The sequence below is a fragment of the Sphingobacterium spiritivorum ATCC 33861 genome (assembly GCF_000143765.1).
Lineage (GTDB): Bacteria > Bacteroidota > Bacteroidia > Sphingobacteriales > Sphingobacteriaceae > Sphingobacterium > Sphingobacterium spiritivorum.
In genome coordinates this window covers 746,408-861,750 of sequence record NZ_GL379770.1, presented here as the reverse complement: position 1 = coordinate 861,750, position 115,343 = coordinate 746,408, and the positions used below count along the sequence as shown (strand labels likewise).

87 protein-coding genes (1 of these 87 cut by a window edge) are annotated in these 115,343 nt (G+C 40.8%); 47 read left to right on the top strand and 40 right to left on the bottom strand.

Annotated elements, in window-relative coordinates:
- The 4 genes from HMPREF0766_RS03895 to HMPREF0766_RS03880 form a co-directional block, all read left to right on the top strand.
- Window positions 1-715, top strand: the final stretch of a protein-coding gene (locus HMPREF0766_RS03895; protein WP_002993909.1) for a TonB-dependent receptor. It extends 1,574 nt beyond the left edge of the window; only the last 715 of its 2,289 coding nucleotides appear in the window; the start codon falls outside the window, past its left edge; its stop codon occupies window positions 713-715.
- Between the two features lie 2 nt (window positions 716-717).
- Window positions 718-1,899, top strand: a complete 1,182-nt coding sequence (locus tag HMPREF0766_RS03890; RefSeq protein ID WP_002993907.1) for a PepSY-associated TM helix domain-containing protein — start codon at window positions 718-720, stop codon at window positions 1,897-1,899.
- A gap of 772 nt (window positions 1,900-2,671) precedes the next feature.
- Window positions 2,672-3,205: a Crp/Fnr family transcriptional regulator gene (locus HMPREF0766_RS03885; RefSeq protein ID WP_002993905.1), complete on the top strand. Its 534-nt coding sequence runs from the start codon at window positions 2,672-2,674 to the stop codon at window positions 3,203-3,205.
- Window positions 3,206-3,253: 48 nt separating this feature from the next.
- Window positions 3,254-3,799: a DinB family protein gene (locus HMPREF0766_RS03880; RefSeq protein WP_037459907.1), complete on the top strand. Its 546-nt coding sequence runs from the start codon at window positions 3,254-3,256 to the stop codon at window positions 3,797-3,799.
- 95 nt (window positions 3,800-3,894) lie between these two features.
- Here the strand turns inward: HMPREF0766_RS03880 and HMPREF0766_RS03875 are convergent, their stop codons facing one another.
- From HMPREF0766_RS03875 to HMPREF0766_RS03845, 6 genes are all read right to left on the bottom strand, one after another.
- Window positions 3,895-4,704, bottom strand: a complete 810-nt coding sequence (locus tag HMPREF0766_RS03875) for an endonuclease/exonuclease/phosphatase family protein (RefSeq protein WP_002993901.1) — start codon at window positions 4,702-4,704, stop codon at window positions 3,895-3,897.
- A 2-nt stretch (window positions 4,705-4,706) separates the two neighbouring features.
- Window positions 4,707-5,576, bottom strand: coding sequence for an endonuclease/exonuclease/phosphatase family protein (locus HMPREF0766_RS03870; protein WP_002993899.1), 870 nt, complete (start codon window positions 5,574-5,576; stop codon window positions 4,707-4,709).
- 1 nt (window position 5,577) lies between these two features.
- The gene (locus HMPREF0766_RS03865) at window positions 5,578-7,170 is read right to left on the bottom strand and encodes a RagB/SusD family nutrient uptake outer membrane protein (protein ID WP_002993897.1); all 1,593 of its coding nucleotides are present in this window, start codon (window positions 7,168-7,170) and stop codon (window positions 5,578-5,580) included.
- A gap of 14 nt (window positions 7,171-7,184) precedes the next feature.
- Window positions 7,185-10,454, bottom strand: coding sequence for a TonB-dependent receptor (locus HMPREF0766_RS03860; protein ID WP_002993895.1), 3,270 nt, complete (start codon window positions 10,452-10,454; stop codon window positions 7,185-7,187).
- 74 nt (window positions 10,455-10,528) lie between these two features.
- Window positions 10,529-11,578, bottom strand: a complete 1,050-nt coding sequence (locus tag HMPREF0766_RS03855) for a FecR family protein (RefSeq protein WP_002993893.1) — start codon at window positions 11,576-11,578, stop codon at window positions 10,529-10,531.
- Between the two features lie 663 nt (window positions 11,579-12,241).
- Window positions 12,242-12,799 (bottom strand): RNA polymerase sigma factor, encoded by a 558-nt coding sequence (locus tag HMPREF0766_RS03845; RefSeq protein ID WP_002993890.1) that lies wholly within the window; start codon window positions 12,797-12,799, stop codon window positions 12,242-12,244.
- A 367-nt stretch (window positions 12,800-13,166) separates the two neighbouring features.
- On the opposite strand from HMPREF0766_RS03845, the gene HMPREF0766_RS03840 reads away from it, so the two are divergent.
- The 8 genes from HMPREF0766_RS03840 (at window position 13,167) to HMPREF0766_RS03805 (ending at window position 24,671) form a co-directional block, all read left to right on the top strand.
- Window positions 13,167-14,213 (top strand): NAD(P)-dependent alcohol dehydrogenase, encoded by a 1,047-nt coding sequence (locus HMPREF0766_RS03840; RefSeq protein ID WP_037459905.1) that lies wholly within the window; start codon window positions 13,167-13,169, stop codon window positions 14,211-14,213.
- Window positions 14,214-14,563: 350 nt separating this feature from the next.
- A complete protein-coding gene (locus HMPREF0766_RS03835; RefSeq protein ID WP_002993886.1) occupies window positions 14,564-15,157 on the top strand; it encodes an RNA polymerase sigma factor in 594 nt (197 codons plus the stop codon).
- 89 nt (window positions 15,158-15,246) lie between these two features.
- Window positions 15,247-16,452 carry a FecR family protein gene (locus tag HMPREF0766_RS03830; protein WP_002993885.1) on the top strand — a complete coding sequence of 402 codons (1,206 nt, stop codon included), beginning with the start codon at window positions 15,247-15,249 and terminating at the stop codon, window positions 16,450-16,452.
- Window positions 16,453-16,727: 275 nt separating this feature from the next.
- On the top strand, window positions 16,728-20,282 hold the full coding sequence (locus HMPREF0766_RS03825) for a SusC/RagA family TonB-linked outer membrane protein (protein WP_236590552.1): 3,555 nt from the start codon (window positions 16,728-16,730) through the stop codon (window positions 20,280-20,282).
- A gap of 11 nt (window positions 20,283-20,293) precedes the next feature.
- Window positions 20,294-21,742: a RagB/SusD family nutrient uptake outer membrane protein gene (locus HMPREF0766_RS03820; RefSeq protein WP_002993883.1), complete on the top strand. Its 1,449-nt coding sequence runs from the start codon at window positions 20,294-20,296 to the stop codon at window positions 21,740-21,742.
- Between the two features lie 2 nt (window positions 21,743-21,744).
- The gene (locus tag HMPREF0766_RS03815; protein WP_002993882.1) at window positions 21,745-22,614 is read left to right on the top strand and encodes a putative zinc-binding metallopeptidase; all 870 of its coding nucleotides are present in this window, start codon (window positions 21,745-21,747) and stop codon (window positions 22,612-22,614) included.
- Between the two features lie 10 nt (window positions 22,615-22,624).
- Complete coding sequence (locus HMPREF0766_RS03810; RefSeq protein WP_002993881.1) at window positions 22,625-23,638, top strand: DUF4302 domain-containing protein; 1,014 nt, start codon at window positions 22,625-22,627, stop codon at window positions 23,636-23,638.
- Window positions 23,639-23,858: 220 nt separating this feature from the next.
- Window positions 23,859-24,671, top strand: a complete 813-nt coding sequence (locus HMPREF0766_RS03805) for a hypothetical protein (RefSeq protein ID WP_002993879.1) — start codon at window positions 23,859-23,861, stop codon at window positions 24,669-24,671.
- A gap of 69 nt (window positions 24,672-24,740) precedes the next feature.
- On the opposite strand, the gene HMPREF0766_RS03800 is transcribed toward HMPREF0766_RS03805, so the two are convergent.
- The 9 genes from HMPREF0766_RS03800 to HMPREF0766_RS03760 form a co-directional block, all read right to left on the bottom strand.
- On the bottom strand, window positions 24,741-26,213 hold the full coding sequence (locus HMPREF0766_RS03800; protein WP_002993878.1) for a BT_3987 domain-containing protein: 1,473 nt from the start codon (window positions 26,211-26,213) through the stop codon (window positions 24,741-24,743).
- Window positions 26,214-26,257: 44 nt separating this feature from the next.
- Window positions 26,258-27,658, bottom strand: a complete 1,401-nt coding sequence (locus tag HMPREF0766_RS21795) for a BT_3987 domain-containing protein (protein WP_002993876.1) — start codon at window positions 27,656-27,658, stop codon at window positions 26,258-26,260.
- A gap of 25 nt (window positions 27,659-27,683) precedes the next feature.
- Entirely contained in the window at window positions 27,684-28,811 is a 1,128-nt protein-coding gene (locus tag HMPREF0766_RS03790) for a DUF1735 and LamG domain-containing protein (RefSeq protein ID WP_002993875.1), read from the bottom strand.
- Between the two features lie 44 nt (window positions 28,812-28,855).
- Window positions 28,856-29,878 carry a glycoside hydrolase family 18 gene (locus HMPREF0766_RS03785; protein ID WP_002993874.1) on the bottom strand — a complete coding sequence of 341 codons (1,023 nt, stop codon included), beginning with the start codon at window positions 29,876-29,878 and terminating at the stop codon, window positions 28,856-28,858.
- A gap of 31 nt (window positions 29,879-29,909) precedes the next feature.
- Window positions 29,910-31,472 carry a RagB/SusD family nutrient uptake outer membrane protein gene (locus HMPREF0766_RS03780; protein WP_052646373.1) on the bottom strand — a complete coding sequence of 521 codons (1,563 nt, stop codon included), beginning with the start codon at window positions 31,470-31,472 and terminating at the stop codon, window positions 29,910-29,912.
- A 53-nt stretch (window positions 31,473-31,525) separates the two neighbouring features.
- Complete coding sequence (locus HMPREF0766_RS03775) at window positions 31,526-34,825, bottom strand: SusC/RagA family TonB-linked outer membrane protein (RefSeq protein ID WP_002993872.1); 3,300 nt, start codon at window positions 34,823-34,825, stop codon at window positions 31,526-31,528.
- 83 nt (window positions 34,826-34,908) lie between these two features.
- Complete coding sequence (locus HMPREF0766_RS03770) at window positions 34,909-35,226, bottom strand: DUF4974 domain-containing protein (RefSeq protein WP_002993871.1); 318 nt, start codon at window positions 35,224-35,226, stop codon at window positions 34,909-34,911.
- Between the two features lie 47 nt (window positions 35,227-35,273).
- The gene (locus HMPREF0766_RS03765; protein WP_138944196.1) at window positions 35,274-37,448 is read right to left on the bottom strand and encodes an Ig-like domain-containing protein; all 2,175 of its coding nucleotides are present in this window, start codon (window positions 37,446-37,448) and stop codon (window positions 35,274-35,276) included.
- A 653-nt stretch (window positions 37,449-38,101) separates the two neighbouring features.
- Window positions 38,102-38,494 carry a group III truncated hemoglobin gene (locus HMPREF0766_RS03760; RefSeq protein WP_002993868.1) on the bottom strand — a complete coding sequence of 131 codons (393 nt, stop codon included), beginning with the start codon at window positions 38,492-38,494 and terminating at the stop codon, window positions 38,102-38,104.
- 128 nt (window positions 38,495-38,622) lie between these two features.
- Here HMPREF0766_RS03760 and HMPREF0766_RS03755 point away from each other — a divergent pair, with 128 nt between their 5' ends.
- The 3 genes from HMPREF0766_RS03755 (at window position 38,623) to HMPREF0766_RS03745 (ending at window position 40,955) form a co-directional block, all read left to right on the top strand.
- The gene (locus tag HMPREF0766_RS03755; RefSeq protein ID WP_002993867.1) at window positions 38,623-39,006 is read left to right on the top strand and encodes a cupin domain-containing protein; all 384 of its coding nucleotides are present in this window, start codon (window positions 38,623-38,625) and stop codon (window positions 39,004-39,006) included.
- Window positions 39,007-39,030: 24 nt separating this feature from the next.
- Entirely contained in the window at window positions 39,031-39,468 is a 438-nt protein-coding gene (locus HMPREF0766_RS03750) for an RrF2 family transcriptional regulator (RefSeq protein WP_002993866.1), read from the top strand.
- A 137-nt stretch (window positions 39,469-39,605) separates the two neighbouring features.
- Window positions 39,606-40,955: a S41 family peptidase gene (locus HMPREF0766_RS03745; RefSeq protein ID WP_002993864.1), complete on the top strand. Its 1,350-nt coding sequence runs from the start codon at window positions 39,606-39,608 to the stop codon at window positions 40,953-40,955.
- A gap of 93 nt (window positions 40,956-41,048) precedes the next feature.
- Here the strand turns inward: HMPREF0766_RS03745 and HMPREF0766_RS03740 are convergent, their stop codons facing one another.
- The 6 genes from HMPREF0766_RS03740 to HMPREF0766_RS03715 all read right to left on the bottom strand — a co-directional run bounded on the left by HMPREF0766_RS03740 (window position 41,049) and on the right by HMPREF0766_RS03715 (window position 49,002).
- Window positions 41,049-41,363: a hypothetical protein gene (locus HMPREF0766_RS03740; RefSeq protein WP_002993863.1), complete on the bottom strand. Its 315-nt coding sequence runs from the start codon at window positions 41,361-41,363 to the stop codon at window positions 41,049-41,051.
- 12 nt (window positions 41,364-41,375) lie between these two features.
- Window positions 41,376-42,182, bottom strand: a complete 807-nt coding sequence (locus HMPREF0766_RS03735) for a hypothetical protein (protein ID WP_002993862.1) — start codon at window positions 42,180-42,182, stop codon at window positions 41,376-41,378.
- 55 nt (window positions 42,183-42,237) lie between these two features.
- Window positions 42,238-43,602, bottom strand: a complete 1,365-nt coding sequence (locus HMPREF0766_RS03730) for a hypothetical protein (RefSeq protein WP_002993861.1) — start codon at window positions 43,600-43,602, stop codon at window positions 42,238-42,240.
- 264 nt (window positions 43,603-43,866) lie between these two features.
- The gene (locus HMPREF0766_RS03725; RefSeq protein WP_236590553.1) at window positions 43,867-47,154 is read right to left on the bottom strand and encodes a TonB-dependent receptor; all 3,288 of its coding nucleotides are present in this window, start codon (window positions 47,152-47,154) and stop codon (window positions 43,867-43,869) included.
- Window positions 47,155-47,298: 144 nt separating this feature from the next.
- Window positions 47,299-48,267 carry a FecR family protein gene (locus HMPREF0766_RS03720; protein ID WP_002993859.1) on the bottom strand — a complete coding sequence of 323 codons (969 nt, stop codon included), beginning with the start codon at window positions 48,265-48,267 and terminating at the stop codon, window positions 47,299-47,301.
- A gap of 93 nt (window positions 48,268-48,360) precedes the next feature.
- Window positions 48,361-49,002 (bottom strand): RNA polymerase sigma factor, encoded by a 642-nt coding sequence (locus HMPREF0766_RS03715; RefSeq protein WP_002993857.1) that lies wholly within the window; start codon window positions 49,000-49,002, stop codon window positions 48,361-48,363.
- Between the two features lie 391 nt (window positions 49,003-49,393).
- On the opposite strand from HMPREF0766_RS03715, the gene HMPREF0766_RS03710 reads away from it, so the two are divergent.
- Complete coding sequence (locus HMPREF0766_RS03710; RefSeq protein WP_002993855.1) at window positions 49,394-49,993, top strand: hypothetical protein; 600 nt, start codon at window positions 49,394-49,396, stop codon at window positions 49,991-49,993.
- Window positions 49,994-50,329: 336 nt separating this feature from the next.
- On the opposite strand, the gene HMPREF0766_RS03705 is transcribed toward HMPREF0766_RS03710, so the two are convergent.
- Window positions 50,330-51,580, bottom strand: coding sequence for an MFS transporter (locus tag HMPREF0766_RS03705; RefSeq protein WP_002993853.1), 1,251 nt, complete (start codon window positions 51,578-51,580; stop codon window positions 50,330-50,332).
- Window positions 51,581-51,774: 194 nt separating this feature from the next.
- Between HMPREF0766_RS03705 and HMPREF0766_RS03700 the strand changes: the two genes are divergently transcribed.
- A complete protein-coding gene (locus HMPREF0766_RS03700) occupies window positions 51,775-53,661 on the top strand; it encodes an OmpA family protein (RefSeq protein ID WP_002993851.1) in 1,887 nt (628 codons plus the stop codon).
- 149 nt (window positions 53,662-53,810) lie between these two features.
- On the opposite strand, the gene HMPREF0766_RS03695 is transcribed toward HMPREF0766_RS03700, so the two are convergent.
- From HMPREF0766_RS03695 to HMPREF0766_RS03685, 3 genes are all read right to left on the bottom strand, one after another.
- Window positions 53,811-55,100, bottom strand: a complete 1,290-nt coding sequence (locus HMPREF0766_RS03695) for a WG repeat-containing protein (RefSeq protein WP_002993850.1) — start codon at window positions 55,098-55,100, stop codon at window positions 53,811-53,813.
- Window positions 55,101-55,326: 226 nt separating this feature from the next.
- Window positions 55,327-56,400 (bottom strand): Gfo/Idh/MocA family protein, encoded by a 1,074-nt coding sequence (locus tag HMPREF0766_RS03690; protein WP_002993848.1) that lies wholly within the window; start codon window positions 56,398-56,400, stop codon window positions 55,327-55,329.
- Between the two features lie 17 nt (window positions 56,401-56,417).
- Complete coding sequence (locus HMPREF0766_RS03685) at window positions 56,418-57,698, bottom strand: Gfo/Idh/MocA family protein (RefSeq protein ID WP_002993846.1); 1,281 nt, start codon at window positions 57,696-57,698, stop codon at window positions 56,418-56,420.
- A 184-nt stretch (window positions 57,699-57,882) separates the two neighbouring features.
- Here HMPREF0766_RS03685 and HMPREF0766_RS03680 point away from each other — a divergent pair, with 184 nt between their 5' ends.
- The gene (locus HMPREF0766_RS03680; RefSeq protein WP_002993844.1) at window positions 57,883-59,154 is read left to right on the top strand and encodes a DUF819 family protein; all 1,272 of its coding nucleotides are present in this window, start codon (window positions 57,883-57,885) and stop codon (window positions 59,152-59,154) included.
- Between the two features lie 66 nt (window positions 59,155-59,220).
- Here the strand turns inward: HMPREF0766_RS03680 and HMPREF0766_RS03675 are convergent, their stop codons facing one another.
- Entirely contained in the window at window positions 59,221-60,528 is a 1,308-nt protein-coding gene (locus HMPREF0766_RS03675; protein WP_002993842.1) for a putative oxidoreductase C-terminal domain-containing protein, read from the bottom strand.
- A gap of 160 nt (window positions 60,529-60,688) precedes the next feature.
- Here HMPREF0766_RS03675 and HMPREF0766_RS03670 point away from each other — a divergent pair, with 160 nt between their 5' ends.
- Window positions 60,689-61,945 carry a DEAD/DEAH box helicase gene (locus tag HMPREF0766_RS03670; RefSeq protein ID WP_236590554.1) on the top strand — a complete coding sequence of 419 codons (1,257 nt, stop codon included), beginning with the start codon at window positions 60,689-60,691 and terminating at the stop codon, window positions 61,943-61,945.
- 128 nt (window positions 61,946-62,073) lie between these two features.
- Here the strand turns inward: HMPREF0766_RS03670 and HMPREF0766_RS03665 are convergent, their stop codons facing one another.
- Window positions 62,074-62,445, bottom strand: coding sequence for a winged helix-turn-helix transcriptional regulator (locus HMPREF0766_RS03665; RefSeq protein ID WP_002993836.1), 372 nt, complete (start codon window positions 62,443-62,445; stop codon window positions 62,074-62,076).
- A gap of 83 nt (window positions 62,446-62,528) precedes the next feature.
- Between HMPREF0766_RS03665 and HMPREF0766_RS03660 the strand changes: the two genes are divergently transcribed.
- The 6 genes from HMPREF0766_RS03660 (at window position 62,529) to HMPREF0766_RS03630 (ending at window position 79,313) form a co-directional block, all read left to right on the top strand.
- A complete protein-coding gene (locus HMPREF0766_RS03660) occupies window positions 62,529-63,377 on the top strand; it encodes an NmrA family NAD(P)-binding protein (RefSeq protein WP_037459897.1) in 849 nt (282 codons plus the stop codon).
- Between the two features lie 1,092 nt (window positions 63,378-64,469).
- Complete coding sequence (locus HMPREF0766_RS21790) at window positions 64,470-76,136, top strand: MBG domain-containing protein (RefSeq protein WP_052646369.1); 11,667 nt, start codon at window positions 64,470-64,472, stop codon at window positions 76,134-76,136.
- 100 nt (window positions 76,137-76,236) lie between these two features.
- On the top strand, window positions 76,237-77,139 hold the full coding sequence (locus tag HMPREF0766_RS03645; protein WP_002993828.1) for a PorP/SprF family type IX secretion system membrane protein: 903 nt from the start codon (window positions 76,237-76,239) through the stop codon (window positions 77,137-77,139).
- A gap of 232 nt (window positions 77,140-77,371) precedes the next feature.
- Complete coding sequence (hemG, locus tag HMPREF0766_RS03640; RefSeq protein WP_002993826.1) at window positions 77,372-77,899, top strand: menaquinone-dependent protoporphyrinogen IX dehydrogenase; 528 nt, start codon at window positions 77,372-77,374, stop codon at window positions 77,897-77,899.
- Window positions 77,900-77,937: 38 nt separating this feature from the next.
- Window positions 77,938-78,696 (top strand): DUF2625 domain-containing protein, encoded by a 759-nt coding sequence (locus HMPREF0766_RS03635; protein ID WP_002993825.1) that lies wholly within the window; start codon window positions 77,938-77,940, stop codon window positions 78,694-78,696.
- A gap of 188 nt (window positions 78,697-78,884) precedes the next feature.
- Complete coding sequence (locus HMPREF0766_RS03630) at window positions 78,885-79,313, top strand: SRPBCC family protein (RefSeq protein WP_002993823.1); 429 nt, start codon at window positions 78,885-78,887, stop codon at window positions 79,311-79,313.
- A 103-nt stretch (window positions 79,314-79,416) separates the two neighbouring features.
- Here HMPREF0766_RS03630 and HMPREF0766_RS03625 read toward each other — a convergent pair whose 3' ends face one another.
- Both HMPREF0766_RS03625 and HMPREF0766_RS03620 read right to left on the bottom strand, forming a co-directional pair.
- Window positions 79,417-80,055 (bottom strand): hypothetical protein, encoded by a 639-nt coding sequence (locus HMPREF0766_RS03625; RefSeq protein WP_002993821.1) that lies wholly within the window; start codon window positions 80,053-80,055, stop codon window positions 79,417-79,419.
- Entirely contained in the window at window positions 80,045-80,548 is a 504-nt protein-coding gene (locus HMPREF0766_RS03620; RefSeq protein WP_002993820.1) for an RNA polymerase sigma factor, read from the bottom strand. Before HMPREF0766_RS03620 ends, HMPREF0766_RS03625 begins: the two co-directional genes overlap by 11 nt.
- Before the next feature lie 159 nt (window positions 80,549-80,707).
- Between HMPREF0766_RS03620 and HMPREF0766_RS03615 the strand changes: the two genes are divergently transcribed.
- The 3 genes from HMPREF0766_RS03615 to HMPREF0766_RS03605 all read left to right on the top strand — a co-directional run bounded on the left by HMPREF0766_RS03615 (window position 80,708) and on the right by HMPREF0766_RS03605 (window position 81,909).
- Entirely contained in the window at window positions 80,708-81,151 is a 444-nt protein-coding gene (locus tag HMPREF0766_RS03615; protein ID WP_002993818.1) for an acyl-CoA thioesterase, read from the top strand.
- 108 nt (window positions 81,152-81,259) lie between these two features.
- Complete coding sequence (locus HMPREF0766_RS03610) at window positions 81,260-81,619, top strand: DUF2085 domain-containing protein (RefSeq protein ID WP_002993817.1); 360 nt, start codon at window positions 81,260-81,262, stop codon at window positions 81,617-81,619.
- A 2-nt stretch (window positions 81,620-81,621) separates the two neighbouring features.
- Window positions 81,622-81,909: a hypothetical protein gene (locus HMPREF0766_RS03605; RefSeq protein ID WP_002993816.1), complete on the top strand. Its 288-nt coding sequence runs from the start codon at window positions 81,622-81,624 to the stop codon at window positions 81,907-81,909.
- 122 nt (window positions 81,910-82,031) lie between these two features.
- Here HMPREF0766_RS03605 and HMPREF0766_RS03600 read toward each other — a convergent pair whose 3' ends face one another.
- Together HMPREF0766_RS03600 and HMPREF0766_RS03595 are read right to left on the bottom strand one after the other, a co-directional pair.
- Window positions 82,032-82,475 (bottom strand): Hsp20/alpha crystallin family protein, encoded by a 444-nt coding sequence (locus HMPREF0766_RS03600; RefSeq protein ID WP_002993815.1) that lies wholly within the window; start codon window positions 82,473-82,475, stop codon window positions 82,032-82,034.
- 485 nt (window positions 82,476-82,960) lie between these two features.
- Window positions 82,961-83,326: a dihydroneopterin aldolase gene (locus HMPREF0766_RS03595; RefSeq protein WP_002993814.1), complete on the bottom strand. Its 366-nt coding sequence runs from the start codon at window positions 83,324-83,326 to the stop codon at window positions 82,961-82,963.
- A gap of 84 nt (window positions 83,327-83,410) precedes the next feature.
- On the opposite strand from HMPREF0766_RS03595, the gene HMPREF0766_RS03590 reads away from it, so the two are divergent.
- The gene (locus tag HMPREF0766_RS03590) at window positions 83,411-84,151 is read left to right on the top strand and encodes a 3-keto-disaccharide hydrolase (RefSeq protein ID WP_002993813.1); all 741 of its coding nucleotides are present in this window, start codon (window positions 83,411-83,413) and stop codon (window positions 84,149-84,151) included.
- Window positions 84,152-84,228: 77 nt separating this feature from the next.
- On the top strand, window positions 84,229-86,406 hold the full coding sequence (locus HMPREF0766_RS03585; RefSeq protein ID WP_002993812.1) for a S9 family peptidase: 2,178 nt from the start codon (window positions 84,229-84,231) through the stop codon (window positions 86,404-86,406).
- A 74-nt stretch (window positions 86,407-86,480) separates the two neighbouring features.
- Here HMPREF0766_RS03585 and HMPREF0766_RS03580 read toward each other — a convergent pair whose 3' ends face one another.
- From HMPREF0766_RS03580 to asnB, 3 genes are all read right to left on the bottom strand, one after another.
- Window positions 86,481-87,452, bottom strand: a complete 972-nt coding sequence (locus HMPREF0766_RS03580) for a polysaccharide deacetylase family protein (RefSeq protein ID WP_002993811.1) — start codon at window positions 87,450-87,452, stop codon at window positions 86,481-86,483.
- A 37-nt stretch (window positions 87,453-87,489) separates the two neighbouring features.
- A complete protein-coding gene (locus HMPREF0766_RS03575) occupies window positions 87,490-89,055 on the bottom strand; it encodes a M20/M25/M40 family metallo-hydrolase (RefSeq protein ID WP_002993810.1) in 1,566 nt (521 codons plus the stop codon).
- Window positions 89,056-89,223: 168 nt separating this feature from the next.
- Window positions 89,224-90,915, bottom strand: a complete 1,692-nt coding sequence (gene asnB, locus HMPREF0766_RS03570) for an asparagine synthase B (RefSeq protein ID WP_002993807.1) — start codon at window positions 90,913-90,915, stop codon at window positions 89,224-89,226.
- 431 nt (window positions 90,916-91,346) lie between these two features.
- Between asnB and HMPREF0766_RS03565 the strand changes: the two genes are divergently transcribed.
- From HMPREF0766_RS03565 to HMPREF0766_RS03535, 7 genes are all read left to right on the top strand, one after another.
- Window positions 91,347-91,919 (top strand): Crp/Fnr family transcriptional regulator, encoded by a 573-nt coding sequence (locus HMPREF0766_RS03565; RefSeq protein WP_002993803.1) that lies wholly within the window; start codon window positions 91,347-91,349, stop codon window positions 91,917-91,919.
- 140 nt (window positions 91,920-92,059) lie between these two features.
- Window positions 92,060-92,407: a nuclear transport factor 2 family protein gene (locus HMPREF0766_RS03560; RefSeq protein WP_037459891.1), complete on the top strand. Its 348-nt coding sequence runs from the start codon at window positions 92,060-92,062 to the stop codon at window positions 92,405-92,407.
- A 73-nt stretch (window positions 92,408-92,480) separates the two neighbouring features.
- Window positions 92,481-92,924: a VOC family protein gene (locus HMPREF0766_RS03555; protein WP_002993799.1), complete on the top strand. Its 444-nt coding sequence runs from the start codon at window positions 92,481-92,483 to the stop codon at window positions 92,922-92,924.
- Window positions 92,924-93,307 (top strand): VOC family protein, encoded by a 384-nt coding sequence (locus HMPREF0766_RS03550; RefSeq protein WP_002993798.1) that lies wholly within the window; start codon window positions 92,924-92,926, stop codon window positions 93,305-93,307. Before HMPREF0766_RS03555 ends, HMPREF0766_RS03550 begins: the two co-directional genes overlap by 1 nt.
- An 80-nt stretch (window positions 93,308-93,387) precedes the next feature.
- The gene (locus HMPREF0766_RS03545) at window positions 93,388-93,753 is read left to right on the top strand and encodes a VOC family protein (RefSeq protein WP_037459888.1); all 366 of its coding nucleotides are present in this window, start codon (window positions 93,388-93,390) and stop codon (window positions 93,751-93,753) included.
- Between the two features lie 3 nt (window positions 93,754-93,756).
- Complete coding sequence (locus tag HMPREF0766_RS03540; protein WP_002993796.1) at window positions 93,757-94,245, top strand: VOC family protein; 489 nt, start codon at window positions 93,757-93,759, stop codon at window positions 94,243-94,245.
- A 76-nt stretch (window positions 94,246-94,321) separates the two neighbouring features.
- Window positions 94,322-94,972: a YiiX/YebB-like N1pC/P60 family cysteine hydrolase gene (locus HMPREF0766_RS03535; RefSeq protein ID WP_002993795.1), complete on the top strand. Its 651-nt coding sequence runs from the start codon at window positions 94,322-94,324 to the stop codon at window positions 94,970-94,972.
- 9 nt (window positions 94,973-94,981) lie between these two features.
- Here the strand turns inward: HMPREF0766_RS03535 and HMPREF0766_RS03530 are convergent, their stop codons facing one another.
- Window positions 94,982-96,034, bottom strand: a complete 1,053-nt coding sequence (locus HMPREF0766_RS03530; protein WP_002993794.1) for an alpha/beta hydrolase — start codon at window positions 96,032-96,034, stop codon at window positions 94,982-94,984.
- 141 nt (window positions 96,035-96,175) lie between these two features.
- Here HMPREF0766_RS03530 and HMPREF0766_RS03525 point away from each other — a divergent pair, with 141 nt between their 5' ends.
- The 5 genes from HMPREF0766_RS03525 (at window position 96,176) to bglX (ending at window position 107,733) form a co-directional block, all read left to right on the top strand.
- Window positions 96,176-99,061, top strand: coding sequence for a ligand-binding sensor domain-containing protein (locus HMPREF0766_RS03525; RefSeq protein WP_002993793.1), 2,886 nt, complete (start codon window positions 96,176-96,178; stop codon window positions 99,059-99,061).
- 381 nt (window positions 99,062-99,442) lie between these two features.
- Complete coding sequence (locus HMPREF0766_RS03520; RefSeq protein WP_002993791.1) at window positions 99,443-102,460, top strand: SusC/RagA family TonB-linked outer membrane protein; 3,018 nt, start codon at window positions 99,443-99,445, stop codon at window positions 102,458-102,460.
- A gap of 13 nt (window positions 102,461-102,473) precedes the next feature.
- Window positions 102,474-103,967 (top strand): RagB/SusD family nutrient uptake outer membrane protein, encoded by a 1,494-nt coding sequence (locus tag HMPREF0766_RS03515; protein ID WP_037459884.1) that lies wholly within the window; start codon window positions 102,474-102,476, stop codon window positions 103,965-103,967.
- Between the two features lie 79 nt (window positions 103,968-104,046).
- A complete protein-coding gene (locus tag HMPREF0766_RS03510; RefSeq protein ID WP_002993789.1) occupies window positions 104,047-105,405 on the top strand; it encodes a glucoamylase family protein in 1,359 nt (452 codons plus the stop codon).
- Between the two features lie 33 nt (window positions 105,406-105,438).
- Window positions 105,439-107,733, top strand: coding sequence for a beta-glucosidase BglX (gene bglX, locus HMPREF0766_RS03505; protein ID WP_052646368.1), 2,295 nt, complete (start codon window positions 105,439-105,441; stop codon window positions 107,731-107,733).
- 170 nt (window positions 107,734-107,903) lie between these two features.
- On the opposite strand, the gene HMPREF0766_RS03500 is transcribed toward bglX, so the two are convergent.
- Complete coding sequence (locus HMPREF0766_RS03500) at window positions 107,904-108,650, bottom strand: class I SAM-dependent methyltransferase (protein ID WP_002993787.1); 747 nt, start codon at window positions 108,648-108,650, stop codon at window positions 107,904-107,906.
- A gap of 37 nt (window positions 108,651-108,687) precedes the next feature.
- The gene (gene radC, locus HMPREF0766_RS03495) at window positions 108,688-109,377 is read right to left on the bottom strand and encodes a RadC family protein (RefSeq protein WP_002993786.1); all 690 of its coding nucleotides are present in this window, start codon (window positions 109,375-109,377) and stop codon (window positions 108,688-108,690) included.
- Between the two features lie 157 nt (window positions 109,378-109,534).
- On the opposite strand from radC, the gene HMPREF0766_RS03490 reads away from it, so the two are divergent.
- The 4 genes from HMPREF0766_RS03490 (at window position 109,535) to HMPREF0766_RS03475 (ending at window position 111,840) form a co-directional block, all read left to right on the top strand.
- The gene (locus HMPREF0766_RS03490) at window positions 109,535-109,993 is read left to right on the top strand and encodes a peptidylprolyl isomerase (protein WP_002993785.1); all 459 of its coding nucleotides are present in this window, start codon (window positions 109,535-109,537) and stop codon (window positions 109,991-109,993) included.
- A 23-nt stretch (window positions 109,994-110,016) separates the two neighbouring features.
- The gene (locus tag HMPREF0766_RS03485) at window positions 110,017-110,421 is read left to right on the top strand and encodes a DUF5606 family protein (RefSeq protein ID WP_002993784.1); all 405 of its coding nucleotides are present in this window, start codon (window positions 110,017-110,019) and stop codon (window positions 110,419-110,421) included.
- A gap of 190 nt (window positions 110,422-110,611) precedes the next feature.
- Window positions 110,612-111,154, top strand: coding sequence for a hypothetical protein (locus HMPREF0766_RS03480; protein ID WP_002993782.1), 543 nt, complete (start codon window positions 110,612-110,614; stop codon window positions 111,152-111,154).
- A gap of 248 nt (window positions 111,155-111,402) precedes the next feature.
- The gene (locus HMPREF0766_RS03475; RefSeq protein ID WP_002993781.1) at window positions 111,403-111,840 is read left to right on the top strand and encodes a nuclear transport factor 2 family protein; all 438 of its coding nucleotides are present in this window, start codon (window positions 111,403-111,405) and stop codon (window positions 111,838-111,840) included.
- Window positions 111,841-111,962: 122 nt separating this feature from the next.
- Here the strand turns inward: HMPREF0766_RS03475 and HMPREF0766_RS03470 are convergent, their stop codons facing one another.
- Both HMPREF0766_RS03470 and HMPREF0766_RS03465 read right to left on the bottom strand, forming a co-directional pair.
- Complete coding sequence (locus HMPREF0766_RS03470) at window positions 111,963-113,054, bottom strand: PA0069 family radical SAM protein (protein ID WP_002993780.1); 1,092 nt, start codon at window positions 113,052-113,054, stop codon at window positions 111,963-111,965.
- Between the two features lie 17 nt (window positions 113,055-113,071).
- Window positions 113,072-113,767 (bottom strand): carboxylesterase family protein, encoded by a 696-nt coding sequence (locus HMPREF0766_RS03465; protein ID WP_248676699.1) that lies wholly within the window; start codon window positions 113,765-113,767, stop codon window positions 113,072-113,074.
- A 149-nt stretch (window positions 113,768-113,916) separates the two neighbouring features.
- On the opposite strand from HMPREF0766_RS03465, the gene HMPREF0766_RS03460 reads away from it, so the two are divergent.
- The gene (locus HMPREF0766_RS03460; RefSeq protein WP_002993778.1) at window positions 113,917-114,327 is read left to right on the top strand and encodes a c-type cytochrome; all 411 of its coding nucleotides are present in this window, start codon (window positions 113,917-113,919) and stop codon (window positions 114,325-114,327) included.
- A gap of 93 nt (window positions 114,328-114,420) precedes the next feature.
- Here HMPREF0766_RS03460 and HMPREF0766_RS03455 read toward each other — a convergent pair whose 3' ends face one another.
- The gene (locus tag HMPREF0766_RS03455; RefSeq protein WP_002993777.1) at window positions 114,421-115,236 is read right to left on the bottom strand and encodes an alpha/beta hydrolase; all 816 of its coding nucleotides are present in this window, start codon (window positions 115,234-115,236) and stop codon (window positions 114,421-114,423) included.
- Window positions 115,237-115,343: the final 107 nt, after the last annotated feature.

Below are 115,343 nucleotides of genomic sequence, written 5' to 3'. Positions count from 1 at the left end.
TTTTAATCCTTTTGTGAGTTTCTCTCAGGGTTTTGCTATCAATGAACTCGGACGTATACTTCGTCGTGCAAAAGCAAATACGTTAGATCAGCTGGAGACAGATCCTATTATCACCAATAACTATGAGGTAGGATTTTCAAGTCAGTATAATTGGCTTCATTTATCAGCGGCCTACTACATCAGTACATCCAAGCTTGGAGTCAATCTGGTCGATGTGGGAGGCTTTCTGGTCGCACAGCGTGAACCTGAAAATGTAAAGGGATATGAACTGGCTGCAGAAGCAAGACTTTCACCAAAATGGACGCTGGGCGCAAACTATGCTTTTGTAGAAGGAAAAGCTAAATTTGATGACGGGCGTAAGGTATACCTCAACGGATCGCGTATAGCTCCGCCTAAAGCCACAGCTTACGTGTATTACAGACCGGCTTCCCAATGGAATCTTCAACTCTTCTGGGTACATACCGGCTCAAGAGACCGCTTTCCTCTCAATGACAAAGGAAAATATAACAACAGTGAAGGCCCAATCAAACCTGTGGACTTATTCAATCTGTCCGCAGCCTATACAATCAATACCCAATGGAGCCTGGGTCTGGGTGTAGAAAATCTTTTCAACACGACGTACTATCCTACAGTCAGCCAGTATCGCGCCATAGATGCCGAATATGCCAGAGGAAATGGCATGCAGGCAAATATTAATATCCATTATAAGTTTTAAATATGTTGCGTTCAGCAGTTCTATGGATACATAAGTGGATGGGAATCCTCAGTGGTATAGTGGTACTTTCTCTGGGTATTACCGGATGCCTCTATGTTTTTCAGGAAGAATTGAAACTGCTCTTCTATCCGCAAAAATATTTCTTAGAAAAGAAACACAATGATGCACCTATGCCTCTGAGTACGCTTATTGCCCATGCTCAGGCGGCATTACCGCCATCCCACCGTATCACGCGTGCAGACCTCTATCCCGATCCGTCCCGCACATGGATATTCAGAGCATCCAAAACAAATGAAAATGCATTCGGGCACTGGAATTATTACAGCTACTATGATCGTGTATTTGTGAATCCCTATACCGGAGCAGTCACAGCAGTAGAAGATTCGAAGAATGAATTCTTTCAGCTTGTTCTGCAAATGCACCTCAATCTCTTGCTGGGAAAAAAGTATGGACACCCGATAGTCGGCTATGCTACCGCGGTATTTGTGCTTTTGCTGATCAGCGGACTCATCCTCTGGTGGCCGAAAAGATGGAAAGGAAAAACATTAAAACGCAGCCTCTGGATAGACCGGAAGGCCAAATGGAAAAGACTCAACTATGATCTCCATAATGTATTTGGGTTTTACAGTCTTTTTATCGGACTCGTAATAGGTATAACAGGATTGGTATTTGCATTTCCAGCGTTTGAGAAATCCTATGTGAATTTTTTCAATCATCTGGGGACGGATGAAATTAAACAGAACAAGCCAACTTATCCCCTTGTGTCCGGACCGGAAGCCTCAGCAATGGATAAAGCCCTTTACTTTGCAATCAAAAACTATCCAACCGCGGACATGATGTCTTTGCGTCTTCGTAATGAAGCCGACAAACCTGTAGACATACAGATTCGCTTACAAAAAGATAAAACAAGTAGGTTCAAATGGTATTATTTTGATGCTGTGACAGCACAGATCATCAATATAAAGAGTGATGACAATCTCTCGGGAGGAGAAAAACTGCGCTCTATGAATTATGATCTTCATGTAGGAAGCATAGGTGGTTTGCCAACTAAAATTCTGGCTTTCTTTATTTCTCTTTTCTGCGCCTCCTTGCCTGTAACAGGGTATATTCTTTGGTGGCAAAAATCATCCAAATCCAATAAAAAATACAACCGCAGAAAAAAAAGGCACATACAACCTGCCTGACGGTTAGATCAGGCCCACCAGCGGTTGAGCCGGTTCAATTTTTCCCATGATACGCCCAGGTACTGAGCAATTAATATTTTGGAGACCCGTAGGAATAATTTAGGATATTCAGACAATAAGAGATCATACGTTTCAGCAGCAGATGTTTACTGTGGTTTAAGAGAACTGTAAACAGAATAACGGATTTAAAAAAGTCTCAAATCGTTATTCTTTCTATAAAATTCTGAATAGTTTTTCAAATCAACATTTGACCTACATCACAACTTTTAATTGCTTTTTCCCAAAATTATCGGCAAAAAAATCTTAAAAATTTAAAAAAAGGAAAGAAACGCAAAATAAAAGATCAAAAACTAAAAAAACACTCATAAAAATAGACTAAAATCACAATAATCAAACATAAAAAACCAAAACAACCCCAATTAAGTCTAAAAAAATCTTAAAAATTCATTGTCAACAATAAAAAAATACAAATATTATTATTTTTTTTGATGTAAAATTTGAATTTTAAAATATAATTACTACCTTTACAGCTCCTCATATTACAATTTATAATTGGTTATTAAAAGGTTTTCATTCTCCCCCGTTTGAAAACCTTTTTATTTTCACGTAAAATCAACAGATTTAGGAATAAAAACACAAAAACATTCACAAAAGAGACAGAAAACATCCAACACACACCCACATAACACATAAATTAAATCAAAATCTCATCTTTTAATCTAATTCAATACTTTTACACTATAAATACTTACTATTTCCATCACTTTGGCACATGAAAGTCGATAACATAGCAAATAAACTTAAGCATGCTAATCTGTTTGATAAGACTGTTACTCTCCGGCGTCATGAATTTCTCTGCACAAAGGACTCTATTGACCAGCACATATACTGGATAGACAGTGGCAGCCTGCGGATTTTTATGATGGATGGTGAAGAAGAGCGCAATATCAGATTTGGATATTCCGATAATTTAATTGTTTCTTTAGATTCATTTTTATCGGGCAAACCGACCGATTTCTATATTCAGGCAATCCGAAAAACCACAGTCAGAATAGCAAACAAATCCTCTTTACAACAGTTTATACAATCTGCCCCGGATAAGCTCATCCTGTGGAATCAGATACTGGAAGATTTGATATTACAACAGGTAGAACGGGAAAAGGATATTCTGATCAGTTCTCCGCGGGAGCGATACGAACGCATACAGAAAAGGAGTCCCCGTTTATTTCAGGAGATTCCGAATAAGTACATCGCCAACTACCTGCGAATGAGTCCGGAAACATTATCCAGACTTCAAAAATCTTGATTTCAGTCAAGATTTATTTAAATGGAAAAGAGGAGCTTTGAACAAGATATGAAAATAGAATCCTCTACATTGATTAATGAGCTGATTGAGCTGACAACTCAACATATAGCATTGGCGCAACAGTTGCAAAATAATTCTCCTGAGGAACTCAACAAACGACCCTATGAGGGATCCTGGAGTACGCTGGAATGCATAGAACACCTCAACAGGTATGCAGACTTTTACCTTCCGGAAATTGAACAACGTATAAAATCAAGCTCTGCCCCTTCCCGAAAAATTTTTAAAAGTGGCCTGCTTGGAAATTACTTTGCCAATATGATGCTGCCCAAAAGGAAACTGAATAAGATGAAGACTTTTAAACAAATGGATCCTATCGGTAGTCAGCTCACTGCAGATGTGATCCGTACCTTCATCCTGCAACAGCAGCGTCTCATCCACATTCTGAACACCGCAAGAGAAGCGGATCTTCAGAAAATAAAAACAAGCATCAGCATTTCCCGATGGATTAAGATCAGACTGGGAGACACTTTCAGAATACTGATCTACCACAATGAAAGACATATGCAACAGATCAAAAGAATAGGGATATTGTGAAGGGAACGCTATGATCAGGCAAAATAAAACAGAGTTTGTTCTTCAACAAACTCTGGCTTTTTTTTAATATAATAAGGAATAATTGTCTCCTTGTCTTAGTAATTGTATATCGCCACTACAGGAAGGTGATCTGAAGCATAACTCCCTGTAAGTGCAACTGCTGACAACAAACTATATTGCTGAACAGCAAGCTTATTAGACGCAACAAAATCTATTGCCTTTGTCGGATTACGCACAGGAAAAGAATTGGGACAACCATTGACACAGGACAAGGTATATTGTTTACGCAATTCGGTCAATTCTACCGAATTACTTTCAGCGTTATAATCTCCGCCAATCATAATCGGTTTATTGAGCTGCACACTCAGTTCATTGAGAAAAGTTGCCTGTGCGGTACGATTAGGAACATTCAGATCCAGATGAGTAGACGCAAACTCCAGTGTTTTTCCATTTCCCAGATCTATTGTTGCCATTGCCACGGTTCTTTTCTCTCCGGCAACAGGCATAGGAAGTTCCAGTCTTCTTGTGTTCGAGATCGGAAATTTACTCAATATAGCAACTCCATATTCTCCTCCGTTATAATCTAATGATTTAGAGAAGTAATAGTTCATATTCAATAGCTCGGCTAATTTCTTTGCCTGGTCTACTTTACCTGAACGAGGCACATTGACATCCACCTCCTGTAAAGCAACGAGATCCGGATTTTTCTGTTTGATCGTGTTTGCAATATTTTCCAGATTGACAACCTCCGAGTTTTCCGGTGCTCCATGATGGATATTATACGTGATAACCGTCAGTTTACTTTTTTCTGTTTTCGGCTCCGGGATTTCCTTCTTATCGCTGGAACAGGCCAGTGATGCTATACTTACAAAACAGGTAAGCATCAAAATTTTAAGTTTATTCATAATTATTGTTCGATTTTTAGTTTAAAAGAAGCTGTCATCGGCAGAAAAGTATTTGCAGATTTCGGAAAGGCCAGATAATTGGACAAAGCCAGTTTCCCACCCGCACCTTTGAAAGTGATATAATCATATATACCGGTAGGGCTGGCTTTCGGTGAATTCATCGGACAGCCTGCACCCAGACAGGCAAAAGTAAATGAGCCTTTTAAGTAGCTAAGCACTTGCCCGTTCGCACTCTCCTGCTCATTAAAATTACCCACCAGAATCACAGGTTCGGTAATCTTTTCTGTCATATTCAGGAGATCTATTACCTGCAGATTTCTGTTGTTCACGACAGAAGGATCCAGCTCTGTGCCTGCAAAATAAACATCATGACCTTTCTCTACTTCTACACGGATCATCACCGCACTACGCAGTTCCGCCGTATTTCCATCTTCACGTCTCAGGATTTGTGCAACCTTTTCTTTGATGGGAAATTTGGAAAGAACTGCATTCCCGAACCCTCCGGTCTGGTAATCAAAGTTCTTTTTGAAAAACACTTCCATACCCAATGAATCTGCCATAACCTGAGGCCTGTTGACCTTCTCTACCCGTGTCGTTGCACTATCTATCTGTCTCAGAAACAACAGATCCGGATTATACTCTTTAATATAGGTGATCATGGTCGCAAAGTCAGGAATCGTACTGAGACGCATATTGACAGACATCACTTTCAATGTTTTTGTCGGTGCATTACTTCCCGAATCTACAGGATTAGGGGTTTCTTTTTCCGGAAGAATATCCCAGTCTCCTGCACTGTAGGACTTACGACAGGAAGAAAGAGAGACTAATATAAAAAGGCTAAGTAAGCCATATAATATCGTGTTGCTTTTCATATTAATAATTTGGATTTTGAACTATATTAGGATTAGCAATAATTTCATTTTCCGGGATCGGCCACAGTCCTTCGCGGGATCGGTTATACTTGCGGGTCTGGACTTTTACCAGCTCTCCGGTAGTAGGGTTGGTCGCTCCGTACACCTCACCGTTCAGCACTTCAGTATCAATGCCCCATCTTCGGATATCAAAATAGCGCCCCCCTTCAAATGCAAGCTCTGCCTGTCTCTCCCTTCGGATAAGCTCTCTCATCCTGGCCTGCGAATTATAAAGTCCCGTATTGATCGCAGGCATAGCTGCTCTGGAGCGCACTTCATTGATGTATCTGGTAACATCAGCATGATTCCATTCACCAGATTCAATAAGCGCTTCGGAGTAATTCAATAAAATTTCAGCATAGCGAATGATCATAAAATCCAGACTGCCACTCTTAGACTGTCTGTCGCGGGCGTCCACATATTTCTTAATCCAGAACCCTGTAGCGGTAGACTTGGTCTCCCCTATCTTATCACTGGGATTATAAAACGGATCTAACGTATACTGTCCCTGAAAACTTTCATACGGTACAAATACCGAAGCACGCAACCTCGGATCTCTGTTATTATTAAAATTCGGATTCTTCTGATAGACCAGCATAGAATCGCGTCCCAGTTCCTGAATAGTCTTTCCTTGTCTGGTTTCGTAGTTATCTATCACTTTATTGGTAGGTGACAGATAGGTCTCACCACCTATACCGAAAGGCGCAAATGTAGTCCATGCATTGCTGCATCCGTTCTCCTTAAAGAATATACGTTCATCATTAAGTTCGCCCGCATAGCTAAATAATTCGCTATAGCTCGCCGATCGGTTTGTATTATTGACCCACAGTTTGTAAACCCCGGACTCTATTACTTTTTTGGATGCTGTCTTTGCGAGTTCAAAATCTTTTTTGATCAGTCCCAATCGGGATAACAGCGACCAGCAGACACCACTGGTCATACGCCAGCGATCCGCATTGACATAAGAGGAAGGCAAATTTTCTGCACAGTATTTCAGTTCACTGACAACAAATTCATAGACCTTTTGCTCCGCCGTGCGGGGTTGTGTATTTTCTTCGGGAGTGAGCGAACGCTCCAGTAACGGAATATCCCCGAATAGCAGCATCAGTTCCATATGATAATAAGCTCTCAGCGCTCTTGCTTCCAGTTTCATTCTATCTTTCAACGTAGCGTCCATATATACACGGTCTACATTTTCAAGAAATCGGTTTGCTCTTCTCACACAGATGTAATCATCCTGCCAGATGGAATTGGCAACTCCCCATCTGCTGGTTGCCAGTCCACGGGTAAAACTGTCGTAGTCTCCTTTAAAATCTCCACGGTGCACCGCTTCATCTGTCAGGCCGGCATAGTACATAATATTACGTCCGGACGAACCTCCCGGGATACCGACATATACAGAAGCTATCGCATTGTACGCATCCGTTTCCGTATTCCACCACTGCTCATCCGTCACACCTGTGGGGCTATCAATGGTCAGAAAACTTTCGCATGAAGTCTGCAGCAAAGACAGAGACAACATACTGTAAACTAAATATTTAATATTATTTTTCATTTCAGGTTTTCAGATTAAAAATTAACAGTTAGACCCAGAGAAAATGTTTTCATAATAGCATAGGTATAAGAACCACCCTGAGATTCGGGATCCGCCATTTTCACATCGGTAAAAATAAACGGGTTCTGCACGTTCATATAGATACGGCTGGATTTGATACCATACTTATTCATAAAAGCAGGATTGAGCCTGTAGCCTAATTGGATAAATTTGACACGCATATACCGTGCATTGAACAACCAGAAATCACTTCGCAATACATTCGTAGCCGGATTGGCCAGTAAGCGTGGAAAGATGGCGTCCTGATTATTTTCACGCCAGGTATTGGCAGCTCTGTACGTTGTAGGAACCCCTCCGGAAGCACTCATATTAAGAGGATGCCATAAGTATCCTGCAGATTTTCCTCCCAGATTACCCGAATAATCATGATCACCGGTACCCTGAAGCAGAAATTCCAGATCCAGATTTTTATACCGGAAATTAAAATTTGCAAAATAATTGATACGCGGTGTAGGATCACCTATGATCTGCTGATCATTCTCATCGATGATACCGTCACCGTTAAGATCGATATACTTGATATCTCCGGGCCCCTGCCCGGCTACAACCGGTACTTTGGCTGTCGTCTTGTCTGCTTCAAAATCCGAATACTGCAGAATTCCGTTGGAAGCATAACCGTAGTAACTTTTGATACTGGATCCTTTTTCATTGATCTCTATACCACTGATATAAGGTCCGCCAAGCAGATCAGTGATCTTATTTTTATTGTACGTAATACCAGGACGGACTGAAAAGTCAAAATCCTGACTTAGCTTACCATTATAATTCAATGAAAGTTCCACACCTTTGTTGGTCACCTCACCGGCATTCAACGGAGCAGAACCTATGGCGCCCGAAGGGGCTACGGAAGGATACAGAATAACATCTGAAGTCTTCTTATCGTAGTAATCAAAAGTCAGGCTTAGTTTATTCTGAAACAAAGCCATATCCAATCCTATATCCAGAATATTCACTTTCTCCCACGAAATATCCGGATTACCCCATACACTCTCTGTACCGTTGCTGGTATTGATCAGATTCTGATAGCGGTACAATCCTATATTCTCATTCCCAAGCTGACCATACGATGCTCTGATTTTAAAATTGCTGATCGCCTCTACATTAAAGAAAGATTCATTGTGCACATTCCAGCCAAATGCAACAGAGGGAAAATATCCGTATTTATTATTAGGGCCGAATTTGGATGAGCCGTCTGCACGGAAAGAGGCTTCCAGCAGATAGCGATCTGCATAAGCATAGTTGACCTTTGCATAAGAAGATACCAGAGCTGAAGAATTCCAGTATCCATTGTTGAATTTTTCCATTGAAAAACCACCCATCGCAAAAAGATTGTGTTTACCAAAATTCTTACTGTAATCTACAGCACCACTGAGGTAGTAATAGGTATCCCGTACTTCAGAATACGCATCACGCTGAACAGCCCAGGTCTGTACAAGTTGCTTGGTATAGTAATCAAAGAAATAATAATTATCCCTGTTTTGCTTATATACATCACTGTTGAGCCGGTAGCTGAATTGTCCCCTGATATTCAAATCATTAGTAATAGACCATTTGGGCTGAAGATTGATCGTAGCCTGATCATACTGGTATCCTATACTTCCCCCTACTTCAGAATACGCAATCGGATTGACAATATCTGCATAGCGTCCGTAAATTGTCGGCCAGCCTTCTTCCTGAGGATATTTAGGCAAGACTGTAGGCGGAAGCCGGTACAGATCATCCAGCAAACGGCTGCCCCCGTTCGAAATGGGTCGGTTAGGATACATCGTATTCCGGCGGATCCCCAATACATCCAGATTAATTAAAAATCTTTTGGACAAGGATACCGAGGTATTGGCACGTATATTAAAGCGGTCCATCTTGTTCTGCGGGATCATTCCCTGCTGATTCATATAATTACCCGTTACTGCAAATCGCGCCACATCATTCCCTCCGCTAACCGATAGCGAATGTGATGTCAAAGGCGAGTACTCATCGATCAGTTCCTTTGTCCAGTTGGTATTCGGATAATTGACCGGATCATCTCCGGCTTCTGTCTTCGCAATCTGATCGTCAGAATAAAATACCTGTCCGCCTGAAGCCACCTGTGCATAGTTATACATACGCATATAAGTCGGGGCATCTACGAATTCAGGCAGTATCGTTGGTGTCTGCATGCCCAGGTATCCGTCATATAAAATATTGATCTGACCGGCTTTACCCCGTTTGGTGGTCACCAGAATCACACCATTCGCTGCTCTCGCTCCATATATAGCCGCAGCTGCTGCATCTTTCAGAATAGTTACACTTTCAATCGTCACCGGATCGATATGGTTCATATCCATAGGTACCCCATCGACCAACACCAGCGGATCGGAATTATTTAACGTAGAGATCCCCCTGATCTTTATACTGGCGGCATCTCCTCCCGGAAGACCGGATCCCTGTTGTACCTGTAAACCGGTCACTCCACCCTGCAATGATTGGGAAAGATTGGTAATAGGCTTGCCTTCAATACTGGACTTGATATCCAGACTGGCTACAGAACTTGCAATGTGTTTACGCTGCATTTCGGTCATCCCCACGACAACGACCTCTTCCAGATCCGAAACATTCTCCAGCAGAGAAATGGTCAGGTTATTTTCAGTCTTGTTGACAGGAACCTGTTTGCTATGGTATCCCACCATACTGAAAACTAAGGTCGCACCTTTAGGCACTTCCAGTTCATAATATCCACCTTCATCGGTATGCACACCTTGACTTCCGCCCAGTACAGCGACAGAGACGGACGAAAGCGCCTGCGGAGGTTCTCCGCTGTTAAATACACGGCCTTTGATCCGGATCAATTCCTGCGGCCGGGTTTCTATTGCTACGGTGCGGCTTACAGCAGACGGAACCAGCGTAATCTGATTACCACTGATAGTATAATCCAGACCGTATTTCGGCAGCTCCCGTTTCAGAAGTTCACGCAATTCCACCTGATTCGCCTGTACAGATATCCGCTTATTTTCGATAAGGTGATCGTTGTAGAGTAATGCTACATTAGTCTGATCCTGAATAGATTGCAGAAAGACTTTAAAGGTAACATTACTTAGTTTTAAAGACACCCGCTGTGAATAGGCATTGGCGGCAAATGTCATAAAAAGTAAAGTAGTCAATAGGGAGGTAACTTTCATATAATAGTAGAATTTGACATCAAAATGCCTCCACCCGGCCATTTGTTGCCAGGATTGCTTTTTTTTCATAATTTTAGTACGATTTTAACTGTTTAAGATCAATAAATGTGATAAGGGGGAGTAGCAGCTCCTCCTTATTCTTCTTATTTAGTAGATTTAGGTTTTCTTATAGTCACCTCCTTTTCTTTTAATATTATCTGATAATCTCTGAGTTCGTATATATTCTTCAGTACAGCGACAACATCTTCCCGCAAATCCAGACGCCCCGAGTAGGAAAGATCTATATTATCCAGTGCAGGATCAGCATCTATAGATACATTATACAGACGTTCTATTTTCCGGAAGAGATCCTGAAGTCTGATCTTATTCAATGATATTTGCTTTTTGGTCCACAGAATATCCTGCGCCACGCCCGACTTATCAATCACCACCCTGCCTGGATTCTCATAAGCAGCAATACGCTGTCCGGGACTCATTGCTATTTTCTCAAAACCTTTGCTATTACTATGAAACAATACTTTTCCCGTGATCAGCTCCACAGTAGTCTGCTGATCACGTTCATAGCTATTGATATTAAATGAAGTACCTACGACCTCTACCGTATGCGCTTTCATCTGTACAAAAAATGGCTTCCCGGTATGTGTCACATCAAAATAGGCTTCTCCGTTAAGGTAAACCCTACGCTCTTTGCCCCTCATATTTTTGTCCATTGTGAGGTAAGACCCTGCATTCAGCCAGACCCTGGTACCATCTGTCAATGTCACTTCCTGCCGGTGTCCGTTCGGAACATATATCGTAGTATAAGAAGCGGCTGACTCGTCAGACAAATCCAGCATACTATCCGCTGCATAGGAAACATCTCCGGACAGCAGACCGGGATCATTGGTAATGGGTGAAATGAAAATTTTAGATTTGACAATCTGAGTCTGATCGGTAGACTCAAATCGCTTCTGATTAAATTCCGCAACCCTAGAAAGGTCGAATGAGGTATCGTCCGCCCGGGGGTAGAAAATAAAAAGTGATCCGATTAATAAGACACAGGCTGCAGTGAGCATCAGGTATATGGAACGATGTCTCTTTTGCCGTCCGCGACGGATTACAGAGGCCATCAGTTCTGCTCTTTCCGGATCTGTCAGCTGTTCATTTTCCGGCAGATCAAATATTTTTTTTAATTGGTTTCTATGCTTTTCCAAATGCTATATTTCCCCTTTATATACAAAGAGCAAAAAAGTACAGCGGCATAGACATTTTATTTTAAAATTTTTAAACAAATCTGATAACGATTTGGTAAGAGTAATTAATAATACGCTTGTTAATGAATTTCAGTTAGTACCATCAATTTTATTTTTCCTTAGCATAAAAAACACACAAGCTATAAATGTAATAAGATAAAGAATACCTAATGCCGTTTTTTTAAATGTAAAAGTCTGGAAATCAAATTCACGAAGTAATGCTAATCCAATCGGAAAAGCAATTAATGCGAAAACCAGGTTAAACCCTATCTTATTTTTCATTATTTTTATAATCAATCAATTTCATCTTTTCAGGTAATTTCTTTACAAAATGGTCACTACCTTGTTTATAACCCTCATAAAATTTTGCCAATAATACCAAATATGCTTGATATTGTGCAACTGATTTCAGGTTTAACTTTTATAAATAGCTAAAGTACAAAAAATAGCATATGCCTATAGTATGAGTTTCTCTTACAGTATTGAACTTATAATTGTGCAGCAAGGGCATTCTCCATACTTTTAAATTTATGCGATACCTTATTTAATTTACAATATTACCAACTTTACCATTGATTATTTTGATATAAATTTGTGTTGTAGTAATATTCAGTTTCCGAAAATCTATTTTAAAAAAATATAAATCAGGGCTGACATATATTCCAAAGGCCCCATATGAGATTTGAGCACCCGGAATGCCCTGTAAGATAATGTACGACAGGATTCCACACTGACATTCATAATGCTGGCAATCTCCTCATAGGAAAATTCCATATAGTACTTAAGATACAATACTTCTTTCTGACGCTTGGGTAGCTTATCTATTTCCTGTTTGACCTTCTGCACATTGATATCCTGATTTTCCTTCAGAATAAGATCCAGTTCATGTGAACCTATTGCCCATACATTTTCCGGAAGACTCTCCAGCGGTTCATATACATCTGCTTTCTTACGTTTGAGAATTCTTCTTCTCAACGCTGAGAACAGGTAATACTTAACTTCTACATCCTTCGCAATACGCGGATTGTCATAGAGATCCAGAAATAAGTCGTGTATACAGTCCAGCACAGTTTCCCGATCTGCATGAAACTTGAGGCCAAAGGCAAACAGATCATCTATATATTGCTGATAGATAGATTCAAATGCCTTTGCATCACCATGTATAAAATTAGACCAGGACATTACTTCGCTGTTGGGATTTCATGGGTTGAATTAAGTCGCTAATTTGAACAAATGATGTTAAGCCTGTATATCTTTTATTTTAAATATGTGTAAAATAAGGATAAAGCCCAAAGTATTTGATCAAAATCAGCCAGGTTTATAAAATGCTGTACTAAAGATAGTACTATCTCTTATAATATCCCAAATGAATCCGTAAATAAAGTAAGTGACTAATCAAACGTCAGTGTATACGCATACCCTCTGTGTTCCGGATACACATTCCGGATCTGACACACAATTTTATTACAAAAAATAAACACAAACATATCTTCCGGCATAAAACAAAAGCTGTACATTCATGTTAGCTTTAAAAAACAAACAATATACTATGATTACAACAAAAGGATACGCAGCGCAAACTCCGACTTCGGATTTGGCCGAATGGGAATTTGAGCGTCGTGAAGTAGGTCCCCATGATGTACAATTTGACATTCAGTACTGTGGAGTCTGTCATTCAGATCTTCATCAGATACGCAACGATTGGTTTCCGGGAATATTCCCGATGGTTCCGGGACACGAAATTGTAGGTAAAGTCATCAAAGTAGGTGAGCATGTGACCCGTTTCAAAGTAGGTGATCTGGCCGGAACAGGATGTATGGTTGATTCCTGCAGAACCTGCCCTAACTGCCAGGAAGGACTGGAGCAGTATTGCGACAACGGAAATATACAGACCTATAACGGTGTCAACAAGTATACAGACGGAGCCCCTACTTATGGTGGATATTCCAATACGATAGTTGTCAATGAAGATTTCGTATTACATGTGCCTGCATCTCTTTCTCTTGCTGCTACAGCACCTCTATTATGCGCCGGCATTACCACCTATTCTCCGTTAAGACATTGGAAAGTAGGCAAAGGACACAAGCTGGCTGTATTGGGACTGGGTGGACTGGGACATATGGCTGTTAAATTTGGAGTCGCATTCGGCGCTGAAGTAACGGTACTCAGTACTTCTCCGAATAAAGAAGCCGATGCCCGCAAATTGGGAGCACATCATTTCGTAGTCACTACGGATCCGGAACAAGTGGCAAAGGCAAAAAATTCATTTGATTTTATCCTGGATACTGTTAGTGCCGAACATGATATGGCCATGTATATGTCTCTTTTGAGAACAAATGGTGTGCATATCATCGTTGGTGTACCACCTGAGGCGCACAAAATACCGGCTTTTGCATTTATTGACGGCCGCAAAAGCGTTGCCGGATCCGGAATCGGAGGCATTGCTGAGACTCAGGAAATGTTAGATTTCTGCGCAGAGCATCAAATTGTATCGGATATTGAACTTATTGATATCAAAGATATTCAGACGGCTTATGACCGCATGATCAAAGGAGATGTAAGGTATCGTTTTGTTATTGACATGGCGACTTTATAATCTCTTGCAAAAATGTAAACAGCTATCCTGCCGGGTAGCTGTTTTACTTGTTACCTGAAAGATAAATTTCAACTTTTGAGTAACACAGGTTCTCCCCACTCTTCTCTTTAATTACAGCATTCCGGCCTTCTTTCTTATTTTTTTATGCTTCATTGAACCGGAGACTATACAGATATGCTCAAAAAGGTTTATATTTACAGTATAAGCAAAAATTCACAGGCCTGTTATGACCTTTACTTAATGTTTGTATATCTGATGTCTTATAACTGACTATATGATGGCAATTTTATAAAAGGCTTACATCCGATAATTAACCTGACACTAAAAAATACTATACTCGTTTTCGTCAAATGACTGCAACAGATTTAAATAAAGAAATCATTCTCCAGTTTTCAGGAGGAAGTGCACAAGCATTTGAACATATCTACAAACGATATTCGAAAATCATCTACAAACGACTTCTTTTCCTCCTCAAAGATCAGGAAACCGCAGATGAAATCCTTCAGAGTCTCTTTATCAAAATCTGGGATATGCGCGAAACCATAGATGCAGACAAACCTTTCTCGGCCTATATTCTCCGTATGGCAGATCATATGGCAATAGATGTATTCAGAAAATTAACACGGGACAAAAAGTTACAGAAAGAACTGTGGGACAATTTTATGGAGTACAGCACTTCTCCGGATGAAGACTATATCTACAAGGAAAATCTGAATATCCTGGAGCAGGCGATTGAACAAATGCCTCCACAGCGAAAACTGATCTTTCGATTATGTAAGATAGAAGGTAAATCATATAAAGAAGTCAGTGAAGAGTTGAATATTTCGTATTCAACGATCAGTAATCAGCTCGTGATTGCTATGAAATTTCTTAAAAAATATGCTATAGAACATGAGAACACCTTAAAATCAGCTCTGATTTTAATGATTTTCAAAGATTTTTAATTTTTTTTACTTTTTTTCACTTTTCGAATAGTGAGTTTTTTGTTTTTGAACGTATTCATATCAGAACCGCGTCCAAAAGCCGACAATTCATGAAAAATACAACTGAGCTTAGCCTATTACTGAAAAAATATCTTACAAAAAGGATAGATAAAGAGGAATACGAAATCTTATTTCTCCAACTTTCTGAGCTTAGTAATGATGAACTGAAAAAAATTGTACAGCAGGAACTCGGTTCTGTCGATGCGGATACAGACCTGGCAGATGAACTGATTGACCAGAGACTACTCCGGATTTACGGCAAGATCAATTCTACTATAGCAGATAAATCTGTAGCAAGCATATCCTCCGATGCCAGCAAACCCTCAACAGGTATATTTCGTACATGGAGCTGGATCGCTGCAGCAGCCAGCATTCTCCTTGTTTGCGGACTCTTCTTTTTAAACAGGCCTGAAACGGCAGATATCCATCCCGGCCTTGTACAAAAGTCCAATGACGTGCACCCCGCTGTATCTGCTGCTACATTGACTTTTGAGAATGGTAAAAAAATAAATCTCGATACCGCCGTAACGGGCGTGATCTATGAAGAGAAAGGATTCCGCATTGTAAAAAGCAAAGATGGTCAGATCTCTTATGAGTACGACAATCAACACGAGATAGAAACCAAAACCAATATAATCGAAACATCTAAAGCGGCCTATACGATGGTTGTTCTGCCTGACGGCTCCAAAGTACACCTTAACGCCATGTCTTCGATCCGGTATCCGGTCACATTCCGCGGTGATAAACGTGAAGTAACGTTAGTCGGCGAAGGATTTTTTGAAGTGGTTAAGAATTCCAGACAACCTTTTATTGTCCATACAGAAGGACAGGACGTGGAAGTACTGGGAACAACATTCAATATCAACACCTACGATACAAAAAAGGGAGTCAAAACCACATTGGTTGAGGGAAAAGTCAGCGTCACACTCCCCGACAAGACCAGTATGATCCTGCATCCGGGTGAGCAGGCACTGGCCAGAGATGTGATTACCGTCCGTCATGTCAATGTAGAAGAGATCAGCGCCTGGAAAGACGGCAAATTTGTTTTTAACAACACTTCTCTCCTCTCTGTAATCTCAGAAATAGAACGATGGTACAATGTAGAGTTTGTATTTGCTGACAAGAATTTCAAAGACGAGCCGTTGTCCGGTTCTATTTCCAGAGATGTGATGTTATCAGATCTGCTGGATGTCATACAGATGAATACAAGTTACAAATTTAAAATCGAGGAAAGGAGGATAATGGTTAAACACTAGACCTAAAGAGATAAAAAACTGGAGATGTTCGCACCATCCCCAGTCATATGCGGTCATATATACCTAATTGGCCTAAGAAAGTAACAAACTATTTTTTAAACCAACCTGTACAAATATACGTAAATCAGTGAGTTGACCAAACTGCTGTAGTACGCCGTATCTGTACGCAACCAAATCTTATGAAAGAAAAAGTCTATGCATTTATATCCAGGTTTTGCATAGTTGTGAAAAACCGGATACATGAATGCAGAATTTCCAAAAGCGTTATTCTAGCCATGAAACTAATTCCATTGCTATTGTTCGCCTTCATGTTTCATGTAAATGCCCATACCTTCGGGCAAAACATCAACCTAAAAGTAAGGAATGAGCAACTTATTAATGTACTGAAAGAGATCCAGCGGCAAAGCGGGTATAACTTCCTGTTTAACTCCCATTTCGTAAAAATCTCCAAACCAGTATCTGTGGCTGTCGCCAATGAAAATATCAACGATGCACTGGCCTTGATTTTCCAGAATCAACCTTTTGATTTTGTCATTACGGATAAAATCATAACGGTAAAAGCCAAAGAATCAGTAGCGATCGCCAGTCCCAATGCGATGGTGCAGCAAAAGGTGATCACGGGAAGAGTCGTGGATCAGAGAGGGCAACCTCTTTCCGGCGTGACGGTAACCGAATTGGAAACCAACAATTCTACAGCTACAAACAATGATGGGGCATACAGGTTAACCTTGAGAAATAACAATGCTACGCTTCAATTCAACCTGTTGGGATTCGGAACCATACGTCGTAAGGTCACAGACAATGTACTCAATGTTTCTCTTACTCCATCGGACATAGGTATGGATGAAGTCGTTGTTACAGGTTTCCAGAAACTGGATAAACGCAAGTTTACAGGTTCGGTGAGTCAGGTTGACAAAAATGTGATTGACCGCTCCGGTGCTATTGACGTTTCCAGAATGTTACAGGGAGCAGCAGCGGGTGTGAGTGTACAGAATACTTCCGGAACTTTCGGGTCTACACCTAAAATAAGGATTCGTGGTAATTCTTCCATCAGTGCCAATCAGGAACCGCTCTATGTCATCAACGGCGTACCGATCACCTCCCCTTCCAATGTAGCGGTAAGCCAGTTGTATTCAGGAGATCCGGCTTCAGTATTAGGATCCGCAATTGCAGGACTGAATGCGCAGGATATAGAAGATATCGTGATCCTGAAAGATGGGGCAGCAACAGCTTTGTACGGTACAAGAGCCGCAAACGGAGTTATCTCCATTACCACTAAATCAGGAGCATACAATCAGCGAAACATTAACTTTTCTACAGCACTATCGCTGGGTATCAAACCAAATATCAAAAATTTCAACCTGATGAATTCACAGGAAGAAATGGGGTTATACAAGCAGATGTATGATATGGGGTATCTGTCCAATGCCAACTGGCCTACCTATACAGGAGCTTATACGGAGACATACAAACAACTGGCGCTTAGAAATATCAACCTGGATCAGGCTTATGCCGAACTGAATAAATCAACTATGGCCAATACGGATTGGTTTGATGTGTTATTCCGGAATAATGTGGTACAGGAACACTCGCTTTCTTTCAACGGAGGATCTGATAAGAATACCTATTACCTGTCCGGTAGTTATGCACATGATGACGGACAAGCTATCGGCTATAATATGGATCGTTTTACAGTAGACGCACGTAATGTATTTAACATCACAAGCAAATTGAAACTGGACGTCAACCTCAACTGGTCATACCGTGATCAGTTCACGCCCGGAACATACAACAGTACAACTACATATTCAGATATCTCCAGACAATTTGAGATCAATCCGTTCCTGTACGCGATGAATACCAGCCGAACCATGTATCCGTACAACGAGGACGGATCATACAAGTATTACACTGAAAATCTGGCTCCTTTCAATATTATTGAAGAGTTAAAAGAAAACTTCACACAAGTCAAGTCTCAGGATATCAAACTGAATATCAGACCATCTTATCAGATCACCAAGGCATTACGCTATGACCTTACACTATCATTGCGAAAAACAAACAACAGCTATGACCATACGGTCACAGAAAGATCTAATGTGGCAAATGCTTACCGTGTCGATTATAATGATGTATTACGTGGACAGAACACCCTGCTGTATCAGGATCCTGCAGATCCTAACGGATACAAAGAGACTATCCTGCCACGCGGAGGCTTTCTGTATGCACGCTCTAACTGGGGTAAAAATCTGTACATCAGAAATCAGTTGAACTTCAATAAGAAATGGTCCAAACACGCAGTGGACGCATTGGCTGGTATGGAGATCAGCAGTGACCGTATAGACCGTCAGTATACCAAAGGAATAGGCTATCTGTACTATGGAGGAAAGATTATCTCACCAAGTAAGCTGGCGATGATCCATTCCGTAAACACGGACGACCGTGTCTACATCGAATCTTTCGAAAACGAAAACAGAACAGGCTATTACGCCAATGTACAATATTCATTTCTGGAAAGATATAATATAGAAGCCGGAGGACGTATGGATGCCAGCAATATGTTTGGCCGTATGACCCGATCCAAATTTTTACCAAACTACAGTGTCGGTGTTTCATGGAATATTGATCGTGAAGATTTCTTCAAAAAAGGAGCAATCAGCGAGACTGTAGATTATTTAAAATTACGTGGTAGTTATGCATTACGCGGTAATGCTTACCAATCCTCTCCATTGAGAAGTGCAGCATTCATCAACAAAACCAGACTGGATGCTCAAAATAGTGATATCGGTGTGAATGTATCTTCACCAGAATTATACAACCTTAACTGGGAGAAAGATTATATCAAAAACGTGGGTTTAGAATTTGGTTTATTTGACAAACTTACTTTTGTCGGGGAATATTATGACCGTAAAAACAAAGATCTGATTGCAACGATCAACGTGGCGCAGGAAGAAGGATTTGAGACCAAAACCGTCAACTTCGCCAGTATGACTAACCGCGGAGTAGATTTGACTATAGGAATCAAAAATATCCTGAACAAAGAAGATCTGAAATGGGATGCCAACTTTATATATGGTTATGTAAAGAATAATGTCATCGGCGGAGAACTGGAGTCTTCATTATTGACACAGATCACGCGCTCTAACGGCTATCCGCTTAACGGAAGACCTTATGAAGGTCTGTATGCTTTCCGCTTTGCAGGACTGAATGAAGATGGCCGTCCTACATTCTGGAAAGGCGATCAGCGTGTAACCGGTATTATTGCCAGTGAAAAAGATCGTTCGCTGATCGAATATATGGGGACAAGACAACCATTGGGTACAGGATCACTTTCCAACTCGTTGCAGTATAAGGGATTTGAATTCCGCATATTTATTACCTATGCTTACGGTCACAAAGTCTTTATGTCTCCTATAGCCGCGCGTTCTTATGATGACAGCGGTTCCAAATCGGCAGATCTTAATTATCGCTGGCAAACTATCGGAGATGAAAACTACACCAATGTACCCGGACTGTTGAGTACCATACAACGGACATATCTTGGTACAGTTTCCAATATTGATGAAGTAGCGTATAACAGAAGTAATTTCAGGGTTGCAGATGCCAGCGTAATCCGTCTTAATGAAGTAATGGTTTCATACGAATTAGGGCGTCTTATCAACAAGAAATATCCTTTTGTAAAAAATGCACGTATCATTCTTTCAGGAAATAATCTGTATTACAAAGCCAGTGACAAACTGAGAGGTGTGGATCCTGAATTATTATTGACAGGTGGTACATCTCTGCCTAATCCAAGATCATACTCACTAAGATTAACCGTAGGTTTTTAATTGAACAAACTATGAGAGCTTATATCATACTTTTACTAACAGTAATCTCCGCAGGATTTTCTACTTCATGTTCAAAATTCCTGGATGAGCCTTACGACAACAGGCTGGACCTGACACAAGGGCTTGATATCCTCGAAGATGTACTGGTGAATGCATATCCCGAACGTCAGGATATGTTCACAGAAATATTAACAGACAATTACCATCACTATGCCAATACAATGCAGGCAAATATGGGAGCACGCTATATCCCGCTGTATCTCTGGAAAGATGAATATGAGGAGACAAATATCGCATCGCCCGGAGCTGCATATGCACATTATTACAAAAAGATATACGATGCGAACTCGGTAATAGAAGAATTAGCTAAAGCATCCGGAGACGAGACACAAAAGAAAGCGATCAAGGGAGAAGCTTTGATGATCCGGTCCTATGCCTATTTTTCATTAGTTAATCTCTTTGGCATGCATTACAATACGGCGACCTCAGCCACAGATCTGGGTGTACCGCTGGTATTGGAAGTACCTAAAGCTAATCGGCCTCTGTTTGACCGCGCGACAGTAAAACAAGTGTACGATCAGATTGAAAAAGACATGAATGAAGGCCTTGCTTTATTAAAAGAAGGACGCGAATTTATGCCGAACACACCGTATCGTTTCTCGATGGCCAGCATATACGCATTCTTTTCCAGAGTCAGTCTATACAAAGGTAATTGGGATGATGTCATCAAATACAGCGACCTGGCTGTAGCTGAAAAAGGTGTAATTGTACGCAAGATGAGTGATGACGTAAACCGCAAAAGAACCACAAGTGAGCAGTACTGGGCACAGGAGATTATGAATCCCAGCATTCACCCCAACCTGTTGCTGACTGCACAGAGCAGCCAGTTTCTGTGTCGTCCTATCGGGTATCGTCTGTGTGGATTTTACCTCGCACATGAAATCTTCTACAGCACGCCTAATTCGGATCTTCGGTTCCAGTCTTTCAGTTCAGGAGGTACCGTTATAGACAGTGTGGCGTTGGTCGTAAAATATGCCAATCAACCCAATAATCCGAATGCAGCAGCCTCAAGATACGATTGCTTTACGATGGAAGAAGTTTTGTTAAACAGAGCTGAGGCTTATCTCAGGATAGCAAGTCCTAATATCACAAAAGCGATGCAGGATATCGAAGCCATCCGTAAGGAGAGAATCACACCTTATACGGCTTTGCCAACTCCATCGACTACCGATAATGCTCTGGCAACTGTATTGAAAGAAAGACGCATGGAGCTAATCGGACAGGGTTTCAGATGGTATGATATCAAACGTTTGGGTCTGCGTATAGAACATCGTCTGGTCAGGACATCAGCCACACCGGATGTCGTACTTGAACCTAATGACAAAAGAACGGCTATACAGATCCCGATCAATGCGCGTGTGGGTAATCCTTCATTAGAGAATCAATTAAATCCGAGATAATTATGAAAAATACGATAACAGTGCTGATACTGTTTGCCTTGCTAACCTTTGCAGGTTGTGCTAAAGACAGTACCAAAATAGATCAGATCGACGAAACGACTGATTATTTCACAAAAAAAGAGAAAAAACCGAAATCTGCATGGAATGAGCTGGATTATCTGGCAGATTCAATCCAGAAAGCATATGGTGTAGAGATTATTTACGAATTTTCGCCACGTACCATCACGGGAAGTACATTCTTCGTACCGGCACGATATGACCTCGCGCTGGAATACACAAAAGTGATGCTCGACAAAATATGGCTAAAAACACTTAAAGAGCGTTTTCCGAAATTCTTTAACGGAGAGACCCCTATAGAATTTATCATTGTCGGAGGATTTGTACACTTCAATGACATTACCTCTACCGGTACAGCTGCAGGAGCAGGACTAAACGGGCAGTTTTACAGATTAGGTATGGGTGGGGTTAACAATTTCAGCAAGACCAATAAAAGCTGGTTAAGATCACATATCTCCACTTTATTTCACGAACATGCACATCAGATCGATCACAAGGTAGGCCGCGGTTACATCTATGATCGTATCTCTCAGGGTGAATACTATGGCCTCACCTACGGAAGCCGCAGTACTGCACAAGCCAATCTGGATGGTTTCTTCACGCCATATGGCGGATATGCTCCGGAAGAAGATTTTGCAACTACGGTGGAGAATCTTACACTGAAGCCTAAAAGTGAGATTCAGACTATCGTAAGTAAAAACCCTAAGCTGGAAACCAAATATAAAATGGTTTATCAGAAGTACCTGGATATGGGAATAGATCTGCATGAACTTCAGCCTATATTAGACTCACTCGTATATCAAGTTAACTATTAATAAGCGCGTTATGATTAAGAAATTATATATAATGGGTCTGGCGGTTATTGGATTACTCTCCTCTTGTGAGAAAGATACAATTACAAACTCCTACTTTGATGATAATCCGGAAAGAACAGCCAAACTGACACAAGAATTTAAACAGACGATCCAGAACTCCAAAAACGGGTGGGTCATGATGGTCAAGTCGAGCCTGAGTAACAATGTCTATTCGCCGGTAGTCCTCAAGTTTGATACGGTAACCAATAAAGTGAATATCACGACTGTATATGGATATACCGATCCTGCAGATGCATACTTTAATATTTCTGCAGGTATCGGCAGTCCGCAGATTACATTTACAACCGGATCAGTAATGACTTCTTTCTTCCGTATCGGAGCAATGGCATCCGACATTACAGATCATGTGTACAATGTCGTGAAGGTATCTGCTGATACACTCGAGATCCGCGGATACCGCAGCGGACGTGTTTATACCAAAGAAGGTGGTGTGATTTACAAAATGTTTAAAAGACCTGACAACTGGACCTGGGCGGACGCTGATCGTTATTTTGATCTCACCACAGCAACCGGCCGTACCGGATTGGTCAACAGAGACGGTGATCTTGTCGTCAAATATGCAGATGGCTCGCCAAGCAAAACGTTTTTATTCCGTATAGGCGTGTGGTCTGATGCACAGGTTGTTGCTTATCAGGCAAGAGATCCTTTTGTAACCAATATTTCAGCGAAAGGATTTTTACCGATGTATACTCCTTTGGTGGATTATTATGAGAAGATACCCGGGTCAGCAAATACAACTTTACTGAGATTCACCTGTATGTTTGGACAGAATGCATTTTCGTTTTATCCGTTTACATACAATGCAAATACAAATCAGAATGTCATAGCCTTCAAAGATAAAATCAAAACTCATTATCTGATTGCAAAAGAAGTCAGAAAAAACGGAACAAATGTAGACATAGATTTTGTTGCATATGATCAGAAAGGGAATGAAGCTGTCACAGCTACTTATACCCTCCGGTAATAAAAACATTGTAACCTCAGATTATTAACCTCAGGGAGGGTGTCTTGAAGAAGTATGCCGCGGTCTTTGCAAATCTGAAAAAACAGAATTAAACCAGTCTTAAAGTCCTATAACTAAGATTGCAAATTCATTTTTTCAGGCAAATCAGATCTGCCTCATTCCTTTTCAAACACCCTCTTTACTTGTAAAGATCCTGTAGAAAAAAGCTGATTTCACCAACATGAAAAAATTAACATTCCCCGGCATACTCCTGTTGTTCTGTACATTTCTGAGCTGCAAACAGGATCGCCAGAAAGTGACTTTAGTATTTAATAACCCGTTAATAGATTCCTGCACAGTAGACATCTATCACTATATCAGCGGAGAAAAGCTGCGCAGTACTTCTTTTACCAACCTGACAGGTGAATGGGTGCTCGACTCATTACCTACTGATATGTATGTATTAAGCATTTCCTGGCAAAGAATGTATATCCCTCATCATATGTACCGGTCCAGCCGGCATAAACAAGATCTGAATGAGCAATTTATACTCACCAAAAACCTATATCTGAATCCGGATCAGGAGAGTACTTATAAAGTGACTCTTCAACCTTCGCTCGACAGAGAACAGATAGAATTGACAGAACAGCCAACGCTGTCCCTGCTGCCCAACGGTTGTAAAGATTGTGCGCTGTCCGAGAAGTATTGGAAGATCTATGAAAACGATAAACAGGCTAAAAAAAACACTGTAGATTCCTTGCAGCATAAAATGGCTGAGGCGGTAAATAATGCGGACTATACACAGGCCGGAGAGCTGAATAAGCAGATACAGGCGCAGAGCCAGGCTGGTAATAACAGTCCTGACATGGAACGTAATCTGAAACAAATGATACAACAAAACAACGAAAATCCTGTAACTACCTTTTTTGTCTTCCATGAGCTATACCTTTACAGAGATTTTGCGGCGTACAAATCGAGTTTTGATCAGTTGGCGGCAAATGCACAAAACAGCAAATATTATCACATGATACGTAAACAGTACGAAAAGCTGTAAAAGCAAAAAAACTCAACCCTTTCGGGTTGAGCCTAACTAACTAAACAATAAAACAATATTATCTCACTATTACTTTATAGCATTTATCTCGGAGAAACCACCATATGAATTAGGTAGCGTACTCATGACAAACTTGACATATCTGCAGGACACAGGAGTGTAAAAATTAATATTACGGTTGTCCGGTGATGTCGCAGAGGAAGATGACAGCACTCTGTCTCCTGTATATGTACCCTGACTGGTCCACGTTACATTATCATTACTAGTAAACACATCTATACCTGTAGCATTGTACGTAGCCCCAAATGCATAACTAGGCATAAGCACAAAACCTTTAACAGTATTACTTTGAGCCATATCTAATGTTATAAAACTATTTACACCTGCAGCAAACCAGGAAGTCGTGTTTCTGTTATCCAATACATTAGCTGCTGCATATGTGGAATTATAAGGTCTGCTGGCCTCAACAATACTCCATGCAGGGTTGCTACGATTTACTACAGTACCAGCAACCGGAGTCTTACTACTGAGGTCTATATTAGTCACCTTAGCACTGATCACTATCATCACTGTATTCGCTTTCTTATCGGAAAAGGCGATGTTACCCTGTTTTAGGGTTAAAGGCAACAAATATTGTTTTTTTACATCAAGCTGTTTATTATTCAGTAATTTGACAGATAAATCAATTGTACTCTGTCCGGCTTCGAATACAGCTGTTCCACCGGATGTTATACTATAAGTGGATGCAGGCAACAATGTATAGCTCTTGTTGTTGGCAGCATTATAGCTGTTTACAGCGGCCTCCCCTCCACTTACAACTTCCACAGCAGTAGAAGTGCCAGCTTTAGGATTAAGTTTGAGCTGAATAGTTCTGTCAGAAGGTGGAACAAAAATATCCCCTTCTGAGGTTGTAGTGTATACCATATTGATTACGTTATTCTCCATATTCAACCCGCTTAAAGATGCCAGGTAGACTTTTGGAATAACTTTTATAAACATTGCATTTGTATTTATTTTAGCTCCTGCGTCTTTGCTTTCCAGGCCATCCAGAATAATTGGCAACAAATATTCAGTGGCCTCCGAAGTTAACACCCCAGCATCTGCCAGATTCAGGCGAATAGAATCCGTATCGGCAATTAACTTCCCCGATTTTATAACAAAACTTTCTTGTTGGAGCTTGCATGCTCCTTCCGGTAATATGCTGTATTTGGTGTTATTCTTAACATTATATTCATCTACCAAAGATTTATCGGCAAATTTCAATTTTACATTAATATCTGTCGGACTGGATGTTGAAAGTTTAATAGGATTAGCAAAGCTCAGTACTGCAGGCTTATTGCCGCCATTGACCCGGCCATCAGCATACAAATCAAAACTCAATGTTGGTAGCGTCGCGTCTGTCTGAAACTGGTCCGGACCCAGATAGGTTTCCAGATATTTTGTATTGATCACATTGTCCTTACTACAGGAGGACAACAAAGGCAATAATAAAAGTAGAGAAATGCTACTCTTTAATATAGTGATATATGCTTTTCTTTTCATAACATAAGTTTTATTCAGTTAGAATCTGAAGATTAAAAAAGAGATTATAATCTATACGGATCCTCGACTGTGATTACATCTTCGTTGTACAAGGCTTTTCCCACCCGTTCCATCCATGTCATCTGTGCAGTTGCAGTGAGATCATAGAAGACCATCACCCCATAGCCGTCCTGTATCGTTCTTCTTGCAATATTTTCTGCTGTATTTACATCTGTAACATTACCTCCCTGCCCGCCGGCAGCCGGAATCCAGGCTGCACCGGGACCCAGTTTCTTTTTATCTGTCAGGCCGGGTACAGAAGGTGCGTAATAAGAGCCGTAATAGGCCTGCCAGGCATAATCCAGATAATCTCCTGGAGTGACTCCATTTGCAACCTGGGGCGTGGTGCCGATATTGTAAAATGACACGATTTTATCCGGCATCAATTCTTTACAACGTTTTATCAGCATCGTGTAAGAATAATTGTTTGCCACGGGCATTTCAATACCGTTATAGCTCTGGTATTCATCGTCAAAATTAATTCCATCCAGACCGTACCGGACAACAATCTGCTTGATCTGTAAACTAATTTTTTCAATCTCCTCCATGTTGTAATTCTGCATAGCGCCTAAAAAGCTGACCAATACTTTGATTCCTTTACGTTGCAGCGGACGAATGTATTTCTCTGTATCATTTAACTGATCATAGGCACTTCCCAATGTGACAACAGGTTTTTTATCTTTCCACCCAATGTTTGGGGCAAATAGAATAGCCATATCAAAAAATGGCTTGCCACTACTCTTCATAACATACCTGCCAGCATTCAAAATGCTGTTGGACCCCGTCTCTACATACAATACACTCTTGATCCCGTTAGGCTTATCTGTATTGGGAAATTCATTTGCATCTACTTTAACCATCAGATATGTAGTCTTGAAACTCTCATGAACTGAAAGCGAAGCATCTGATACAGAAGACAAACTGACAGGCAAAAGGTAAGTTTGACCCAAAACAAGACTGTTTAAATTTGTCATTTTAAGACTAACAGCGTTTGATAGTGTATTTCCTTTACTGATACTAACTGCCGTATTTTCAGATAAAACATATGTGTTAGCCGGGAGCAACTGATAACTGGTCTGGTGATCGGAGTTATAAGAAGTCAATAATGTCTCATTAACACTAACCTTTCCTGTAATATCCATCGCTACAGGAGCAGAAATTTTAAAATTAAGATTCAGTTGATCTTTATCAATGCTGATACCTGTATTCTTCTTGATAACATTAAATTGTACAGTATTCTGATTGTTTTCACTATTGACAAGAAATCCCGAAGTTTTCATATCAGCATACACATCGTACGGATCTGGTAAAGTGACCGTATTCTTATTGCAAGAAGTCAGTATGAGTGTAAACACAAGCCCGACAATAAGGCTATTACACATGGCTTTTATAATATAATTTTTCATATCCTTAATCTTTTAGCTAGCAAGGTTAATTAATAACAGATTGGGTCCATACAATCGGATCTGTGGCAGTAGCATCGTACCCGTTTCCTGTCTTATCCTTCGCCATATTTCCCGTATTATCATCCAAAGCCCAGTATGCTAACAAACCCGGAGTCCTGGCATCCACATAATCCTTAGACGCGATCAGTTCCTGAGGAGTTCGCGGAATACTCCACACGCGGGCTTCACACATCATGCCGTCGATATACCGGTCTTTACTATAAGAATAACCCAGATAAAAATTTCGGTTTATATTAAACGAGCCTGTAGCATTTCCAGTTTTGACCAACTGTCCGTCCAGATAAACGCTTATCGTCGCACCGTCATATACCGCAGCAACATGATGCCATTTACCGGTAGACAGCTCTCCACCTGATCCTGTATTCAGATTGGCATGACCGGACATAACCATCTGCATCTGATTAGAGGGGATACCGGCATCACCTATTCTAAGCAACAAATTGCCTTCTATTCCCATTACAGTACTGATCAACCTGTCAAACTTATTGGCAAACACCATAGCTTCAAAAGTAAATTGTGTTAACGCCGGAGCATTTGTAAAATTAACCGCCAGTGCATTATTTGTCATTGTAGCTACCGGTCTGGCACCTCCGCCGCCATCACTGATAAGGTAAAATGCTGTTCCTGACGAATTGACAACAGGAAAATCTGCCGAATTTGTAATCGTAACAGGTAATAAGTACTTCTTACCTCTTGGAAAAGGATCTGAAATCTTGAATCTGACATAAACAGAACCTCCGAAAATATTGTTAGCCGGAATAGTGACATTCGAAGTGGATAATGAATAATATTTCTGAGGCAGATAATCATAATCTGTACCATTAACCTGATTATATTTTACGACCAGACTGTTATCAACATTCACAGCGACTTCTACACTTTTGTTTTCGGCCTTTACAAGCCTAGGAGTAAGTAACAGCGAGTCCTGTATTGCACTCCCTCCTCTGACGGTAAAATTAATAGGCCGGTATGCCAGTGATTCATTTATATAGACAGCATTATCAGGTTCATCTACACCATCTGTAATTTTGTTGCATCCTCCTGCGACGATTAACACAAGGAAGAAAAAGAGAAAAAATTTTATACGTTTCATCTGTATGTTTTGTTATGATGAATCAATAATTTCATTATTATCAATTACTTAATAGCCGGATTAAGAATTTGTAAGGCATTTCGGCTATACTTGAAAGGTGGATTGTTTTTATAATCCTGTTCTATATAATATATCCCCAGTCCTCCTTTCTTTCCTCCTGTGACATTCCATCGGGCCAAGGCTTCCGAAGTACCGATAAAAGTACTGTTCCCTACAGGGAATTCATCTCCCCCCATTTTCCAGCGATCTCCTTCAAAAGATGCTAACAGGATAAACTTGGAAGGATTAAAATCTTTTATTTTAGTAAAAAATTCTAAAAATCCATCATACTCATAATATGAGGTAGATTTTACATTTAAGGAGTTAAGCACGAAATAATCTATGCGCGCTGCAGCTTCATCTTTCAGATAGACAGCATCCGTTCCCTTAAACTGAAAAAGTATTTTTTTTGAGAAATTAGCAGCTGCTATGCGACTAATTAAGCCGGAAACCAGATCAATATCTGATAGAATCTCCTTACAATTAAAACAATACAAATCCTCATACCGGATATAGATACCGTTGTATTTATTCTGCTGATAAATATTCAGCATTGAATCTACATATGCATTTATGGAAGTTGCTATTTCATCTTTGGACGGAGATGCCGGTAAGCGGTCTTTTAGTCTTTTGTTCATGCGAATCAAATCAAACGACATCAGCATTTTTGTACCTTTTGTAGCTTGTGTTGAACTCATATCCGCCTTCTGTTCGGACGTCATCAGGCTATCCTGATTAAGCAGACAAATCATATCAAGACTATCTGGCAAGCTATACAAAAACGTGCTCTGTTGTGTAGCATCCGTTTTCCAGTTACTAGTATTGAATAAGCCAATCGCCTGTGGATGTGCCGATTGCTTGTAAGCCCTTAACTTTTCCAGGTATTTTTTATAATTAGATCCCAGACTGTTGCTGTCCGCATCAAGAGACTGTACAATCAAAGTCTCCTGATCAGTCCATTTGGTACAACCTGTAAATAAATTCCCTAAGCTGTACAGGCAAAAAAGGAATATTAATATTTTCTTCATAATACTTTATTCTTAAGTTATCTATTATAGTTTAAGGCTTCTTATCCCACCATACTTTTGATGCTCCGTTATCGGGTTGTCCCAAAAGACTTTGCACAGCTGTCCTTACATTATTTCCATTCAACGTATACTCCGCCAAAGGGTAAACCATCCTTTTTACTCCGGTAGCCGAACTAATCACACCGGCACTTCTGTTCAACGTAATCGGAATAAGTTTCGGATAACCCGTACGACGGTATTCAGCCCAGGCCTCAGGCCCGTTTGGGAACAAGGCAATCCATTTTTGTGTAATAATTCGTTCCAGTTTCCGTTCAAATCCATCTGCATTATCCCATTTGATGGTAACTGTTGTCGGTGAAGGAGCATTTCTGCCTGCACTCAACGGATCTATATAACTGGCCGGATTACTGACAGCATCCTCTGCATAAGCGCTATTATTAACTGCATTTTCCTGAAATGACTTTTGAATACCTTCATTATAAAACCTGTCTGCAGTACCACCCATTGCCCAGCCTCTTAATGCCCCTTCAGCTCTTAGAAAACTAACTTCAGACGCCATAAGCCAATATAAGGGGGTTTCAGAAAGTACGTTTGGAGACGAAAACTGTTCATATTCAGGACTGGTTATGGCAACACCTGTGCGTACTCCATAATAATCCTGAACGCCATTAATCGTCGTTGCCTGTATGTATTTTGGCAAACGCGGATCTTTATATCCTTTGAGATAGACTGCTATAGAAGCTCCCGCTCTGGAATCTTTATAACCTTTCCAAAGCGTCTCCAGAGGGTTCATAAAACTTTCCCCGGCCCCTGCTCTCATTTTGGCTGCATCCGCTACATCTGTGATCAATCCTCCCGGATCGGCTACGGCCTGCTCGGCAAATTTTCTGGCCATTGCCGGATCGGCATAGGACAGCCGGATAGCCAGACGCAACATAAGTGAATTGGCAAATTGGATCCACTTTTTTACATTCCCTTCATAGACAACATCATACTGAGGGATAAGCGGGTCACCAGCGGCAAATGGTCTCAATACATTAACAGCTTCTGTAAGCTCCGCAAAAAAAGAATTGTATATCTCCTGTTGCGAATCATAGGCTACCGTGAAAGACCCGGATCCGACATTTTTATATGGCATGGGACCAAACATATCTGTAGACTGGTGATAAGCTGCAATTTTCATAATCTGAGCTATGGCAAACAAATGTGGTGCTGAAGTTCCTGTGGCCTGTTTAATAGAGAGCCAGGGATTGAAAATATCAGCAGTACGCCTGTTGTAGGTTCCATTTACCCAACCATCGTTAAAAAAATAAGTAGTCAGATTATTTCCTCCATTAAATTTTTCACTTCTGGCCGCTGTATATCCAGCCCAGTTATTGACACCCAGGTCTATTGCAATCTGATAATTGTTAACAGGGCCGGTATCTTCTGCAGGAGTACCAATAGTGATAACAGCCTTAGCAAGCTGTGGAAAAAATACACCAACCTTCAGGTTATTATAATTAAGCATGGTATCAGTAGGCTGATAAGGATTGGTATTTATTTTTTCAAATTCCTTTCTGCATGATAATGCAACAAATGATATTGTAAACATTAACATCACAGTGAAAGCCAAATATTTTCTTTTGCTACACATAATAATTTCTTTTATAATTGAATTTTAAGACCAAATCCGAAACTTCTGAGACTTGGCATCATGAAATAATCAATACCCTGGTAAAAGGTACCTGTAGACCCGGTTAATTGAGGATCAAAAGGAGCCTTGTTATAGAGCATCAGGAGATTATTGCCGGTCACAGAAAATGTAAGACCAATTCTGTTGTTTAACAGTTTCTTAGGCAATCTGTAGCTTAATGACACTTCCTGTAGCCTAACATTGGTGGCATCATACGTATTGAATGCTTCCAGCTGAGCGACAGTCTTATAGTAGTTTTCGACGTCTGAATACAGCCCGCCATTGATCATTATCCCTCCTTTGTCTCTGTCAACAGCACTCTTCTTAGACACGCCATATTGATCCAATAAAGCCTGAGTCTGTGATAAAACAATTCCACCTACTCTGGCAAATACCATAAAACCCAAATTGAAATTTTTATAAGCAATATCATTCCGCCATCCAAGTGTATAATCCGGATTTACGGTTCCCAATCTTACATTGTCCACATTCACTATTGAAAAATTTCCTGCAGGATCTATATAAATTTTACCATTTTGATCGGTAGCCAGAAAACTCCGGGTGTAGATATCTCCTACCTGTCCACCTTCTCTAATCAGACTTCCGTCCACTGTAAGTTCAGTCAGGTTAAAAGATGTCCCGTCGACAGGATTAGGATAGTCACGGACCATTTCGATCACCTTATTACGGTTTAAGGTATAGGTAAGTCCTGTACCGTAACTGAGATCATTGTGTTTCAAATTATAAGTAAGACTGGCCTCTATTCCTTTGTTACCAATATTTCCCACCTGCGCATAAAATCCGGAATATCCTGTACCGCCCGGTAATGTACCCAGAAACAACTGATCATAGGTATTTGACTTATAAAGTGTAACGTCTAACCCAAGTTTGTTTTCGAATAATTTAACATTGACACCTGCTTCATATGTTTTTGTTCGCTGTGCTTTGAAATTTGGAAACGGATAGATGGTAATCGGAGTGACTGACCCATTGTTAATAGGATAAGTGACTGTGCCGGGAGTAATTCCCAAAGCATCCAAAGGCAGACCTACAGATGAATAATTAGCCCTTACCTCCAAATAACTTAAAGTCGATTTAGGTATTTGAAACATATCGGATAATATAGCCGAAACACCTACAGATGGATAAAAGAAAGATTCTTCTGTAGAATTAACCTGACGGGACGACCAGTCCTGCCGGCCGGTAGCAGATAAGAAAATGTAGTCCTTATATCCGATCTCTGCGCTTCCGAATACTCCGATAGTGGCTTTATTATCAAATGGAGTAACGAGCGTATTGAACACATTTATATTACGAATAGAAAAAAGATTGGGAACTGTTGCCAGATGTCCGCTGACACCATCTGTTGTTGTTTTTTCCTTTACATAAGAACTACCCAGATTTAAGTTTACGCTTACATCATTATATTTTCTGTTGAATGTCCCGATAACATCGGTATAGGTCTGCAATACTTTTTGATTTGCCCAGGAGTAATAGCCATTTGCTTTTGCAAAATTAGGCGCTGTGGAAGCATAATATTTACGCGTAACATCTCCGTCCGTATTATCAATACGCCCACGTGCAGATACACTTATACCCTGAGCAATATTATACGTAACATTACCGGAGATCATGTATCTGTTGCGTGTATTTTGAAAAAGCATACGATTAGTTATCCAATATGGATTTTGCATCTGCAAACTTTGATCTCCATACGGCCAGTACTGGGTAAAGTAATTGTTGGAAACACTATACCTTTCGTAATACCTGATTGCATCAAAATCATCATTTCTCGGAAAAAGATACAGCGAAACCAGAGGATTAAAATATTGTCCCTGAGAAGCCATGTTTTGATCAGCCTGTTTGACATAGGAAGCAGAAAAATCTGTCGTAACCTTATCATTCAGAAAGGAAGCTGAGTTTTTTAAGCTAAAATTATAGCGGTTATATTTATTATTCGGAATAACACCTTTTCCATTTGTAGAAGAGAATGAAATAAAAGTCTGTTGTTTTTCATTTCCTATAGAGCTATTTAAAGAATTGATCTGCTGAACACCGGTATTAAAAAACTCAAAAGGATCATACGTACTGGGTTCAACCAGCCTGCTGCCCCAGCTTTCGTATTCTCCGACTCTGTTACCATATGTGGTCTGGAATTCCGGTTTTACAAAAGGGGACATTACAGAAGTATTATTAGAATAATTCAATTTGAATCCTTCTTTGGATCCCTTTCTTGTCGTAATCAGGATAACTCCGTTTGCGGCAGCATTTCCATATAATGCCGCGCCGGCAGGTCCGGTCAATACGCTCACACTCTCGAAATCATCAGGATTCATGTCAGCAATACTTTCTGTACCCGCTATATCACCAAACACGCCTGTAGAAGATCCTCCGGAAGACTTATTAAGCAAAGGAACTCCGTCAATTACATATAAAACATTATTATTGGCAAACTGACTAATAGATTTAACTCCCCGCATCACTACCCGGGTAGATCCGCCAATCCCTGAAGCACTGGCATTTATATTGACACCCGCCACCTTTCCATTCAGGCTATTGGTGAAATTTGCGCTTTGTACAGCTGTCAGATCATCTCTTTTTAAGGTCTGTACTTCATAGTTCAAAGCTTTAGCTTGTCTCTTAATACCTAAAGCGGTCACGACCACAGCATCCAGTAAATTATCGTCTGCCGTCAGCGATAGTTCTACAGGATGTGCAGTAGAAGTAATCGTATAACTCTTCGTCTGATAACCCACAAAACGTATCTCAAGCACATCGTTTACTTTGGCCTGAGCCAATGTAAAACGACCTTCTGCATCTGTAGATATCCCGATGCTGGTGCCTTTTATAGACACCGAAGCTCCCTGAAGAGGCTCTCCTTTATCATTCGAAATTTTCCCGGAAACTATTTGCTGAAACGAATTAGCATTTTTAAAAGAAGAAGTTTCCTCATTATGGTTGATTTGATTGATTAAGATCGTATTATCCCTGATCTTATATTGAAGACCGGATTGATCAAGCAGAATGCTCATCACTTTATGGATGTCTGCCTCATCAAATTCAACATTAAGTATTTTTTTATCATTAAATATCTGATTAGAGTATAATATATTGTATCCAGTCTGCTTATTAATAATTTTAATAAGTTCTGATGCTCGTATTTTTTGCTTTTTAAGGGTCACTACACCTTGTCCGGCAGCCGAAATAGAGCAATAGGTGACCATTAAAGCCACGCACATAGCCCGGGCTAGTTTAAAAACATTTAACCTCATGATTTTTAAGAAGTAATTTAAATTGGTTATTTAAAGAGTATAATTGTGTGAAATCTGGTAATTGGTCTATCAGTCCATAAGCATTAATTTTGATTTACAATAATTGTTCGGTTTATAATTCTGAATTTTAAGGTACTTGTACTCTGCAGTAGTTCAAGTACTTTTTCTACATCTGCGTATCTGGATATTTTACCGCTGAATGTGATGTACCTGCTACCCTCCTTAGCATACTGTACATCTAGTACGGGAGTAATAGCAGTGACACGCCCGGCATCTGTGACAGAGGTCGAAGGTCCTACATTTAAAGGCGGATTACTGATACTTTGCCCCCATACGGCTGTTCCTGAACATAAAAGCAAAGCGATCACGCCGGCTCTTATTTTTTGAATTTTTCTTTTCATATTGATTACTTAATTGATGTTAATATTTTGTTGATTTTCCATAGTTATTAATTGATAATATTTTGAATTGTTAAATGCGTTTTTCCCTGAGCAGGGTATATATTGATACTGAATGACTGCAATGACCCTTCACAACCATTTACAGAATTGTAAATGGAGACCTTACCCGTATAGACACCATATGAAGCATTTCCCGGAACACTGACGGTAATAGAATTACCAGTAAGATTCGTCCAGTTTGTTACGTTTTGAAAAGATACAGGTGTACCCGGATCCCAGGTGATTTTATATTGATTACCCCCATTAGCAACAACAAAAGGTAAAGATGCGTTCAGATCTCCTTCACAGATTCTCGGAGAAGGAGACAATGTGACAGAAGGTAAAGGATTGATGGTCAGTGTCACAGCTGTACGGGTCAAACTCGTGCAACCTGTTGTTTCATTAAAAGCTTCGACGTAATATGTCGTAGTAACAGTAGGATTGGAAATAATATAATTTGTTCCTGTATTCAATACCGTACCTCCACCAGCTGAAGTATACCAGCGATAAATAATTCCGGCCACCGGAGAACTCACAGATAGCAGAACTGATGTACCTGAACAAGTTGCCGTATTTGGAACTGTAGGCGCTACAGGCAATGGATTGACGGTCAGTGTCACTGCAGTACGTGAAGTGCTGACACAACCTGCATTTGATGCCTCTACATAATACGTGACCGTGACAGCAGGATTAGTAATCGTATAATCTGTTCCCGTGAAAAATGAAGTCCCGCCGGTAGAGGTTGTATACCAGCGATATGTTGCCCCGGCTACCGGAGACGAAACAGATAACGTAGTTGAAGTTCCAATACAAGTAGCTTTACCTGGAACTGTCGGAGCTGCAGGTAATGGATTCACCGTCAAAGTCACTGCAGTACGACTGGCGCTGATACAACCTGCACTTACAGCTTCCACATAGTAAGTCGTTGTTGTTGCAGGATTGGAAATTGTGTACGTAGGTCCAGTATTCACCGAAGTGCCTCCTGTGGATACCGTGTACCAGTTATACGTTGTTCCCCCAACAGGAGAGCTAATTGTAAGCGTAGCTGATGTACCTGCACAAGTCGTCACATTAGGAATAGCCGGAGCTGCAGGTAATGGATTCACCGTCAAAGTCACTGCGGTACGGCTGGCACTGATACAACCGGTAGTCGCATTATATCCCTCCACATAATAGGTGGTGGTCGTCGTAGGATTCGAAATTGTATAGCTATTTGCTGTCGTCAAAGCTGTTCCTCCCGAAGCTGCTGTATACCACCTGTAACTAATACCCGCAACTGGCGAACTAACCGTAAGCGTAGCTGATGTACCTGCACAAGTCGTTACATTAGGAATAGTCGGAGCATCCGGCAATGTACTTCGAACAATTGTAACAGGAGTTCTTGCTGATGGATAGGTATTTGTCTCTCTTGCTTCCAGATAATATGTTCCTGCAGCCAAAGTACCCGGAATGGCCAGGGTATTAGTAGTTGTCGATACTCCGGAAACCTCGGTACCATCTACTGCGGCAGTATAAAGTTTATAGGTATATCCGGATTGAAAATTGCTAATCGTAAACGAACCAGCGACATTGCCACACAAATTTAATGTAGCAGAAGTAACCGTTGGAGGAATGATATAATAAGCATAATAAAGACTGGCTGACAACCCTAGAGATACTGCCGATCCTACCTTCACCCGTATTCCGTCATTGGCCTGAGCAGATCCGACTACGGGCAAGATAACCGTTAATTCTTGCTGTCCTACCCCTCCTATTCCTAAAAGATCAAGTAAATAGCCTGCAGAATATTCTGTACCAACCGGAGTACTTACGTTGCCATTAGTTCTTTGGAGACTGATGGAATTAATCAAACTCAATAAAGAAGCATTCATTTTAAGTTTGACCATGACTGGAGTAACATAGCTTGGTAAAGCATTAGCACCAGTAAATCTTACATTCTGCATAGTAGCCGATAATACCAGTGGAGATACAATTGTTGAGGGATTATTAGCTGCAATCTGGGTAGGACTAACAGCATTTCCGCCATTATTCACACTTCCACATACAACAAGCACACATCCCAGATCTACATCGGTGGAAGAATTGAAACTATTGGCATATACCCGCTGTGCATACGCTGTCCCAGCCATTCCATAGAATAGCAATGCAAGCATACAGATCAGATAACACCACTTCAACTTCATAGGTAATGACGATGTGTTTTATTAAAGCGTAAACGTATTTAGGTTAGGATATATAATGTTTTTCATAGAAGTAGGCCGGAATACAAGTAAAAGGCACCTAACCCTAAAGCCTCATGCGCATATTCCACTACAAATGTAAAATATAAACTTTGATTTAAATAAACAAAGAATATATATTTTAACAACTAATTAAGCTATTGGATTTTAATTATGTTAAAAATATTATTATATCCAATTAGGTTATTAATAAGTGTATTTTTGACACAACAACGGTGTGATTAGAAAATATAATAAAGAAACTTCATTTCCTAATCGGACAATAAGATTAATTAAATATGTAACAAAAGGAAAGGAAGAATTCGCTTCATTAGAAACAAAAACTAAAAATGCAGGTAAACCTTACTGATGTTATATGCAGCGCGACCAAATGACAGTTATAAAAATAAATGGAAAAAATACGTTTGTGGAGGAAGAACTGAATTAAAAAATCCGGCTTCAGGGGAGTATCTCTAAAAAAGATTTAGGTCAGCACAGAAAATAGTTGGCAGATGCAGGCGAACTCAATATACCACTTCTATCCTATTCAGCAGCAGCAAACCGAGGACTGCCTGATTAAGTTCAGCATATTATTTTTGTGACACAGCTGTTCTGTCTCAGCTTAAAGGCCTTGCATTCGTATTTCGATAATACGTGATTTTAGAAAGGAACATCGTTGCCATTTTTTCTCCTCTCAGGATAGCTTCTTCTGCTTTTTCTCCTTCAAAAAATTCGCGCACCGTATTTGTCCAGAGGTTTAGCCAGGCATCAAAATGATCCGCTTCAACAGGCAAAGTTGCATGGGGAGGAAACGGACTGCCGAAATAGCTGTGCTGATCCAGTAAAAGTGTCTGCCAGAAACCATACATTTTTTCCAGATGAGCTTCCCAGCGACCATCCAGAATCGTATTAAAAATAGGTCCTATAAGTGTATCCTGTTGTACGCGACCGTAAAATGTATTGACCAACAATTTAACATCTTCCAGTGTTCTGATATCCTGCTTTGCCATACTCTCATTCTTAATTTAACAACATAAAATGCAAAATCTCTTCTCACAGAACAAAGATAAAAATAATAAAAGACTTTTTTATCCTTTATTATTTTATGTATCTTTAAAAACGAAAATAAGGACAGGTTATGGCTATTCACACCAATCAATCAACCGTATATCATAAGGCTATACGATCCATTTATGAGCATCTGCAATATGGTGCTGAAAAACCCGATATCAAGGTTATTCTGGAAACTTCCGCTACTAAGGAAATACGCATTTGCATGAAGAACAACCAACTGATGAAAACGCATAAAAGTCCGTTCCCTATAGTTATTCATATCGTACAAGGTGCAATAAGGTTGGGTATAGCCACTGAAATCTATGACATGAAAAGCGGCGATATAATCGGACTGGAGAGCAATATTCCACATGATCTCACAGCAACTGAAGATACAATCATCAGACTTTCCATTAGTCATTCGGACACAGCAAAACGTGTTCAGGAAGTCGTAAATACAAGTGAATAACAGAATAGTAAGTGTTTTATAAAAATGGGGATTTTTTCAAAAACCTGCGAATATGCGCTTCGCGCCGTGATGTATATAGCTCAATGCAGCCAGCAGGGAGAAAAGGCCGGCATACGGGAAATTGCAGAAGCGATTAAATCACCGGAAGCTTTTCTGGGAAAAATTCTGCAGCAACTCAGTAAAGAAGGACTGATCCGATCGGCCAAAGGTCCGAACGGCGGCTTCTATATGGACCCGGAAGACACAAAACGACCGCTGGCAGATATTGTAAGGAGTATTGACGGTTCGCAGCTGTTTGAAGGATGTGCTATGGGACTCGATTATTGTTCTAAGGAAAACCCCTGCCCTTTACATCATGATTTCAAAAAGATAAGAAAAAAGTTATCCGTAATGCTGCAAGAGACTAGTATAGGACAGTTTAACATGGATCTGATCCAAGGTAATTTTACCTTATCAAAATAAGATCAGTCAGGAGCGATTAACATAATTCTCGAAATTGCATAGGGTAAAAATCCGCCAACAGTAAGCGGGAAAATAAGATACCATTTGTTAACCAAAACATAACATAAAAGAATACACAACTTCATTAATTTTAATACATGAAAAGTCTGTGTCATCTTCGTTCTGCTATCATACTTTCTACACTTGCAATCAGCCTGTTTACAGGCTGTAAAAAAGAAGATGACCCCGCTCCTGCCGGAACACATAAAGCCGTCAATCAGTGGATAATGGCTCAGATGAAGCACTACTATTACTGGAACAATCAGCTTCCTTCCGGTAAGACGGATGAGACCTCACCCGATATCTATTTCAAATCGCTGTTGGTTCCACAGGATCACTTTTCCTCCATTCTGCAAACCAAAAACATCAGTACCTACGGGAATACTCTGGCGAATACTTTTGGTTTTGATTTCATCCAGATTTCTCAAAACGGAAACATTCACAATATCATCAGTCAGGTAGTCCCCTATTCTCAGGCTCAGCAATCCGGACTCTCCCGGGGAGATACGATTACAGCATGGAATGATCAATTTCTCACTCCCTCCAATGTTTCAGATCTTACACAGAAAGCGCTTAGCAGGAATACACTCCGGCTAACTCTGCAGTCCGGAGTAACATTACAACTGGCATCTGCCTATATCGCTCAGCCCGTAGTATATACACATCGCATTATCCAACAGCAGGACAAAACCTACGGGTATATATACCTTAGTCAATTCGATTTCAGCGGAGCTTACGATCTTATACGGGTGGCAGAAGACTTCAGGCAGAAAAAAATAACGGAGTTAATACTGGATATGCGATACAATGCCGGCGGACAGGTATCTTTCGCAGCATTTTGCTCCCTGCTCCTGGCAAAAGTGCAGGCAGATGACACTTTCCTTATGTATCAGGGCAATGCTTCTTTAGGTTTGCAACGCCTGAGTTTTGCGCAGTCACTCAGCAGGCAACCCGACGGATACAGCTTTACTGCAGAAGACCTGCGTTCAAAAAGCCTTCAACTCAGCAGAATCCACATCTTAAGCACTTCCTATACAGCTTCAGCAGCAGAATTGTTAATTAACAACTTAAGCCCTTACGTAGAAATTATACACATCGGAGAGACGACCATGGGTAAAGATATGGCCTCTGTTACATTGACTTCACCGGATAATATAAATGGCTCTGCCGAAAGCTGGCATATCCTTCCTCTGGTGTACAAGTTGTACAACAAAAACAATAAAGGTGATTACAGTGAAGGCCTGATCCCCCGATATGCCATCTCTGACCATAATTCCTTACCCTTGTATCCGTTCGGATCCGAACAGGATCCATATGTAGCTTTTGTCCTTAACAGAACCTCCTCTTCCCGAAATACATCTTTGCAAAAGGCAACTGTCAGTAAGGAGGGACAATTACTTTATCGCTCCGATACTAAAGGGTACAGGCCCATTATCCTTTCCGAATAATGCGGAAAGAATTATGCTCTTATCAAAAATAAAACAGGGCCACCTCCTCAAGAAAATGACCCATAATCAACCTTTACCCAAAAATTCTTTATATTATTTAGCCAGGGAATTAATCATATTGACCAGCTGACGGATATCCACCATAGCGTGTGGAGTTCTTTGCAAACGACGAACAGGTCTCGCAAGATAAGCAGTCCGGATATGGTATGATTCCTGTTCATACTTTTTGATTATTACTTCCAGTAGATTCAATGTATCTCGGTACTGCTGATGTAAGGCAACAAGCGATTCGCGACTTTTTCTGATATCATAAGCTGTAGACACTTCGTGTTCTGACCGCAGTAAATGTTCGAGATCCACCAATACCTGTTTCATCTGCTGGTGTTTAAGTGAATTAATTCCCTTCATATTTTTTCCGTTTTATTTAATCAAAAAATTACTAAATGGATATGCCCATCCCGGAGAAGGAGTCCAGGTATCAAAATAATCTTCCTTCTTGGAAATTATTCCGTCAGGAATCGTTGATATAAAAATACCTGCAGATGTATTTGAACTCTCCAAATAAAGATATACAGGTTCTCCATCTTTTAATAATGGTTTTTTATCTGCCTTCAAGACGAGAAATCTCCCCACATAATCGGTACTCCTGACCTGAGGACTTTTAACAGGAAGTGCAGTATAATCTGTTGGCACTTTTCTGCTTACATTGAACACCGTATCTGTACTGATATCATAATATACGGACATAAACATGCCGAAGTCAAATTCCTTTAACTCCTGAAATACCAGATGTATAGCTGCTGCATTGGAAGCCAGTTCTTTATTGTAATTCACAAATTTAACTTTGATTTTACCCGGCTCCGGCTCCACTCCTTCAATCCCGCCATTCCCTTTCATCAGTACGACCGTTTGTTCATCGGCGGGATCCATTTTTAACAAGGTAAACGTGTTTATATTATCTTCTAATTTTATGTACTGTTTCAACACCTCCGCCTTTGAGGCCAGACTTACAACGCTGACTTCCACAGAATCAGTCTTGATTATTTTTTTCAAAATATTGAAGGGAATAGTTTCCTTTCCTATTTTTATTTCATATCCGTCAGCTTGTTTATTAGTAAACTGAACTGTACTTAATGCAGTGAACGAATTGACTTCTTCAGCTTTTCGACAACCTGTGATTACTAATACGCAGATCAGTAATAAAAAGCAAACTATTTTTCTATTCATATAGAGTTAAATAAAGCCTGCCGAAGCAATTTTCGACAGGCTATATAGATTATGATTAATATGTTTTCGGTGAAAACTGCGTCCATCCGAATGTCCACACCTGCGAAGGATTAGTCACAGCAGGATCGATAGCTCCTTTATATGAAGTTCCGGTTCCGTAAGCTGGTGAAGTAGCTGTAGGACGTAAAACAAAAGGATTAAATCCACCTGATACAGGGTAGAAAATATTAGTACCACCTGCTAATGCAAGATAAGAGGTTGCATCAGAAGAAACTGTTGTCGAGTTGCCTGATCCCGGAGCAGAACCATTGAATGCAGCAGCATATCCATGTACGACATTGTTACTGAAATTACCTCCTGAAATGCTTTCGAAACTAGCTCCTGTAGCATAACCTGCGATGATCGAACTTTCGATATCCAGTGAGGAAGCTCTTCTCCAACGGTTACCATACTTAAGTTTGGTTGCAGCAACAGCTGCGTCTTTAATACCCAGGAACGTAAAGTTTCTCAATTTAGGATTAGTCAATGGCAGTCTGCTGGCATCACCTGCACCATTGTTATCAGACTCTAAACCATTAGAATCAGAATTTCCGCCGGAAACACTGTTAGTAGCGTTAGGATCTTTAAGAGACAATGCATATTGGATAGTACCGGTATATCCGAAATCAAAATCGAAATCATCATCGTCATTTGAAGAGGCAACTAAATATTTCGCATTAACGGTACCTCCGAAAAACTCAAAACCATCATCTTTACCCCAGGATACCTGAATGTTTTCCAAAGTAGTACCGTTACCGACACCACCTAAAGTCAGACCGTTGATCTCATTGTTCTCAGTCAGATTATAACCAGCAAACTCGATACGCACATACTTCAATGTACCGGAGTTATCAGCAGGATTACTTCCACCGTAAGTTACATCTACACCAATAGGCGCAGGTACACCCTCGATACGTGTTGTAGCCGGCTGGTTCGTTGTAGCATTACCCAACATAATCACACCACCAAAATCACCCGGATTGCGGCTACCCGAAGCATTAGGAGATGTAAATACAATCGGAGCAGCTGCAGTACCGATGGCATTCAACTTCGCAGTTTTAGGAACGACCAATACCCCGCGGATATTTTGAGCACCATACACCTCGTCATTATAAGATTTCACATTACCTGAAGTAAGAAAAGTACCTGCTTCAATTGTAAGCGTTTGTCCGGGTGCTACAAAAGAAACACCATCGATCAACCATACCGTATCTTTTGACAGAAATGATTTAGTGATCAAACCATTTACATCTACAGGAACGTGTGCCTGAGGTTTAGCCGGTAGACCTGCTTTGAAATCTGCCTGTGGTGCCAGGTTGTCTTTGTTACATGAGGCTAATGCGATTGCGCATACAGATGCCGCGAATAAAAACTTTTTCATGCTTTGTTAATAATTTAATAACTTTGCTGCCTATAGACAATTTGTGAACTATGCTACTGAGCCGGACAGCAAATAACGTTCAGTAGTATAGCTTGCATAATCCCTTCACCTTTTTTTAGTTTTACTTATCTTCCCGATTGTATTTTGACAATTCGCGGAACTTATTCTTCATAGGAGGATCACAGGATTATTATTTTTTGCCTGCCTCGCGCAAGCCTGTTTTCTATTTTTAACCCTCTTTAAAAAAGGTATTTATATTCATTCCTAAAAATTGTAGGTAAAAGACAAATTAAAACGACGACCATCCTGTTTACGATAAGTAATCGTATCTCCGTCACCTTTGTTATACTTATTATCTCCTTTTACCAGACGAAAACCATCAGCTTCTTTCCCTGGTGTTATCATTTCATAGGCTTCCGTATTTGTATAGAATCGTGTCCATTCGTTAAGCAGGTTAGCCATATTAAATTTGATTTCTGCTTTCTTTTTGAATAAGCGGGCATATATCTGAAAATCCAGCTGACGAGGAGCCAGTTCATATTCGACGAGATTCGGGCTGGTATTTGCCAGATTAGTACGCGGCCCCCTTTGATTGTAACTGGCCGTAGCTCCATAATAGTCTCCCCAGTAGCCCAGCCCCAGATTCAACAACCACGGAGACTGCCCCATTAGCGGACGATCCTGATCAGCACCTTTAGCCTGTACCAATGCATTATCCTGATTGGCATCTACGTACCACGGGCTAAGTGTCTTGACAGAAGATTTGAGCAGTGTACCGTTGGCATATACATAAAACTTGGACAGCCATTCCTGAGAAGACACAAAGCTTAGATTTTTACGCACCTCCATTTCAACACCCAGATTTCGGGCAGATTCCATATTGACAAAGACAAAGTATTTCTGCGTATTCAATCTGGGATCCATCACCAGCTCTACAGGTTTGTCCAGATATTTGTAATAACCTGTCAGCGAGATTATTTCTCCGGCACCGGGATACCATTCGAATCGTATATCGGCATTATCTACTAACGATGACGTCATAAGTCCGCCCGAGATATTCGCATCCAGTTCATAATCATAAAAACCAAAGAAGGAAGTTTCTCTGAAATCGGGACGTATGGCAGTCCGCGAATAACTTGCTCGCACATTGAAATCATTGGTCACACTGTAAGTTGCATTAACAGAAGGCAATGCTCTCCAATTCTTATCTTCTACCAGATCTCTGTACTCCAGATACTTATTCACTACACCTGATGTTCTGTCCCAATACTCTGCCTGTTGATTATTCAGACGGTAATATTCCATCCGTACCCCATATACCAGACGTAATTTTTCCCATAACTTCTGATCCGCCATGAGGTAGCCCGCATGGTTTTTCATATCGCCATTGAAAATCCGGCCATTGATATTCTCCGCCCAGTAATAAGCCTGATTGATTTCTTTACCTATATTTTGAGGGTCTAAGATCACTTCATAAGGTTGTTCAATATTACTTCCCCTTGCCGCAGCAGGCAACATCCGGAATACATCGAGAGACCGGTTCTTCGACCAGCCCTGATAACCTAATTTAACCAGCGTACTGATGTTTGCTCCCGTAGCGAATCTTTTCGAAAAGTCAAACTTCCAGTTGTAATCTGTTTCATCAACATTTGTCCACATACGCGAATCTCTGGAGAGATTATCACCTCCTATTTGGGAGGGCAGGCGTAAATTTGGGGTTTGAAAATACGGCTGACCATCAACAATAGTTGTCAATGTGTATCTTAATTTACGCTCATCCAGAATCTGCTGTTCGATCTTGTTGACAGCTCCCATTGCTTCCATTTTGACAGACCAGGGCAAGAGATATTCTACATTCAGCTGATGTTGCTGCAGAGACATCGCCTCAGGCAGCTGATACTGCTCTCTGAACGGAGCTTGCTCAAGATCTTCATAATTCAATCGTGTAGCCTCATTATAGTTTGAATTGTAGGTACGGGCATACATATTTTTGGAAGACACCTTAAAATCCTTTCCTTGTAATCCGATATTAGCCACAAGACCGCTGCTGCTGTTAAAACGATAGGAAGTTCCCGCACCATTCTGACCCAATCCTACACTATCTATAAAATGAAATCCGCCCCGGTTTGAGCTTCTTACGTTATTGAATTTCACAATATTCTGCTCATTGCGAATATTGGCGCTTGCTGCAAAACCAAGTTTCATTCCGTTTTCCAGATCATACACACGTCCTAATGAAAACCGGTAATTCTGATTGGGCATTCCTTTGTATTTATTCAACTTAAGAGGCTCGGCACTTAAGCGTCTGGACTGTGCTATAGCATCCAGGGAGCTGTACGGACGAGGATCATTCGGCAGCAATGTGAGATCATCCGTCTGTCCCGGAATACCAGGCGGAGGTACTTCTACACCCGATGTCCAATACCAGGGAGTCATTCCGTCAGGAAGCTTGGCAGAAGAATTGTAAAAGCCAAAGTATTCGCTGTTGTATCGTTTTCCGAGATGATAAAAATCTTTGCCCAGTGTCTGTGAATTCGTCCCTGTACCCACCTGAATAGAAGTGAAATTCTGCGTAGGAATATCCAGTGTATTCACTGATACCTGACCACCTGAAAATTCAGATGACATATCCGGTGTAGCAGTCTTATTGACAACTACATTACTGACCATTTCTGTCGGAATGATATCAAAAGAAAAATTACGTTTATTCATGGAGGTACTGGGGATCACGACTCCATCCAGCATTGCCTGATTATATCGTTCAGACATCCCTCTCACGACTACGTTTTTATTATCTACAGTAGTCAGACCCGTGACACGCTTCAGCACCTGTCCCATATCATTGTCCGGAGTACGGGCAATCTGTTCTGCTGAAATCCCGTCTGTAACTGAAGCTGCATTTTTTTGTGCTGCATAGAGTCCGGCTACCGACGCTTTCTTAAACGAAGTATTCACTACTGCCTCTGCCAACTGAGCGGTCTGTGCGACCATAGCTATATTGAGTGCTGTGATATCCCCTGATTGTACCTGCACATTGCTGATGCGCTGTGTCTGATACGAGATGTAGCTTACTTCCAATGTATATTTCCCTGCCGGGATCCTTAACGAATAGCTGCCGTCTATCCCACTCTGTGCATTGCGGTTCAGTTCTACTATCCTGATCGTTGCATTCGGCAGGCCCAGTCCTCTTTCATCAATAATACGTCCCGATAAACGTCCGGGCTGCTGTACAACCAATGGTTGAAGCATAATATAACTCCCTACCTCTTCATATCCTACTCCGGTGCCGGATAAGATATGTTTCAGTACATCTTCGACTGTACTGTTGACAAATTTGCGGCTTCGTGTAGCTTTCAGATCCAGATTCAATTTACCCGGATCATAAGCAATAAATATCTGATGACCTTCCAGGTGTCTCAATGCTTCCGCCGTATTCTTTCCTGTCACGGAAATCGTAATTTTCTTTTTTAATAATTGGGCATTTACGCTATTAGCCAGTAACATTTCCATAAGGAATACCATCATCAGGCCTGATAGTAATAGGGTTCTCATTATAAATTTGAGGTAGTATAAATTAAATTGCATAAATTTGATTATGTATTAATGACTTCACAGTTTTTTAGTACAGTTATAAAAATCAGGAGCGATCCTGTGCGAAAAAGGGTTAACGATGGCAGTCGTTGACTCTTTTTTGATTTAATAGATCATCACGACGTCGCCCTCCTTTCTGAATTTATTATGGTGAACGGTCGTGATGACCTGTAAGAGATCGTCCAGAGAGATTTGTTTCTGAATGGACAATGTATATTGTTGATCCGCTATACGGGTATTTGTGGTCTGCAAGGTTACCCCGTAATTGTTGCGGATAGTGAGTGCAAGTTCTTCAAATGAAGCCTTATTCAGATATGTTTTACCGATAATCCAGGCATTTCTGTTTTCCAGATCGAATGATTCTGTGGTACTGTTTTCATTTGATTTATCATACCGGATCTGCTGACCTTTTATTAATATCCCCAACATCTGATCATTGCGTTTTACCTGCACTCTGCCTGAGAATACAGCTACAGTCTGTTCCGGAAGATCTGTATAAGACCTGATCGTAAAAGAAGTGCCCAGCACCTGAGTCTGCAGCGCTCCTGAAGTAACAATAAAAGGTCGTAATGTATCACGTCTCACATCGAAAAATGCTTCTCCATACGAAAGCTCCAGTTGCCGGTTTGTTTTATTGAAACTGGCTACATCCAGTTTAAGCCGCGTCATGCTGTTTAAGGTGATGACTGAACTGTCCGGAAGAATTACTTGCTTACGCTCTCCCGCTATAGTTTCGAATACTCTGATTTCCGGATCGGCCACCATATGTTGCAACGGGATTTGATCCTGAGCCGTCATCCACCACATCACACCCAGACAGATGAAGAGGCTGGCAGCTATACTGACGACAAATTTCCAGGAGATCATAGATCCGACCTGACGTACGGTAGCACCGTCAATATGACTACAGATTTCTCCGTAAATACGGTGCTGAAGATTTTCAGATATACTTTTTTCCGGAAGTTGCTCCCGGTCAAGCTGCTCATACCAACGATCGACTAGCTGACGTTCATCAGCTGTGGCACTTCCGTCCCGATACCGTTGTATTAATAAGTTGAATATTCTGGTTTTCACTTTTTTTGTCCCTTTTACTTATATGTCAGCAAAAAGGATAAAAAGTACTTCAAGAAATCATTAAGCTTATATGAAAGAATTATGAACAGTTACCTAAGGTTTGAGCCATTCCTGCATGTACTGAACGAAAAGTAAGAAAAGAGGACCGTATACATCTTTTGACCGGACAGTCAATCCCCGCTGAAGACGCTTGGTCGCTTCAGTCAGATTATTCTTTACAGTTTGTTCAGACAGATTAAGCCTTCTGGCAATTTCTTTAATACTATAATGTTCCCAACGCAATAATACCGCCTGTTGCATATTGTTGGGCATTGCCTCCAGTTCCTCCTCCAATAGTTTCTCCATAGCCAGATAGATTTCCAGTTCTTCCGGATGCTGCTGTACATAGTCAAACATATGCTCTGCCAATCCATCCAGCAGTTTTTGCTGTGCCTTATTTGAATTAAAAAAATCTATGAGTTTAAATTTCAGCATTCCGTAGAGATAAGCCCGCAGATTCATCCCGGTATCCAGGGTTGCCCGGCGTTCCCAGAACTGAACAAACAATTCCTGAAGAATATCCTCTGCCTGCTGCTCATCACGAACACGTTTTACAGCATGGATATATAGTTCTTTCCAATAACAATGGTAGATTTCGGCAAATGCATATCTGTCGTCTTGTTCTCTGACCGAGACCAACCATTGCTGATGTAAACGTCTTGTTTCAGGCATATGACCCAAATGTAAAATATTCATATTAAGCCAATATTAAAAAATCACACCGCCTGCATTATATAGCTGATAGAAGAAAGACGATATTAAGACAAGGGCAGAAGAAAATAACACCCGGAAAAACATAATCCACTATGTAACATACTTGTTTCAATCATCAAAATATCTTGTCGGTATACTTTATTTTAGTAATTTCATAACTAATTAAGCTCGCTTACTTTCCCCTTCACAGCGCAGCAACTCCATCTGTGATATAGTAGTCCTAAAATAGATCTGTATCTGTTGTCATGTCTTTATTTATCTGTTGAATTCACATCATAACTTAGCTACAAATAAAAAAAAATATTAATTGTATATTTTTTTCATTTTAAAGAATTTATTCGTAACTTACGTATGTTAATCATTTATATGACCTATGGATACATATAACCAACATTCAACCCTAAAACAATATTTCAACAGCGTTGTATCTTTAGACCAGCCCGTACATTGGCATGAGTATTATCGTATATCCAAACTGGTTGCTAATATGCTTTTGGAAAAGCTGAGAATGGACAATTATGATTCAGGTATTCATATGGATATTAACAATACTGCTTTTGTAAAGACATCTATCAATGCCTATTACCACCTGGGAATAGCTCTTGAAATAGGATTGAATGGTATGATTGGCAATTCTCATGATACAATTTCTTATCCTAAAAGCCAAAGGATGAATGGTGTTTCACTCAAGCAGAAAACGCAGAATCTGCTTCAGCTGGCCGACGAAATAGGATTATTCAACAAGAACAGGATGGACTTTAAAAGTTTCACGGATTATGAAAATCTAAAGCAGGTATTGGTACATCTGAGTGACATTATCAAGTGGAACGAACGTTATCCTCATGCCGAAAGCTCTACCACAATTTCAAAACTAAGCAATAAGATTCCGTTTTTAATTTTTAACGGTTCTCATATTACACAGATGGTGCAGCCCCTGTTTGATTTGTTGGAAAGTGAAATTGAAAAAAACTAAGAACAAATAATTGTCTGTTGAACTGCTTCACTCCCGGAATTCTGCAGATAATTCCGGACTTGCATCACACATTGCATCTACTGTCCTTAGCAGCAGAATAGTATATCATATAGTTCCTTCTTTTACGGATTTAAAAGCTGGCAGGGACACCAACTGACACAATGAGGAACTAACCTATTACACGACAAAACCTTGTAAGCCCTCACTCTTTTGCTAACCACCATATTCAGCGCCTGCGAGTGTCCTCACCAGCAGTATTAATACCTCATATATTCTCTTTTTATACCGATTAAAACAGCTGGCGGGACGCCAACTATCACCTCCGGTTGAACAATCTTATATCATTTCGGTACCTGTACCGTCAGCCTCTCCCCTTTTTTCTTTAAAGAATACTGCGAAAATCAACAGACAACCCGCCGCTATTGCTGCTGGAGTGATCCACAAATACCACCAGAAATCAGATACATATGCTGCTTTAAGATAATCTGAAATATAACCGGCAACCCAAAAGCCAATCAACATCCCAATTCCATACATCGCGACGGTTATTAATCCCTGAGCGGAAGATTTGTAACGCTCGCCGGCAATTGTATCTGTATAAATCTGTCCTACCACAAACATAAAATCATAACAGACACCGTGCAGAACAATGCCGGTAATCAACATATAGGACAATTCATCCCCGTTTCCGAAAGCAAACAACAGATAGCGCAGTATCCATGCAGAAATACCAATCAGAATCATCTTCTTGTAACCAAAACGTGCAAAAAAGAATGGAATAAGCAAAAGACAAAATGCTTCTGACAATTGCCCCAGCGCCATCTTAGCAGTAGGGTTTGGCAAGCCTACGCTCACCAGATAAGGATTTGTATTCTGATAATAGAATGATATCGGTATACAGATCACAACTGCTGTTAAGAAGAATACCAGAAATCCTTTATTCTTCAGTAATGCCAAAGCTTCAAGTCCCATAGCATCTGCAATACGGAATGACTTTTCTTTATTTCTGGCTACAGGTGGAGTTTTAGGTAATATCCAGCTAAATACGGCTAACAGCAGTGAACAACAAGACGCCAACAGAAAGGTATAACTCAGCGCCCCTCTGGATATTTCCTCAGGACTATCCCAATGGAAAATGTAACTTATTACTACACCCGAGAAAACCCAGCCCACCGTGCCCCATACCCGAATACCAGGAAATTGCTTTTTTGCATCTTTCAAATGCCTGAAGGAGATTGAATTAGTCAAAGCCAGAGAAGACATATAAGCAATAAAGTAAACAAATACATAAGGATAAAACTCAGCAGCACTGGCTGACTTATACATCATAAATAGTAATGCAGCACCAATAAGATGTAATACAGACAGGACGCGCTCAGCATTGAAGTATCGGTCTGCCACAAATCCGATAAAGAAAGGTGCAATGACCGCTCCCAGTGATTGTGTCGAAAAAATATTTGCAACTTCGAGACCTGTTGCCTGCAGGTTTTTAGCCAGATAAGTTCCTAAAGTAACGAACCATGCGCCTTTTATCACATATTCTAAGAACATCATGACAGACAGACGAATACGCAATGAAATATCCATAAAAGATAACTGCAGATGATTAAGGTTTATACCTCTAAGGTAAGCTTTACAGGATGATTTCACAAATTGTAACAGGATTGATTCAACCGCCTAAACCAGACATGCAAAAGTTATGATACCTACTGTTATGAATATACAACCCCTTATCAATCAGCAAAATTTAAGTATCTTTAACGGATTGAATATAGTTAGTTATGCGTTACAGTCTAATCCTGATTTTTATATGTGTCTTTTGTTATGCTTTTGCTCAAAAACCTTCCGGAAATGCAAAAGCACAGCAGCTCTATACATCTGCGAACAGACACCTGCAAAAAGGAGAATATTCTCCGGCAATAGAATTGTTGAAGGAAGCTGTAAAAATCGATGGTAACTTTGCATCTGCTTATCAGACTCTCGGCGATCTGTATCGCAAAACAGATCAATATGAAGAGGCCCGTCAGATGTATGAAAAAGTATTGAAAACAGATCCTGAACTGACTCCGCTCACTTACTTCGGCATTGGAGAATCCAGCCTGTTTACAGGTCATTACAAGGAGGCTCTGAACTACCTCGAAACCTATAAGAATAAAGTAAAACTGGCTGACAAAAGTGCTTTGCTGGTGAATAAATATATTGCAGACTGCAATTTCAGCCTTTCCTATTCTTCACCGGACACATTCGTCATGAACAAATTATCAGACGCAATCAACTCCACAGATGACGAGTATTTTCCAAAGCTGACGGCTGATAACAGAACTATTATTTTTACACGTAAAACAGCCAATCAGGAAAACTTTTACGAAAGTCATAATGATGGAAAGGTATGGTCTCAGGCTCAAAAATTAACAGGGCATATAAATTCTGATCAATTTAATGAAGGCGCACACTGTATTTCTCCTGATGGAAAATACTTGTTCTTTACGGGTTGTAACTGGCCAAACGGAATGGGCAGCTGTGACATCTACATCTCCAAAAAAGAAAACGGAATCTGGGGTGAGCCTTATAACCTTGGAGCTCCCATAAATTCCAAAGGATGGGAATCTCAGCCGGCTATTAGTGCAGACGGACGTACGCTTTATTTTGTCAGCAACAGACCAGGCGGAGTTGGCGGATATGACATATGGAAGAGTACACTTAATGCAAAAGAGGAATGGTCTGTTCCTGTTAATCTGGGTCCGCAGATCAATACCATCTTTGATGAAAGTGCTCCCTACATCCACGCGGATAACAGCAGCTTGTTCTTTGCTTCCAACGGATGGCCCGGATTCGGTCGGAAAGATATTTTTATAAGTAAATCAGATTCCCTGAACAAGTGGTCTGACCCTGTCAATCTGGGACATCCCATAAACAATTATTATGAACAAAATGCACTGTATGTAAGTATGAACGGGAAGATGGGATTTCTTTCCACGCAAATAGACGGACAGCAACAGCTGGATATTTACAGTTTTGATATCCCGGTAAAAAACCGGCCTCATCCTGTGGCATTTATCAAAGGACTGGTACTGGATGCAAAAACCTTATCTCCGGTGAAGGCCAGTATCACGGTTACGAATACCGCTACAAACCAGATTGTATTTCAAGACCAAAGTGACATCACCGACGGAGAATTTCTGGCGACCTTGCCAATCGGAAATCATTACGCCGTTCATGTACGTGAAAAAGGTTACTTATTTGAATCTATACCATATGCTTTGGACGATCCCCGTCACACAAATGAAGAATTTGAAGCCCGGATTTTATTGAAGCCTATTGAAGTGGATAAAAATGTAGTGCTGAACAACATTTTCTTTGCATTGAATAAATACGATCTTTTACCTTCCTCCACAAGTGATCTGAATACACTGGTTCTGTTTTTACAGGAAAATCCACTGATCCGCATAGAAATCGGAGGACACACAGACAATACAGGAAATGATCAGCTGAATAAGACACTCTCTGACAACAGAGCAAAAGCTGTTGTCAGTTATTTAATCGCAAGAGGCATTTCAGCTAACCGTCTTCTGGCAAAGGGATATGGCTCTAACCAACCTCTGGCTACAAACGAGACGGAAACAGGAAAAGCCTTGAACAGGAGAACTGAATTTAAGATTATTAAGTAGTCATAATACGGAGGAAAATTGCCCTGATTCCATCTAAAACAAAGATATTAGCAGACTACAGAAAAGAAAAAAGAAGGTCGATATTACCAAACTCTTATCAATAAAAAGCGCTGACATTTTTTAAAACCGTTCAGCTTCCTCCAGCATTCCTACTTTATAAAGCTACCGATAAAGTCGGATGCAGAAATGGTAGTCGCCTTTTTTTCACCTTCTTTTTCAACAAGATTCAGCTCACCTGCCGCATTCCACTTTACAGACTGATAAGAAGGTTTAACGATAAACTTACCATCCAGATCTATAACGCCATACTGGCCGTCTTTCTTCGCAAATACATATTCTGAATTGAGGGGTTGCATATCTTCCAGACTGTCAATAAGCACCTTACCTCCAATATCAGCCAGTCCGAAATTGGTATCGATCTGATACGAGTATACCTGATCATTCACAGGTTGAAAATGATTATATCCGGATGTATTAAGCACTTTACCGTCTTTACGTACCAACCAATATTTTTGATCCAGATCTGTCACGGCGGCAACGTCTTCTGTTATATTTTCTATGGTCTGATAATTGGCAGGTAACAGGATCTCTCCGCTCTTCTTCTTTAATCCTATGACAACATTTCCATCCCGGTTATCCGGAAACCATTGTACAGCTTCCTCAAGCTGCAGACCGCTTTTGAAGACCGCTAACAATTCTCCTCCTGAAGACAATCCGTTACCTGTATCCTGTACATCAACGATTTCCATTTCAGAAGGCAATTCAAAATAAGACGGATTAGCACTCATCCTCTCCACTTTAGTGGCTGCAAATCCTACGGTAGAGTCCTGTCCGTCCAGATCAAACTGCAGGATCGCTCCCGGCAGATGATTGGCAAAAGGAAGATTATCACTCGCATAGGCCGGAATCTCTTTGGCACACCACACCTGATAATTTACCTCTCCGAATCCGTGCTGTCCAAAATTTAGTTTATATTTCTGACAGGCATATCCCTGTATATCCCGTACTTCATCTGAGGGAGAAATAATCAGGTAGCTCACATCATCTCCTATATTCTTCACATCCGCAGCTTTGATGATACGATACGGATCCGGCAAAGCGTCTTTTGTAATGATATCATCTCCCTTTTGGAAAGCGTATACTTCCTTTTTAGGATATATGTACATAAACTGAGCTTCGTCCTTTCCTTTTATAACCCTGGATTTGTCTTTGGATATCCAGATTTTTTCTTTAAAATCTGCAGGTTTTGATTCCGGATAGAATGCTTCTGCAATATTTTGTTCAAATTCAGCCACATACTGTCCTGTGCGTGCAGTCCACCATTCAGCAGGTTTTGTACCTTTTGCTTCAAGATGAATTTGCCACACATCAGTCTGTGCCTGCGTATTTATTTGGGATAAGAACAGAAGGAATAATACAGATATGGAAATTTTCATCATCAAAACAAGTTAATACAATCTTTCTTTAACAAATTACAGACCAATTGATCAAAAAAAATTACAATGTTGAAAAATAGCATTGATGACGATAAGAAAGTAGCCCGGCATCCGGCTAAATCTTGTCATTATGATCTATAAGTACATGCCTCTCAACAAACATCAGACAATAATCACTGTACATTTTATAAATCCTTTGCTTAAAGTAGCGAGTCAGGGAAAATAATACTTACAGCAAACTTACCATCTGACCTGTCTTGACGGATTCATCGCAGGCAATAGCAATGCGTAAACTATTCAGGGCATCTTGCATGGATTTACTCAGATCCGGATTTTCACGTATAGCTTTTAAAAAGAAAAGTTGTTCTCTGTTGCAGAGTTCCTGATGATCGGGTTCGTCTTCCAGATGTATCCATTCATCTTTACGAACAAATTTATTTTGATCATCAATAGCTGCATGATGAATGCGCAGGGATTCCGTGCGTGTATGAGAGGCCACACTATCCGAATGCCCGCTACCAGACGCTTCATTAGCCACAATCGATACACAACCCAGAGGCCCGATCACATCCTTTACAAAAAAAGCAGTTTCACTCATCATAGGCCCCCAACCTGCTTCGTACCAGCCTACGCTACCATCATCAAAACGAATCTGCAACTGCCCGTAGTTATAATTATCTTCCGGAATATCATTTGTAAGCCGTGCTCCTATGGCCGAAACCTGTACAGGCCTGGCGTCTGTAAGCTGGCACATCACGTCAATGTAATGCACTCCACAGTCCACGATAGGACTAAGACTTTTCATGAGGTTACGATGGACATCCCACATATAGCCCTGACTTTGCTGATTAAGATTCATGCGCATAACCAGCGGATATCCCATCTGCCTGCCGGTTTCAATAAATTTGATCCATGAGGGATGGTGGCGAAGAATATAGCCGACGACCAGTTTTTTACCGGAACGTTCAGCTGCTGCTATCACTCTTTCTGCACCGGTAACTGTATCTGCAAGGGGTTTTTCGATAAACACATGCGCTCCGGAATCAAAAGCCATGACGGCATATGTCTCGTGTGTATCCGGATAAGTAGCAATACAGACTGCATCAGGCTTAGAATCGGCCAAAGCTTCTGCATAATCTTCATATAAAGGGTAGCTGGCATTCAGTCTTACATTCAGTTCCCTCTTACTATCCCCGCGAGATACCAGCCCGACGATCTCAAAGTCAGGAAGCTCATGATAAGCCTGTGCATGAGATGCGCCCATATTACCGCATCCTACTACTAATATTTTGATTTTTTGCATGAAAATCTGTTCAGATATTATCCAAAAGTTGTTAATCCCGGACGGGGAATAGGTAATTGATCTACTTTCATATTCCAGTCAAATTCATCCGAATGTGGACCCAATACGACTTGTGAATTCATTATCTCGTCATAAGTAATCGCTTTACCGGTATAAGCCGCAGTTCTTCCCCAGATTCCCAGCAGCGTTGATTTGGTCATTGAATCCCCGTCATTGATCACTTGTCCGTTACGAATAGCAGCAAACAGTTCATCATGCTGTGTCTGATACATATTGTTGAGTCTGCCTGTGAATTTCCAAGGATGTTCACCCAATACTTCATAACTGGACATCAGTTTGACATCTACCTGCCCCTGAGTCCCCATGACATCAACACTGTTACGTGATGTAGTCCCATTCTGCTGTCTGCTGAAATGGTAAGATTTCAATCCTCCTGCATAAGCATATTCTACAGCATAATGATCATATACATTGCCAAATTTATCCCATGGCTTAGCCTGTCTTCCTCCGGTGCCTGTCACCAGTTTAGGCAATTCGTCATTCATCACCCAAGACATAAAATCGACGCTGTGAATGGCTTGCTCCACCAGCATATCTCCCGAATAACGGGTATAGAACAACCAGTTGCGAAGCTGAAACTCCAGATCACTCCAGGAAGGTTGTCTGTCTTTGAATGTAAGTTCTCCGCCGTAACGAAAAGTAGACAGCCCCTTAACATCGCCAATGCTACCTGCTCTTACTTGTTTGATAATCTCCCGGTTTGGAGTAGAGTAACGAAAGCAAAAGCCACAGACAATATTGAGTTTTTTCTGCTTCGCAAGCTCGACTGCTTTACTCACCCGGTGAATACCCGGAATATCTACGGCTACAGGTTTCTCACAAAAGATATGCTTACCCGCCTTCACAGCTTCTTCCAGATGATCGGGACGAAAATTTGGAGGCGAACACAGCAATACAACATCTACGCCCGAATTTATAAGTTTTTTATAAGCGTCAAACCCTACAAACTTATTTTTATCATCCACATGGACACGCGCAGCATCTATTTCACGAAGGGTCGTAAGCGCATGTTCTAACTGATCCGGAAAAATATCAGCCAGGGCCGTTATTTCTACCTGAGGATCTGCTGCCAACGCCTGCGAAGCTGCCCCTGTTCCTCTTCCGCCACATCCGATCAAACCGACTTTGATCTTTTTTGCGGAAGTAGCATAGCCCAGATGGGGAATTGCTGCAAGTGATGCAGCCACGACCGCACTTTGTTTGATAAAGGTTCTTCTGTCCTGGTTCATTTCATTCATTTATAGAACTCTAAAATTAACAATTTTCACCTTACATAAAAAGTAAGCCGGGTATATTTCAAATATCCATCACTATAATTTTACAAATCAGCAATGCGTTTTTGTGCATTTTTTAAATCAAATCAATGGATAAGTTACAAATAATACATAACTTCACCCCACTAATCATCAATTCTAAACAACTATGGAAGAAAAATTACCAATTGTACAACCACTTATTACCAATGATGCTGTTGTTTTCGGCTTATTAATGGGAATTCTTGGTTTTATCTTTTATACTTCCAGTAAAAAGGGAGGCTTTTGGGCTAAGTTTTACAAATATTGTCCTTCCCTTGTGCTGTGTTACTTTGTACCAGCACTTCTGAATTCTTTTAATATCATCAACGGAGAAGTGTCTCAACTGGATGAAATGGCTTCTACCTATTTGCTTCCTACCAGTTTGATATTCTTTACTATTGGTATCGACATTCAGGGCCTTAAACAATTGGGGAGCAAATCGCTGATTATGTTTTTTACAGGAGCGATCGGTATTATTATAGGAGGCCCTATTGCTATTGCATTGATCGGAAGTGTATTTCCGTCCATTCTGCATTTCAACGGAGAAGAGACCTGGAGAGGTTTCGCAGCTATTGCAGGGAGCTGGATCGGAGGAAGTGCCAATCAGGCAGCCATGTTTAAAGTTTTCGGTTCTTCGGAATCATTATTCGGACAAATGGTAGCAGTAGATGTATTAATATCCAGTATCTGGATGGGATTATTGATCTATGGTGCTCAAAAATCCGAAAAGATAGATGCTTTTTTCAAAGCCGACACCTCATCACTCAAAAATCTTGAACGAAGACTGGAATCTATTCACCTGGCGGAAAGAGTCAAAGATGTATCGGTAGCCCAATGGTTTACCGTATTAGGTGTAGGATTTGCCGGAACCGGACTTGCTCACCTGTTGGGTAATTTTATCGGTCCCTGGTTTAAAGAAACCTGGCCGGCTTCTGAACAGTATTCCCTGACGAGTATTACGTTCTGGGTTATTATTGTGGCGACCACTATAGGAATGGTTCTTTCCTTTACAAGAGCACGAAAGCTTGAGAATTATGGTGCTTCCAATATGGGATCTATACTGCTCTATGTTCTGGTCGCTACCATCGGCATGAAAATGGACATCAAGGCATTACTGGACAACCCTGTATTCTTTTTAGTAGGAGTCGTGTGGATACTGATCCATATTATTCTCATGCTGGGGGTTGCGAAAATAATAAAGGCACCCTTCTTTTATGTGGCTGTTGCCAGTCAGGCGAATATCGGCGGAGCAGCATCTGCTCCTGTTGTAGCGGCAGCATTTAACAAATACTTAGCTCCTGTAGGTGTTCTACTTGCGGTGCTGGGTTACGCTGTCGGCACATATGGAGGTTATATCTGTGGTCTGCTTATGCAATATGTCTCCGGATTATTTCAGTAAAGCTGAGATTCAATACAAATATTTAACTAAGAATAGCGCGGGACAGATAACCCGCGCTATTTTTAGTTAAGGCGTTAACTGCTTTGCAGCATCGGATATCAATTGATATTTAGCCAGTATAAAAGATGTTTCCCACTCAGGAATAACACCTTTTTTATAATAATCGACAAAAGTTCTGACAGAACTTGCCATATACTTATCCGGATTCCTGTTAATCCCTTCCGGTAATAAGATCTTATACCTGCCCTCAGCTGTCCGTTCAAAATTAACAGCCTGAATACCGGTCTTAGCAAGAATTTCCTGAAGTTTTTTCTCAAAAACCTGCTTGTCTGCTGATTCTTTAGGTGTTATGTAAATGATGTTACGGCGATCTTCTGATTTGACTTCAACAGTAAAATTAACAGCCTGCAGTATGCCTTCAAAAGTATCACCTCTTTTTTCTTCAGAATCATAATCCCAATCCACCGCAACAGAGACGGCCTTGCCCTGAAGCAGATAACGAATTTCTGCATTTGAAGAGACAGCCAACTCATTGTACGGATTGATATACGTTTTCAGTTCATCAGGATAGGATTGCTGTCCGGTCAGATTGGCAAATTCATACCTGTTCAGCAATGCAGGCCATTTTCTGGACTTTAACAACTTCACATCTGCTGCATAATCCAGATTTTGTTCCGGCAAAGTAATCCAGTTAACAAGATCAAGATAAGGAGCAAGACCCGAAAATCCGTCTCCCTGCTTATTTACATCAAAAAACCAGACTGGTCTTTGGATCATATTCCCATCTTTCCACTCTACAAAATTCAGGTGTCTTGTCATAACAATTGCAGGGGTATCTTCAGAACCTGCAATCAGTCCGCCTGAAAATTCCTGTTGCGTCAATAAGGCTTTGACAATAACAGCTTCTTCGTAAAACCGTGCAGGAACCATATCGTAAATCAGCGCTTTTGTCTCTGCTGCCGAACGATACATATTTTGGAGATACTGCATACTCTGCCTGCCTGCCACAAGAGGCTGCTGCCCAAGTACAGCAATGCCATTTGCTGTTAACCGTTCACTTAATGCTCCTCTTTCTGTATTGAAACCGCCTACATATGCAACATTAGCTTTACGTCCCGACAACAATGCCCCTATTATATCTGTGGTATGGGTTTCTGAAACACGGAAGGTAGTATTCTCTTGCAGGAAGGGTGAATATGAAGGGTTAAAGACTGTTACCAGTGTATCCAGATCATTTGTCATCGAACGTACCACAGTTTGTGCAGTACTGTCCTGAGGATTGATCACAACAAGTGCAATATGCGATTGTTCCTGACAGGAGAGCATTCCTCCTAAAAGGACAAGGATAGCTATATTTCTAAAAAAATGTTTCATAATTACCGTCTGGGGAATACAGCAATGTTGCTGATTATTAGTCTCAAAAAAATTGAACCAAAATTACATTTTTATTTAAAACAAAAAACAGTTATTCTTTTAACTACCTTTGCAGCTGATTGATACTGACAAAAAAGTCAGCATTATAAAATTCAACAATTTGCAATTTAAAGATTTAAAACTTATAGCACCCATTCTGAAGGCACTGGACGCTTCAGGATATCAGAATCCCACACCTATTCAGGAACAAGCAATCCCTATCATCTTTCAGCGTAAAGATCTTCTGGCCTGCGCGCAGACGGGAACGGGAAAAACAGCAGCTTTTGCCATCCCAATCCTGCAGATGCTGACTTATTCCAAAGAAAAAACGGCTCAAAAAAGAATACGAACTTTAGTACTGACTCCTACACGTGAGTTAGCGATACAGATCAAAGAAAATTTTGATGCATACTCTAAAGAATTGCCGATCCGTAACCTGGTTATATACGGTGGTGTCGGGCAGCAACCGCAGCGTGATGCCTTAAGAAAAGGAATCGACATCCTGATTGCGACTCCTGGACGCTTACTGGACCTGTATAATCAGGGGTTTATAGACCTCAAACAACTCGAGTATTTCGTACTGGATGAAGCGGACAGAATGTTGGACATGGGATTTATCCATGATGTTAAAAAGGTGATCTCTATTATTCCGAAAAAAAGACAGACCTTGTTGTTTTCAGCAACAATGCCTGCAGAGATTCAAAAACTGGCATCCCATATTCTGGAAGATCCAAGTAAAGTAGAAGTAACTCCGGAATCTACCACCGCAGAAAAAATACAGCAGTCCGTTTATTTTGTCAGCAAATCAGACAAACGTCACCTGCTTACGCATCTGCTCAAATCCGAAAATATTGAACATACGCTGGTATTCTCCAGAACGAAACATGGTGCTGACCGAATTGCTAAAGATCTGGCAAAACAGGGTATACAAGCTGCGGCTATCCATGGTAACAAATCACAATCGGCCAGACAAAATGCACTGAATAATTTCAAAGACCGCAAACTTCGCGTATTGGTAGCTACAGACATCGCAGCCAGAGGGATTGATATCGATGATCTTTCTTATGTGATTAACTTTGATCTTCCCAATATCCCGGAATCTTATGTACACCGTATAGGTCGTACCGGACGTGCCGGAAAGGACGGAAAAGCAATTTCATTCTGTGATGATGAAGAATACGCTTATCTGCTGGATATTGAAAAATCCATTCGTATGGAAATACCAAGAGTCGAAGATCAACCTTACAGCTTACACATCTCTCCGAAGAAACCCGGACAAGCGGCTAAGAAACCTGGTACGGACAAAAACAGAAGCAAAGCCCGATCGGGTGCCAGTAAAAAACCATTCAGAAGAGGTAAATTCAAAACAAAAGATTAACCTATCTTCTACTTATATATTAATTCCCTTCATTCTTTTAATAACAAAAAATGCAGGGAATTTTATTTTAAAGCTACTTTACTCCACCTTTATTAACGCTATATTACTCCAGCTGTACTATAACCTTATTATTTTATAAGCTTTTCGGTTATTTTCGATCGATGCAAGTCTCCCCAGGCAATCAGTTCACTGATCAATGGTTTAAGTGTATACCCGTGACGTGTAAGCTCATATTCCATTTCCGTACGATATCTGGATTTTATTTTTTTAGAGATTAGCATATTTATTTCCAGATTTTTCAATTCCAGAGAAAGCATTCTGTCTGTAATCGTCTCAAGTTCTGTTGAAAGTTCTCTAAAACGCTTCGGACCATCCAGTAAGACAGCTATTATACGTATCCTCCATTTTCCCTGAATAGTATCCAATGCATCTTTTATAAGCATTAATGTCCTCGATGACTGTAGAGGACAATCCGTATGTTCAATTTGACTGTGTTCCATATTACTATACTCTGTTATAGTACCCGATTGATCAGCAAGTTAAAACTATATTTTTGTTCGGCACAATAAAAATCATGATCAATATGGAAGTCACAAAAAACAATAAGACAATCTTAGTTATCGGCGGGTCGGGTAAAAACGGAAGCCGTGTAGTCCGCAAACTAAGGGAACTGAATTATCCTACATTTTCTACAGTTCGCAAAGGGAACACAGCTCAGGCAGATGTCCGCATATTTGAGTGGAAAGATATCTCAACATGGGAGGCAGCTTTAACAGATATTGACAGTATATACATTGTTCATCCGGATACTTCCATGCCAGAAGCGTATACAGAGATCAAGGAGTTAACTGAAAAATCAGTGGAAATGGGTGTCACCAGATTGGTTCTTCTTTCAGGAAGAGGACAGCAATCTGTTGTAGAATGTGAAGATGCTATAAGAAATTCAGGATTAAAGTGGACAATAGTCCGATCCGCATGGTTCAATCAGAATTTTACAGAAGGTCATTTTGCAGCTGGTATACAGCATGGCGAACTTACTTTTATGGCAGACAAGGTGAAAGAACCTTTTGTAGATCTGGAAGATCTGTCAGACGTAATCGTTCAGTGTCTGATTGATGACAAACATGACCATCACATTTACGAAGTGACAGGTTCTACACTATACAGTTTTGAGGAAGCGGTACAGATAATAGGTGCAGCTAAAGGAAAACCGGTCCGCTATATACATGCAGATGCGGACAATTATTATGAGCTTCTGGTAAAACATGGTTTACCTCAAGACCTTGCCACTCATATGATCGGAGCGTTTGCGGAAATACTCGATGGCAGAAATGCAAATATTGGTGATGGAATTGAAAAAGTACTGGGGCGTCCACCTGTTTCATTCACAACATTCGTAAAAAATAATTTTCAGACTGATGAAGGCAAATAATATGGCCTGCAGCTTGTCTGATAAGCAATAATGATAACGTACCGTTGCCGATTGACAACGATACGTTACCATATTAAACTGTTTCTGCTGCTTCTAATCTTAAAGCGGCAACTTCTGAAGGATGTAAAGCCAATAAAGCATGTCCAGCATCCAGATGAATAGTTTTCTTGATCCCCATCCTTTCAACCATTTCCTGCTGTGCTTAGGGAGGAATCCACGATCGTCATCCGATATCTGATAACAGTTGGGTTTTGCAACTCAGGCAGAATTTTCAGTTTCTGATATTATGGCACCACACCTTATGAATGACATACTAATAATACCTTCCCTATCTGTGAATTTATGAGATCTGAAGTCTTATTAGGCTTAACAATGCAGATACTCCACCAATTCCTTAATTCAATTATTATCATGATATTAAATAAACAGCGTAGCAAATACAAACTCGTATAACTCTATTTTATGCGCAGACTATTATATTTTTTGCACTTAAAGAACATTTAAATGATTAATTCGAATATTTAACCATATTCAACGATATTATTTTTGCAAAAAAAATCTATTTGAGGTATATGTAAATTGTCTTCATCGACAAGATATAAGTATCGCCGAATATGTCTTTTATTGTTAGGTCTACATCTGATAATAAAATATAGTTGATTCATGTAATCATACGAAGCTTAAAAGCAGATTGTTACGTTTTATCGAAATGATAAAATGATGCTATCTCCTTTTTGGACTCTTATAATTATTTGCAGCTTTCTAAAGGGAGAATCGGACACTCTTCCTGATAACGCAGATTTTTTTACTGAAAACAATTGTATTCAGTTTAATATGACCATCACTTTAAGTGAAATATCTGATAATACAGTAAAGTCACATGACGGCAGCAGTTTTACGGAGTATCATTATGCGGTTTAATACGAATAACAGGTACTCACTTTATAAAAACCATAGTCATATCATTACTCTGCATCTACCATCTTTCAATCGTCACCGTATTTGTGTCGGTATAATTATTATTCAATACGTTTCATCCCTTTTAATTGATCCGCTACAACTGGGATGCCGCCAAAGAGATTTATATACTTTATGAATATTTTCAATATATTAAAAACACTCCCTCTCCTATTGATTCTGATTAACGTCAATAGTTTTGGGGCATCCCACACATTGATCAGCGGAAACAAACATGCTACGCATAAAAGCATTGAAAACACCGCGCTTAAAACTAATAAAGAGCCGGTAGATCTTCCAGATCCGTCAAAAGCCACAAAACGGTCATTAGCAAATATTTCAGCCAATACCTGCAAAAGTATAGCCGGAAAAAACAGCATGCCTGTCAGAGCAGTTGCTGTTCCGGCAGGCATCTCTATAGCCAGCAACAGTATTACCGCAAAAGCAGCGCACAGCTACACAACAGATATTAACGGCATACTCTACGTCAAAAAAGGAGCAACCGGTACAGGCGACAGTTGGAACAATGCTATGGGTGAACTGGCAGATGCACTGCTGTTTGCGAAAAACAACAATGCAGTAGCCACAAACCAACAAGTCAAACAAATCTGGGTGGCAGGCGGAACCTACACCCCCATGTATAGCCCTGCTGACAACAATTTTGGAACCCCGGATGTACAAAACAACGCCTTTCTACTGGTAAAAGATGTAAAACTTTACGGTGGTTTTGCCGGCACAGAAACCAGTCTTGACCAGCGAAACCTGAGCTTGTCAACCAACAAAAGTATATTAAGCGGGGATCTGGATCATGACGGAACAGCCAGTAACAACGATGCCTACCATGTACTCATCAGCGTAAGAAACACCAGTACAGATGAAATTAATGGCTTCACCATTACCGGAGGAAATGCCAACAACACCTCCAGCTCCATCATCGTCAACGGACTAACTATTGAACAGGATAGCGGTGCAGGAATTTACAACAGCGTGTCATCCTTAATAATCAACAATTGCAAATTCACAGGCAGTCTGGCATCCGATTATGGGGGTGCCATATACAACTTTAAATCCTCTGTAAGCATCACCCAAAACAGCTTTTCGGGCAACAAAGCAAATATATCCGGAGGTGCCATATATAATTTCCAATCGTCTTCTCCCGTTATTGCCGATTGTACATTTGCCGCTAATACTGCTTTAAATTCAGGAGGTGCAATATACAACAACCAATCGCATCCCAAAATTGCCAACAGCATCTTTAGAGCCAACACAGCCAATCGTGCAGGAGCCATATTCAACAGCGACTCGGGACCAAAAATATACAACACCCTCTTTGTAAAAAACAATGCACTTACAGCCGGATCAGGTGCTATCTATCATAACAACAACAGTCCTGGAAACGGTTTTACACTCGCCAACTGCATCGTCTATGGCAATACAGGAGGTACTACAAGCTGGGCGGGAGGTATACATAGCACATCAGGTTGCAATATTTACAATTCCGTGATTTGGGGTAACCAGGGCGGGCAACTTACCGGTACGTTCATTACAAAAAACAGTTTGGTACAGGGGTTTAGCAGTACAGCAGACGGCAATCTGGATGCTACCAACATAAATGTAGCGCAGCTTTTCAACAATCCGAATGGAGCAGACGGCATCCTCGGTACAGCAGATGACAATTTCAATTTAATAGCAGGCAGTCCCCTTATCGAAAAAGGTGACAACACCCTATATACCAGTATAGGAGGCAACCTCAGTACAGACAAAGATCTTGCAGGCAATGCACGTTTTCAGGGAACAAAAATAGACATCGGCGCATTTGAAATGACCCTGTTGCCTCAAACCATAACAGTGACCGATATGGTCAAAACCTACGGTGACACACCCTTTGTACCAACTGCAACAGCAAGCTCCGGTCTCGAAGTCAGCTATTTAACCTCAGACAACAGCATAGCCGAACCCTTTCAGGACACTGCAGACGGCAACAAATGGAAACTAAAAATAAAAAGAGCCGGACAGGTAAACGTCAGAGCAAAGCAAGCGGGTGACGCAACCTACAATCCCGCACCTGATGTATTCTTTACACTCACCATAGAAAAAGCACCCTTAACCATCACTGCCCATGCCAAATCAAAAGAGTCCGGCGCAGCAGACCCCGTACTGACCTATACAACTAACGGATTGCTAAATGGCGACACCCCCAATACCATATTTTTCGGCACTTTGCAAAGAACCATTGGTGAAGCCGCAGGCACCTATCCCATTACACAGGGAACCCTGGGAGCGCATAACTATACCATCAGCTATACCGGAGCAGATTTTACCATCACCAATGCTCCCGGAGATTTTATTACCGTATGGGACATGACCAAAGTAAGTACAGGTACAAATATAAGTATCAATATTACTACGTTGCCATCGCCAAATAATAAGGTGAAATACTTCTGGACAGCACCCGATGGCAGTTACAACAGTGGCACCGTCACTACATCGGGCAGCCACGTGATTACCACCATACCGGCTAACAAGCCAAGGATCACACTCCACATAAAACCAGAGAATCTGGCATCAGTTGTCATTTATAATGACCCTCGTATTATCGATGTTGCCCAATGGGGAACCGCCGAATGGCGCACTATGCAAAGTGCCTTCTTAGTGTGTCCTAACCTCAATATTACGGCTACAGACATACCGGACCTGAGTAGGGTAACCGATATGAGAAACATGTTTGCTGACTGTTCCTCACTCAACGGTCCGGCCAATATAGGAAGCTGGAATACATCAAATGTCACCAATATGATTCAGCTCTTTGGCAGGGCAACCCGTTTCAATCAGGACATCAGCAATTGGGACACACAAAATGTAACCACCATGGCGTATATGTTCAGAGAAGCACGTGCCTTTAATCAGAATATTGGCAACTGGAATACGGAAAAGGTGACCGATATGGAAGCTATGTTTGATAATGCTTCTGTATTTAACCAGGACATCAGCAACTGGAACACGGCAAACGTGACCAATATGTCAAAAATGTTTTCATCTGCTCCGGTTTTCAATCAGAATATTGGCAGTTGGAATACGTCAAAGGTAACCAATATGTCATATATGTTTCAATATACCGGGGCTTTTAATGGCGATATTAGCAGTTGGAATACCGCAAATGTAACCAATATGTGGGGAATGTTTTATTCCACAGGAGCTTTCAATCAAAACATAGGTAACTGGGATACCTCAAACGTAACCTATATGGGGGGAATGTTTTGGAATGCCCAGGCATTTAATCAGGACATCAGCAGCTGGAATACAGCTAAAGTAACCAGTATGGCCTATATGTTTGCAGATAGTCGTGCATTTAATAAAGACATTGGCAACTGGAATACGTCAAACGTAACCGATATGGCATATATGTTTCGAGCTAATCAGGCATTTAATAAAGACATTGGCAACTGGAATACGTCAAAGGTAACCAATATGGCATATATGTTTTACGGTGCGTCATTATTCAACCAAAACATAGGTGGCTGGCAGCTTAATCCTGCTGTCAACATGACCCATATGTTGTCTTACTCACGCATGGATTGCCAGAACTATTCGTTTACCCTTAACGGATGGGCAAATAATCCAAATACACCATCAGGGCGTACATTGGGAGTTATGGGCAAACAATACGGTACCAATGCCGTAGCAGCAAGAACAGTACTGACGGGTACCAAAGGCTGGACCATTACCGGTGACAGCCCAAGCGGACAAAGCTGCGGACTATCACAAACCATTACAGCGACCGACATGGTCAAAACCTACGGCGATGCTCCTTTTGTACCAATGGCTACAGCAAGCTCCAATCTGGAAGTAAGCTATACATCTGCGGATAACAACATAGCCGAAGCCTTTCAAGACAGTGCCGACGGCAACAAATGGAAAATCAAAATTAAAAAGGCAGGACAAGTCAATATTTTCGCAAAACAGGCAGGCAATGAAACCTACAATCCTGCAACGAATGTTATTTTTAAATTAACCATAAACAAAGCCGCATTGACAGTAACCGCCAATGCCCTATCAAAAGAATACGGTACCATAGACCCAGTATTGACCTATGCTACTACAGGTTTAGTAAACAACGATGACCAGACAGTACTGACAGGAACACTGAGCAGAGCAGCAGGCGAAGCAGTAGGTATCTATACTATATCTCAAGGTACATTAGACGCTGAAAACTATTCCATTACCTACACCGGAGCGGATTTCACCATCACCAAAGCAACCCTGAACATTGTAGCCGATGCCAAGTCTAAAGTATACGGTTCCGTAGATCCGGCATTGACCTATACTGTTACCGGATTAGCTAATGGTGATGATCAGAGCATTATCACAGGTGCTTTAACCAGGGCAGCAGGCGAAAACATCGGCACCTATGCTATCAATCAAGGATCTTTGGCAACAACAGCAAACTACTACATCGTTTACACCGCAGCGGATTTCGACATTACCAAAGCAACCTTAATTATTAGAGCAGATGCCAAGTCCAAAGTATACGGTACGGCCGATCCTGCCTTGACGTATACCGTAACCGGACTTGAAAACGGTGACGACCAAATCATCATCACGGGAGCTTTAACCAGAGTTGCAGGAGAAAACATTGGTACCTATGCGATTAAACAAGGAACATTGTCAACTACGGCTAACTACGACATCGTTTACACCGGAGCTGATCTTACCATCACCAAAGCAACGCTAAACATTGTTGCCGATGCCAAGTCCAAAGTATACGGTTCATCCGATCCTGCCTTGACGTATACGGTAACCGGATTTGAAAACGGTGACGACCAGAGCATCATCACAGGTAATCTGACCAGAGTTGCAGGAGAAAACATTGGTACCTATGCGATTAAACAAGGAACATTGTCAACTACGGCTAACTACGACATCGTTTACACCGGAGCTGATCTTACCATCACCAAAGCAACGCTAAACATTGTTGCCGATGCCAAGTCCAAAGTATACGGTTCAGCCGATCCAGCATTGACGTATACGGTTACCGGATTTGCAAACGGTGACGACCAAAGCATTATCACAGGTAATCTGACCAGAGTAGCAGGCGAAAACATCGGTACGTATGCGATTGAACAGGGAACATTGGCAACAACTGCCAACTACGACATCACCTACACCGCAGCGGATTTAACCATTACTAAGGCAACGCTAAACATTGTAGCCGATGCCAAAACCAAAGTATACGGTTCAGGCGATCCTGCACTGACCTATACCGTGACCGGATTTGCAAACGGAGATGATCAGTCTGTTATCACGGGAGCATTGACCAGAGTAGCAGGCGAAAACATCGGTACCTATGCTATCAATCAAGGATCTTTGGCAACAACAGCAAACTACGACATCACCTACACCGGAGCCGATTTCACTATTACCAAAGCAACGCTGAACATTGTAGCGGATGCCAAATCCAAAGTATACGGAACATCTGATCCTGCCTTGACCTATACCGTTACCGGATTTGAGAACGGTGATGACCAAAGCATTATCACGGGAACACTCATCAGAATCGCAGGCGAATCTGTAGGAACCTACAATATCGAACAGGGAACCTTAGTAGCAAGTAACAACTACGATATTGTTTATACAGCAGCGGATTTCGACATTACCAAAGCAACACTAAACATTGTTGCCGAAGCAAAATCCAAAGTATACGGTTCAGCCGATCCTGCACTGACCTATACCGTAACCGGGTTGGAAAACGGAGACGGCCAAAGCATTATAACAGGTGCTTTAATCCGAGTTGCAGGTGAAGCGGTAGGAACGTACAATATCGGACAGGGTACATTGGCAACGACAGCCAACTACGACATCACATTCACAAGTGCTGATTTCAATATCACCAAAGCAACCCTGAACATTGTAGCGGATGCCAAGTCCAAAGTATACGGTTCGACAGATCCTGTCTTGACGTATACCGTAACCGGATTTGAAAATGGCGATGATCAGTCTGTTATCACAGGTAATCTGACCAGAGTAGCAGGCGAAAACATCGGTACGTACGCGATTGAGCAAGGTACGTTGTCAACAACAGCCAACTACGATATTACCTATACCGGTGCTGATTTCACCATCACCAAAGCAACCTTGAATATTGTTGCGGATGCCAAAACCAAAGTATACGGTTCGGCAGACCCTGCCTTTACCTATACCGTAACAGGATTAGCTAATGGCGATGACCAAAGCATCATCACAGGTAATCTGACCAGAGTAGCAGGGGAAAACATCGGTACTTATGCCATCCTGCAAGGTACGCTGGGCACGACAGCCAACTACGACATCGTCTACACCGGAGCGGATTTTAATATTACTAAAGCGACCTTAATTATTAGAGCAAATGCAAAAACCAAAGTATACGGCTCGGCAGATCCTGCCTTGACGTATACCATAACCGGATTTGAAAACGGAGATGATCAGTCTGTTATCACAGGTGCGTTAACAAGAGTTAGCGGAGAAAACATCGGTACTTATGCCATCCTGCAAGGTACGCTGGGCACGACAGCCAACTACGACATCGTCTACACCGGAGCGGATTTTAATATTACTAAAGCGACCTTAAACATTGTTGCAGATGCCAAGTCCAAAGTATACGGCTCGGCCGATCCTGCCTTGACCTATACCGTCACCGGTTTAGCAAACGGAGATGATCAGTCTGTTATCACAGGTGCATTGACCAGAACAGCAGGCGAAGCGGTAGGAACTTACAATATCGAACAGGGAACATTGGCAACAACGGCGAACTACGATATCACCTACACCGGAGCAGATTTAACCATTACCAAAGCAACCCTGAACATTGTAGCGGATGTCAAGTCCAAAGTATACGGTTCAGCCGATCCGGAATTGACCTATACCGTTACCGGATTTGAAAACGGAGACGATCAAAGCATCATCACAGGTGCGTTAACCCGAGTTGCAGGAGAAGCGGTAGGAACGTACAGCATTGAACAAGGAACGTTGACAGCTACAGCTAACTACGACATCGTTTACACCGGAGCGGATTTCGACATTACCAAAGCAACCTTAATTATTAGAGCAGATGCCAAGTCCAAAGTATACGGTTCGGCTGATCCTGTCTTGACGTATACCGTAACCGGATTTGAAAACGGTGACGATCAAAGTATTATCACGGGAACGTTAACAAGAGTTAGCGGAGAAAACATCGGTACGTATGCGATTGAACAGGGAACTTTGGCAACAACGGCTAACTACGACATCACCTACACCGCAGCGGATTTTAATATCACCAAAGCCACCTTAAACATCGTAGCTGATGCAAAATCCAAAGTATACGGTTCAGCCGATCCTGCCTTGACCTACACCGTAACCGGACTTGAAAACGGAGACGATAATTCTATTATCACAGGAGCTTTAACAAGAGTCGCCGGAGAAAACATCGGTACTTATGCCATTGAGCAGGGTACGTTGGCAACAACAGCAAACTACGACCTTGTATACACCGCAGCGGATTTCGACATTACCAAAGCAACCTTAATTATTAGAGCAGATGCCAAATCCAAAGTATACGGTTCGGCTGATCCTGTCTTGACGTATACCGTAACCGGATTTGAAAACGGTGACGATCAAAGTATTATCACGGGAACACTCATCAGAACAGCAGGCGAAGCCATCGGTACGTATGCGATCAATCAAGGAACTTTGTCAACTACGGCAAACTACGACATCACCTACACCGGAGCGGATTTTAATATTACTAAAGCGACACTGAACATCGTGGCTGATGCCAAGTCCAAAGTATACGGTTCGGCAGATCCTGCCTTGACCTATACCGTTACCGGATTAGCTAATGGTGATGATCAGAGCATTATCACAGGTGCTTTAACCAGAGTAGCAGGCGAAAACATCGGTACCTATGCTATCAATCAAGGATCTTTGGCAACAACGGCAAACTACGACATCGTTTACACCGCAGCGGATTTCGACATTACCAAAGCAACTTTAATTATTAGAGCAGATGCGAAAACCAAAGTATACGGTTCGGCAGATCCTGCCTTGACCTATACCGTAACAGGATTAGCTAATGGCGATGATCAGTCTGTTATCACAGGAGCTTTAACAAGAGTCGCCGGAGAAAACATCGGTACCTATGCAATTGAGCAGGGTACGTTGGCGACGACAGCAAACTACGACATCGTCTACACCGCAGCGGATTTCACCATCACTAAGGCGACGCTAAACATTGTAGCGGATGCCAAATCCAAAGTATACGGCTCGGCCGATCAGGCATTGACCTATACCGCTACCGGTTTTGTAAACAACGATGACCAGACAGTACTGACAGGAACACTGAGCAGAGCTGCTGGCGAAGCGGTAGGAACCTACAACATCGAACAAGGTACATTGGCGACGACAGCGAACTACGACATCATTTATACAGGAGCGGATTTCGACATTACCAAAGCGACCTTGATTATTAGAGCAGATGCCAAAACCAAAGTATACGGTACAGCCGATCCTGCCTTGACGTATACCGTAACAGGATTAGCTAATGGCGATGATCAGTCTGTTATCACAGGAGCGTTAACCCGAGTTGCAGGCGAAGCTGTAGGAATCTACAACATCGAGCAAGGTACGTTGGCAACAACAGCGAACTACGACATCACCTACACCGGAGCCGATTTCAATATCACCAAAGCGACCCTAAACATCGTGGCTGATGCCAAGTCTAAAGTATACGGTTCGGCCGATCCGGGATTGACCTATACCGTAACCGGATTTGAAAATGGCGATAATCAAAGTATTATCACGGGAGCATTGTCAAGAACCGCAGGCGAAGCGGTAGGAACATACAAAATCGAACAAGGAACATTGGCGACGACAGCAAACTACGACATCACCTACACCGGAGCCGATTTCAATATCACCAAAGCGACCCTGAACATCGTGGCTGATGCCAAGTCTAAAGTATACGGAACAACCGATCCGGCATTGACCTATACCGTAACCGGATTTGAAAATAGCGATAATCAAAGTATTATCACGGGAGCATTGTCAAGAACCGCAGGCGAAGCGGTAGGAACATACAAAATCGAACAAGGAACATTGGCGACGACAGCAAACTACGACATCACCTACACCGCAGCAGATTTCAATATCACTAAGGCAACATTGAACATTGTAGCCGATGCCAAGTCCAAAGTATACGGCTCGGCAGATCCGGCACTGACCTATACCGTTACCGGATTTGCAAACGGTGATGATCAGTCTATCCTTACAGGAGCATTGTCAAGAACAGCAGGCGAAGTGGTAGGAACCTACAACATCGAACAGGGCACATTGGCGACGACAGCGAACTACGACATCACCTACACCGCAGCGGATTTTAATATTACCAAAGCGACCTTAAACATTGTTGCAGAGGCAAAAACCAAAGTATACGGTTCAGTAGATCCGGCATTGACCTATACCGTAACAGGTTTCGCTAACAATGACGACCAAAGCATTATCACAGGAGCGTTAACCCGAGTTGCAGGTGAAGCTGTAGGAACCTACAACATCGAACAAGGAACGTTGGCAACAACAGCCAACTACGACATCACCTACACCGCAGCGGATTTTAATATCACTAAAGCAACACTGAACATCGTAGCGAATGCCAAATCCAAAGTATACGGTTCAGCCGATCCAGCATTGACGTATACGGTAACCGGACTTGAAAACGGTGACGATCAAAGTATTATCACGGGAGCACTCATCAGAATCGCAGGTGAATCTGTAGGAACTTATAACATCGAACAAGGTACGTTAGGCACGACAGCCAACTACGACATTACCTACACCGCAGCGGATTTCACCATTACGAAAGCCACCCTGAGCATCGTGGCCGATGCCAAAACCAAAGTATACGGCTCGGCAGATCCTGCCTTGACGTATACCGTAACCGGGTTTGAAAATGGCGATGACCAAAGCATTATCACAGGAGCGTTAACCCGAGTTGCAGGAGAAGCGGTAGGAACGTACAGCATTGAACAAGGAACGTTGACAACTACGGCAAACTACGACATCACATTCACAGGTGCTGATTTCAATATCACTAAGGCAACGCTAAACATCGTAGCTGATGCCAAGTCCAAAGTATATGGTTCAGCCGATCCGGCACTGACCTATACCGTAACAGGATTAGCTAATGGCGATGATCAAAGCATTATCACAGGAGCGTTAACCCGAGTTGCAGGAGAAGCGGTAGGAACGTACAACATTGAACAAGGAACCTTGGCAACAACGGCAAACTACGACATCACCTACACCGCAGCGGATTTCACCATTACCAAAGCAACCTTAAACATTGTAGCGGATGCAAAAAACAAAGTATACGGCTCTGCCGATCCGGCACTGACCTATACAGTAACAGGTTTCGCTAACAATGACGACCAAAGCATTATCACGGGTAATTTAGCAAGAGTGGTGGGGGAAGAAGCTGGCATTTACCCTATTGAACAGGGAACCTTATCAGCTGGTGCAAACTACCATATCACTTATACAGGTGCTGACTTTACTATTACAGGAGGTACCTTGCTCATTAGTGCTAATCCCAAATCTAAAGTGTATGGAACTGCAGATCCCGTACTTACTTACACAGTTACAGGTTTTGTCAATGGAGATGATCAGAGCATAATTGAAGGGACTTTGTCAAGAGTAGCCGGAGAGCAGGCCGGAAATTATACTATTAAACAGGGAACATTGAGTGCAAAAGGGTACATTATTAAATATACAGAAGCACCCTTTGTCATTTCCAAAGCTAAGCTGAAAATCGTTGCGGATGACAAAACAAAATTCTATGGCACAACCGATCCGGCATTGACATACAAGGTCACCGGATTAGTGAACGGTGATAACCCATCTGTTGTCAAAGGATCCTTAACCAGAACTGCAGGAGAAGCCGTAGGCACCTATATTATCCGGCAAGGTACTTTGGAAGCAGGTACTAACTACGACATCAACTTTACTCAGGCGGAGTTTGTGATTTCAAAAATCACACTCTATACCATTTCTCTCCATGATGCAACATTCACCTACGATGGATCCCGAAAATCTATACTGATATCAGGAGATCTTCCGGCAGGTGTGACCGTTACTTATACCGGAAACGGGCAAACCAATGCAGGGAGCTATATCGTAACAGCAGATATAGACGGAGGAAGTAACTACAACAGTTTCTCTCTACAGGCTACATTAAAGATTAATAAAGCAAAACAGATTATCACATTCAAAGAGATTGTGCCGGTCTATCGTGATGCTGGTACAGTGAAGCTCGATATCAGCAGCAACAGCTCACTTCCGATAAAAATATACAGTGATAATAAACTGGTCGCGGAAGTAACAGGAGATCAGGAAGTAACCGTACGCGGTGTAGGGCTGGCTCTTATCACAGCTGAACAGAGCGGAAATGACAACTATATCGCTGCAGAGCCCGTAATAAGACAGCTGAGAGTAAGGAATGAAGAGGGTGCAAAACTCCCGTTAAGAGTCCACAAAGCAGTATCACCAAACGGTGATGGGATAAACGAATATCTGCGTATTGAAGGTATAGACGAGTATCCCGACAACCAGATTGTAATATTCGATGCTAACGGTAATCTCATCCAGAAGATTCGCGGGTATGTCAATGAAACCAACTGTTTCAACGGAATAAAAGCAAGCCGGAAAGTACCTTCAGGAACATATTTCTACGTACTGGAAGTCAAAATAGATGACAAATGGCAGCATGAAAAAGGATTCTTTGTGGTCAGGTATTAGCAAGTAAGAACCGGAAAACAGACACTGTTCTTCCGGCTTCTTACCCCCATTATCTGGAAATAAGACCAAAGATCTCAACACACAAATTCAAAAAAGAAAAATGAAATCAAAATATATCTTAACTGTCACAGTACTCTTGCTGTTTACAAATATGTCCCGGGGGCAACAATATATTGATCCGGCCCTCTCAGGAAGTTTTGGAAAAGTACTCAATCCATCCGCAAATGTATTATTAGATAAAGGTGAAGGCGATGCCATGATGGTGTACCGTTACCAGTGGGCCGGTCTCGAAGGTTCGCCCAAAAGCCTTTGGTTCACTGGTAATATAGGCGTAGGAAATGCAGGGATAATCATGGGGATCAATGCCAAACAATTTCGGATTGGTGTAGAACGTAATACCGAAATATCAGGCAGTTTTACCAAACGTTTACAGATTTCCGAATCCGAATATCTCGGGTTAGGAGCCAATCTGGGCTATACACATCAGCAGGGAGACTTCAGTCCTCTGGATCCCGGAGACCCGGCTTTTCAGAATGTAAAATACGGAACCTTACTCTATGGTCTTTCGGCTACATTCATATCGCCCAATCGCTACTATGTAGGATTTTCGATGCCTAAAGCGATATTCGGAGCCAAAGATTCGCAATATGTACGTCAGTTCGGAAAAGATAACACATTTTACCTTTCAGGTGGAATTGTAATTCCGCTGAATGACGGATTCCAGCTTCGTCCCAATTTACTGATAAGTTACAGAGAGGTGACCGGATTACTTTTTGATGCTTCAGCAATGTTCTATCTTCATCCAAAGGTCGGAATAGGCGCAGGTTACCGCCAGCGCGGAGATCTGATGGGTATGGCGGAATTTAATCTGGGCAAGCTGCGTGTAGGGTACAGTTATCAGCAAAATCTCAAAAACAAAGATCTAAACAGATATATTACCAATAGCACTCATGAACTGGGGATTGCTATCCGCTTTGGAAAAGACAACTTTTCAATATTGTAAAAGAAGAAGAAAATGATCCGAACTTTATTCCTGTCATACAATCTTCCTTTTATTTATTAAAAAGACTCCTGATAATTTACATTTTAAAGTAATTTGTATATTTATTTAATTAGATTCCACACATTGCTATACAGTCAGGTCTTATTCAAATGACAAATTCAGGAAAGTTTTTTCAGTGTGAAAAAATACACACAGATTGTGGATTATTAACAACCTTTTCAGATAAATCAAAATGTCAGTAAAGACAGTAATTATTTATTCATCAGTAGATGGACAGACCAAAAAGATTTGCCATGTGTTAAAAGATATATTGGTATCTGAGGGCCATTTGGTAGATCAGTTTCAAATTCAGGATGTGACCAAAAGTATTACAATATATGATAAAATCGTGATCGCTTCCAGCATTAGATATGGCAAACATAATGAACATATATTAAGTTTTATACAGGATAATAATCAGGTGTTGAATAATAAAAAAACAGCCTTTATTTCTGTAAATCTCGTGGCGCGAAAAACCGAGAAAAGCACAGCAGGTACCAATCCATATGTGATCAAATTTTTTAATTCTATAACATGGAAACCACAATTGACCGGTGTATTTGCAGGAAGACTAAATTATAAGTTATACTCCTTCAGAGATCGCCATATGATAAAGTTAATCATGCTCATAACAAAAGGTCCGGTCAGTTCAAAAACGGATATAGAATATACTGATTGGAATGAAGTTTCTAAATTCGGACATAAACTATGTAAGATGTAAAAACAAAGACTCATAAAAGAAAATAAAGACTAAAAAATATGAAGGCTGTCTCCAGAACCAAAAGTTATTTTATACTATTTCTAACTCTGCTTATTACCGGTATAGCTATGGGTCAACAGTACAAACGAAAAATAGAAAAGTTAATTGATCAGAAAGATTCTGCGTGGCCACTGGTAAATGAGTGGATTAAAGATGCAAAAAACGAAATTGAAATACTTCCAAGAGATAGCACTAAAGCCGCTGATGCTCTTATAGCGACTCAGGTGACAACGAGATCTCCTATGGGAGCTATAATTTACCATAGTGGCGGAATACTAATTGATAAGGGCTGGATCAGAATCCTCGGCTCTTCTCATACCCGCTTACCAAGATCATTACCGGAATGGAATAAAGAAATATCAGGTAATGATATAGATTCCGCATCTGGTTTCTTACTTGTAGCTGATGATGCGATTGGAGGCTATTTTATTATAAATGGTGGAGCCTTGGGTAATGATATCGGGAAAATGTATTATCTGGCACCAGACAATTTGGAATATGAACAAATGGGTATCAGTTACACAGAATTTCTCAACTTTTGTTTCAATAATTCTTTAGAAGATTTCTATAAGGAGTATCGATGGAAAAATTGGCAAAATGATGTATCCGGACTTGGTGGGGATGAAACATTCAGCTTTACCCCCTTTCTCTGGACAACAGAAGCTAAAGATATTACAAAGACAGTTCGTAATACTGTACCAATTAAGGAACATTACCTGATTACTATGGGTTTTCGTAAACAATTAGGATTTGATTAATTTCAATTTATAATTAAGCATTCCGCTGCTAACATCAATTGGGCTTACACATTACGTTTACAGTCCACAACAAATGGCGCAGAAAAATCGACATCAAACAGTACAAAAACAAACAACTTCACCACTTTAATTCTAATTTATTTTCATCTGACTCAAACAAAATATTATTTTGGAGGTATTAGATACAAATGAAAGCTCAAGTAGTTATACAAATCGTTTACCCTCAACCTGTTGAACAGGTATGGAAAGCGATTACAGATAAAGAAGCTATGAAAATCTGGTATTTTGATATTCCCGATTTTCAGGCGGAAACAGGACGTTCTTTTGATTTTTATGAACCTGGCGGTAAAAATGAGTATCACCATTTTGCCTTAGTACAGCAAGTCATACCCTATAAAAAGTTAAAGCACAGTTGGGCAAATCCAAGTCACAGCAAAGGAATCTCCGTATTGACATGGGAGCTGGAACAATTGGATGCAGGTACACAAGTGACACTGACACATGAGGGACTTGAAAATCTTGCGGATGGCGGAGATGCATTTCTTCCTGAAAATTATGAAAAAGGTTGGAATGAAATCCTGCACAAATCGCTGAAATCATATTTGAATAACATCTGAACATAATAACCTATGCAAAACTATAATGGCGGATATCCCGGAAGGTAACCGCCATTTACTTTTTATATCCATACCTGTAGAATGAAGTTTCAGTCCGCAGGCCTCAGTCCTCCAGCTGATTCAGTATCTTTTTGATCTCCTTCAGATGCTTACCATAATACGAATAGCTCATTATTTCGATAATAAATATTACTAAAGCAATACTTACTATGGTGGAAAGGACAAACCATACAATAAAATTACTATCCTGAGCTAACGTACTGCCGATATGATATAATTTGTTAAACCAGGATTCAAATTTTCCGTTGGAAAGCATAATCATATACATAATCAATGCCTGCGGTATCATGACATAGGAAGTCGTCTTATACGAATCGATCGCAAACTTGAGATCATAATACATCTTTAGCAGGTTTTCACGCGAGCTAAGTACTTCCGATTGGCTGGCACTTTTATAGAAATAAAAAAAGCGGCGATAGTAAATCATACTGGATAGAAGCATCTGAAAAAAGATCAGATAATACGCAAAACGGGCATAACCCTCTATCTTATAAAGTTCGATCAAAGGCACCACAAGTAAAAACAGCATGGCCACAATCCAGGTGATAAATTCGTACTTCACATTCTTGCGCAGCTTAGTCAGCACATTATCGACCTCCTTATACTGATCCAGATCAGGATTGATCTGCACCTGCTCAGATGACTGATCATTCCATTGTTTTTTTAATTCATCAAAATTCATATTCGTATTTTTTAATGATTTGCTGTATTTTTTCTTTTGTACGATTCAATTTCACCCGGGCATTGACTTCCGATATCCCGAGATTGTCTGCGATATCACGGTGGCTCTGTCCTTCCAGAAAAAGAAAGATCAATGCCTTTTCAACCTGATTAAGTTCCTGCACAGCCTTATAAAACACAGCAAGCTGTTCCTCCTTTTGATCAGCATCCTGCTCATCAGCTATATCATGATAAGTTTCCAATGGCACCCGGTCCTGTTTACGCTTATCCTTTTTGAAATAGACCAAAGCTGTATTGATCGCAACCCTGTACATCCAGGTAGAAAACTGACTTGCATTTTTGAAAGAATCAAAAGATTTCCAAAGCTGAAAAACAATCTCCTGTGAAAGATCATTTCTATCATCCGGATCATCCATATACATTCTGGACACCTTATAGATGATACATTTGTTCTTTTCAATCAAAGTAAGAAATTCGGATTCTCTCTCTTTCACTTTAGGTTACTTTTTTAATTCTTTACTGAACGCTTAGCCAATTTTAATCAATTAGTAACGCAAATTGAAAAACGTTACACAGAATTTAAAAAAAAGATTATTTTTCTTTAATTTCAGGAATTAACAAACAATACACCCATTTTTCAAGTTAGTGTAAACATGGAAAACACATTTTATGAAGGTCAGGTCATATGGGCACAGATCGATGCGAACAGACATATGCGCCATTCGGCATATGCTGACATCTGCGCTCAGGCACGTAGTAATATGCTCAAAAAAATAGGTCTCTCTCTGGATCAGTTTGCATCACAGGGAATTGGACCTATCCTGTTCAGAGAAGAACTGATCTATCACAGAGAAGTCAGACTGGATGAATATGTTTCTGTAAAAATAGTTCTGACCAAATTTAATTTAGCAAATGCCAGATTCTCTTTCAGACATGAAGTCTATAAAGAGGATGGCGTCAAAGCAGCTACAGTCAATGTAGACGGTGCATGGTTAGATATAAAAGCCCGCAAATTGGTTAACATTCCTGAAGATTGGTACGTTTTTATGCAGCATGTTCCCAAAGCTGATGATTATGAGGAGTTTGATGCATTATAATATTATATTTATCAAAAAAATTTATTTTTAAGGCCTGAAAAGAAAATTAATTCATTAAATTCACTGTAAAATTGATTCACACTATATACATTTACAACTAAACTGAACATGAAAACCAAACTGGAATTTACTTTTTGCCATCGCAAACCTGAGCGATCTTTTTTCTGGAAAGGCAAGCAATTCCCGGTTTGTGCGCGTTGTACGGGCATTCATCTGGGATACATGTCCACGTTCTTATTTGTATTTGGAGTTATCAGCATGAATTTTTGGGTTGCGGTATTGTGCATGTTACCGACAATTATTGACGGTTTGACTCAGGCCTACTGCAACAGAGAAAGTAATAATACCCTCCGGTTCATAACCGGCATTATGGCTGGAGTGGGGACAATGGCTGTCTGTGCTATTATCGGAAGAGCGATAGGAGCTTTAATATTAGAAGGAATAAAATTAATCATTAAATACAATTAACCATGGAAGATCAAAACACCCCAAATTTTGACCCGAATCAAGGTCAAAACCCAAACCAGTTTAACAATCCTTTTAACCAACAAAATCAGGAAGACTTATCTACAGGATTAAAAGTCCTGTCTTTTTGTATTCCTTTGTTTGGTGCTATTTATTATTTCATAAAGAAGGATGAAGCCCCTGTTCAGGCAAAATCAGCATGTAAATTTGCGATCTATGGTGTGGTAGTAGGTATTATATTGAACATTATCTCTATGGTATTAGGAGGTTTAGGTTCAGTAATGGGTGGATAGTATAACCTGGATCCGGAAAATCAAAAAGACGGTTCAGTAAACGAACCGTCTTTTCTCATTAAAAAAGCCGCCACGCAAAATTTGCATGACGGCACTCACATAACCTAAAAAAACTAAACTTATTATTTTACTTCAATCAATCTTTTAGCAACAATCGCTTCTTCTTTCTTACCCACTTTTACAACCAAAATACCATTTTCATAAGAAGCCTCAATATTGCTGTAATCTACAGTATCAGGTAATGTAAATGAGCGCGTAAAGGACGAATAGTTAAATTCTCTTTTACTGAATAATTTTTGCTCTGTTTCTGTCTCTGAAGTTTTTTCAGCAGAGATAGTCATCATATTCTTATCTACATTAATCTTGAAATCTGACTTCTGCAATCCCGGAGCAGCAAGTTCAATCTGAAAAGAATCCTCTGCTTCTGCAATATTCACCGCCGGTACGCGAGTCACTAACCGATCCGTAATAAATGAATCGTTGAATAAATTATCGAAAACTGAATTTACAAATGGATTAACTGCATCTGTATTTACTGCTTTTGTAGGGAATTTTAATAATGCCATAATATTGTCCTCCTTTTAATTTTTTTTATTTGTTTTTTCTACAACTTGTTCAAATGCTATACCATTCCAAAAAACGATCAATACAAAGACAAAATGTCATCAAAAACTTTCAATTAAAGACATTTTGTCGCTTAACTGCTTTTTAATTAATGCAAACTGTGTTAAAAAGACACGAGCGGCACGCTCGCGCCAGGTAAGATTGATAAAGTTGATAAAGTGATAAGGTTAAAAATTTTATAAGTGATGCAAAAACTCTGCGTCAGTTGGCGTCTCCGCCAACCGTTTTACAATTCTCTCCTTCTAAGGAGAGATGCCCGCAGGGCAGAGAGGTTTAGCAAGGAGTTGATAAAGTTGATAAGGTTAAAAATTTTATAAGCGATACAAAACTCTGGTCAGTTGGCGTCCCCGCCAACTGTAACTATAAAACTTAGAATACATGAGCGATACACTCGCGCCAGCTTAGCAGAAGATAATATTGAATTACTTTATTTAGTATAAGAGAGCGCTATCCGTGAATTTGCACGATCTCCGCCAAAGAGAGGGTTGATCTTGGTAATAGAGACATTCACCTGCTCCGCAAAGTCAAATTGATTAACAATTGTCTCGAGTATTTCCTCCACAGCGGATTCGATCAGTTTTCTTTTTTGCTTCATCACATCCGCAGCTATAGCATACAATTGTTCATAGTTCAATGTATTCGTAAGCTCGTCTTGTGAATGGACTTTATAAGGGTAGCTCACTTCAATATCGACTAAAAACTCATTTCCGGTCACAATCTCCTCCGCATAATAACCAACAGGGGCATAGAACCGGGCATCATTTATCGCAATCGTCTGTATACGTGTAGCCATAAGGCAAACCTAAAAATATTTATCCGTTTGAAAAAATATCTTTATCATTGTCCTACCAAAATTATAAAAACAAATTATATACTGATGAAAAAATATCCCGTTCTTCTCAGCATCTGTTGCTTGACTCTCTCCTTACCTTCTGCATTTTCACAGACGCAGTTTAAGCCCGAAGACACCGAATACTATACACCTAAACCGAGAATAGTCACTTCTTCAAACGGCATCCCTGCGGACGCTGTAATTCTGTTCAATGGCAACGACCTTAGTCAATGGCAGTCAGAAGGAAAACCGGGAACCTCTGCAGCCTGGTCTGTAGAAGATAATATACTAACTGTAAAACCAAGCTCCGGAAACATTCAGACAAAAGAAAAGTTCAATGACTTTCAGCTACATATAGAATGGCGCAGCCCACTTACAGTTAAAGGAAAAGGTCAGGGAAGAGGAAATAGCGGAATTTTCTTACAGGGATTGTACGAAATCCAGGTATTGGACAACAATGATAATCCTACATATGTCAACGGGCAAGCCGGCAGTATTTATAAGCAACGGCCTCCACTTGTAGAATCCCGTGTAGAAGCAGGTCAGTGGCATACCTATGATATTATTTATACTGCACCACGGTTTAATAATGACGGAATGCTGATCAGCAAAGCACGTGTAACCGTACTTCACAACGGAATATTGGTACAAAATAACACGGAAATAGAGGGCACAACAGAATATATAGGTCTTCCGAAACTCAAAGCTCACGGAGCCGGCCCCATCGTCCTGCAGGATCATGGTGATCTCGTAAGTTACCGCAATATATGGATACGAAACTTATAATAGTTGTTGCAACAATTCTATACAATTTTAGGTTTTTAGTCCCTTAATCTATAATTTTACTTCCCTAACACATATCAATGAGAAGAATTGCATTATTATTTCTTTTGGCCGGCAGTACTGCGGTATATGGTCAAAGGAATTTAAACTTAGAAGAAACGGTCTTTGGCCCACGCACCTATGCACCAGTATCTATAGTAGGTCCCCGTTGGATTCCCAACACAAACAGCATTACCTACCTCGATCCTACCTACCAAAATCTGATCAGCAAAAGCGCTTCCGATAATTGGAAAGAACAGGTATTATTATCCAGATCCGATCTGGAGCAAGTGATTAAAAGTAAACTTCCCAACGAAACAATCGCCCTGCGAATGTTTCCCTATAACTACAGCTGGCTGGACGAAAACACACTATCTCTGGAAGTAGACGGAAAAGAAAAATCATACAGTCTGACGTACAATATCAAATCCAGAAATATCGATAAACTGATCGGAAGTGACTCGAAAGGGAATAATAAAGAAGTCACAGCGGATCGTACAAAAGTCGCTTATCTGATAGACAACAATATTGTCATCTCGGATGCTGCCGGCAAGATTACCGAAGTGACCAGTGATAAGGATGCGGGAATTGTAAATGGTAGTGATTATACCCACCGCCAGGAATTTGGCATCAACAAAGGAATGTGGTGGAGTGCTGACAACACCAGTCTGCTTTATTACCGGAAAGATGAGACTATGGTCAGCCAATATCCGCTTGTACAATGGAGTCCGCGCATAGCAGAAGCCAAAGAAATACGCTACCCGATGGCAGGTATGAAATCTGAAGAAGTAACACTCGTGATTTACAACACCGCTACCGGTACCAGCACCAGCCTTCAGACAGGAGAGCCTAAAGAACAGTATCTGACGGCTGTCACATGGGATCCAAACAGTGAATATGTATATGTAGGGGTATTGAACCGCGAACAAAATCATTTAAAATTCAACAAGTATAATGCAAAATCGGGAGCATTCGTCAAAACATTGTTTGAAGAGACGGCCACTACATGGGTAGAACCTCAGACACCCCTGACTTTTGTTCCTGATAATCCCAAACTATTTCTTTACCAGACAGACAAAGAAGGATATAACCAGCTTTATCTGTACGATACCGAAGGTAAGCTGGTTCGCAAACTGGGATATAAAGATATTATTGTAAAAGATTTACTTACTTTCTCTGCAAAAGGGGATAAGGTTACATATACTGGTGTTACCAACAACGGGCTGGACAGACAACTCTTTGAAGTAGAACTTAAATCAGGAAAAACAACACAACTCACCAGTGAATCTGGTACACATACTGCTTCGGCAAACAGCAGCAGCACCTACGTACTTGATCAATACAGCAACCTGACAACTCCCAATATCATTCAGATCAAAGAGGTGAAATCAGGAAAAACCAGCAATCTGATCAGGGCAGAAAATCCGTTTACAGGCAAAATCAACAATCCGAAAATCGAGTTTGTACAATTAACGACTGCAGACGGGAGTACACCTCTGACAGGTCGCATTATTTATCCTGAAAATTTTGATCCTGCAAAAAAATATCCTGTCATGTACTACCTGTATGGAGGCTCTCACTCTCAGCTGGTCAGCAACAAATGGTTAGGCGGAGCAGGCTATTTTGATATGTATATGGCACAACAGGGCTATATTGTATTTACGATGGACAACCGCGGAACTGATGCGCGCGGACGGGCATTCTCTACAGCCACACACCGTCAACTGGGACAGGCAGAGATGGCCGATCAGATGAAGGGTATTGAATTTTTAAAATCAAAACCTTTTGTGGATCAGGAGCGCATGGGTATTTTCGGATGGAGCTTCGGAGGTTTTATGACCACTTCATTTATGGTACATCACAATGATATTTTCAAAGCTGCTGTTGCCGGAGGACCGGTAATAGACTGGAAATATTATGAAGTCATGTACGGCGAACGCTATATGGATACTCCTCAGGAAAATCCGGAAGGCTATAAATTGACCTCTCTGCTTGATAAGGCAAACCAGTTAAAGGGTGATCTGCTGATTATTCATGGCGCACAGGATCCTGTAGTGGTACAGCAAAACAGCATGCAGTTTATAGAAGCATGTATTAAAGCAGGAAAACAGGTGGATTATTTCCTTTATCCTACTCACGAACACAATGTTTCAGGCAAAGACCGTATCCATATGTACGAAAAAATTGCCCGTTACTTTGATCTGCATCTTAAAAAATAAAGCGCTGTCTTTCTGATAAAACTAATGGGGCTGTCCAAAAAGATTGGATAGCCCCATTTTTACGTAATTTACCGCTATTCATGTTCCAGGCCTTCGCTCAGATTATACAAAGTCCAGTGTCCGGAACGGATAGCTGTATTCTCCTGCTGCAATAGCTTAATAAAATCTTTGACACCGAGTTCTTCATTACCATTACCATGGATCAGCACAATACTGCCGTCTCCGGGATGCTGTCCCTTTGCCAGCCAGGCATCCGAACCTACAGCTATAAGACCGTAATTCAATAATTTATCGATAACAGCCTTATCCGAAACCAACCCCGGACATCTGAAAAATACGGACGGAAGTATCCCGTTCCTGAGCATCAGCTTCTCATTTTCCAGAACTTCCACATCCATATTCGTACCCTTACTCAACAGAAAATTGGAAGTCAGCGGTTGATTATTATATACATGAGAATAACTATGATTAACCCAGGTGATCTGCAACGCTCCGTCTTTATCCAGATTTTTCAGCCAGTTCAGATCCTCCTGATGTTTCAGCATCCATTTTCCTGAAACCGAAATAGCGACAGGAAGACGCCCCGATTTTCCTTTGAAGGCAGAGAATAAAGATTGAAAAATTACTCTGTCAAATGGTTTATGCGAAGGACAGAGGTCAATAGTAAGATTGATTCCCTGTTCCTGTGGCATACGAAGGTCCAGTCCTGCATTCTGAAGATTCTGCTCGGTCCGGCGAACCAGGTCGAAGCCTCTGATATAAGCTGTTTTATTAAACCTGCTGCAGATAGCTGCATATGTTGAACGGGTTCGTTTATATCCGTCAGACAGGATCACACACGTCTGCAGTGTAACCGGGTCGACAGCCAGAAAATAGGCTTTGCCATCGGCAGTAAAACTACGTAGACTTATAAGCTGGCTATCCTTTTTTTCCAGCAACGACCAGTCCACCTTATAATTACGGATATTGTCAAAGGTCTGCCCCTCCCCCTTCTGTGATAAAAAAAGAAGGATCAGACATACCAGCCAGGATTTTATACTCTTCATAAACCAATACTTAGATAGAGAACTATATCCGTAATATTTAATTTCCGCTTGTCCGTTTTGGATTTAACAAGGTCGGCCACTGCATCTGCTTTCCATCTGTATCCGTAGGCATAATCATCTTTTCACGGGATACCAATTCTGGTTCTTCACAAGCCAGATAAGTCAGTATGGCAACAATAATAGCATTCTGACGGACTTCATCAAATACGATTTTATCATAAGTATCCCGATTGGTATGCCAGGTCAGCTTACCATAATCCCATGAAGCAGACCCTAACATAAAGGCAGGAATCCCTTTCTTGACAAAGGAAGCGTGATCTGATCCGCCACTTCCCGGCAGACCCGGAAAGGTTGTCTGGATTTCATTGCGGAAAGCTTCCGGCAGATACTGCAGCCATCTGCCTATATACGCATAGGACTGCGCAAATCCATTTCCTGAAATACGGGCAATTCTACCCGTACCATTATCCTGATTCCAGACCACCTGTATCTTATCATGCAATTCGGGATGATCCTCCACAAAAGCAGAAGAGCCGTTCAATCCCTGCTCCTCACTTCCCCAGTTACCCACCAGAATTGTTCTTTTGTTATCCGGGTACACTTTTTTCAATATACGTACAGCCTCCATCATCGTGATGATGCCGGTGCCGTTATCTGTTGCACCTGAAGCGCCGTCCCATGAATCCAGATGCGCAGACAGCACGACGTATTCATCCGGTTTTTCCTTACCTTTTATTTCGGCTATACTGTTATATGTTTTTGCAATCCCCAGCTCTTTGGCCTCCGCCTGAATCAATATCCTGGGCTTCACACCCCTGGTCACCATGCGATATAGTAATCCGTAATCTTCCTGTGCAACATCCACTACTGGTATTTTCCTGGTTTTGGCATCAAAAATACGGGTCACACCCGGTAGTTCGGTCCAGTATGCATCCACTACAGCCAGTGCTCCCGCTTCCTCCAGAGCAATAGCCAGCGTTCTGCGCGTACTGCCCGTCGCTTCCAGACTTGCTGCCCACTGGTTTGCCTGCTCTTTTTTAAGAGCCTGCATCTTATCGTAAGCTGCTGCTGTAGCCGATTCTTTCCAGTTCGCATCCGAACGGCCTGTAGGCTGATTCATGGCTATCATAACGATCTTTCCTTTGACAGAAGGCAGCCAGTTTGTAAATTCTGTTGGTGATTTAAAAACAGGAAGCGCAATCACCTCTGCTTCAACCCCTTTCCCCTTTGTAGACGGACTAAAGGATAGTTGTGTGCCTTCCAGCGCTTTTATCCTCGGATATGTCATTGTAATACTGGAAAGTCCCCGCTCCCACGAACGCCACTCCCCGTAAGGTTCGTTCCGCGCTACAGCACCCATATCCGCATATTTTTGAACTACCCAATCGTGTGCCTTTTGCATCTGCGGACTACCGACCAGACGAGGGCCGATCATATCAATAAGTTCAAAGGCGTAATCCTCCAGTTTGGAATTTGTATTTGCTTCCTGAACAATAGCATTGACCATCTGCTTTTTATCCTGACCGAATACACCGGTACCGGCAAAAAGGGCTAAAGAGACCGCCACAGGAGAAAGCCAGGTAGAATAAGAGGTTAATTTCATAAGTAATGTTAAGTATTTTAAAATATAGGGAAGTTAGTAAAAATTTAGAAAAGGTCAGGAAAACTGAACGGATTTTGGTTGTATTACGCTTTGCGAAAGAAAAAAACAATGAACAAAAAAAGCCAGAAACATTCGTTTCCGGCTTAAACAGATATAAAGGTTGATTAGCTACAAGGCAACTTCCGTTTTGGCTTTTTCATAACTTTCGTTATGCACGGCGGCAACTGCTCTGCCGGAAGGATCATTCAGATTTTGGAAAGAGGCATCCCATGCAAGAGCTTCAGGTGTACTGCAGGCAACTGACTTGACCGAAGGAACTGTTTTTGAAGCAGCTTCCGACGGAAAATGTGATTCAAAAATAGTACGGTACAGAAATTCTTCCTTATTTTTTGGCGTATTGACCGGAAAACGATCCGCAGCAGTAGCAAATTCAGTATCAGATACTTTTTCTTCAGCCTGCGCCTTAAGCGTATCGATCCAGCTATAGCCTACCCCATCAGAGAACTGTTCCTTTTGTCTCCAGGCTATACTTTCCGGAAGATAATCTTCGAATGCTTTACGTACCACCCATTTTTCCATACGACCATCCTTGATCATTTTATCCTTAGGGTTGATCGTCATGGCGACATCTATAAACTCTTTATCCAAAAACGGGACTCGTCCTTCCACACCCCATGCAGCAAGTGATTTATTAGCACGCAGACAATCGTACAGATATAGTTTTTTTAGTTTACGTACCGTTTCTTCATGAAATTCCTGTGCATTTGGTGCTTTATGGAAGTACAGATACCCTCCGAACAATTCATCCGAACCTTCTCCGGACAGCACCATTTTGATACCCATGGATTTGATAACTCTGGCCAGCAGATACATAGGCGTTGACGCCCGGATAGTCGTCACATCATAAGTTTCCAGATGATAGATAACATCTCTGATTGCATCCAGACCTTCCTGAATCGTAAAATTAATCTCATGATGAATCGTGCCAATATGATCTGCCGCTCTTTGTGCCGCAATAAGATCCGGTGCGCCTTTAAGCCCTACTGCAAAAGAGTGCAACTGCGGGTACCAGGCTTCTTCCTGATCTCCGGATTCAATACGTTTGGAAGCAAATTTTTTGGTAATAGCAGCTATTACTGAAGAATCCAGTCCTCCGGAAAGCAAAACACCGTAAGGGACATCAGACATCAGCTGACGGTGTACTGCATCTTCCAGAGCCGTACGCAATTTATCAATATCTGTATCCGCATCTTTTACCGTATCGTAAGCATCCCAATCCCGCTGATACCAGCGCTGTGGAGTCAGACCATCCGCACTATACAGATAATGTCCCGGAGGAAACTGATCCATCTGCGTACAGAATCCTTCCAGAGACTTTAATTCAGATGACACAAAAAACTGTCCCTGATCATCACTACCGTAGTACAATGGAATAATCCCCATATGATCACGGGCTACCAGAAAGATATCTTTGCTGGCATCATAAAGTGCAAATGCAAAAATACCATTCAAATCCTCTATAAAAGAAGGTCCTTTGGCCTGATAAAGGGCCAATACCACTTCGGAATCGCTGTTTGTCGAAAACTCATAATCCGGCAAAGTCGCTCTCAATTCTTTATGGTTGTAGATTTCACCGTTCACCGCCAGCACTATCTGGCCGTCAGGACTGTAAAGGGGCTGACTACCTGATTTGGGATCCACAATAGCCAGACGCTCATGCGCAAGAATGGCTTTGCCGGAAGTAAAAATACCGGACCAGTCCGGTCCACGGTGACGAATACGTTTTGACATTTCTAAAATCTGAGGTCTTAGCTTCTCAGATGAATCTTTTAAGTCGAATGCTCCAATAATTCCGCACATATGCTTATTTGATTTAGTTGCTATCTAATTTTATACTGTGTCACAAAGTAAAGGATTAAAAAACAAATTTCATAACATTTTTCAATTTTTATTAAAAATATATCAATATTATAAATATTTAAATGAAAAACAATCAATAAAAAAGCCATAAAACACAAATTAAATCAATTTAATGAAGATTACTAAGGAAATTTACTGACTAAACAGAAATACCTGGTTACAAATCAGCGCTAACAACAGTCCGCACACAGGACATCCTGAAGCCTTATTCTACAGAGATAAAGACAATAAAATAGCTACTGAAAGCTATAGAGAGATAAAAAAAGCAGGGGCACCTGGCTTTAGCGAAGCAGGTTCATCTGCTAAAATCTTTATAAAAATTACCGATTATTTATCCGGATTTTTCTAACTTCATAGTAAAGTAAACCATTATGAATTCAGACCCGTTTAAAGTATACAGGAATTCTGCCATCGAGGCTAAAGACCTGGAGAACATCTCTTCCAGACATGAATTGGTTCACTTCTCCAAAGGGGATATGATCCTAAAAGAAGGAAAACTGACACATGAATATTACCTGTTGGAAAGCGGTCTGGTACGCTCATACGTTCACGATTATGAGGGCAATGAGATTACCACAGATTTTTTTGGAGACAATGAGATCGTGATTGAGGTGACCTCTCTTTTTCTAAAGATTCCTTCTCAGGAAAATATACAATGTCTGACAGACTGCAAAGCCTGGAAACTGGACTATAACACTTTCCAGATGCTGTATCATACCATACCGGCGTTCAATGAATGGGGCCGTGCATGGATGACTTATGCGCTGCATATTATGAAAAAGCGGTCTATTGATATGGTATCCCTGTCTGCCTTGCAGCGCTATAATCAATTGATAGTCAGCAAACCACAAATCTTCCAATTCGCACCACTCAAACATATTGCATCTTACCTGGGGGTCACAGACACTTCCCTTAGCCGCATTCGAAAAGAAGCCGTACAATAAAATACAAGAACTTGCCCTATGGCAAGATGTTTTGCAGCCGACATCCTTAAATTTGAATAAATCTTATCCGTTATGTGCCGGATGGCCTTATCCTGCCGGTAGAAACAGATAAAAAACTGTATAGAACTAATTCATCACCAATGAGTAATGCAAAACAAGTAGTAGAGCAGTATATGCAGGGATTTCGGGAAAGCGACCACAACAAGGTTTTGGAATGCCTGACAGAGGATGTTATCTGGCATATGCCCGGATATTTTCATCTGCAGGGAAAAGAAGCTTTTGATAAGGAAATCGAAAACGACCTCTTTACAGGCTCTCCATCCATTCAGGTATTTCGCATGATTGAGGAAGGCACTGTTGTCATTGCTGAAGGAGCTGTTCAGGGCAAATTCAAAACCGGAGATCTGCTCGATGCAGTGTTCTGCGATGTCTTTGAATTCGAGGGCTTGAAAATAAAAAAGCTGATTTCTTATCAGATGAATAAATAATAATTGACTGCTGACAAACAGCTGTCAATACGACTTTTAATTTTGAATTATCAATCATTAAAAACTAAACGATATGGCACTATTACACGCGTATTTAAATTTTAACGGAAATTGTGAAGAAGCTTTTGAATTCTACAAAGGCGTTTTCGGCACAGAATCTTTAGGAATCTACCGTTTTGGCGATATGCCTGCTGATCCGGAGTATCCTATTCAGGATGAGGACAAAAACAAAATCATGCATACAGCGATTAAGATCAACGAGTCTGTCATGCTGATGGGATCAGATTGTATCCAAAACTTTGGACACAGCGCTACTACAGGGACAAATGCCTACCTGATGCTGGATACACAGACAGCCGAAGAAGCTCAGCAATTGTATTCCAGACTGAGTGCAGAGGCGCAGTCAATTGAAATGCCTTTGGGTGAGCAGTTTTGGGCAGAGTTGTACTCTTCATTTCAGGACAAATACGGAATTTCCTGGATGATCCATTTCGAAGGAAACAAAAAAATGTCCTGATGAACAGCGTTGTATACTTTGAAATACAAGCTCAGAATCCGGAAAAATCTGCTCATTTCTATGAGCAGATTTTTGGGTGGAATTTCATAAAAGAAGACAGCCTTCCCATTACCTACTACAGAATAGAGACAGCAGGCATACATGGCGGATTGTTTCAGCGACCTGCAGACACACCTCCGCTCAATTGCGGAACAAATGCATTTACATGCTCCATGGAAGTGAATGATTTTGACAATATAGCTTCGCTGATAATTCAGAACGGAGGACAGGTAGCGATGCCAAAATTTGCCATTCCCGGTCGTTGCTGGCAAGGCTATTTCCTGGACATTGACCATAATGTCTTCGGTATTTTTGAGGTAAATGAAAATGCAGGTCTGTCTTAAGCAGAAATAACGCTTACAGCAACTTATAATTGGGGTTCACGAACTTGCGGATAACCATGCAAAAAACAAATTACATTCCTATGAAAATAACAGGAGGAAAAAATATTGCAATCAAAGTCCCTGTTTCAAAATATGAGGAAACAGTAGGTTTTTACACCCGTATACTTGGGCTACAGACCTCAGAAATTCTTACTCCCGAACACCCTACTGTAAAGAAAAGTACAAAGGTAGCTTTCGGAGAAAACACCTTGTGGCTGGATGCTACAGAAGAAGTCTCCCGTACAGAGGCCTGGTTTGAATTATTGACGGACAATCTCGCAGAAACCGAAGAACATCTACAACGCGAAAATATTACATTTGAAGACGATCTGGAACAGATACCTGCGCATATGCACTGGATCAAGGACCCGATCGGAAACGTATTTATTTTAAAAGAATCTCATTAGACTATGTCTTTTTTTATCACCAATCTGATATTATCCGCCAAAGTCAATGAACTTATAAATCCTTATGGTATGAAACAAATGATGTACCCTTGCCTATGGTTTGAAGGCAATGCAACAGAAGCTGTAGATTTTTATATCTCGGTTTTCAAGGATAGCAGGATCCTGTCTGCTAATCCTCTTGTTACTTTTTTAGAAATAAAAGGTCAGAAATTTATGGCGCTCAACGGCCGGCCGGATTTTGAACCAAACCAGGCCTCTTCTTTGGTCATTGAATGTACTTCTCAGGATGAGATAGATCATTATTGGGAAGCGATCACCAAAGAAGGTGAAGAAAGCATGTGCGGATGGTGTAAAGATAAATATGGGTTCTCCTGGCAGATTATCCCTGAAAATATCGAAAAACTACTATTCCATTCCGCTAATGCAGAACGTGCAGTGCAGGCGATGATGGGCATGAAAAAAATTGATATAGCGGCACTGGAGAATGCCTGATTTTTTCTTCAAAGCTCTAAACCGGGTAATTACAAATAAACAGTAATAGTTCTTGAGGGCTACTTATCTTTGTTGCATGAAAACACTTTTGGCTACATTCTGCTTATCCCTGACACTGACATTATCCTTTGGACAAAAGAGCGGTACTGAGGTAACATTAAGAGATATCCAAAGCGGAGATTTGATATTTGTTGGAGCTCAACAACAGGATCTTTCAGGAGCCATTAACCGGGTCACACAAACAAGCCAGTCCGTCTCGTTTGATCATATCGGTATGATAGAAATGACAAAAGACTCCGTTTTTGTGCTGCATGCCAGCAGTACAAAAGGCTCTGTACGTCAAGAAATTCATCAATTCTATGAAGAGCAACAAAATGGAGGAAATGCTCTTGTCCTGTACAGACTAAAAGATCCGTTTATTTCTAGTATCCCTGCTGCACTGAAAAGTGCCGGGGCTATGCTTGGAAAGCCCTATAACCGCAGCTATATCCTGAATGACAGTTGTTATTATTGTTCTGATTTTATATACCGCGCTTTTGAAAAGAATCAGATATTCAGTTTAGCGCCTATGACCTTTATCAATCCCGAAACAGGAAAAACAGATGACTTCTGGAAAGCTTTTTACAAAAAGCAAAATCTGGAAGTTCCCGAAGGAAAACCAGGTTGTAATCCTAACGGTATGGCAGCATCAGAAAAACTTAACCGGCTCGGAAGACTTTATCTGTAGATAGAATACTTAATTTTTGCCTATTTTATGCTCTTTTAATATAGTCTTAAACTTAGGATTACGGATATATCTTTTGAATTCATGACTATCCATACCGGAGAAATCCGTCATTTCAAAAAACGGATAGTGCTTGCAAAGCACATTATATACATCCTCCTTATATCCCAGATCTGTAGGCTCCAGTTTATCCGACAAAAATCCAAATACTTTTTTAAGCATTTTATCGGTATTGTTTGTAGTAATATGAATCTTTTTCACCTGCTCGCTGAATATACAGTACGTGCTGTCCCCTTCTCTGTAATCTTTAGGCCTGAAATCAGCCAGTCCCACTGCGGGAGCTAACATAATGCACGTAATATTATTCTTATTTTCCTTTAAACTACTCGCATCATCAATATCTACATGATGAATATCTTTTACCTCTTCCACAAATTTCTCTTTAAACACTGGTGTGCTCAGTGCACTTAATACGACAGATGCACCTCTGCTATGCGAGATAATATAGATATTTTTATTGTGCATAGTATTCAGTAACCGCCTAAGTCCGAATTCACCTGCCATCTGGCTAAAAGAAGTAGCCGCAAACCATATTTTTGCTCCGCTGAAAGGATTGTTTGTAACCAATCCGTCCCAGTAGAATCGTATTACCTCGTCCTGATTTGAATTGACATTCAACTGCTTGCGGATATAATCATAACTCTGATTACTTGTCCGTACATCTGAATTAAATCCATGTACAAAAATAAACACACGCTTCTTATTGGCCAGTCTTTTGGCAACCTGCTTCAGTTGTTGCGTTTCGTAACTGCGTAACTTATCACCCTCTCCTCGTTCTGTAGCAATCTTCATTAAGGAATAGTCATTTTTCTTACCATTCTCCGGAGGCGCTCCGTATGACTTTTTCCAATTATCCGGGTAAAAATTACCGTTCTGATCAACAAAGGAATTGCTGATATTGGGCTTTTCAAAGGAATTCGGAGTTTGATTTAAGGGTACATTATGTGTGATACCACAGGATGTGACGACAAAGAGGCAAACAAGACAGGCAATATATCTATTCATACATGCTCAATAATTTATTGCAAATCTATTATTTAATCTACTTATTTTACTGATCCTCAAAAAATATTCCCTTAAATCCTGCAAATTGAATATTTTAACCCCTTCTTCTAATTCAGTATCTTTGAACAACGATTACGTAATATGTCGACATTCTTCAAATCAAATATATTAGTATTTTTTGCTACGTTGTTTTGTATTCACAATCTTTGGGGGCAGGAAATCCCAAAGATCGGACATCCCTGGGTGCAGCAATACACCAAATTCAATTACAATGCCGGCAATCAGAACTGGTCCGTTGCCACAGACTCCAGCGGTGTGATGTATGTAGGCAATGGTGACGGATTGCTGCAGTTTGATGGTCAGGTCTGGTCATTGCACACACTGCCTAACAAATCTACAGTCAGAGCCGTGACAGTAGGTCCGCAACAACGCATCTACACCGGAGGTATGGGCGAATTTGGATATTGGGAGAAATCAAAAATCGGAAAGCTGACTTACCACAGTATAAGCAAACTGGTCAGTAAAGAAACAATACTTAAAGATGAAATCTGGAAAATTATTATAGACGGAAAACGAATTATCTTTCAGTCATTTGCCAATCTGTATTGTTATGAAAACGGTAAAATAGATATGGTAAGCGGAAATAACCAGCCATTCTTATTTGCATTCAAAGCGAATAACCGCATTTTTATAGAGAAATTACCGGGCGGACTTTTTGAACTAAAAACCAAGACTTTGACACCCCTCAAAGGCAATGAGGTATTACGCAATCAGCTGATCCTTTCCATTCTGCCCTTATCAGATCAATCTGTATTAATCGGCACCGCCAAAAACGGACTATACAGCTATGATGATGAGCATGGTATCCGCCCCTGGAATAATGAAATCAATGAACAGCTGAAAAATGCGCAGCTCAATAACGGTATACAGGTATTTAAGGATTACTATGCTTACGGAACGATTCTGAACGGTATATTTATTATCAATAAAGAAGGTAAGCTCATTCAGCACATAAATAAACAGAATGGCCTACAAAATAATACCGTATTGTCCCTTACAACCGATCTTCAGAAACAGATATGGGCTGGACTGGATAATGGTATAGCCCGTATCGATATACAATCCCCGTTATATTTCTATGCAGACAACAGCGGAAGTATAGGCACCGTTTACAGCGCTAGAATATTTAACGGTTATCTCTATCTGGGTACCAATCAGGGCTTGTTCTATAGTGCCTGGTCTTCAAATACAGCCCAAACACCAATGAAATTTAATTTAGTCCCCCAATCACAGGGACAGGTATGGGATCTTTCGGTGATTGACGGAGAACTGATATGCGGTCATAATGACGGAACATTTAAAGTAGCCGGACAACAGTTTACCAAAATATCTAATATGACTGGTGGTTGGGTGATAAAACAAATAAAAGGACATAGTAATCTCCTCCTGCAGGGAAATTATACAGGAATGGCGCTCTTCCGGAAAGGAAATAATGGATGGACACTCGATACCAAAATCAATAATCGGAACCTTCCTGTCAGTGCTATAGAGCAAAAATCTGAAAATCAGTTTTGGGTAAGTAATGCTCAGGGGCTTAACCTGATCACTACAGATTCTGCATACAGAAATATTATACAGACTAAATCATTCGGCACAAAAGAAGGATTACCAGCCCGCACAGGCAATCATCCTACAAATCTCAACGGAAGCATTATCTTTTCTACAGACTCAGGCTTTTACAGGTATGACGATATCTCCGATAAGTTTGCACCATATCATTATTTAAATGAAAAATTGGGATCTTTTGCCTATTCCAATAAAATAATCCCGGCACAAGACAATCAATTCTGGTTTATTAATAAAGGACATATTGCCTATGCCAGCTTTATGCCTAAGGGACAACTTCAGATCGATTCCTCCCGATTTGCCACCTTGAAAAATCAAATGATGAAATATTATGAGAATATCAACCAGATAAGTCCCGGTCTGTTTCTCATCAGTATAGACAATGGGTTTGCGCTATATAATCCCAAAACTAAGATTGAAGCGTCATCATATAAACCCAAACCCATCATTCAGGGAGTATATAATATTACCAAAGAAATTAAAGCTTTTACAGACAGTGATGAAGAATTGAGTATTCCTTATAGCTCAAACAACATCCGTATCCGGTTTGCAATTCCTTGGTACAGCTCCAGACCTGTTCGCTTTCAATATTTTCTGGAAGGATACTCACAGGACTGGTCAGACTGGTCTGAAGAATATCAAAAGGACTTCACCAACCTCCGAAACAGAACCTATACATTCAAAGTCAGGGCGCAATTGCCGGATGGAACGATCACAAATGTCACCAGCCTGGAATTTACAGTAAATCCACCCTGGTATCTGACCTGGTGGGCATTATTGATCTACTTCTTATTATTTGCTGTCTGTATACATTACGGCAAAAAATGGTATGAGCATAAACTTGAAAAGCACCGGAAAATTCTTAGAGAAAAACTAAGCAGGCAACAGGAAGAGACGCTGAAAAAAGAAATGGAAGCAAAAGAGCGCCAGATGGTTCAATTGAAAAATGAACAACTGGAGCAGGAACTGGCGGGCAAGAACAGAGAGCTGGCAAATTCAGCAATGAATATTGTCTATAAAAATGAACTGCTCAATACCATACATGAAGAGCTGATCAGCCTGAAAGACAATGATGGCAAAAAGCTTTCCAACGAACACGTTAAAAAGATTAGCAAGATTATCAATGAAGCCTATAACGACGAGCGGGACTGGAATTTGTTTGAAAAAAGTTTTAATGAAGCGCATGAAAACTTCTTCAAAAAACTAAAGAAAGACTACCCTGCACTTGTCCCGAATGACCTCAAACTTTGTGCATATCTGAGGATGAATATGAACAGTAAAGAGATAGCTTCCCTGCTGAATATTACGACCAGAGGAGTTGAAATCAGAAGGTACAGATTGCGTAAAAAGCTGAATATTCCAACGGAAAAAAATCTGTCAGAATTCCTGCTGGAGGTGTAAAAACCGTAGCTCTGCCACCTCTCATATGATGTGAAATTGTGTTAAATGACTACATCATTACCACACACCCCCTTGTGTGTAAAAAATACACTTATAACAACGAAAAACCTCATAATAAAACAAAAGTAACTTCTTAATTGTTAATAAGTTAAATAAAATGAAAAACAAATTAAATGATTTCATTTTCTGGCGATGTAATAATGTAGAGGTAGGCATCTTTGCTTTTACAGGCTATACATCACATATTTGTGACGTGTTTATTACATCCCCGAATAATATAACAACCAGTTATAAAGAGGAAAATTCGAAATCATAACTTAATCAGGTTAGCGGACTAACTAAACATTTTAAAACAATTTCATTATTTAACTAAACAAAAAAATGAGGAACTTTTTTACTTATTTCTTACTGGTATTTAGTTTAGCTCTGTCCACACCCCTGTTCGGACAGCAAATATCAATAAGCGGAACCGTCAAAGACAGCGGGACAGGAATCGGAATTGCCGGGGTGACAATTGCGATCAAAGGGGGAACGACCGCTGTTCAAAGTAATGACGAAGGTCTCTTCACCATTCAGGCAAAATCTACGGATGTCCTTCAGTTAAGGTACATCGGTTATGTCACGCAAGATGTCCCGGTAAACAATCAGACAACTCTTAATATCGCTCTTGTTTCCGATAGCGAAGCTTTGGAAGAGGTCGTTGTTATTGGTTACGGTACAGCAGCTAAACGTGATCTGACAGGTTCGATAGCGTCCGTTAGCGGAAAGGATGTTGCCGACAAGCCGTCACCTAATCCGATTTCTTCTATTCAGGGAAAGGTAGCCGGTGTCCAAATCACCAACAGCGGTGAACCCGGAGGAGCGCCAAACGTAAAAATAAGAGGTACAAACTCGATTAACGGTGCCTCCCCTCTTTATGTAGTAGACGGAATCCTGAATGATAATATTAATTTCTTAAACCCATCGGATATCGAATCCATGGAAATCCTAAAAGATCCTTCTTCTTTAGCAATTTTTGGGGTACGTGGAGCAAACGGGGTAATTATTATCTCCACCAAGTCCGCAAAACAGGGTGATCTTAATTTCAACTTCAACTCTACTTTAGGTTTTAAAGATGTCAATCACCGTATGAAAATGACGGATGCAGAAGGATTTAAAACCCTGTATAATGAGCAGCTTAAAAATGAAGGTGCAACTCCTTTTGACTATACCAACTGGAATGCAAATACAGATTGGCAGGATCAGATATTCCAGAGAGGTATCCTGAACTACAACAACCTAAGTGTAAGCGGTGCTACAGACAAGAATAAATTTTATATGGGTCTGGGCTATACCACCGAAGAAGGTGTAGTCAAACATGAGGAATACAAAAAACTAACGTTGAACATCAACGATGAGCTGAAAATTACCGACAATTTTAAAGTAGGAATGAACTTCAGCGGTTATAAAGCAAGCTTACCACAGATTCAGAGTGGCCTTATCAATACAGCTATTATCGCATCTCCGGTAACTCCGGTTTTTAATGACGAATATGGTCTTTATCATAATACACCTCCTTTCCAGACCCCACAGATCTACTCTCCAATGGTAGGCCTGGAACTGAGAAAGAATACGCGTATCAGTGATGAATACAGGGCGGTAGGAAGTGTATTTGCAGAACTTACGTTCCTGGAACATTTCACAGCCAAAGCCTCTTTCCTGTATGACTATGGTTTTAATGGAATCAGAAGCTATACACCTATTGTGAATGTATATGATCCTAATATACAAGGCACGGATAAGACAAGTACACTTGTACGTACCACCAGCGTATCACAAGAACAGAATACATACAAGAAAGCACAGAGTGACTGGCTCCTGACTTACAAAAATAATTGGGGAGACCACAGTCTGACCGCTACTGCCGGATTTACAACGTACTACAGAGGATATGAAGGTATCATCACCAATGTAGGTCAGGGCAGCGGAGATCCTATCCCTAATGATCCGCGTTTCTTCTACACCACCATGGGTGATCAGACAACCAGATCTATTGGCGGATCACAATGGGAACGAGCTACATTATCTTATCTGGTAAGGGGGTTATACAACTATAAAGGCAAATACTTATTGAACGGATCCTTCAGAAGAGATGGCTCTTCGGCATTCCTTGGATCTAACAGATGGCAAAATTCAGGTGCTATCGGTGCAGGATGGGTTGTATCTGAAGAATCATTTATGCAGGATCAGCAACTCTTTGATAACTTAAAAATCAAAGGTTCATGGGGTGTATTAGGAAATGAAAACACAGGAGACGGCTACCGTTATCCGGTATATCCGACGCTGGTTTCAGGTAGTTCAACTTCATTTGGAGACAATATCTATCCGGCATTATCTCCTGCTTATTCTCCAGACCCTAATTTACGTTGGGAATCCGTACATTCATGGGAAGCAGGTTTTGAAGCCAAAATGCTGAAAAACAGATTAAGCCTGGAAGCCGTTTATTACGACAAGAAAACTAAAGATATATTGGTAGAAGTACCGGGAGTAAATGGTTTCTTACCTATTCTAAGAAATGCCGGAGAAATTCAGAACAAAGGATTTGAGTTTTCTGCAGGATGGAACCAACAGCTTACTGAAGATCTGAAACTGGGTGTAAACGCAAACTTGACTACACTCAAAAACAAGGTTCTTAATCTTGTAAATGATGATTTCGCGATACTTGCAGGTAATGGTGTATCACGTACTAAGTCCGGACAACCGGTAGGATATTTTTATGGTTTGAAAACGGATGGAGTATACCAGAATCAAGCCGAAGTAGATGCAGGACCTAAATCAGGTTTAGGCGCTGCTTTCAAACCCGGAGACATCAAATATGTAGATATCAACAACGACGGAACAATAAACACACAGGACAGAACCATTATCGGAAATCCTACTCCTGACTTTATCTATGGTTTCTCTGTCAATCTGAGCTATAAGAATTTTGATTTCGGAACCGAATTTATGGGTGTATCCGGAAATGAACTGATTCGTACCTGGAACAGAAACCAGTACTCCACATTCAATTTTCTGGAAGACAGACTGGGAAGATGGACAGGCGAAGGAACATCTAACTTCGAGCCAATCATGGATTCCAAAAGAACCAACAACAGAGAGTTCTCTTCTTACTTTATCGAAGATGGCAGTTTCTTCCGCGTTCGTAACATCCAGTTAGGATACAACTTCAAAAGAGAGGCGCTGGAAAAAATAAAACTTAAGTCATTAAGATTATTTCTGAATGCACAGAATCCGTTTACCTTCTCCAAAAACACAGGATATACACCAGAAATCGGAGGAAGTGCAATCGCTGTGGGTGTAGACAACGGAACATATCCAATCCCGGCAATCTATACAGTAGGTGTGAATGTTAATTTTTAAAAACCAGAAAGTGATGAAAACAAATATTTCAACATATATATCAGCAACTCTTCTGGCACTTTTGGTGCTGAGCAGTTGTTCCAAAGATTTCTTGGATCGTAAGCCGTTAGGACAATTGACAGAAGAAGATTTACCTGCAGGTTCCTTAGAAGGTCAGGTATTGGCTATCTATGCCGGATTAAGAAGCGAAGGTACAAGCGGCCTTCCTTATGTAGGTGTACACAATATGCGATCGGATGATGCCGAAATCGGCTCCAGTGTAGGTGATGAAGCCGGATCGGCTCCCAATACTGATGATTTTCAATATACCACCAACTTTTGGTTGTGGGGTAACTACTGGACAGACCATTATAAGCTGATTGCATTGACGAATACTGCAATCGAGACAGCGGACTCACTGGGCGATCAAAGTCCGGAAGTAGCCAGAGGACTAGCAGAAGCGAAGTTTTTCAGAGCATGGGCTTACTTCAATTTAGTACGTGCATTTGGGGAAGTACCAAAAATTGATTTCCGCGTTCGTGATCAGAAGGAAAGTATCCTTCCTAAGTCCCCTATTGCGGATATCTATGCTTTAATAGATGCCGATCTGGAATATGCAACACAGCACCTCCCTCTGAACTGGGAATCCAGATTTATAGGCCGTATCACACAAGGAGCAGCATTTGCCGTACAGGCCAAAACATTCCTGGCCAGACAACAGTATAGCAAAGCTCTTGCAGCGAGCCGTATGGTCATCAACTCAGGACAGTATAACCTGAGTGTTGCTTACAATCAGATCTTTAGAGAAAGTTCGGAGAACAGTAAGGAATCCGTATTTGAAATACAAGCATACTATGCACAGGGACAGACAAATCTGGGAATTACATATGCCGGCAGACAAGGTGTGCGCGGATCCGGAGCTATGAACCTGGGATGGGGATGGAATGTACCCAATGAAAGACTCGCAAAAGCATTTGAAGAGGGAGATCCCAGAAAAGATGAAACTCTTCTGTATGCAGGCCGGGTAAATACTCCTTACGTAGAACTTATACCTGCTGCGACCGCAACAGTACCAAGAGCATATTGGAATAAAAAAGTATATACCGATCCTAAAATCCGTACAGCAACAGGAAGCCAGGCCGGAGAATGGTTTAACTTCCGTGTGATCAGATATGCCGATGTCGTCCTGATGGCCGCTGAAGCTGCAAATGAAGTTGGCGAACAGGAAGCAGCACTCACTTATTTAGAGCAGATAAGAGTACGTGCAAGAGGTGGCAACAACGCTATCCTTCCGAAAGTAACGACAACAAACCAACAGGAATTGAGACTTGCTATCAGACATGAGAGACAAGTCGAATTAGGTATGGAAAATGAACGGTTTTTTGACCTTATACGTTGGAATATAGATGCTGAAACTTTCAAAGATGCCGGTAAAACAAATTACCAGCTTAGAAACAGATACCTTCCTATTCCTCAAAATGAAATAGATCGCTCTGGTGGTGTTCTGATCCAGAACCCGAACTACTAGTGCAGGTAATAAGAGCATAGGCAACTGTCTATGCTCTTATTTAACAATATTGTATTATTAATAATTAACACCTCCCGCCTTGAAAGCACTTATTTATACTTTTTTTATTCCGCTCCTCATATTACAATCTTGTTTTTCAAATCAGGAGCAGAAGCATACTGACTCCCAGAGTGACTCAAAAGACAGTCTCTCTACTGACTCACTTCTCACGCTCATCCAGAAACAAACATTCCGGTATTTCTGGGACGGTGCAGAACCTACTTCCGGTATGGCCCGTGAACGCATACATATCGATGGTGCCTATCCGGAGAATGATCAGAATGTCATTACCATTGGTGGTAGCGGATTTGGCATCATGGCCATCATTACCGGTATTGAGAGGCAGTTTATTTCCAAAGAAGAAGGAGCTAAGCGATTAGATCATATCATGGATTACCTGGGTCGGATAGACCGGTTCAAAGGCGCCTGGTCACATTGGTACTACGGAGAAACCGGAAAAGCTAAATCGTTTAGTCAACAGGATGATGGAGCAGACATCGTCGAAACTGCTTTTATGGCAGAAGCTCTTATCATCGTTCGTGAATATTATAAAAACGGTTCCGAAACCGAAAAAGCAATTGCAAACAAAGCAGATGCATTATGGAAAGGAATAGAATGGAATTTCTTCAGAAACGGAAAGGATGTTCTTTTCTGGCACTGGAGTCCCACATACGGATGGGGTATGAATCATGCCATACAGGGATATGATGAGTGTCTGATCACGTATATACTGGCAGCCTCCTCCCCTACACATCCTATACCGGCATCTACCTATCACAAAGGATGGGCAAGAGACGGAGCAATCGTAACCGATGCTAAAAAATACAATATCCCGATGATTCTCAAGCATAATGCTCCCAACGGCGGTGTAGGTCCGCTTTTCTGGGAACATTACTCCTATCTGGGATTAGACCCAAAAGGTCTGAAAGATCAATATGCCAATTACTGGGATGTCGTCGTCAATCACAGCAAAATCAACATTGCACATGCCGAACAAAATCCAAATAAATATGAAGGCTACGGCGCAGATAAAGGATGGGGACTCACAGCCAGCTATTCTGTAAAAGGATATGATGCACACCATCCGGACAATGATCATGGTGTCATCAGCCCTACAGCAGCACTATCTTCAATGCCATATACCCCAAAAGAAAGTATTGCATTTGCCAGATACCTGAATCAGCATCTGGGTCAAAAAGTCTGGGGGCAGTATGGTTTCTATGATGCATACAGCGAAACGGATAACTGGTTTCCACAGCGATACCTTGCCATAGATCAGGGTCCTATTGTAGTCATGATCGAAAATTACCGGACAGGATTATTCTGGAAACTCTTTATGGGCGCACCTGATGTACAAAAAGGATTGAAAGGCCTTGGTTTTACCAGTCCTCACTTTTAGTACTTCAGTAATAATTTTTTAAATACAACAGATATGAATATAAGCAGATACAGTCGATTAGTGCTGTCTATATGTACTTTGTACGTGACCAGCACTGTTACAGCACAGCAGAACAGCCAGAAGATGGACAGTTTTATTAATACACTGATGTCAAAAATGACATTAGAGGAAAAAATCGGACAGCTTAATCTGGTGACAGGAGGAGAAGCAACGACAGGCAGTACAGTCAGTACGGGAGTAGAAGGAAAAATCAAATCCGGAGCTATCGGAGGTATATTTAGTATGAGTACGCCACAACGCATACGTGCTGCACAGGACCTGGCAGTGAAACAATCCCGTTTAGGAATTCCCCTTATCTTTGGAATGGATGTTATTCACGGATATAAAACGATTTTTCCGATTCCGATCGGATTGGCCTCCTCCTGGGATATGAATCTGGTAAGACAGACCGCTCAGATCGCTGCGACAGAAGCTACTGCGGACGGTATCAACTGGACATTCTCGCCAATGGTAGACATCTCCCGTGATCCACGCTGGGGCAGGTTCTCAGAAGGAAACGGAGAAGATCCTTATCTCAGTTCCAAAATCGCTGTCGAAATGGTAAAAGGCTATCAGGGTAATGACCTTGCTGCCAATAATACACTGATGGCATGTGTCAAGCATTTTGCGCTGTATGGAGCAGCAGAAGCGGGAAGAGACTACAATACCACAGACATGAGTCTGCACAGAATGTACAATGAGTATCTTCCGCCCTATAAAGCTGCGATCGATGCGGGAGCAGGAAGTATCATGACTTCATTCAATGATATTAATGGAGTACCTGCGACAGCCAATAAATGGCTTATGACCGATCTGCTACGCCAGCAATGGGGATTTCAGGGTATGGTCGTAACCGATTACACCGCCATAAACGAACTGATTGACCACGGACTGGGAGACCTGCAACGGGTATCTGCACTTTCTCTGAAAGCCGGAGTAGATATGGATATGGTAGGTGAAGGTTATCTTGGAACCTTGAAAAAATCACTGGAAGAAGGTAAAGTCTCACAAGCTGATATCGACAGAGCCTGCAGATTGGTTTTGGAAGCTAAATATAAACTCGGACTATTTGAAAATCCATACAAATACTGTGATGTAAACCGTGCTAAAAATAACATACTCACTAAAGCACATCTTGCAAAGTCACGTGAAGTAGCTGCGAAATCATTTGTATTATTAAAAAATGATAAGCAAACACTGCCCTTTACAAAAAAAGGAAAAATTGCGCTGGTAGGTCCACTGGCTAATACAGGTGCGAATATGCCGGGTACATGGAGTGTAAGTGCTGATCTGGAGCATACTCCATCACTCTTGCAGGGCATGAAGGACGTACTGGGTAACAAGGTAGCTATTCAGTATGCCTTAGGTACAAATCTGTTAGATGATCCTGCATATCAGGAGCGTGCTACCATGTTTGGACGTACAATTCCACGTGATAACCGCAGTGAACAGGAACTGATAGCTGAAGCAATCAAAGCATCGGAAGGTGCGGATGCCATCGTAGCAGCATTAGGAGAAAGTTCTGAAATGAGCGGAGAAAGCTCCAGCCGTACAGAAATAGGAATACCTGCAAATCAGCAACGTCTGCTACAGGCGCTGCTAAAAACCGGAAAACCGGTAGTACTTGTGCTCTTTACAGGGCGGCCACTGACATTGACATGGGAAAATGAACATGTACCGGCTATACTGAATGTATGGTTTGGTGGTACTGAGACAGGGAAAGCTGTGGCAGATGTATTGTTCGGAGATGTAAATCCTTCCGGAAAACTACCTGCTACTTTCCCTAAGAATGTAGGTCAGATTCCTTTATATTATAATGCAAAAACTACAGGCAGACCTTTGGAGCAGGGTAAATGGTTCCAAAAATTCAGATCCAATTACCTGGATGTAGACAACGATCCGCTTTATCCGTTTGGGTACGGATTGAGCTATACTGCTTTTCAGTATAATAACCTTCGCTTAAGCACTTCAAAACTGCAGAAACAAGATAAAATCACGGTTACTGTAGATGTAAAGAACACAGGAAAATATGACGGAGAAGAAGTCGTACAACTGTATATCCGCGACATGGTGGGTTCTGTAACACGCCCTGTGAAAGAATTGAAAGGATTTCAGAAAATAGCCTTCAAAGCTGGGGAAACAAAAGCCGTTGAATTCGAATTGACAGAAGAGGATTTAAAATTCTATAATGAAAAATTAGAATTTGTGGCTGAGCCCGGTGAATTTGAAGTATACGTCGGAACAAATTCCAGAGATGTATTAACTTCTAAATTTGAATTACAAAATTAAGGAATATTGTATTTTCTATACAAAGGCCTTTCGGTGTGGAAAGGCCTTTGTTATACATACTGCTGCTGGCAGCATGTATTAACTGTATAATCTGTCTGCGATACCGTATACGGACGATAGATACTAAAAAAGTTCTGACAACTTCCCTCCTTTTTCAGAAGGCCAAAGCTCTAAGCGATGTAAATATCTGTCTGATAGTTAAACACCAAACGCTTATCAATAGCATACTCATCAAAAAGCTCACGAAGGCCCTCATACAGTTTCTTACTTTCACTTTCTTCATTCGGAAAGTAAGAAGACGATTTTACACGACCAAAAAATGCCTTCAGATCAAAGGTTTGCTGATTTGGAAGAGAAAACTTACGAATGGCCTTTGGTGCAAAAAATCCATGAATATGTTCATCTGTGATATTCTTTTGAGTAACGGTTTGATATTCCGGAATGTGTCTGACCAAAAATTCTTCATAAGCACGCTGAAACTCATCTTCCGGACTCCGCTGATTCCATACCAGTACGATATGTCCTTCCGGCTTTAGGATGCGTTGAAATTCAGCCCTGGTCTTCACTTTATCGAACCAGTGAAAAGACTGTCCTGCAAAGATCAGATCAACACAATGATCATCAATTTTGGTATCTTCCGCTGTAGCGTTTACTGCTATAAAATTTCTGTTCTTTTTGAAATGATGTATACATGCTTCACGCATAGCCTGATTCGGCTCTATCCCAAACGTATTGTTACCGTTATCCACAAACAGTTTGGTCGATATACCTGTTCCGCTGCCAATATCAGCTACCAGCCAATCCTTGGTAAAGCCGATTTCCTGTGTCAGCAGGGAAAGAATCTGATTGGGGTAACTGGGTCTGTATTTTTCATAATCCACTACCCGGTCTGTAAATCTGTCAACATTCTTTTTCATCTGTAATGATTTATTTTAATGGTATGCAGCTATCAGATTAGTCCATCAACCCCTCATCCTGAAAACTAAAATATTTGCTGTTTGTAAATATCACATGATCCATCACTCTAATATCCATTATTTTTGAAGCATCTACAATTTTTTTTGTCAATTGCAAATCCTGATTACTTGGTTTCAAAGAACCTGAAGGATGATTATGAACAAGTATCATAGAACTGGCCTGGCAATTCAATGCATGTTTGAGAATAATACGTACATCTACCGGTGTAAAATCATTCCCACCTTTTCCAATCAGTTGCTGATTCAGAATAACAGATGCTCTGTTGAGGTACAATACCCAGAACTCTTCATGCAGAAGATCCTGCAACTGAAATTTAAAGTACTCAAAGACTTTCTTACTGCAATTGAGGATAATAGCTTCCTTTTCCGTACTCTCCTTTCGTCTTCTGCCCAGTTCCAAAGCCGCTATAATAGTAATAGCCTTAGCACTCCCTATTCCTTTATACTTCTTAAGGTCGTCCACATCCTGTTGAGATAAGAAATCCAGATTGTGCTGATGATCTGAAAGTATACGGCGCGCCAGTCCGACTGCATCTTCTCCAAACGATCCCGAGCCAATAAGAATAGCCAGTAATTCTGCATTACTCAGCACCCTTCTACCCCGCCTTTCCAGCTTTTCTCTAGGTCGGTCATTTTCTGCCCATTTATTAATCGCTAACTTACCCATAATTGAAAAACATATAATTCACCCTAAAGATAACAATATCTCTCAAAGAAAAGTTATTTCTACAAACATTTATTTCATTAATTACAGAAAATCAACCACTTTACGTTTTCCCAAGTCAGTTGTAAATCTTATCTTTGTAATCCAAAAAAATATTGATATGAGCAAAGCGATTATTAAAACAGAAAAAGGCGACATGACTGTGGAATTTTACACAGCCGATGCTCCAAATACAGTAGATAACTTTATCAAACTGGCTAAATCAGGATATTATGACGGATTAGCATTTCACCGTGTTATCCCTGATTTCGTTATTCAAGGAGGTTGCCCTAATTCTAAAGAAGGCGCAGCAGGTGTACCGGGAACAGGTGGGCCGGGTTACAAAATAGATTGTGAACTGACAGGAGAAAACCAATATCATGACCGCGGTGTACTTTCTATGGCACATGCAGGCCGCAATACCGGAGGTTCTCAGTTTTTTATCTGCCATAGCCGCAACAATACTGCACATCTGGACCGCAATCATACCTGTTTTGGTAAAGTTGTTGAAAATGTAGATGTAGTGGATGATATCCGTCAGGGTGATCGTATTTTGACAATTGAAGTAATTGAAGATTAATACCCTTACCGAAAACTATTAAAATGAATTTAAGAGCATTAGTATCTGTAACCGGCAAACCGGGATTATTTAAATTGATCGGACAAAATAAAGGTGGTTTTATCCTGGAAACATTAGATAAAGCTAAAATTAAATCCGTAGTAAACCTGTCTACAACGAAGATGGCAACTCTGGAAGATATTACGATCTACGGAGAAGAAGAAGAAATCAAATTACTGGATGTATTCGAAACTATCAAAACAAAAGGACTGGAAACACCTGATGTGAAAGCTAGCGGAGATACACTACGTGATTTTTTCCGTGAAGTAGCACCAGGACATGATGAATCCCGTGTATATACTTCAGATATCAAGAAAATAATTTCCTGGTATAACATTATTAAAGAATTACCGATATTTGATGAAGAAGCTCCGGCTCCTTTGGTATAATCAAATCTTTATAGTATAAAAAAGGCTTTACAGACGGATCTGTAAAGCCTTTTTTATGTCGCTAAAAATCAAAGGAATAAATATCTCTGAATACAACTTCTGAAAACAATATTGTAATAATTCTTCTCAACCTCTGTAACGTTTCCTGCAATAGCCTTACTAACTCTATAAAATCTAATATTCAGAAATTATGGAAACGAAAAATTTAAACACAACTATTGCAGAACCTGTAAGAAAACAAATGAGAATTGAATTCTTTGGTCAGGTCACGGGTTTGGTCGCGCTATTATTTGTACCATACTACTTTAATTTCAATCAGGCGATGACTTCAGTCTACATAGTATTCTATGCGTTGACACTATCATTCTCCGGCTACTATCTCTACAAATTTTACAGCTTTTATAAGTCTGCCTTAACCATTGATCTGGAAAACGCCAAAGACCTGACCTGGTTCTACCATGAATTGAAATTAAATGTAAACATCTACACCAATTTCAATTTTATAATGATTATCACAGCTCTTGCGTATGGGATAACCTGTCTGTACATCACAAATTTCAACTTCGACCCCATTGCGCATAAGATCGAATCCTTAATACCCGGAACGACTGCTTATATAGCACTTACGATCAGTACACTTGTATTCCTGTTTACAATTGCAGAATATTCAGCTAAATCTACATACCAGAAATACGAAGACCGTATGAAAGATATTCTTAATCAATTCGATTAATCTGTACCACAGACTGGCCGGAGGAGAATGTAAAAACATAAATTACAGCCTTCTCCGGTTTTTTACACCTGAATTTTCACCGACAGCAGATCTGCTGCAACTTTTTCACCGATCCGTTTACTCCGTTTACCGATTTTTTGACTGGACTCACCAATTAGCTATGGACAGGGTTTGTTATTGCTTATACCTTTGGATCAAACAATTAACAAGAACCATAAAAAAATTAAAAACAACCAAAAAAACACATCATGAAAAATCTAATCAAAACTGTAGCTGTCGTATTATTCATTGCAATAACAACAAGCTCTTTTGCTTCAGGAAGCTATAATCCCGGCAAAAACTATTCAGCGGATGCTGTGATCAGCAATTATATTGAAACGACTACCATGGGGAACCCTGAAAATGTAGAAAATCTGTTTACTGATAATTTCTTCCAGACCGTATCTACACCTGCAAAAGTGATAACCCATTCCAAAAAACCATTTATAGACTATGTAAAAAGTCAGAAAGGCTATGTACAGAACTGCCAGACAAGTCATACCATTATCGAACGTAACGACAACTGCGCTATAGCTAAAATCACATTAACCTACCAGAACTTCACAAAAGTAGAATATGTAACTGTCTGCAGCGACGGTGAAGTATGGAAAGTAAGTCAGGTCGTTACCTCCTATCCTAAAAAATAATAAAAGAAAGCCCCTATGCATATAAAACAAATTAAGACAAACAACAACGCCACCCGCTCCATAAGTAAGAAAGCTCAGAAACAATTATTTCTGAGCTTTTCAATTTTATTGAACAGCAATGATCAGAAAAGCCCCAGTTGCCGCCCCCGATTAGGGACCTGAAAAAGATCTGTTCGTATTGTCGGATGATCATTTTTGCCCATGTGTTGTTTCACCGATAAGCGAAACAGATCACGTATACTTTCTGCCAGATTTCCTTCCCCTCTTATTCTTCTTCCAAATTCACTGTCATTCAACTTTCCATTGTGGCAATCCGCTATCCCATGCAACACTTTGTCTGCACGATCAGGATAATTTTTATACAACCAGTCTTTAAAAATGTCTGCTATAGCACCATTCAGCCGGACAATAGTATAACTGGCAGATCGTGCTCCTGCTGCTGCTGCACTTTTGATCAGTAACGGCATCTCATCACTGTTGATTCCCGGTACTATAGGTGCAACCATTAGCATTACAGGCACTCCCTTACCAGTCAGTTTTTCAATCAGTTTCAGTCTTGCTGAAGCAGTCACTGTACGGGGTTCCATCTTCTGTCTTACGTCTTCACTCAGGGAATTGATCGTAACCGCTACAGAGATCAATTGCAGCTTGGCCAGCTCTTCTATTATATCCAGATCCCGCAACATCAGCGTATTCTTACTGATGATAGAGACCGGATGCCGGTATTTCAACATGACCTCCAGAATAGATCTGGTTATTTTTAGTTTGCGTTCTATAGGCTGATAGCAATCCGTATTGCCGGAAAGCATAATAGCAGAGGGTTGATAGTTTACATTATTAAATTGCTTCTCCAATAGCCGGGCAGCATCATACTTGACCAGTATCTTACGTTCAAAATCCAATCCGGCACTGAATCCCCAATACTCATGTGCATTCCGCGCATAACAATAAATACAGCCATGCTCACATCCCTGATAAGGATTAATAGATTGCGTAAAATGCAGATCGGGACTATCCGAAACGGAAATGATTTTTTTGGGATGAGTAGGAATCAGTTGAGTGGGAACATGTTCCAGAAAGGGCTCGTCTAATCCTTCAATATGCTCCTGTACATATTGAGATACAAAAAATTTATTATTGGGATTGACCTGTGCACCTCTTCCTTTAAAGTAATTCGACTCTTCCATACCCAAAAATACTAAAAATATTAGCATTTTTGAGTATGGAAGACTTAATTTTTCACATGCTTGAACATCCAGTCATAGATATCATCCTGATGAAAGAGACGTTCCACGCTACCGTGATTTCCTCCCGGAATGATGGTTAGCGTTACGTCAGCATCTGCATCTGCTTTTTTAATAGCATTGACAATTTTTTTGGATTCAGACATTGGTACAATATGATCTTTATTTCCATGTTGTACCCAAAGAGGTACTTTAGCCAGATTTTGTGCATAGCTCAATGTTCCTCCTCCGCAAATGGCGACTGCAGCAGCTATTCTGTCCGGATATTTCCCCGCTACATCCATCGTCCCATATCCACCCATGCTCATTCCTGCTACATATATTCTGGAACTGTCGGCATTATATTTCCTGATTGTATAATCTACTACTTCCATTACTTTATCCGGATCCCATCCACCCCTTGATTGCGGAGCGATGACAATGGCCGGTACTTCCTGACCCTTGGCCATTGCATAGAGCACCCCATATCGGGTTACCCGATTCAGATTTGTTCCGGAAAGACTTCTGCCATGAAGAAATACCAATACAGGAGGCTTATTTTCAAGAATTTCAGCTTTAGGCAGCTGAATCATAAAAGGGTATGCAGTCTCTCCTTTAACAGGACTTGGCTGTGCAACAGTAGTCTGAATAAAGAGAGTTAAAAATATTAAAAAACTCACTACAGACTTGATATACATATACATAGGGTCAAAAATTTAATATTCGGGTTACTAAAATACAAACTCTTGACGGATTATTGATACAAATTCTAAATAGATTATTGTATACTCATATGTAATCATATTATCGTAATTTTACATTAACACTACAATCCATATAAACACATTACATTATGAGACTTCAAAAAATCACCATTGTAACTGTTATTTTCTCTGCCATTATCGCTTTAACTGCATTTATTCCGGCTCCCCAGCCTGCACAGGAAAAAAAAGCAAAAAATCTGAAAGTACTTCCCAAAAATATAAGTAATGAAGAGCTGGACAAAGTTATGGATAACTTTAAGGTGGCATTAGGTGTAAAATGTAACTTCTGCCATGCTAAGAGCACAACTGATCCTCAGAAAATGGACTTTGCAAGCGATGAAAACCCACATAAAGACATTGCCAGAAGTATGATGAAGATGACACAGAAAATCAATAAAAAATATTTCACACATAAAGACGAAAAATCCGGAACAATGGCTCAGATAAGTTGCATGACTTGTCATAACGGCAAAAAACATCCGGAAGTTGTATCTTTATAGATTAAAACCAAAAAAGGAGCTGATGCACCTTTTTTGGTTTGTAAAAACTATTTTTCTTTAGTTGTGACTCAGTCTACAGTTGAATCGTTCAGCTTATTTCTGTAAAATCTTTTTTGTTCTTTCCTCTACTTCCTTTATTAATAACGGATAGGCTGGATACTGCATATTATGTCCGAATCCCTGAAGTTCTAACAAGCGAACATCTTTATGTCCTGATATTTTCAACATACGCTGGAGGTAGGCATTCTCTTCATATCTGCCCAACATCTCAAGTTCCCTGTCGCCTGTTATTAACAAGATCGGAGGGGCATCCTGACGAACATGAAACAAGGGAGCAAAACGATCTATAGTAGGTTGTTTCTCTCCTATACCCTGCTCCTGACGACTCGTGAAATGTGTTATAGCCTGCCCGCTGAAAGGTATTAATCCGGCTATCTGATTTGCATCTATAGTATACTTCTGGAGATACTGTTTATCTAAAGTCGTCATCATTCCCAGGTATCCGCCTGCTGAATGTCCCGATACAAAAACAAGTCGTCTGGAACCACCATACTCCTCAATATGGTTGAATACCCATGCAATTGCTGCAGCAGCATCTTCAATAATACTTTCGACATTTGCCTGAGGGGAAAGACGATACCCTACCCCTACTACTGCCATTCCGCGATTTTTCAGATATTCCGGGATTTCTTTCTGACCTCCTGTCAGTCCTCCTCCGTGAAACCAGAGGATGGTAGCAAAATCTTTCTTATCTACAGGGTAATAAAAATCAAGTTTACATCTTTCATATTCTGCCGTTTTACTCTTTGTCTCCGGATAATAAGTAACATCTTTTTTCAGGTTATATTGCGCTAAAAGCATACCCTGAAAGAGCAAAAGAAAAACAGCAAGAAGTGTAGATTGTTTCATAGTAAATGGGATTATGTAAAGAAATGAGGTATCTAAAATAGCAAAATATACCCGGATTGCGTATACAAATCCATAAATTAGTCAAGGATAATGATACTATTTTTGAG

Bases quoted from the DNA above. Each gene is read 5' to 3' on its own strand.
- HMPREF0766_RS03460 (WP_002993778.1), top strand. From the start codon at position 113,917: ATGAGACTTCAAAAAATCACCATTGTAACTGTTATTTTCTCTGCCATT.
- HMPREF0766_RS03690 (WP_002993848.1), bottom strand. From the start codon at position 56,400: ATGCAAAAAATCAAAATATTAGTAGTAGGATGCGGTAATATGGGCGCA.
- HMPREF0766_RS03745 (WP_002993864.1), top strand. From the start codon at position 39,606: ATGAAAAGTCTGTGTCATCTTCGTTCTGCTATCATACTTTCTACACTT.
- HMPREF0766_RS03865 (WP_002993897.1), bottom strand. From the start codon at position 7,170: ATGAAAAATAATATTAAATATTTAGTTTACAGTATGTTGTCTCTGTCT.
- HMPREF0766_RS03785 (WP_002993874.1), bottom strand. From the start codon at position 29,878: ATGAAGAAAATATTAATATTCCTTTTTTGCCTGTACAGCTTAGGGAAT.
- HMPREF0766_RS03500 (WP_002993787.1), bottom strand. From the start codon at position 108,650: ATGAAAAAGAATGTTGACAGATTTACAGACCGGGTAGTGGATTATGAA.
- HMPREF0766_RS03685 (WP_002993846.1), bottom strand. From the start codon at position 57,698: ATGAATGAAATGAACCAGGACAGAAGAACCTTTATCAAACAAAGTGCG.
- HMPREF0766_RS03775 (WP_002993872.1), bottom strand. From the start codon at position 34,825: ATGAGGTTAAATGTTTTTAAACTAGCCCGGGCTATGTGCGTGGCTTTA.
- HMPREF0766_RS03625 (WP_002993821.1), bottom strand. From the start codon at position 80,055: ATGAATTTTGATGAATTAAAAAAACAATGGAATGATCAGTCATCTGAG.
- HMPREF0766_RS03710 (WP_002993855.1), top strand. From the start codon at position 49,394: ATGGATACATATAACCAACATTCAACCCTAAAACAATATTTCAACAGC.
- HMPREF0766_RS03585 (WP_002993812.1), top strand. From the start codon at position 84,229: ATGAGAAGAATTGCATTATTATTTCTTTTGGCCGGCAGTACTGCGGTA.
- HMPREF0766_RS03885 (WP_002993905.1), top strand. From the start codon at position 2,672: ATGAAAGTCGATAACATAGCAAATAAACTTAAGCATGCTAATCTGTTT.
- HMPREF0766_RS03820 (WP_002993883.1), top strand. From the start codon at position 20,294: ATGAGAGCTTATATCATACTTTTACTAACAGTAATCTCCGCAGGATTT.
- HMPREF0766_RS03730 (WP_002993861.1), bottom strand. From the start codon at position 43,602: ATGAAAAAGTTTTTATTCGCGGCATCTGTATGCGCAATCGCATTAGCC.
- HMPREF0766_RS03825 (WP_236590552.1), top strand. From the start codon at position 16,728: ATGAAACTAATTCCATTGCTATTGTTCGCCTTCATGTTTCATGTAAAT.
- HMPREF0766_RS03480 (WP_002993782.1), top strand. From the start codon at position 110,612: ATGGAAACGAAAAATTTAAACACAACTATTGCAGAACCTGTAAGAAAA.
- HMPREF0766_RS03760 (WP_002993868.1), bottom strand. From the start codon at position 38,494: ATGGCAAAGCAGGATATCAGAACACTGGAAGATGTTAAATTGTTGGTC.
- HMPREF0766_RS03870 (WP_002993899.1), bottom strand. From the start codon at position 5,576: ATGAAAAGCAACACGATATTATATGGCTTACTTAGCCTTTTTATATTA.
- HMPREF0766_RS03845 (WP_002993890.1), bottom strand. From the start codon at position 12,799: ATGTCCTGGTCTAATTTTATACATGGTGATGCAAAGGCATTTGAATCT.
- HMPREF0766_RS03750 (WP_002993866.1), top strand. From the start codon at position 39,031: ATGGGGATTTTTTCAAAAACCTGCGAATATGCGCTTCGCGCCGTGATG.
- HMPREF0766_RS03695 (WP_002993850.1), bottom strand. From the start codon at position 55,100: ATGATGAAAATTTCCATATCTGTATTATTCCTTCTGTTCTTATCCCAA.
- HMPREF0766_RS03475 (WP_002993781.1), top strand. From the start codon at position 111,403: ATGAAAAATCTAATCAAAACTGTAGCTGTCGTATTATTCATTGCAATA.
- HMPREF0766_RS03615 (WP_002993818.1), top strand. From the start codon at position 80,708: ATGGAAAACACATTTTATGAAGGTCAGGTCATATGGGCACAGATCGAT.
- HMPREF0766_RS03455 (WP_002993777.1), bottom strand. From the start codon at position 115,236: ATGAAACAATCTACACTTCTTGCTGTTTTTCTTTTGCTCTTTCAGGGT.
- HMPREF0766_RS03810 (WP_002993881.1), top strand. From the start codon at position 22,625: ATGATTAAGAAATTATATATAATGGGTCTGGCGGTTATTGGATTACTC.
- HMPREF0766_RS03680 (WP_002993844.1), top strand. From the start codon at position 57,883: ATGGAAGAAAAATTACCAATTGTACAACCACTTATTACCAATGATGCT.
- HMPREF0766_RS03780 (WP_052646373.1), bottom strand. From the start codon at position 31,472: ATGTTTACAATATCATTTGTTGCATTATCATGCAGAAAGGAATTTGAA.
- HMPREF0766_RS03660 (WP_037459897.1), top strand. From the start codon at position 62,529: ATGGAAGTCACAAAAAACAATAAGACAATCTTAGTTATCGGCGGGTCG.
- HMPREF0766_RS03800 (WP_002993878.1), bottom strand. From the start codon at position 26,213: ATGAAAAGAAAAGCATATATCACTATATTAAAGAGTAGCATTTCTCTA.
- HMPREF0766_RS03815 (WP_002993882.1), top strand. From the start codon at position 21,745: ATGAAAAATACGATAACAGTGCTGATACTGTTTGCCTTGCTAACCTTT.
- HMPREF0766_RS03705 (WP_002993853.1), bottom strand. From the start codon at position 51,580: ATGGATATTTCATTGCGTATTCGTCTGTCTGTCATGATGTTCTTAGAA.
- HMPREF0766_RS03700 (WP_002993851.1), top strand. From the start codon at position 51,775: ATGCGTTACAGTCTAATCCTGATTTTTATATGTGTCTTTTGTTATGCT.
- HMPREF0766_RS03630 (WP_002993823.1), top strand. From the start codon at position 78,885: ATGAAAGCTCAAGTAGTTATACAAATCGTTTACCCTCAACCTGTTGAA.
- HMPREF0766_RS03465 (WP_248676699.1), bottom strand. From the start codon at position 113,767: ATGTATATGTATATCAAGTCTGTAGTGAGTTTTTTAATATTTTTAACT.
- HMPREF0766_RS03555 (WP_002993799.1), top strand. From the start codon at position 92,481: ATGGCACTATTACACGCGTATTTAAATTTTAACGGAAATTGTGAAGAA.
- HMPREF0766_RS03560 (WP_037459891.1), top strand. From the start codon at position 92,060: ATGAGTAATGCAAAACAAGTAGTAGAGCAGTATATGCAGGGATTTCGG.
- HMPREF0766_RS03565 (WP_002993803.1), top strand. From the start codon at position 91,347: ATGAATTCAGACCCGTTTAAAGTATACAGGAATTCTGCCATCGAGGCT.
- HMPREF0766_RS03545 (WP_037459888.1), top strand. From the start codon at position 93,388: ATGAAAATAACAGGAGGAAAAAATATTGCAATCAAAGTCCCTGTTTCA.
- HMPREF0766_RS03755 (WP_002993867.1), top strand. From the start codon at position 38,623: ATGGCTATTCACACCAATCAATCAACCGTATATCATAAGGCTATACGA.
- HMPREF0766_RS03665 (WP_002993836.1), bottom strand. From the start codon at position 62,445: ATGGAACACAGTCAAATTGAACATACGGATTGTCCTCTACAGTCATCG.
- HMPREF0766_RS03550 (WP_002993798.1), top strand. From the start codon at position 92,924: ATGAACAGCGTTGTATACTTTGAAATACAAGCTCAGAATCCGGAAAAA.
- HMPREF0766_RS03645 (WP_002993828.1), top strand. From the start codon at position 76,237: ATGAAATCAAAATATATCTTAACTGTCACAGTACTCTTGCTGTTTACA.
- HMPREF0766_RS03605 (WP_002993816.1), top strand. From the start codon at position 81,622: ATGGAAGATCAAAACACCCCAAATTTTGACCCGAATCAAGGTCAAAAC.
- hemG (WP_002993826.1), top strand. From the start codon at position 77,372: ATGTCAGTAAAGACAGTAATTATTTATTCATCAGTAGATGGACAGACC.
- HMPREF0766_RS03715 (WP_002993857.1), bottom strand. From the start codon at position 49,002: ATGAATATTTTACATTTGGGTCATATGCCTGAAACAAGACGTTTACAT.
- HMPREF0766_RS03790 (WP_002993875.1), bottom strand. From the start codon at position 28,811: ATGAAACGTATAAAATTTTTTCTCTTTTTCTTCCTTGTGTTAATCGTC.
- HMPREF0766_RS03770 (WP_002993871.1), bottom strand. From the start codon at position 35,226: ATGAAAAGAAAAATTCAAAAAATAAGAGCCGGCGTGATCGCTTTGCTT.
- HMPREF0766_RS03830 (WP_002993885.1), top strand. From the start codon at position 15,247: ATGAAAAATACAACTGAGCTTAGCCTATTACTGAAAAAATATCTTACA.
- HMPREF0766_RS03735 (WP_002993862.1), bottom strand. From the start codon at position 42,182: ATGAATAGAAAAATAGTTTGCTTTTTATTACTGATCTGCGTATTAGTA.
- HMPREF0766_RS03580 (WP_002993811.1), bottom strand. From the start codon at position 87,452: ATGAAGAGTATAAAATCCTGGCTGGTATGTCTGATCCTTCTTTTTTTA.
- HMPREF0766_RS03880 (WP_037459907.1), top strand. From the start codon at position 3,254: ATGAAAATAGAATCCTCTACATTGATTAATGAGCTGATTGAGCTGACA.
- HMPREF0766_RS03530 (WP_002993794.1), bottom strand. From the start codon at position 96,034: ATGAATAGATATATTGCCTGTCTTGTTTGCCTCTTTGTCGTCACATCC.
- HMPREF0766_RS03635 (WP_002993825.1), top strand. From the start codon at position 77,938: ATGAAGGCTGTCTCCAGAACCAAAAGTTATTTTATACTATTTCTAACT.
- HMPREF0766_RS03890 (WP_002993907.1), top strand. From the start codon at position 718: ATGTTGCGTTCAGCAGTTCTATGGATACATAAGTGGATGGGAATCCTC.
- HMPREF0766_RS03600 (WP_002993815.1), bottom strand. From the start codon at position 82,475: ATGGCATTATTAAAATTCCCTACAAAAGCAGTAAATACAGATGCAGTT.
- HMPREF0766_RS03485 (WP_002993784.1), top strand. From the start codon at position 110,017: ATGAATTTAAGAGCATTAGTATCTGTAACCGGCAAACCGGGATTATTT.
- HMPREF0766_RS03515 (WP_037459884.1), top strand. From the start codon at position 102,474: ATGAAAACAAATATTTCAACATATATATCAGCAACTCTTCTGGCACTT.
- HMPREF0766_RS03490 (WP_002993785.1), top strand. From the start codon at position 109,535: ATGAGCAAAGCGATTATTAAAACAGAAAAAGGCGACATGACTGTGGAA.
- HMPREF0766_RS03805 (WP_002993879.1), top strand. From the start codon at position 23,859: ATGAAAAAATTAACATTCCCCGGCATACTCCTGTTGTTCTGTACATTT.
- HMPREF0766_RS03840 (WP_037459905.1), top strand. From the start codon at position 13,167: ATGATTACAACAAAAGGATACGCAGCGCAAACTCCGACTTCGGATTTG.
- HMPREF0766_RS03765 (WP_138944196.1), bottom strand. From the start codon at position 37,448: ATGAAGTTGAAGTGGTGTTATCTGATCTGTATGCTTGCATTGCTATTC.
- HMPREF0766_RS03470 (WP_002993780.1), bottom strand. From the start codon at position 113,054: ATGCTAATATTTTTAGTATTTTTGGGTATGGAAGAGTCGAATTACTTT.
- HMPREF0766_RS21790 (WP_052646369.1), top strand. From the start codon at position 64,470: ATGAATATTTTCAATATATTAAAAACACTCCCTCTCCTATTGATTCTG.
- radC (WP_002993786.1), bottom strand. From the start codon at position 109,377: ATGGGTAAGTTAGCGATTAATAAATGGGCAGAAAATGACCGACCTAGA.
- HMPREF0766_RS03860 (WP_002993895.1), bottom strand. From the start codon at position 10,454: ATGAAAAAAAAGCAATCCTGGCAACAAATGGCCGGGTGGAGGCATTTT.
- HMPREF0766_RS03595 (WP_002993814.1), bottom strand. From the start codon at position 83,326: ATGGCTACACGTATACAGACGATTGCGATAAATGATGCCCGGTTCTAT.
- HMPREF0766_RS03590 (WP_002993813.1), top strand. From the start codon at position 83,411: ATGAAAAAATATCCCGTTCTTCTCAGCATCTGTTGCTTGACTCTCTCC.
- HMPREF0766_RS21795 (WP_002993876.1), bottom strand. From the start codon at position 27,658: ATGAAAAATTATATTATAAAAGCCATGTGTAATAGCCTTATTGTCGGG.
- HMPREF0766_RS03520 (WP_002993791.1), top strand. From the start codon at position 99,443: ATGAGGAACTTTTTTACTTATTTCTTACTGGTATTTAGTTTAGCTCTG.
- HMPREF0766_RS03675 (WP_002993842.1), bottom strand. From the start codon at position 60,528: ATGAAACATTTTTTTAGAAATATAGCTATCCTTGTCCTTTTAGGAGGA.
- asnB (WP_002993807.1), bottom strand. From the start codon at position 90,915: ATGTGCGGAATTATTGGAGCATTCGACTTAAAAGATTCATCTGAGAAG.
- HMPREF0766_RS03540 (WP_002993796.1), top strand. From the start codon at position 93,757: ATGTCTTTTTTTATCACCAATCTGATATTATCCGCCAAAGTCAATGAA.
- HMPREF0766_RS03575 (WP_002993810.1), bottom strand. From the start codon at position 89,055: ATGAAATTAACCTCTTATTCTACCTGGCTTTCTCCTGTGGCGGTCTCT.
- bglX (WP_052646368.1), top strand. From the start codon at position 105,439: ATGAATATAAGCAGATACAGTCGATTAGTGCTGTCTATATGTACTTTG.
- HMPREF0766_RS03875 (WP_002993901.1), bottom strand. From the start codon at position 4,704: ATGAATAAACTTAAAATTTTGATGCTTACCTGTTTTGTAAGTATAGCA.
- HMPREF0766_RS03725 (WP_236590553.1), bottom strand. From the start codon at position 47,154: ATGAGAACCCTATTACTATCAGGCCTGATGATGGTATTCCTTATGGAA.
- HMPREF0766_RS03535 (WP_002993795.1), top strand. From the start codon at position 94,322: ATGAAAACACTTTTGGCTACATTCTGCTTATCCCTGACACTGACATTA.
- HMPREF0766_RS03835 (WP_002993886.1), top strand. From the start codon at position 14,564: ATGACTGCAACAGATTTAAATAAAGAAATCATTCTCCAGTTTTCAGGA.
- HMPREF0766_RS03740 (WP_002993863.1), bottom strand. From the start codon at position 41,363: ATGAAGGGAATTAATTCACTTAAACACCAGCAGATGAAACAGGTATTG.
- HMPREF0766_RS03525 (WP_002993793.1), top strand. From the start codon at position 96,176: ATGTCGACATTCTTCAAATCAAATATATTAGTATTTTTTGCTACGTTG.
- HMPREF0766_RS03610 (WP_002993817.1), top strand. From the start codon at position 81,260: ATGAAAACCAAACTGGAATTTACTTTTTGCCATCGCAAACCTGAGCGA.